The sequence below is a fragment of the Pseudomonas sp. P7759 genome, from assembly GCF_013386445.1.
Lineage (GTDB): Bacteria > Pseudomonadota > Gammaproteobacteria > Pseudomonadales > Pseudomonadaceae > Aquipseudomonas > Aquipseudomonas azotoformans_A.
In genome coordinates this window covers 459,729-575,071 of sequence record NZ_JACART010000006.1, presented here as the reverse complement: position 1 = coordinate 575,071, position 115,343 = coordinate 459,729, and the positions used below count along the sequence as shown (strand labels likewise).

Annotated in this window: 96 protein-coding genes, 2 tRNA genes and 1 riboswitch (2 of these 99 cut by a window edge); of the genes, 24 read left to right on the top strand and 74 right to left on the bottom strand. The window is 61.3% G+C overall.

Annotated elements, in window-relative coordinates; genetic code table 11:
• Nucleotides 1-554: the final stretch of an AGE family epimerase/isomerase gene (locus HX823_RS08525; RefSeq protein ID WP_177074634.1), read on the top strand. Its footprint begins 565 nt before the window's first position; 554 of the gene's 1,119 nt are visible here — the last part of the coding sequence; its start codon lies off the left edge, out of view; its stop codon occupies nucleotides 552-554.
• Here HX823_RS08525 and HX823_RS08520 read toward each other — a convergent pair.
• The 9 genes from HX823_RS08520 to HX823_RS08480 form a co-directional block, all read right to left on the bottom strand.
• Nucleotides 526-1,431 (bottom strand): cation diffusion facilitator family transporter, encoded by a 906-nt coding sequence (locus HX823_RS08520; protein WP_038851227.1) that lies wholly within the window; start codon nucleotides 1,429-1,431, stop codon nucleotides 526-528. The genes HX823_RS08525 and HX823_RS08520 overlap by 29 nt on opposite strands.
• A gap of 192 nt (nucleotides 1,432-1,623) precedes the next feature.
• Complete coding sequence (locus HX823_RS08515; protein WP_033897391.1) at nucleotides 1,624-2,391, bottom strand: SDR family oxidoreductase; 768 nt, start codon at nucleotides 2,389-2,391, stop codon at nucleotides 1,624-1,626.
• A gap of 785 nt (nucleotides 2,392-3,176) precedes the next feature.
• Nucleotides 3,177-3,893, bottom strand: a complete 717-nt coding sequence (locus HX823_RS08510; protein ID WP_033897392.1) for an ABC transporter ATP-binding protein — start codon at nucleotides 3,891-3,893, stop codon at nucleotides 3,177-3,179.
• Nucleotides 3,890-4,765 (bottom strand): ABC transporter ATP-binding protein, encoded by an 876-nt coding sequence (locus HX823_RS08505; protein ID WP_177074633.1) that lies wholly within the window; start codon nucleotides 4,763-4,765, stop codon nucleotides 3,890-3,892. The genes HX823_RS08510 and HX823_RS08505 overlap by 4 nt, the downstream gene beginning before the upstream one ends.
• Nucleotides 4,762-6,039 carry a high-affinity branched-chain amino acid ABC transporter permease LivM gene (gene livM / locus HX823_RS08500; protein ID WP_016976932.1) on the bottom strand — a complete coding sequence of 426 codons (1,278 nt, stop codon included), beginning with the start codon at nucleotides 6,037-6,039 and terminating at the stop codon, nucleotides 4,762-4,764. The genes HX823_RS08505 and livM overlap by 4 nt, the downstream gene beginning before the upstream one ends.
• A gap of 2 nt (nucleotides 6,040-6,041) precedes the next feature.
• A complete protein-coding gene (locus HX823_RS08495) occupies nucleotides 6,042-6,956 on the bottom strand; it encodes a branched-chain amino acid ABC transporter permease (RefSeq protein ID WP_003188099.1) in 915 nt (304 codons plus the stop codon).
• A 259-nt stretch (nucleotides 6,957-7,215) separates the two neighbouring features.
• Nucleotides 7,216-8,352, bottom strand: a complete 1,137-nt coding sequence (locus HX823_RS08490; protein WP_177074632.1) for a branched-chain amino acid ABC transporter substrate-binding protein — start codon at nucleotides 8,350-8,352, stop codon at nucleotides 7,216-7,218.
• Between the two features lie 374 nt (nucleotides 8,353-8,726).
• Nucleotides 8,727-10,010 (bottom strand): FAD-binding oxidoreductase, encoded by a 1,284-nt coding sequence (locus HX823_RS08485; RefSeq protein ID WP_038851229.1) that lies wholly within the window; start codon nucleotides 10,008-10,010, stop codon nucleotides 8,727-8,729.
• Nucleotides 10,011-10,198: 188 nt separating this feature from the next.
• On the bottom strand, nucleotides 10,199-11,689 hold the full coding sequence (locus HX823_RS08480) for an aldehyde dehydrogenase family protein (RefSeq protein ID WP_038851231.1): 1,491 nt from the start codon (nucleotides 11,687-11,689) through the stop codon (nucleotides 10,199-10,201).
• Nucleotides 11,690-11,843: 154 nt separating this feature from the next.
• On the opposite strand from HX823_RS08480, the gene HX823_RS08475 reads away from it, so the two are divergent.
• From HX823_RS08475 to nadE, 3 genes are all read left to right on the top strand, one after another.
• A complete protein-coding gene (locus HX823_RS08475) occupies nucleotides 11,844-12,734 on the top strand; it encodes a LysR family transcriptional regulator (protein WP_177074631.1) in 891 nt (296 codons plus the stop codon).
• A gap of 207 nt (nucleotides 12,735-12,941) precedes the next feature.
• On the top strand, nucleotides 12,942-14,156 hold the full coding sequence (pncB, locus tag HX823_RS08470; protein WP_016976927.1) for a nicotinate phosphoribosyltransferase: 1,215 nt from the start codon (nucleotides 12,942-12,944) through the stop codon (nucleotides 14,154-14,156).
• A 3-nt stretch (nucleotides 14,157-14,159) separates the two neighbouring features.
• A complete protein-coding gene (nadE, locus tag HX823_RS08465) occupies nucleotides 14,160-14,987 on the top strand; it encodes an ammonia-dependent NAD(+) synthetase (protein ID WP_038851234.1) in 828 nt (275 codons plus the stop codon).
• A 137-nt stretch (nucleotides 14,988-15,124) separates the two neighbouring features.
• On the opposite strand, the gene azu is transcribed toward nadE, so the two are convergent.
• Entirely contained in the window at nucleotides 15,125-15,571 is a 447-nt protein-coding gene (gene azu, locus HX823_RS08460; protein ID WP_010213586.1) for an azurin, read from the bottom strand.
• Nucleotides 15,572-15,903: 332 nt separating this feature from the next.
• On the opposite strand from azu, the gene HX823_RS08455 reads away from it, so the two are divergent.
• A complete protein-coding gene (locus tag HX823_RS08455; RefSeq protein WP_033897398.1) occupies nucleotides 15,904-16,086 on the top strand; it encodes a hypothetical protein in 183 nt (60 codons plus the stop codon).
• Nucleotides 16,087-16,132: 46 nt separating this feature from the next.
• On the opposite strand, the gene HX823_RS08450 is transcribed toward HX823_RS08455, so the two are convergent.
• The 6 genes from HX823_RS08450 to HX823_RS08425 all read right to left on the bottom strand — a co-directional run bounded on the left by HX823_RS08450 (nucleotide 16,133) and on the right by HX823_RS08425 (nucleotide 26,914).
• On the bottom strand, nucleotides 16,133-17,023 hold the full coding sequence (locus HX823_RS08450; RefSeq protein ID WP_038851235.1) for a transglutaminase family protein: 891 nt from the start codon (nucleotides 17,021-17,023) through the stop codon (nucleotides 16,133-16,135).
• Nucleotides 17,023-19,509 carry a circularly permuted type 2 ATP-grasp protein gene (locus HX823_RS08445; RefSeq protein WP_177074630.1) on the bottom strand — a complete coding sequence of 829 codons (2,487 nt, stop codon included), beginning with the start codon at nucleotides 19,507-19,509 and terminating at the stop codon, nucleotides 17,023-17,025. The genes HX823_RS08450 and HX823_RS08445 overlap by 1 nt, the downstream gene beginning before the upstream one ends.
• A gap of 148 nt (nucleotides 19,510-19,657) precedes the next feature.
• Complete coding sequence (locus HX823_RS08440; protein WP_177074629.1) at nucleotides 19,658-22,948, bottom strand: transglutaminase family protein; 3,291 nt, start codon at nucleotides 22,946-22,948, stop codon at nucleotides 19,658-19,660.
• Nucleotides 22,949-23,135: 187 nt separating this feature from the next.
• Entirely contained in the window at nucleotides 23,136-23,585 is a 450-nt protein-coding gene (locus HX823_RS08435; RefSeq protein ID WP_177074628.1) for a hypothetical protein, read from the bottom strand.
• On the bottom strand, nucleotides 23,582-24,502 hold the full coding sequence (locus tag HX823_RS08430; RefSeq protein WP_033897403.1) for a hypothetical protein: 921 nt from the start codon (nucleotides 24,500-24,502) through the stop codon (nucleotides 23,582-23,584). The genes HX823_RS08435 and HX823_RS08430 overlap by 4 nt, the downstream gene beginning before the upstream one ends.
• A 108-nt stretch (nucleotides 24,503-24,610) precedes the next feature.
• A complete protein-coding gene (locus HX823_RS08425; protein ID WP_038851243.1) occupies nucleotides 24,611-26,914 on the bottom strand; it encodes a YgiQ family radical SAM protein in 2,304 nt (767 codons plus the stop codon).
• Between the two features lie 212 nt (nucleotides 26,915-27,126).
• Here HX823_RS08425 and HX823_RS08420 point away from each other — a divergent pair, with 212 nt between their 5' ends.
• Complete coding sequence (locus tag HX823_RS08420) at nucleotides 27,127-31,098, top strand: dermonecrotic toxin domain-containing protein (protein ID WP_177074627.1); 3,972 nt, start codon at nucleotides 27,127-27,129, stop codon at nucleotides 31,096-31,098.
• A 6-nt stretch (nucleotides 31,099-31,104) separates the two neighbouring features.
• Here HX823_RS08420 and dnaB read toward each other — a convergent pair whose 3' ends face one another.
• The 7 genes from dnaB to rnr all read right to left on the bottom strand — a co-directional run bounded on the left by dnaB (nucleotide 31,105) and on the right by rnr (nucleotide 38,382).
• Complete coding sequence (dnaB, locus tag HX823_RS08415) at nucleotides 31,105-32,502, bottom strand: replicative DNA helicase (RefSeq protein WP_016976916.1); 1,398 nt, start codon at nucleotides 32,500-32,502, stop codon at nucleotides 31,105-31,107.
• Nucleotides 32,503-32,612: 110 nt separating this feature from the next.
• On the bottom strand, nucleotides 32,613-33,059 hold the full coding sequence (gene rplI, locus HX823_RS08410) for a 50S ribosomal protein L9 (RefSeq protein WP_003171376.1): 447 nt from the start codon (nucleotides 33,057-33,059) through the stop codon (nucleotides 32,613-32,615).
• An 18-nt stretch (nucleotides 33,060-33,077) separates the two neighbouring features.
• Nucleotides 33,078-33,971, bottom strand: a complete 894-nt coding sequence (locus tag HX823_RS08405) for a hypothetical protein (RefSeq protein WP_038851246.1) — start codon at nucleotides 33,969-33,971, stop codon at nucleotides 33,078-33,080.
• 36 nt (nucleotides 33,972-34,007) lie between these two features.
• Entirely contained in the window at nucleotides 34,008-34,238 is a 231-nt protein-coding gene (gene rpsR / locus HX823_RS08400) for a 30S ribosomal protein S18 (protein ID WP_002551829.1), read from the bottom strand.
• 28 nt (nucleotides 34,239-34,266) lie between these two features.
• Nucleotides 34,267-34,689 carry a 30S ribosomal protein S6 gene (gene rpsF / locus HX823_RS08395; protein ID WP_003236224.1) on the bottom strand — a complete coding sequence of 141 codons (423 nt, stop codon included), beginning with the start codon at nucleotides 34,687-34,689 and terminating at the stop codon, nucleotides 34,267-34,269.
• A gap of 313 nt (nucleotides 34,690-35,002) precedes the next feature.
• Complete coding sequence (rlmB, locus tag HX823_RS08390) at nucleotides 35,003-35,758, bottom strand: 23S rRNA (guanosine(2251)-2'-O)-methyltransferase RlmB (RefSeq protein ID WP_038851248.1); 756 nt, start codon at nucleotides 35,756-35,758, stop codon at nucleotides 35,003-35,005.
• A complete protein-coding gene (gene rnr, locus HX823_RS08385; protein WP_177074626.1) occupies nucleotides 35,755-38,382 on the bottom strand; it encodes a ribonuclease R in 2,628 nt (875 codons plus the stop codon). Before rnr ends, rlmB begins: the two co-directional genes overlap by 4 nt.
• 224 nt (nucleotides 38,383-38,606) lie before the next feature.
• Between rnr and HX823_RS08380 the strand changes: the two genes are divergently transcribed.
• The 4 genes from HX823_RS08380 (at nucleotide 38,607) to HX823_RS08365 (ending at nucleotide 41,682) form a co-directional block, all read left to right on the top strand.
• Nucleotides 38,607-38,693 (top strand) — tRNA-Leu (locus HX823_RS08380).
• 152 nt (nucleotides 38,694-38,845) lie between these two features.
• Nucleotides 38,846-38,932: transfer RNA gene (locus HX823_RS08375), tRNA-Leu, on the top strand.
• A 159-nt stretch (nucleotides 38,933-39,091) separates the two neighbouring features.
• Nucleotides 39,092-40,117 carry an iron ABC transporter substrate-binding protein gene (locus tag HX823_RS08370; RefSeq protein WP_177074625.1) on the top strand — a complete coding sequence of 342 codons (1,026 nt, stop codon included), beginning with the start codon at nucleotides 39,092-39,094 and terminating at the stop codon, nucleotides 40,115-40,117.
• Nucleotides 40,117-41,682: an iron ABC transporter permease gene (locus HX823_RS08365; protein ID WP_177074624.1), complete on the top strand. Its 1,566-nt coding sequence runs from the start codon at nucleotides 40,117-40,119 to the stop codon at nucleotides 41,680-41,682. Before HX823_RS08370 ends, HX823_RS08365 begins: the two co-directional genes overlap by 1 nt.
• A 93-nt stretch (nucleotides 41,683-41,775) precedes the next feature.
• Here HX823_RS08365 and HX823_RS08360 read toward each other — a convergent pair whose 3' ends face one another.
• The 12 genes from HX823_RS08360 to HX823_RS08305 form a co-directional block, all read right to left on the bottom strand.
• Nucleotides 41,776-43,710 (bottom strand): methyl-accepting chemotaxis protein, encoded by a 1,935-nt coding sequence (locus tag HX823_RS08360; RefSeq protein ID WP_177074623.1) that lies wholly within the window; start codon nucleotides 43,708-43,710, stop codon nucleotides 41,776-41,778.
• 139 nt (nucleotides 43,711-43,849) lie between these two features.
• Entirely contained in the window at nucleotides 43,850-45,139 is a 1,290-nt protein-coding gene (locus HX823_RS08355; RefSeq protein WP_003217505.1) for an adenylosuccinate synthase, read from the bottom strand.
• A gap of 54 nt (nucleotides 45,140-45,193) precedes the next feature.
• On the bottom strand, nucleotides 45,194-46,381 hold the full coding sequence (locus HX823_RS08350) for an ATP phosphoribosyltransferase regulatory subunit (RefSeq protein WP_038850728.1): 1,188 nt from the start codon (nucleotides 46,379-46,381) through the stop codon (nucleotides 45,194-45,196).
• Nucleotides 46,382-46,675: 294 nt separating this feature from the next.
• Complete coding sequence (gene hflC / locus HX823_RS08345; protein WP_010213607.1) at nucleotides 46,676-47,542, bottom strand: protease modulator HflC; 867 nt, start codon at nucleotides 47,540-47,542, stop codon at nucleotides 46,676-46,678.
• Complete coding sequence (gene hflK, locus HX823_RS08340; RefSeq protein WP_028615515.1) at nucleotides 47,542-48,717, bottom strand: FtsH protease activity modulator HflK; 1,176 nt, start codon at nucleotides 48,715-48,717, stop codon at nucleotides 47,542-47,544. Before hflK ends, hflC begins: the two co-directional genes overlap by 1 nt.
• Nucleotides 48,718-48,813: 96 nt before the next feature.
• Entirely contained in the window at nucleotides 48,814-50,115 is a 1,302-nt protein-coding gene (gene hflX / locus HX823_RS08335; protein WP_177074622.1) for a ribosome rescue GTPase HflX, read from the bottom strand.
• 12 nt (nucleotides 50,116-50,127) lie between these two features.
• A complete protein-coding gene (gene hfq, locus HX823_RS08330) occupies nucleotides 50,128-50,388 on the bottom strand; it encodes an RNA chaperone Hfq (protein ID WP_016976904.1) in 261 nt (86 codons plus the stop codon).
• Nucleotides 50,389-50,482: 94 nt separating this feature from the next.
• Nucleotides 50,483-51,454 (bottom strand): tRNA (adenosine(37)-N6)-dimethylallyltransferase MiaA, encoded by a 972-nt coding sequence (miaA, locus tag HX823_RS08325; RefSeq protein WP_177074621.1) that lies wholly within the window; start codon nucleotides 51,452-51,454, stop codon nucleotides 50,483-50,485.
• On the bottom strand, nucleotides 51,454-53,370 hold the full coding sequence (mutL, locus tag HX823_RS08320) for a DNA mismatch repair endonuclease MutL (protein ID WP_177074620.1): 1,917 nt from the start codon (nucleotides 53,368-53,370) through the stop codon (nucleotides 51,454-51,456). Before mutL ends, miaA begins: the two co-directional genes overlap by 1 nt.
• The gene (locus HX823_RS08315; RefSeq protein ID WP_033898464.1) at nucleotides 53,370-54,791 is read right to left on the bottom strand and encodes an N-acetylmuramoyl-L-alanine amidase; all 1,422 of its coding nucleotides are present in this window, start codon (nucleotides 54,789-54,791) and stop codon (nucleotides 53,370-53,372) included. Before HX823_RS08315 ends, mutL begins: the two co-directional genes overlap by 1 nt.
• A gap of 15 nt (nucleotides 54,792-54,806) precedes the next feature.
• Nucleotides 54,807-55,277 carry a tRNA (adenosine(37)-N6)-threonylcarbamoyltransferase complex ATPase subunit type 1 TsaE gene (gene tsaE, locus HX823_RS08310; protein WP_016976901.1) on the bottom strand — a complete coding sequence of 157 codons (471 nt, stop codon included), beginning with the start codon at nucleotides 55,275-55,277 and terminating at the stop codon, nucleotides 54,807-54,809.
• Nucleotides 55,265-56,125, bottom strand: coding sequence for an NAD(P)H-hydrate dehydratase (locus HX823_RS08305; RefSeq protein WP_177074619.1), 861 nt, complete (start codon nucleotides 56,123-56,125; stop codon nucleotides 55,265-55,267). Before HX823_RS08305 ends, tsaE begins: the two co-directional genes overlap by 13 nt.
• 63 nt (nucleotides 56,126-56,188) lie before the next feature.
• Here HX823_RS08305 and queG point away from each other — a divergent pair, with 63 nt between their 5' ends.
• The gene (gene queG, locus HX823_RS08300; RefSeq protein ID WP_038850731.1) at nucleotides 56,189-57,253 is read left to right on the top strand and encodes a tRNA epoxyqueuosine(34) reductase QueG; all 1,065 of its coding nucleotides are present in this window, start codon (nucleotides 56,189-56,191) and stop codon (nucleotides 57,251-57,253) included.
• Here queG and HX823_RS08295 read toward each other — a convergent pair.
• A complete protein-coding gene (locus HX823_RS08295) occupies nucleotides 57,250-57,864 on the bottom strand; it encodes a trimeric intracellular cation channel family protein (RefSeq protein WP_028615507.1) in 615 nt (204 codons plus the stop codon). The two genes, queG and HX823_RS08295, sit on opposite strands and share 4 nt — an antisense overlap.
• 63 nt (nucleotides 57,865-57,927) lie before the next feature.
• Nucleotides 57,928-58,470 (bottom strand): oligoribonuclease, encoded by a 543-nt coding sequence (orn, locus tag HX823_RS08290; protein ID WP_003171343.1) that lies wholly within the window; start codon nucleotides 58,468-58,470, stop codon nucleotides 57,928-57,930.
• Between the two features lie 108 nt (nucleotides 58,471-58,578).
• Between orn and rsgA the strand changes: the two genes are divergently transcribed.
• The gene (rsgA, locus tag HX823_RS08285; protein ID WP_033898469.1) at nucleotides 58,579-59,610 is read left to right on the top strand and encodes a small ribosomal subunit biogenesis GTPase RsgA; all 1,032 of its coding nucleotides are present in this window, start codon (nucleotides 58,579-58,581) and stop codon (nucleotides 59,608-59,610) included.
• Nucleotides 59,611-59,774: 164 nt separating this feature from the next.
• On the opposite strand, the gene motB is transcribed toward rsgA, so the two are convergent.
• Entirely contained in the window at nucleotides 59,775-60,794 is a 1,020-nt protein-coding gene (gene motB, locus HX823_RS08280; RefSeq protein ID WP_033898472.1) for a flagellar motor protein MotB, read from the bottom strand.
• A 3-nt stretch (nucleotides 60,795-60,797) separates the two neighbouring features.
• Nucleotides 60,798-61,649, bottom strand: coding sequence for a flagellar motor stator protein MotA (gene motA / locus HX823_RS08275; protein WP_016976894.1), 852 nt, complete (start codon nucleotides 61,647-61,649; stop codon nucleotides 60,798-60,800).
• A 166-nt stretch (nucleotides 61,650-61,815) separates the two neighbouring features.
• Here motA and HX823_RS08270 point away from each other — a divergent pair, with 166 nt between their 5' ends.
• From HX823_RS08270 to asd, 3 genes are read left to right on the top strand one after another with little or no spacing between them, the layout of a single operon-like run.
• Entirely contained in the window at nucleotides 61,816-63,351 is a 1,536-nt protein-coding gene (locus HX823_RS08270) for an HDOD domain-containing protein (RefSeq protein WP_038850734.1), read from the top strand.
• Nucleotides 63,352-63,408: 57 nt separating this feature from the next.
• Nucleotides 63,409-64,224 (top strand): rhodanese-like domain-containing protein, encoded by an 816-nt coding sequence (locus HX823_RS08265; protein ID WP_177074618.1) that lies wholly within the window; start codon nucleotides 63,409-63,411, stop codon nucleotides 64,222-64,224.
• A 15-nt stretch (nucleotides 64,225-64,239) separates the two neighbouring features.
• Nucleotides 64,240-65,100, top strand: a complete 861-nt coding sequence (gene asd / locus HX823_RS08260) for an archaetidylserine decarboxylase (RefSeq protein WP_177074617.1) — start codon at nucleotides 64,240-64,242, stop codon at nucleotides 65,098-65,100.
• A gap of 49 nt (nucleotides 65,101-65,149) precedes the next feature.
• On the opposite strand, the gene serB is transcribed toward asd, so the two are convergent.
• Nucleotides 65,150-66,364: a phosphoserine phosphatase SerB gene (gene serB / locus HX823_RS08255; protein ID WP_038850738.1), complete on the bottom strand. Its 1,215-nt coding sequence runs from the start codon at nucleotides 66,362-66,364 to the stop codon at nucleotides 65,150-65,152.
• 133 nt (nucleotides 66,365-66,497) lie between these two features.
• On the opposite strand from serB, the gene HX823_RS08250 reads away from it, so the two are divergent.
• Nucleotides 66,498-68,003, top strand: coding sequence for an AhpA/YtjB family protein (locus HX823_RS08250; RefSeq protein ID WP_177074616.1), 1,506 nt, complete (start codon nucleotides 66,498-66,500; stop codon nucleotides 68,001-68,003).
• A gap of 271 nt (nucleotides 68,004-68,274) precedes the next feature.
• On the opposite strand, the gene HX823_RS08245 is transcribed toward HX823_RS08250, so the two are convergent.
• The 8 genes from HX823_RS08245 to HX823_RS08210 form a co-directional block, all read right to left on the bottom strand.
• Nucleotides 68,275-68,985, bottom strand: a complete 711-nt coding sequence (locus HX823_RS08245; protein ID WP_033897860.1) for a membrane integrity-associated transporter subunit PqiC — start codon at nucleotides 68,983-68,985, stop codon at nucleotides 68,275-68,277.
• A gap of 176 nt (nucleotides 68,986-69,161) precedes the next feature.
• A complete protein-coding gene (gene parC, locus HX823_RS08240; protein ID WP_038844463.1) occupies nucleotides 69,162-71,426 on the bottom strand; it encodes a DNA topoisomerase IV subunit A in 2,265 nt (754 codons plus the stop codon).
• Nucleotides 71,427-71,496: 70 nt separating this feature from the next.
• The gene (locus tag HX823_RS08235) at nucleotides 71,497-72,492 is read right to left on the bottom strand and encodes an esterase-like activity of phytase family protein (RefSeq protein WP_038844461.1); all 996 of its coding nucleotides are present in this window, start codon (nucleotides 72,490-72,492) and stop codon (nucleotides 71,497-71,499) included.
• Entirely contained in the window at nucleotides 72,492-74,399 is a 1,908-nt protein-coding gene (gene parE, locus HX823_RS08230) for a DNA topoisomerase IV subunit B (protein ID WP_038844459.1), read from the bottom strand. The genes HX823_RS08235 and parE overlap by 1 nt, the downstream gene beginning before the upstream one ends.
• 45 nt (nucleotides 74,400-74,444) lie before the next feature.
• On the bottom strand, nucleotides 74,445-75,053 hold the full coding sequence (locus HX823_RS08225; protein ID WP_177074615.1) for a YqiA/YcfP family alpha/beta fold hydrolase: 609 nt from the start codon (nucleotides 75,051-75,053) through the stop codon (nucleotides 74,445-74,447).
• 49 nt (nucleotides 75,054-75,102) lie between these two features.
• Entirely contained in the window at nucleotides 75,103-75,918 is an 816-nt protein-coding gene (gene cpdA, locus HX823_RS08220) for a 3',5'-cyclic-AMP phosphodiesterase (RefSeq protein ID WP_177074614.1), read from the bottom strand.
• Nucleotides 75,919-76,015: 97 nt separating this feature from the next.
• Complete coding sequence (locus HX823_RS08215) at nucleotides 76,016-76,465, bottom strand: DUF1249 domain-containing protein (RefSeq protein WP_003171323.1); 450 nt, start codon at nucleotides 76,463-76,465, stop codon at nucleotides 76,016-76,018.
• The gene (locus tag HX823_RS08210; RefSeq protein WP_038844455.1) at nucleotides 76,456-77,073 is read right to left on the bottom strand and encodes an NUDIX domain-containing protein; all 618 of its coding nucleotides are present in this window, start codon (nucleotides 77,071-77,073) and stop codon (nucleotides 76,456-76,458) included. The genes HX823_RS08215 and HX823_RS08210 overlap by 10 nt, the downstream gene beginning before the upstream one ends.
• Before the next feature lie 192 nt (nucleotides 77,074-77,265).
• Between HX823_RS08210 and HX823_RS08205 the strand changes: the two genes are divergently transcribed.
• Nucleotides 77,266-78,003: an RsiV family protein gene (locus tag HX823_RS08205; RefSeq protein WP_038844453.1), complete on the top strand. Its 738-nt coding sequence runs from the start codon at nucleotides 77,266-77,268 to the stop codon at nucleotides 78,001-78,003.
• Here HX823_RS08205 and cytX read toward each other — a convergent pair.
• Nucleotides 77,972-79,261, bottom strand: coding sequence for a putative hydroxymethylpyrimidine transporter CytX (cytX, locus tag HX823_RS08200; protein ID WP_177074613.1), 1,290 nt, complete (start codon nucleotides 79,259-79,261; stop codon nucleotides 77,972-77,974). The genes HX823_RS08205 and cytX overlap by 32 nt on opposite strands.
• 153 nt (nucleotides 79,262-79,414) lie before the next feature.
• Nucleotides 79,415-81,304, bottom strand: coding sequence for a phosphomethylpyrimidine synthase ThiC (gene thiC / locus HX823_RS08195; RefSeq protein WP_177074612.1), 1,890 nt, complete (start codon nucleotides 81,302-81,304; stop codon nucleotides 79,415-79,417).
• A 149-nt stretch (nucleotides 81,305-81,453) separates the two neighbouring features.
• A riboswitch (TPP riboswitch) is annotated at nucleotides 81,454-81,559 on the bottom strand.
• Between the two features lie 194 nt (nucleotides 81,560-81,753).
• Here thiC and HX823_RS08190 point away from each other — a divergent pair.
• The gene (locus HX823_RS08190; protein WP_028615490.1) at nucleotides 81,754-83,193 is read left to right on the top strand and encodes a TolC family outer membrane protein; all 1,440 of its coding nucleotides are present in this window, start codon (nucleotides 81,754-81,756) and stop codon (nucleotides 83,191-83,193) included.
• Here HX823_RS08190 and waaA read toward each other — a convergent pair.
• Nucleotides 83,187-84,461, bottom strand: a complete 1,275-nt coding sequence (gene waaA / locus HX823_RS08185; RefSeq protein ID WP_177074611.1) for a lipid IV(A) 3-deoxy-D-manno-octulosonic acid transferase — start codon at nucleotides 84,459-84,461, stop codon at nucleotides 83,187-83,189. The two genes, HX823_RS08190 and waaA, sit on opposite strands and share 7 nt — an antisense overlap.
• 23 nt (nucleotides 84,462-84,484) lie before the next feature.
• Nucleotides 84,485-85,375, bottom strand: coding sequence for a LysR family transcriptional regulator (locus tag HX823_RS08180; RefSeq protein ID WP_038844445.1), 891 nt, complete (start codon nucleotides 85,373-85,375; stop codon nucleotides 84,485-84,487).
• Between the two features lie 102 nt (nucleotides 85,376-85,477).
• Here HX823_RS08180 and HX823_RS08175 point away from each other — a divergent pair, with 102 nt between their 5' ends.
• Genes HX823_RS08175 through HX823_RS08160 form a run of 4 tightly spaced genes read left to right on the top strand, consistent with a single transcriptional unit; the run spans nucleotide 85,478 to nucleotide 88,854 of the window.
• Complete coding sequence (locus HX823_RS08175; RefSeq protein ID WP_010213655.1) at nucleotides 85,478-85,813, top strand: multidrug efflux SMR transporter; 336 nt, start codon at nucleotides 85,478-85,480, stop codon at nucleotides 85,811-85,813.
• Nucleotides 85,814-85,868: 55 nt separating this feature from the next.
• On the top strand, nucleotides 85,869-87,044 hold the full coding sequence (locus tag HX823_RS08170; RefSeq protein WP_038844443.1) for an FAD-binding oxidoreductase: 1,176 nt from the start codon (nucleotides 85,869-85,871) through the stop codon (nucleotides 87,042-87,044).
• A complete protein-coding gene (locus tag HX823_RS08165; RefSeq protein WP_038844441.1) occupies nucleotides 87,041-87,853 on the top strand; it encodes an aldo/keto reductase in 813 nt (270 codons plus the stop codon). Before HX823_RS08170 ends, HX823_RS08165 begins: the two co-directional genes overlap by 4 nt.
• Before the next feature lie 41 nt (nucleotides 87,854-87,894).
• Nucleotides 87,895-88,854, top strand: coding sequence for a hypothetical protein (locus tag HX823_RS08160; protein WP_028615485.1), 960 nt, complete (start codon nucleotides 87,895-87,897; stop codon nucleotides 88,852-88,854).
• 49 nt (nucleotides 88,855-88,903) lie between these two features.
• Here HX823_RS08160 and HX823_RS08155 read toward each other — a convergent pair whose 3' ends face one another.
• The 6 genes from HX823_RS08155 to HX823_RS08130 form a co-directional block, all read right to left on the bottom strand.
• Entirely contained in the window at nucleotides 88,904-89,830 is a 927-nt protein-coding gene (locus HX823_RS08155) for an NAD-dependent epimerase/dehydratase family protein (protein ID WP_038844439.1), read from the bottom strand.
• Complete coding sequence (gene hldE, locus HX823_RS08150) at nucleotides 89,823-91,247, bottom strand: bifunctional D-glycero-beta-D-manno-heptose-7-phosphate kinase/D-glycero-beta-D-manno-heptose 1-phosphate adenylyltransferase HldE (protein ID WP_038844437.1); 1,425 nt, start codon at nucleotides 91,245-91,247, stop codon at nucleotides 89,823-89,825. The genes HX823_RS08155 and hldE overlap by 8 nt, the downstream gene beginning before the upstream one ends.
• 103 nt (nucleotides 91,248-91,350) lie before the next feature.
• The gene (gene cysC / locus HX823_RS08145; protein WP_177074610.1) at nucleotides 91,351-91,959 is read right to left on the bottom strand and encodes an adenylyl-sulfate kinase; all 609 of its coding nucleotides are present in this window, start codon (nucleotides 91,957-91,959) and stop codon (nucleotides 91,351-91,353) included.
• Nucleotides 91,952-92,656, bottom strand: coding sequence for a sulfotransferase family 2 domain-containing protein (locus tag HX823_RS08140; RefSeq protein ID WP_177074609.1), 705 nt, complete (start codon nucleotides 92,654-92,656; stop codon nucleotides 91,952-91,954). The genes cysC and HX823_RS08140 overlap by 8 nt, the downstream gene beginning before the upstream one ends.
• Before the next feature lie 152 nt (nucleotides 92,657-92,808).
• Entirely contained in the window at nucleotides 92,809-94,617 is a 1,809-nt protein-coding gene (gene msbA / locus HX823_RS08135) for a lipid A export permease/ATP-binding protein MsbA (protein WP_038844431.1), read from the bottom strand.
• 9 nt (nucleotides 94,618-94,626) lie between these two features.
• Nucleotides 94,627-95,811 (bottom strand): O-antigen ligase, encoded by a 1,185-nt coding sequence (locus tag HX823_RS08130; RefSeq protein WP_177074608.1) that lies wholly within the window; start codon nucleotides 95,809-95,811, stop codon nucleotides 94,627-94,629.
• 148 nt (nucleotides 95,812-95,959) lie between these two features.
• Here HX823_RS08130 and HX823_RS08125 point away from each other — a divergent pair, with 148 nt between their 5' ends.
• Entirely contained in the window at nucleotides 95,960-96,526 is a 567-nt protein-coding gene (locus HX823_RS08125) for a lipopolysaccharide kinase InaA family protein (protein WP_177074607.1), read from the top strand.
• Here the strand turns inward: HX823_RS08125 and HX823_RS08120 are convergent.
• The 8 genes from HX823_RS08120 to HX823_RS08085 all read right to left on the bottom strand — a co-directional run bounded on the left by HX823_RS08120 (nucleotide 96,515) and on the right by HX823_RS08085 (nucleotide 105,064).
• Nucleotides 96,515-97,600 (bottom strand): glycosyltransferase, encoded by a 1,086-nt coding sequence (locus tag HX823_RS08120; protein ID WP_177074606.1) that lies wholly within the window; start codon nucleotides 97,598-97,600, stop codon nucleotides 96,515-96,517. The two genes, HX823_RS08125 and HX823_RS08120, sit on opposite strands and share 12 nt — an antisense overlap.
• A 46-nt stretch (nucleotides 97,601-97,646) precedes the next feature.
• Nucleotides 97,647-98,408 carry a glycosyltransferase family 2 protein gene (locus HX823_RS08115; RefSeq protein WP_038844423.1) on the bottom strand — a complete coding sequence of 254 codons (762 nt, stop codon included), beginning with the start codon at nucleotides 98,406-98,408 and terminating at the stop codon, nucleotides 97,647-97,649.
• A gap of 51 nt (nucleotides 98,409-98,459) precedes the next feature.
• Nucleotides 98,460-99,416 (bottom strand): glycosyltransferase, encoded by a 957-nt coding sequence (locus HX823_RS08110; protein ID WP_038844421.1) that lies wholly within the window; start codon nucleotides 99,414-99,416, stop codon nucleotides 98,460-98,462.
• A complete protein-coding gene (locus tag HX823_RS08105) occupies nucleotides 99,413-100,801 on the bottom strand; it encodes a PIG-L deacetylase family protein (RefSeq protein ID WP_177074605.1) in 1,389 nt (462 codons plus the stop codon). Before HX823_RS08105 ends, HX823_RS08110 begins: the two co-directional genes overlap by 4 nt.
• Entirely contained in the window at nucleotides 100,798-101,694 is an 897-nt protein-coding gene (locus HX823_RS08100; protein WP_038844417.1) for an antimicrobial resistance protein Mig-14, read from the bottom strand. Before HX823_RS08100 ends, HX823_RS08105 begins: the two co-directional genes overlap by 4 nt.
• Nucleotides 101,694-102,824 carry a glycosyltransferase gene (locus HX823_RS08095; RefSeq protein ID WP_177074604.1) on the bottom strand — a complete coding sequence of 377 codons (1,131 nt, stop codon included), beginning with the start codon at nucleotides 102,822-102,824 and terminating at the stop codon, nucleotides 101,694-101,696. Before HX823_RS08095 ends, HX823_RS08100 begins: the two co-directional genes overlap by 1 nt.
• Nucleotides 102,808-104,565 carry a carbamoyltransferase gene (locus HX823_RS08090; RefSeq protein WP_033897821.1) on the bottom strand — a complete coding sequence of 586 codons (1,758 nt, stop codon included), beginning with the start codon at nucleotides 104,563-104,565 and terminating at the stop codon, nucleotides 102,808-102,810. Before HX823_RS08090 ends, HX823_RS08095 begins: the two co-directional genes overlap by 17 nt.
• Before the next feature lie 142 nt (nucleotides 104,566-104,707).
• The gene (locus HX823_RS08085; protein ID WP_038844413.1) at nucleotides 104,708-105,064 is read right to left on the bottom strand and encodes a YceK/YidQ family lipoprotein; all 357 of its coding nucleotides are present in this window, start codon (nucleotides 105,062-105,064) and stop codon (nucleotides 104,708-104,710) included.
• Between the two features lie 201 nt (nucleotides 105,065-105,265).
• On the opposite strand from HX823_RS08085, the gene HX823_RS08080 reads away from it, so the two are divergent.
• Nucleotides 105,266-107,368 carry a TonB-dependent receptor gene (locus HX823_RS08080; protein WP_177074603.1) on the top strand — a complete coding sequence of 701 codons (2,103 nt, stop codon included), beginning with the start codon at nucleotides 105,266-105,268 and terminating at the stop codon, nucleotides 107,366-107,368.
• A gap of 118 nt (nucleotides 107,369-107,486) precedes the next feature.
• Here HX823_RS08080 and HX823_RS08075 read toward each other — a convergent pair whose 3' ends face one another.
• The 8 genes in view from HX823_RS08075 to glnE are tightly spaced (at most 54 nt apart) and all read right to left on the bottom strand, a layout consistent with a single transcriptional unit that may run on beyond the window.
• Complete coding sequence (locus HX823_RS08075; protein ID WP_177074602.1) at nucleotides 107,487-108,926, bottom strand: lipopolysaccharide kinase InaA family protein; 1,440 nt, start codon at nucleotides 108,924-108,926, stop codon at nucleotides 107,487-107,489.
• Nucleotides 108,926-109,678, bottom strand: coding sequence for a lipopolysaccharide kinase InaA family protein (locus HX823_RS08070; RefSeq protein ID WP_177074601.1), 753 nt, complete (start codon nucleotides 109,676-109,678; stop codon nucleotides 108,926-108,928). The genes HX823_RS08075 and HX823_RS08070 overlap by 1 nt, the downstream gene beginning before the upstream one ends.
• Entirely contained in the window at nucleotides 109,675-110,409 is a 735-nt protein-coding gene (locus tag HX823_RS08065) for a lipopolysaccharide kinase InaA family protein (protein ID WP_177074600.1), read from the bottom strand. The genes HX823_RS08070 and HX823_RS08065 overlap by 4 nt, the downstream gene beginning before the upstream one ends.
• The gene (gene rfaP, locus HX823_RS08060; protein ID WP_177074599.1) at nucleotides 110,409-111,215 is read right to left on the bottom strand and encodes a lipopolysaccharide core heptose(I) kinase RfaP; all 807 of its coding nucleotides are present in this window, start codon (nucleotides 111,213-111,215) and stop codon (nucleotides 110,409-110,411) included. Before rfaP ends, HX823_RS08065 begins: the two co-directional genes overlap by 1 nt.
• Nucleotides 111,212-112,336, bottom strand: a complete 1,125-nt coding sequence (locus tag HX823_RS08055) for a glycosyltransferase family 4 protein (RefSeq protein ID WP_177074598.1) — start codon at nucleotides 112,334-112,336, stop codon at nucleotides 111,212-111,214. The genes rfaP and HX823_RS08055 overlap by 4 nt, the downstream gene beginning before the upstream one ends.
• Nucleotides 112,336-113,397, bottom strand: coding sequence for a lipopolysaccharide heptosyltransferase I (gene waaC, locus HX823_RS08050; protein ID WP_038844400.1), 1,062 nt, complete (start codon nucleotides 113,395-113,397; stop codon nucleotides 112,336-112,338). The genes HX823_RS08055 and waaC overlap by 1 nt, the downstream gene beginning before the upstream one ends.
• 1 nt (nucleotide 113,398) lies before the next feature.
• Nucleotides 113,399-114,433, bottom strand: coding sequence for a lipopolysaccharide heptosyltransferase II (gene waaF / locus HX823_RS08045; protein WP_177074597.1), 1,035 nt, complete (start codon nucleotides 114,431-114,433; stop codon nucleotides 113,399-113,401).
• Nucleotides 114,434-114,487: 54 nt separating this feature from the next.
• Nucleotides 114,488-115,343, bottom strand: partial view of a bifunctional [glutamate--ammonia ligase]-adenylyl-L-tyrosine phosphorylase/[glutamate--ammonia-ligase] adenylyltransferase gene (glnE, locus tag HX823_RS08040; protein ID WP_177074596.1) — the final stretch only. The gene runs 2,084 nt beyond the window's last position; only the last 856 of its 2,940 coding nucleotides appear in the window; its start codon lies beyond the right edge, outside the window — the gene reads right to left on this strand; it ends in the stop codon at nucleotides 114,488-114,490.

Genomic DNA, 115,343 nt, shown 5'->3' with positions numbered 1-115,343 from the left:
CCACCCTCGCGGTGCGTGAGGATGCCAACGTGCAAGCCGCCCTGCTGGCGTTGGCGACGGCCATGCAGCAGCGCTTCATCGACCGCCACCACGGCGTAATGATGGAAAAACCGCTGGGTGCTGTGGATAACTGGTTTGAACCGGGGCACCAGTTCGAATGGTTCTTCTTGCTGGAGTCTTCGGATGTGCTGCGCGGTACGCCGCTGCATGCGTCCCTGACCCGGGCGTTCGCCTACGCAGAACTCAAGGGTGTGGATAACCTCAGCGGTGCGGTCAGCGGCATGCTGGCACTGGACGGTACGGTGCGCGACGGCACCCAGCGTATCTGGGCCCAGGCCGAGTACCTGCGGGCGCTGACCTTGCGCCCCAACAGCGAAGCCGTGCTGCAACGCCAATTGCTGGCGCTGCAAGAGCACTTCCTGCATGCAAAAGGCTGGAATGAATGCCTGGATGCCCAGGGCGCCGTAAGCCGACGGGACATGCCTTCGACTACGCCGTATCACTTGGCAACCTGTTACCAGGGCCTTATGCAATCCACTTGCGATCTCCGGTAAAGCTGATCGTCAGCCAACGCGCTGCATCCGGCGCACCGAGCCCTGTGGATATCTCTTCGCGTAGCCCGTCGAGGGTCGCGACGTTATCCACCGGGTAATCCGCCGGCAACACCACATGAATCTCGATAAACCGCGCCCGCCCGTGCTTTTGCACGTACGACACGTAGTCGTCGAAACCATGCTTGGCCTGCGCCGCTTCCATCACCTCGCGCACTGTGTCGTCCAACTGGTCCGGCGCGATCCCCAGCACCTCGCGCAAGGCCGGGCGCAGGATCTTGAACGCCGGCGCCAGCATGCTCAGGGCCAGCAGGATCAGGATCAATGGGTCGACATACACCGCCCACTCGCCATAGCCCTGGGACTTGAGCAACAGCGCCGCCAGGAAGCTGATCAGCAAGCCTACCGACAGCATCGCGTCCACCAGCCAGCTGATGTTGTCGAACTGGATCAGCGATGATTTCAGCTGGCGATTGCGATAGCGCACGTAGAAGAAGTAGGCGAACTCGACGACGGTAAACACCGCCGCGTAGATGATCACCAACCCCAACTCGATCTCGCGGCCGCCATTGATAATGCCGAACACGCCATTGAGGAACGCATAGATGGCGATCAGCAACAAGAAACTGCCTTCGATCAGCAGCACCATGGGCTCCAGGTGCCAATAGCCGAACTGGAAACGGTCGTTGCTTTTCTTGGCGATCAGCTTGGCCGTGATCAGCATCAACACCTTGATGGCGGTGGCGATCAGCGAGAAAAAGCCGTCGAACAGAATGGATTGGGCGCCAGAAATCACACCCGTGACAATCCCGGCGATCGCGACGGCGAACATCAGGATGGTCGATTGTTTGAGCAGTGCCTGCTCACCTCGGTTACTCACATTTCCTCCCGTCAAAACCTTAAATCCGCACGGTGCGGAGGGGTTTTCAGGCGGTGAGTGTACCTTATGGCCTGTTTTGGCCGATTGTGGCGAGGGAGCTTGCTCCCGCTGGGCTGCGCAGCGGCCCCAAAATCTTAGGGCCGCTTCGCGCCCCAGCGGGAGCAAGCTCCCTCGCCACAGCAGCGATCGGTCTTAAGCTTTAGCCCCACGCTCAATCGCAAACCCAGCCCACGTCTGGCTTACCGGCATCAGCTCCAACCGGTTGATATTCACATGCGCCGGCGTGTTCATGACCCAGAAGATCGTGTCGGCAATGTCCTGTGGCTGGATCGGCTCGGCACCCGCATAAGTCGCGTCATACCGCGCCTGATCACCGCCGAAGCGCACCAGCGAGAACTCGCTTTCACACAGGCCCGGCTCGATGTTGGTCACGCGCACGCCCGTGCCTTGCAGGTCGCAGCGCAGGTTCAGCGAGAACTGCTTAACGAACGCCTTGGAACCGCCATACACGTGGCTGCCCGGATACGGGTAATTACCCGCGATGGAACCCAGGTTGATGATGCCCGCGCCGCGACCGTGAGCGATCAAGCGTGGCAGCAGCAGATTAGTGGTGGTCAGCAGGCCCTTGATGTTGGTGTCGACCATGGTTTCCCAATCGTCGAGACTGCACTTGGGCGCTGGGTCGGTGCCCACGGCCAGGCCGGCGTTGTTGATCAGCCCGCGCAGCTTGGCGAACGACGGCGGCAGGTTGGCGATGGCATCTTCCATGCCTTTGCGGTCCCGCACGTCCACAACCAGGCCATGCACTTCGGTCTGCTTGGAAAGCTCTTCGACCAGCGCATTCAGGCGGTCGGCGCGACGACCGGTGAGCACCAGTTTCCAGCCGGCTTCGGCAAAACGACGGGCGCAGGCTTCGCCGAAACCTGAGGTTGCGCCAGTAATAAACAACGTGTCGGACATGGTGTTCTCCTTGCGGGCATCGGGAAAAAATCAGCCAGCAGAATGCCCGTACACCGCGATGGCGGCAACCGCTAAGCACACAACTTGATACACGCCTGATCACTTTTTAATCAACTCTCTAAAAGCCATACAGACCGTGGCTTATAGCTATGTGCGCGCAGGTTATCCACAACTGCGCCCACAGTCTTTGGGGGCAACTACAAAATGCTTCAGGCCGCTATACACAAGGGCTACAGACGGTTTTAGAAAGTTTTTTGCTTGACCTTGGCCGGGGCGTATGTAGGCCTGTCGCCGATCGCAAAATCAGAACGATGGCTCCAGGCCAGTCATTCCGGCCTCTGCGGCGGTCTTTCCAGAGTTTAGTCACAGACTTATCCACAGGCTGGCGGGACATATTTCGGTCATATACCTGTGTCTTTAAACAGGTTGACAACGGCTTGGACCGGCGACCAAAAAGCGCCTGATCAAAAAACAACCGCCGCGCTGCAAGCCCCGGATTCATTGGCTTCCAGCCAGCTACTCCCACGTTACCCACAGCCGGTTCCACAGCGGATGGGGACAAGTCAAAACTGTGACAAAACAGGGATTTGCGGCGGCTATATGTCGCGCTTTGGAGGGGGGCTGGATTTGTTTTCCACAATTTGGCATCGGCCTTGTGAACACCACAAAACAAATGTGGGAGCGGGCTTGCTCGCGAAAGCGGTGGGTCAGTTCCAGATGTACTGACTGACACACCGCTTTCGCGAGCAAGCCCGCTCCCACAGGGGCCTGCGTCAAACTTTAAATTAGTGACCGCCGAGGTAGGCGTTGCGCACTTCCTCATTCACCAGCAATTCCTTGCCGGTGCCGGTCAGGCGAATCTCGCCGTTGACCATCACATACGCCCGGTCCGACAAGCGCAGCGCATGGTTGGCGTTCTGTTCCACCAGGAAGATGGTCATCCCGGTGGAGGCCAGCTCGCGCAACGTCGAGAAGATCTGCTTCACCACAATCGGCGCCAGGCCCAGGCTCGGTTCATCCAGCAGCAACAGCTTGGGCCGGCTCATCAGCGCGCGGGCGATGGCGAGCATTTGCTGCTCGCCGCCGGACATGGTCATGGCGCGCTGGGTACGTCGCTCCTTGAGCCGTGGGAACAGCTCAAACATGCGCTGCATGTCTTCCTGAGCAAACTTGTCGCCAATGGGGATGGTGCCCATCAGCAGGTTTTCCTCGACGGTCATGTCGGGGAACACCCGCCGCCCTTCCGGCGACTGCGCAATACCGTTGGACGCGATGTAGTGCGACGACTTATGGGTGATGTCGACGCCGTTGTAGAGAATCTGCCCCGACTCGGCACGTGGCTGGCCGAAGATCGACATCAGCAGCGTGGATTTGCCCGCGCCGTTGGAGCCAATCAGGCTGACAGTTTCGCCTTCATTGATGTGCAGCGAGACTTTTTTCAGGGCCTGGATCGGGCCGTAATACACGTCCAGGTCCTTCATTTCGAGGATAGGCCCGTTCATACAAGCTCCTCTTCGTCAGCGCCCAGGTAGGCGGCAATCACTTTCGGGTCGTTGCGGATCGCGTCCGGCCCGCCCTCGGCGATCACGTTGCCGTGGTCCAGCACCACGATGTGGTCGGAAATACTCATCACCATGCCCATGTCGTGTTCGATCAGCACCACCGTCAGGTCGTGTTCGTCGCGCAGCAGGCGAATCATCGCGCTGAGGGCTTCGGTTTCATGGGGGTTGAGGCCCGCAGCCGGTTCATCCAGGCAGATGATCTGCGGCCGGGTGCACATGGCACGGGCGATCTCCAGGCGGCGCTGCTGGCCGTAAGAGAGTTCGCCGGCCAGGCGGTTGGCGCAGTCGACCAGGTCCACCACTTCCAACCAGTAGAAAGCGTGGTCGAGGGCGTCGCTTTCAGCCTTGCGGTAGCCCTTGGTATTGAGGATACCCGCGAGCATGTTGCGGTTGACCCACATGTGCTGGGCCACCAGCAGGTTTTCCACCACCGACATTTCCTTGAACAGGCGAATGTTCTGGAACGTCCGCGCCAGGCCGGCGCGGTTCACCAGGTGGGTGCCGCCGAACATCTTGTAGTACACCCGGCTGAGGAAGCTTTTGGGCGACACAAAGTCGGTGGGCTGGAAGCGCTCGCCGAGCAACTGGATCACGTCGGTCTGCTTGCCGCGAAGGTTGAGTTGGATCTTGCCGCCGCTGGCTTTGTAGAAGCCGGTGAGGCAGTTGAACACCGTGGTCTTGCCGGCGCCGTTGGGGCCGATCAAGGCGAAGATCGAGTTGCGTTCGACCTTGAGGCTCACATCGCTCAGGGCCTTGATGCCGCCGAAGTGCATCATCAGGTGTTCCACGGAGAGGACGACTTCCTTGCTCATGGCGCCACTCCTTTACGTGGTGTCACACCGGTACGGCTGATGCGGATCAAGCCGCGTGGTCGCCAGATCATCATCACCACCATCAACACGCCGAACAGCAACACGCGGTATTCAGAGAAGCTACGCAGCAGTTCAGGCGCGACCGTCAGAACAAACGCCGCGATCACCACGCCCACCGTCGAGCCCATGCCGCCCAACACCACGATGGCCAGGATCAGCGCTGACTCAAAGAAGGTAAACGACGACGGGTTGACGAAGCCCTGGTAGCTGGCAAAGAACACGCCAGCCAAACCCGCCGTCGATGCACCGATGGTGAACGCCGAAAGTTTGACCAACACATGGTTCAGCCCCATGGAACGGCAGGCGATCTCATCTTCGCGCAAGGCCTCCCAGGCGCGGCCGACCGGCATGCGGGTCAGGCGATGCTTGATGTACAGCACGGCCAGCACCACCAGGAACAGCACGATGTAGATGAACAGGAATTTGATGTTGGGGTTGTAGTCGATGCCGAAGAACTCATGGAAGGGCACCCCGCCATCCTTCGCGCGCTTGCCGAACTCCAGGCCGAGGAAGGTCGGCGATGGCACCGGCATGCCGTTGGGCCCACCGGTAAACGACAGCCAGTTGTTGAGCACCAGACGGATGATTTCACCAAAGCCCAGAGTCACGATGGCCAAATAGTCACCGTGCATTCGCAGCACCGGGAACCCGAGTATGCACCCCGCCAACGCTGCGGCGATGGCCGCCAGCGGCAGCACCGTCCAGAAACCCAGGCCCAGGTATTGATAACCCAGTGCCAGGCCGTAGGCGCCGATAGCGTAGAACGCTACGTAACCCAGGTCGAGCAGGCCCGCCAGGCCGACCACGATGTTGAGGCCCAGGCCGAGCAACACATAGATCAGGCCGAGGATCACCACCGTGAGCAGGTACTTGTTGGCGAAGATCGGGAACACGATGGCGATCACGATCAGTGCCGGGATGATCCAGCGCAACCGCGACTTGTAGTCCGGCGCCAGCACGTGCACGCCAGAGCCGGTGCTCTCGAAGCCCTGCAAAATCTTCAGGCCCTTGGGGGTTTGCAGGAACAGGCTCATGGCAAAGCGGCCGACCATCACGATGGCCACCAGCAGGGCCACGCGGGCCGGTTCCAGGTTGAAGCTGTAGCCGTCGAGGACCACGCCGACGATCGGACCGAACACGACCAGTGAAATCAGCCCGGCGAGGACTGTATCGACCACACTTTTCTTGATATCGATGGGTTTGGCAGCAGACATGTTTACACCTTCGCCACAAGTGGGCGACCAAGCAGGCCCTGGGGACGGAAAATCAGAATCACCACCAGCAGGGAGAAACTGAACACGTCTTTGTAGTCAGAGTTGATCAACCCCGAGAACAACGACTCGGAGATACCGAGGATGATCCCGCCCAACATCGCCCCAGGCAGGGAGCCGATGCCGCCGAGTACCGCTGCGGTAAACGCCTTGATGCCGATGATGAAGCCGGCATAGAAATCGAAGGTGCCGTAGTTGAGGGTGATCAACACGCCGGCCAATGCCGCCATGGCGGCGCCGATGACGAACACATAGGAGATCACCCGGTCGGTGTTGATGCCGAGGATCGACGCCATCTTGCGGTCTTGCTGGGTGGCGCGGCACATGCGGCCGAGCTTGGTGTACTTGATGATGTAAGTGAGCAACGCCATGCCGGCAAACGCCGCCACGAGGATGAACACCTTGGTGTACGTCAACTGAACGAAGCCTGTGCCGATATCGACACGCCAGGCCCCGGCCAGCAGGGTGGGAATGCCTTGTTGCTTGGCGCCCTGGGCGATCTGCGCGTAGTTCTGCAGGATCAGCGAGATACCGATGGCGCTGATCAGCGGTGCCAGTCGGGTGGAGTTGCGCAGTGGTTTGTAGGCGACACGCTCGATGACCCAGCCATATACGCCAGTGACGACGACGGTGAAGATCAAGGTGCCGAGAATGAGCAGCGGGAAGGATTCGATGCCGAAGTAAGCCAGCAGTGCCAGACTGATCGCCGCGAGGTAAGCGGAAATCATATAAACCTCGCCGTGGGCGAAGTTGATCATGCCAATGATGCCATAGACCATTGTGTAGCCGATGGCGATCAGGCCATAGACCGACCCGAGGGTCAGGCCGTTGACCAGTTGCTGCAGGAAAATACCATCCATAACGCAATCTCACGCGGTGAGCACCTGCACACCGGTGGGTGTGCGGCGCTTCTGGAGGAAAACAGAGGTTTACTCCTGTCGGAGTGCGCTAGTGTGGCGAGGGAGCTTGCTCCCGCTGGGCTGCGAAGCAGCCCCAAACTGGGCGATCGAGGTACATCAGATGTAGCTCGGTAAACGGTTTGGGAGTGCTACGCACTCCAGCGGGAGCAAGCTCCCTCGCCACAGCAAGCCCGCGCCTACAGAAGATCAGGCGTGGTGCTTACTTCTGTTTGTCCAGCTGGTGGTATTTGCCGTCTTTGTCCCACTGGTAAACCACGTAGTCGGAGATCTTCAGGTCGCCCTTCGAATCCCAGGCTTTTTCGCCCATGACGGTTTTCACCGGGTGAGCCTTGAGCCACTTGGCGGCGTCTTCGCCTTTGTTGGACTTGGCGCCGTTGAAGCCAGCGGCCAAGGCCTGGACCGACGCATAGGCGTACAAGGTGTAGCCTTCCGGCTCGGTGCCGTTTTTACGGAACTCTTCCACCACGGCCTTGCTGTCTGGCAGCAGGCGCGGGTCGGCGCCGAAGGTCATGTACACGCCGTCGACGTATTGCTTGCCGCCTGCAGTGGCAACCAGTTCGTCGGTGACCACGCCGTCATCGGACATGAACTTGACGTCTTTCAAGCCAGCTTCACGGATCTGGCGAACCAGTGGACCGGCTTCCGGGTGCAGGCCGCCGAAGTACACGACGTCAGCACCGGTGGAGCGGATCTTGGTGACCAGGGCGCTGAAGTCTTTCTCGCCACGGGTCAGGCCTTCTTCCAGCACCGGCTTGACGCCGCGCTTGGTCAACTGGGCAGCGGTGGCGTCGGCCAGGCCTTTGCCGTAGGTGTCCTTGTCGTTGATGACCGCGACTTTCTTGCCCTTGAGCACGTCGACGATGTAGTCGCCAGCGACGATGCCTTGCTGGTCGTCACGCCCGCACATGCGGAACATGGCGCCCAGGCCGCGTTCGGTCACTTGTGGGTTGGTGGAGCCTGGGGTGATGGCGATGATGCCGGCTTCGTCATACACCTCGGAGGCCGGGATGGTGTTGGAGGAGCAGAAGTGCCCGACCACGCCGATCACTTTGTCCTGGTCGGCCAGGCGGTTGGCCACGGCCACGGCTTGTTTGGGTTCACACGCATCGTCGCCGGCTACCAGCACGATTTTCTCGCCGTTGATGCCGCCGGCCTTGTTGATCACATCGGCTGCCGCCTGGGCACCCTTCATGTACTGCTCACCGAAAGCGGCGTTGGCGCCCGTCATGGGCCCCGCGACGCCGATCTTCACATCAGCTTGAACAAACGTAGAAACACCCAGCGCCGCTGCAACGGCGAGGGCCAGAAAACCTTTCTTGTAAAACGTCTGGGACATGAGTGGTGCTCCGATATTTTTGATTTTTGGCACGACAACTTGCATTCAAACCTTTCACTGAAAGCCCAGAGCAAGGCGCGTGCCATTACGTTTTTATTCTTCAAAAAGACACGGTGTCATTGTTATTTCAGGTGTTTCGGCTCCATTCGCCAGGACGTGCAACCCTCTAGCGTCCAGAGGTGCAACCAATGGATCCAAAAAGTACAACCGTGGCAGGTCGCACCTGCAACCACGCCTATAAACGACAGTTCCTGGCGCTGTAACAAACGGCGTAACGGAACTGCACATTTACAGTGCGTGATTGCTACGACTTGCACCAATACAGATTAGTAGCCTGCTAAGAAAATGCAGGCTTCTGAGCGGTATTTCGCTGATCAGATCACGATCCTCAGGCATTGGCCGGCGTGATACAGCGAGAATCCAGCTTCATACAGGCAGCTGCGCAAGCCCACCCCGGCCAACGGCTGCATCGGCGCGAAGGGAATCGGCAGCGCCTGGGGATTCTGGTGACACAAGTAGTCGGCAAATGCCTTGCCGACCACACTGCCGGTGGTCACGCCACGGCCGTTATATCCCGTAACTGCCACGAGACCGGGGGCAGGCTCGAACAGGCGCATCAAGTGGTCGGGGGTGAAGGCGATACAGCCGGTCCAGGTGAACTCCCACTGCACCGATTTGAGGTACGGGAAGTAGTGCTGCTGCACCCGATCGGCCCACGCCTTGAGGAACCACGCGGGTTTCTGGTTGCCGTTGCCCAGGCTGCCGAGCAACAAACGGCCATCGGCGTCGCGACGGATGCTGCTCAGCACCTGGCGCGTATCCCATGAGCCCTGGCCACCGGGCAGGATCTGTTGGGCGGCCTCGTCCGTCAGTGGGGCCGACGCGACCTGATAGTAATAGCCGGGGAAGAAATTGCGCCGCAACTCGGTCCATTCGCCCTCGGTGTAGGCGTTGGAGGCGATCACCACCTGTGCAGCCTGCACTGAGCCTTGGGCGGTCTGCACCGACCAATGCGAACCCTGGCGCTCAAGCTGAGTGACCGGCGAATGATCGAACAACTGCCCGCCAAGGCCCGCCGCCGCATTGGCCAAGCCGCTGGTGTAGGCCATCGGGTTCAAGGTGCCGGCACGCCGATCCAGCAAGGCGGCGGCGATCTTTTTGGTGCCCGTGGCCTGTTCGCAAGCCTGGCCGGTGAGCAGCTCCACTGGCGCGCCACGGCGCTTCCATTGGGCTTCACGACTGCGCAAATCCGCCTCGCCACGGGCGTTGTGCGCCATGTGCAAGGTGCCTTCACGGCGTAATTGGCAATCGATGGTGTATTTATCGATCAGGCTGAACACCAGGGACGGCGCCGCACCCAACATGCGGTTGAGCTGGCTGCCCACCGCTTCGCCGAAACCGGCTTCGATCTCGTCCGGCGGGATCCACATGCCGGCGTTGACCAGCCCCACGTTACGCCCCGAACCACCATGACCGGTGCGATGGGCCTCCAGCACGGCGACGCTTTTGCCTTGTTCCAGCAAATGAATGGCTGCCGAAAGGCCCGTGATCCCGGCACCGATCACACACACATCGACCTTGACCTCACCCTTGAGCGCCGCACGATCCGGCCGGCCAGGGGTGAGGTGCTCCCACAAACATGTTTCGCGTAGTGCCATTGCCAGACTCCGGGATGAAACCTAACAAACAACTGTTATTTTGAATTGCAAACCCAATCAAATGTGGGAGCTGCGGTGCGACGATTCGACTTGCCTGCGATGCAGGCACCTCGGTGTATCAGATACCCCATGGTGATGCTATCGCAGGCAAGCCAGCTCCCACATTGACCGCGCTTCGACTTGAGGAATCAGTCGAAGGTAATGCCCTGTGCCAGCGGCAATTCCAGCGAGTAGTTCACCGTATTGGTCTGGCGACGCATATACCCGCGCCACGCATCCGAACCCGACTCACGCCCGCCGCCGGTCTCTTTCTCGCCACCAAACGCGCCGCCGATTTCCGCGCCGCTCGGGCCGATGTTGACGTTGGCAATGCCGCAGTCGCTGCCTACCGCCGACATGAACTGCTCGGCTTCTCGCACGTCGGTGGTGAAGATGCACGACGACAGGCCTTGAGGCACGGCGTTGTTCAGGCGCAGGGCTTCGTTGAAGTCGTTGTAGCCGATCACATAGAGGATCGGGGCGAAGGTCTCGGTGCACACCACGTCGCTTTGCTCGGGCATTTCCACAATCGCTGGCGATACGTAGTAGGCATTCGGAAACGTGTCTTCCAGCTGGCGCTTGCCGCCGAACACCTTGCCGCCTTCGCTCAAGGCTTGTTCCAGGGCGTCCTGCATGTTGTCGAAGCCGTGCTTGTCGATCAGCGGGCCGATCAGGTTGCCTTCCAGCGGGTGACCGATGCGCACCTTGGAATAGGCGGCCTTGAGACGGGTGACGATTTCCTCTTTCACCGACTCATGGGCGATCAGCCGGCGTAGGGTGGTGCAGCGTTGGCCGGCAGTGCCGACGGCGCTGAACAGGATGGCGCGCACGGCCATGTCCAGGTCGGCACTTGGGCCGAGGATCATCGCGTTGTTGCCGCCCAGCTCCAGGATGCTACGGGCAAAACGGGCGGCGACTTTCGGCGCCACTTCGCGGCCCATGCGGGTGCTGCCGGTGGCGCTGATCAGCGCGACGCGCGGGTCGTCCACCAGTGCTGCACCGGCGTCGCGGCCGCCGATGATCACCTGGCTCAGGTACTCCGGGGCGCCGTCGAATTTTTTCAGCACGCGCTCGAACAATGCCTGGCAGGCCAGGGCGGTGAGCGGGGTTTTTTCCGAGGGCTTCCAGATCACGGCGTTACCGCACACCAGCGCCAGGGTGGTGTTCCACGCCCACACGGCGACCGGGAAGTTGAACGCGCTGATCACACCGACCACGCCCAGTGGATGCCAGGTTTCACGCATGTGGTGGCCTGGGCGTTCGGAGGCGATGGTCAAGCCGTACAACTGGCGCGACAGGCCAACGGCGAAGTCGCAGATGTCGATCATTTCCTGCACTTCGCCCAGGCCTTCCTGGGTGATCTTGCCGGCTTCCCAAGACACCAGCTCGCCCAGGTCGGCCTTGTATTCGCGCAACACGTCACCGAACTGGCGCACCAGTTCGCCACGGCGCGGGGCCGGCACTTTGCGCCAGGCTTCGAATGCATGCTCGGCGCGACTGACCTGTTGCTCCACCTCGGCGGCACCTTCCCAGTGCACACTGCCGATACGGCTGCCATCGATCGGCGAATGCACGGGCTGCTTGCCCGACTGGTACAGCGCCGGGTTTACCCCGAGACGATCAAGCAATGCGGCAACCATGGGTCACTCCTTCAATCTACAAACAGAAAAATTGCGCCGCCACCGACACGGCGATCCAGGCCTTATTTGTAGCTGGCCCAAGACTTGCCAACAAACGACGATTAGGCGAGATATCATTCCGTTTATTCATGCAAAGCATAAAAAGAGGCACGCCGTGCTGAACAAAAGACATTTGCCCTCGATCACCGCCCTGCAGTGCTTCGAAGCCGCCACCCGCCACCTGAGCTTCACCCGCGCCGCCGAGGAACTGAACCTCACGCAGAGCGCGGTGAGCAAGCAGGTGGCACAGTTGGAAGAGTTGCTGCAGCACTTGCTGTTCCGCCGCGTACGCCGGCGCTTGCAGATGACCCCGGCGGGTGATTTGTATCTGGTGGAAGTACGCAAGATCCTCACGCAGGTGGAGATGTCCACCCACTACCTGCGCTCCTACGGCGGCGAAACCGAAGTGCTGCGCGTCTCCACGCCCTACACCTTCGGCGCGCGCTGGCTGGTGCCGCGCCTCAAGGGCTGGCGGCTGCGTCATCCGCAGATCCACTTGGACCTGTGCAACGAGCAGGAGCCGGATGAGTTGCTGCAAGGCAAGGCCGACATGGCGTTCTACTTCGGCCAGGGTTCACGCCCCGGCACCGAGAGCCTGAAGCTGTTCAGCGAAGAGCTTGTACCGGTGTGCGCACCCGAGAGCTTGCCAGCGCAGCCCTTCACCGACCCCACGCAACTGAGCAACCTGGTGCTGCTGCAAAACGCCTCACGCCCCCAGGGCTGGCATGACTGGTTCGCCAGCCAGGGCTACCAGACCGAGCACAGCTATCATGGGCCGCGTTTCGACACCTTTTATATGTGCATTCGTGCAGCCCAAGTCGGCTGTGGTGTGGCGCTGCTGCCGCGATTCCTGGTGGAAGAGGAACTGGCCGACGGCAAGCTGGTGATCCCCTGGCAGCATGCAATGCCGAGCCAGGATGCCTATTACCTGGCCTACCCCGAGCATTCGGCGGAGGTGCCCAAGGTGCGCGATTTTGTGAAGTGGATGATGGAGCAGGTGATTTAGCGCCTGAAATATCGCCTTCGCGAGCAAGCCCGCTCCCACACTTGAAATGCATTCCAAAGGTGGGAGCGGGCTTGCTCGCGAAGGCGTCGGTGGCTCCAGCGCAAAAAATCACTGGCAAAACACTACAGGTCTATGCGCCACTAGCCCCCTTCCTTAATTGTGCGTAAAGGCCGGCGCCCATCGCCGACCCGTCTGGAGATTCCCGTTATGAGCGAGAGTGTGTTTGCCGATCGCATCGTGCAGAACTTGCTCGACACCGACTTCTACAAGCTGACCATGATGCAGGCGGTGCTGCACAACTACCCCAACGTGGAAGTTGAATGGGAGTTCCGTTGCCGTAACAGCGAAGACCTGCGCCCGTACCTGGCGGAGATCCGCTACCAGATCGAACGCCTCGCCGAGCTGAGCCTGAGCCCCGACCAGTTGGGTTTCCTGGAACGCATCAGCTTCATGAAGCCGGACTTTTTGCGCTTTCTCGGGCTGTTCCGCTTCAACCTGCGCTATGTGCAGACCGGTATCGAGAACGGCGAACTGTTCATCCGCCTGCGCGGGCCGTGGCTGCATGTGATCCTGTTTGAAGTGCCGATGCTGGCCATCGTCAGCGAAGTGCGTAACCGCTACCGCTACCAGACCGTGATCCTCGAACAGGCCCGCGAGCAGCTGTACCGCAAGTTCGACTGGCTGACCGCCAATGCCAGCAGCGATGAACTGTCGGAGCTGCAAGTGGCCGACTTCGGCACGCGCCGGCGCTTCTCGTACCGGGTGCAGGAAGAAGTGGTCAGCGTGCTCAAGCACGACTTCCCCGGCCGTTTTGTCGGCACCAGCAACGTGCACCTGGCCCGCGAGTTGGACATGAAACCGCTGGGCACCATGGCCCACGAATGGATCATGGCCCACCAGCAATTGGGCCCGCGCCTGATCGACAGCCAGATCGCCGCACTCGACTGCTGGGTCCGCGAATACCGTGGCCTGCTGGGCATCGCCCTGACCGATTGCATCACCACCGACGCGTTCCTGGGCGACTTCGACCTGTATTTCGCCAAGCTGTTCGACGGCCTGCGCCATGACTCCGGCGATCCCGTGCAATGGGCAGAAAAAGCCATCGCCCACTACCACAAACTCGGCATCGAGCCGATGAGCAAGACGTTGGTGTTCTCCGACAGCCTGTCACTGCCCAAGGCCCTGGAGATTTTCCGTGCGCTGCGCGGTCGCATTAATGTGAGCTTCGGTATCGGCACCAACCTGACCTGCGACATTCCAGGTGTGGAACCGATGAGCATCGTGCTTAAAATGACCGCCTGCAATGGCCAGCCCGTCGCGAAGATCTCCGATGAAGCGGGCAAGACCCACTGCACCGATCCGAATTTCGTCGCCTATTTGCGTCATGTTTTCAAAGTACCTGCCATCTCTAGCAAGGAGTGAATCATGCAAGCCGTACAGCGTGAGATTGCTGAACAGCTCAAGGTCCAAGCGCCGTTCCACGACCAGGCCGCCCTTGAGGCCGAGGTTGCCCGCCGCGTGACCTTTATCCAAGACTGCCTGCGCAATTCCGGGCTCAAGACGCTGGTGCTGGGCATCAGCGGTGGCGTTGACTCCCTGACCGCAGGCCTCTTGGCCCAACGCGCGATGCAGGAGCTACGCGCCAGCACCGGGGATGACGCTTACCGCTTTATCGCCGTGCGCTTGCCTTACGAAACCCAGTTCGACGAAATCGATGCCACTGCGTCAGTAGACTTTATCGAGCCGGACGAGCGCCACACCGTGAACATCGGCCCGGCCGTCAAAGCCCTGGCCAATGAAGTGGCGGCGTTTGAAGGCAAGGCCGCGGTGTCTCGCGATTTCGTGCTGGGCAACACCAAGGCGCGCATGCGCATGGTGGCGCAGTACACCATCGCGGGCGCAGCCGGTGGCCTGGTGATTGGCACCGACCATGCGGCGGAAGCGGTGATGGGCTTTTTCACCAAGTTCGGTGACGGCGCGTGCGACCTGGCACCGTTGAGCGGGCTGGTGAAAAACCAGGTACGTGCGATTGCGCGGCACTTCGGGGCGCCGGAATCGTTGGTGGAAAAAGTGCCTACGGCGGACCTGGAAGACCTGTCGCCGGGCAAGCCGGACGAAGCGTCACATGGCGTGACCTATGCCGAGATCGATGCCTTCCTGCACGGCGAGCCGGTGCGTGAGGAAGCGTTCAGGATCATTTGCGACACGTATCGCAAGACCGAGCACAAGCGGGTCATGCCGTTTGCGCCGTGAGGTGAACCCTGTAGGTTTGTGTTGATTTTTTAGACCGCCTTCGCGAGCAAGCCCGCTCCCACACTTGACCGTTTTCCAACATGGGAACGCGGTCGAATGTGGGAGCGGGCTTGCTCGCGAAGAACGATAACGCGGTCTTACTTAACAGTCACAGTGCCTTTCATCATCGAGATGTGGCCTGGGAACGAGCAGAAGAATGCGTAATCAGTCCCGGCGGCCAGCTTCGACACGTCGAAGGTCACCGAGTCTTTCTCGCCGGCACCGATGATCTTGGTGTGGGCGATGATGCGGTCGTCACCCGGCTTCAGGTAGTCCTTGTCGATGCCCGCGGCCATGCCGTCGGTAGCAACCGGCTGCATGTTGGCGGCGCTGGTCAGCACCCAGTTGTGACCCATGACGTTTTTCGGCAGGTTGCCGGAGTGGGTCAGCTCGACGGTGAACGTCTTGCAGCTTTTGTCGATTTCAATGGCTTTGGTGTTGAAGGACATTTGGTCGGTGGAGTCGACAGTGACCTTGCACTCTGCAGCAAGCAACTGGCCGCTCGCCAGAGTCAGCAGGGAAACAGCAACGAGTTTGGCAAACATGTGAATCTCCAAGGCAGGGTTTAGAAAACGCGTATTGCGACAAGGGTGCCTGAACCAGGCAGGAATTCTTATGATCTGAATCAACAGATTGTATACAACTTTAGGCTATCAGACTTATCAACACAATCTACCAGCCAAAGTACAACCCCCTGGCTATGATCGGCTCATCACCCATCGGAGTCCGCGCCATGCACCTCAACCAACTGTTCAACGGCCTGCTGGCCGCCTACGCCTGCGGTAAGTGAAGGCCAAGCGCACCCTGAAGCTGCTACCATGTCGTCCCAAGGCAGCTGCGCGCCGCCACCCTCACCTTCGACCCTAGAGGATCGCCCATGGCCAAACCTAATTACTCCTTCGCCAAACGTCAGAGAGACTTGGCCAAGGAGCAGAAGAAAGAGGAAAAACTGCAACGCAAGAAAGCCGCTGCAGATGAAGAGGCCAATGGGCTGAACGCCGATGTTGATGGTGAAGAAACGAGCGACGAGACCGAAACACCAAAAGATCCGGCTGAATAAATTCCTTTGTGCTGAGCCGGCCTGCCCGGCTCGGCACAATCAACTGTTATTCCAGCGGCATCACCGTCACCCGCACCTCCGGGTCATGGCTCCCTCCCCCCAGAATCACCCCTCGCAACGGCGACACATCGGAAAAATCCCGGCCCCAGGCCAGGGTGATGTGCTCCAGCGCCGGCTGCACATTGTTCGTCGGATCAAAATCCACCCAGCCTGAGACCGGGCAATACACCGAGACCCACGCGTGGGATGCGTCGGCGCCGATCAGCCGTGGCTGGCCGGGCGGTGGCTGGGTGAGCAGGTAGCCGCTGATATAGCGTGCCGCCAGGCCCCGCGAGCGCAGGCAGGCGAGCATCAGGTGGGCGAAGTCCTGGCACACGCCGCGGCGGCGCTCCAGCACTTCCACCAGCGGCGTGGCGACCTGGGTGGCCTCGGCATCGAAGGTGAATTCGCTGAAGATCTTTTCCATCAGCGCCTGCACTCCCAGCAGCAAGGGTTTGCCAGGAGGAAAACAGCTTTCGGAGAATTCGACGAAGGTTTTCTTCAAGTGCACGTAGGGCGATTCGAAACGGTAGCGGCAGGCTTCGATCAGCGCATCGGACATCGGCTGGCTGCTGTAGGTCAGGCTGTCGCGGGTCTGGTCCCAGGCCGGCGACAGCTGGAAGTCCAGCGCAGGCCGCGCCAGTACTTCCACGGTCAGCCCGGCATTCACCAGCAATTCATCATGGGGCCGCTCGAATGCCAGGCGCGTGATCGGGTTGCCAAACACGTCCAGCTCATCGCGGCGCGAGGTCGGTTCCGGGCTGATATCCAGTTGCTGCAGGCTGCAGCGCTGCCAGGCGCACGGCCGTGGCCACAGGTGCGCCAACTGCTGGGCCAGGGACACCGGGCTGTCGTAGTGGTAATGGGTATCGTGAAAAATCTGGTAGCGCGCACTCATCACACCGACACCGTTTGCTGGCTGACATCATCCACATGGGCAAAGTGACGCAAGGCCAGACGGTCCGACACTTGCCCACTCTCATCGGCCACCGCTTGCAGCAGGTCGGCCAGGCCCTCCAGCGCGGCACGTACGCTGGATTCGCCGAACAACGGGTTCTCCAGGCAACCCAGGTCGAATCGCGCCAGGCGCTCCACCAAGGGGCCCAGGCCGGTTTCCCGAGGCACACCAAAGTCATCGTTGAGGCGACGCAGGGTGCGGCTCACCAGCTTGAGTTGGAACAACACTGCGTGCGGGTTCTGCTCGTCCAGCAGCAGCAAATCGAGCACCGGGATCAACTGCGGCACCGCGAGGTAGCGCGAACGGTAGGTGATGCTGCTGTTGCCCAGTTCCAGCAACCACTCCAAACCGGCCTGATCGAACACCGCCACACCGCGCAGGAACGCCGCCAGGCTACTGCTCAGAAACTGCAGACGCTCAATGCGCCGCCCCATCATCAGGAAACGCCAGCCTTCATCGCGGGTCATGTCATCCAGGGCAAACCCGGACAACGCCGCCAACGACATCACCAGGCGATTGAGGAAATCCAGCAACTCGCCAAAATCCGGCGATTCGCTTTCCAGCTCCATGGCTTCGCGCTGCAGCTCCACCAGGGCCTGCCAGTTTTCCCGGGACAACTTGCCGCGCACTTGCGACGCCGCCCACTGCAAGCGTTGCAGGTTGGCGCGCAGGCTCGACGGCCAGTCATCACCGAGCAGCGCCGCCAGCAGGCGTTCGGGCAATTCGCCCTCCTCCGGCAGCAGGCGCAGGTTTTCGCCCAGCTCGACGGCAGCCTGCAACGCCAACGGGTCGTCGCCGTCCACATAACGCGCCAGCACGATACGCAGCCAGCGCGCGCTGTCGTCGCAGCGCTCGCAGTAACGACCAAACCAGAACAGGTTTTCCACCACGCGGGACGGCAGATAAGGATCGCGGCGCACCAGGTCATGGGCGCCAATCGTGCGTTGCGCGCGCCACTGCTCATTACCCGGCGCACGCTCGCCAAGCACCCAGGTGTCCTTGCTCGCACCGCCGCGTTGCATCGACACCACTTCGGCGTCGGCCTCGGCGGCCACTCGCGTCAGGCCTCCGGGGAGTACGCGGTAACCCTCTTCGCTGGCCACGGCGTACACGCGCATGCCGATGGCGCGGTGTTGCAGGTGGTCATCCACGGTGTGCCACACCGGCGCCTGGGACAATTGGGCCAGCTCCTGGGCAACGTAGGCGTAAGGCCGCGCGCGCATGCGCTCAGCCAGGGCCTGGCGTTGTTCGTCGTTGAGGTCGCGGCCGAACACCGGCGCAAAACTCTGCGACGGAAACGCCGGTTTGATCAGCAACTCCGGCAGTTTCTCCAGCGCTTCGGCCAGCACCGGCGCCTCACCGCACCACCAGGTGGCAATGGACGGCAGAATCAGTTTTTCACCAAACAGGAATTCGTTGATCTTCGGCAGAAAGCCCAGCAAACCCGGAGATTCCAGCACACCGCTGCCCAGGGCATTGGCCACCAGCACGTTGCCTTGACGCACGGCATCCAACAAACCCGGTACACCGAGGGCCGAGTCGGTGCGCAGCTCCAGCGGGTCGCAGAAATCATCGTCGAGGCGACGCATGATCGCGTGCACCCGGCGCAGGCCACTGAGGGTTTTCAGGAACACGGTGCTGTCGCGCACGGTGAGGTCGCCACCCTCCACCAGCGGGTAGCCGAGCTGGCGGGCGAGGTAGAGGTGTTCGAAGTAGCTTTCGTTGAACCGGCCGGGCGTGAGCAGCACGATCAGCGGCGGCTGGTCATCACCGGGCGCCTGGCGGGCCAGGGTTTCCTGCAAGGTGCGAAAGAAACCGGTGAGGTGCTGCACCTGCAAGTCACGGTAAAGATCCGGGAAGGCGCGGGACACGATGGTGCGGTTTTCCAGCGCATAGCCGGCACCGGATGGGGCCTGGGTACGGTCGGCGGTGACCCACCAGCGGCCGTCCGGCGTGCGCGCCAGGTCCACGGCGTACAGGTGCAGGAACGCACCGTCCGGCGGCTGGATGCCCTGGCACGGCCACAGGAAGTTGTTATGCCCGAACACCAGCTCCGCTGGCAGCAAGCCTTCCTTGATCAGCCGCTGCGGGCCGTACAGATCCGCCAGCACCGCATTGAGCAGGCGCGCACGCTGGGCGATACCCGCCGACAGGTGCTGCCATTCATCAGCCGCCAGCACATGGGGCAGCAAATCCAGCTCCCACGGGCGGTCGGCGCCCTTGGGGTCGGCGTAGACGTTATAGGTCACGCCGTTTTCCTGGATCTGCCGGGTCAACAGCGCCTGGCGCTGGGCCAGTTGCGCGGGCGTGCTGCGTTGCAGGTGATCCAGCAAGCGCCGCCAATGGGCACGCACTGCGCCGCTGTCATCCAGCAGTTCGTGATAAGTGCCCGCGGTCAGCGGGTAACGGTCGAGCAAGTCGGACATGGAACGCTCGGCAGAGGCAAGGGGGCTCAGGTTAACTCAACAAACACTGCAAATCCCCTGTAGGCCCCGGCTTTTGTGGTGAGCGGGCTTGCCCCGCGCGAGGCAAGCTCGCTCACCACAAAAGCTGGCGTCCACAGAGGGATCGCGTTCAGTCATTTTTATGGGGGAAGCGGCGCAGATCCAGGGTCATCGGCAGTTCATCGTTCACGATCACGCTCGGCACGTCGAGCTTCCCTGGGCTATGCCCCAACCGGAAAAACCGCGCCATGCGCCGGCTCTCTGCCTCATTGGCATTCACCGGCAAGCTGTCGTAATTGCGCCCGCCCGGATGGGCGACATGGTACTGGCAGCCGCCCAGCGAACGCTGCATCCAGGTGTCCAGCAGGTCGAACACCAGCGGCGCATGCACCGGGATGGTCGGTTGCAGGCAGTTGGCCGGCTGCCAGGCGCGGTAACGCACGCCAGCGACGAACTCACCGACTCGCCCGGTGGCTTGCAGCGGCACCGGGATGCCGTTGCAGGTCAGCAGGTAGCGCTGCGGGGGCAGCCCGGTCAACTTGACTTGCAGGCGCTCAAGGGACGAATCCACATAACGCACGGTGCCGCCCACAGCGCCCTCCTCGCCCAGTACGTGCCAAGGTTCCAGGGCCTGGCGCAGCTCCAATTCGATCCCGCTGACGGCGTAGTCACCCACTTTGGGGAAACGGAATTCCAGGTGCGCGGCAAACCACTCGGCGCGCAGCGGGTAGCCAGCGGCGTTGAGTTCGACGATCACGTCGGCAAAATCTTGCTCGATGAAATGCGGCAACAGGAAACGGTCGTGCAGCTCGGTGCCCCAGCGCGCCAGCTTTGGCGGCGCGTAGGGTTCGCGCCAGAAACGCGCGACCAGCGCCCGTAGTAGCAACTGCTGGGTCAGGCTCATGCGCGCATGGGGCGGCATTTCAAACGCGCGCAGTTCCAGCAGGCCGAGGCGGCCGGTGGCGCCGTCCGGCGAGGAGAGTTTGTCGATGCAGAATTCGGCGCGATGGGTGTTGCCCGTCACGTCGATCAGCAAGTTGCGCAGCAGACGGTCCACCAACCACGGCGGGCATTCTTCGCCGGGCTCTGGCATTTGTGCGAAGGCGATTTCCAGCTCGTACAACGCGTCGTTGCGCGCCTCGTCCACCCGTGGAGCCTGGGAAGTCGGGCCGATGAACAAGCCGGAAAACAAGTAGGAAAGCGAGGGGTGGTTGTGCCAGTAGCTGATCAGACTGCGCAGCAGATCGGGTCGGCGCAGGAACGGTGAGTCCTTGGGCGTCGCGCCGCCCAACACGAAGTGGTTACCGCCGCCGGTGCCGGTGTGGCGCCCGTCGATCATGAATTTTTCGGTGGTCAAGCGCGTTTGCCGCGCCTCTTCGTAGAGGAATTCGGTGCGTTCCACCAACTCGTCCCAGGTGGCGGACGGCTGCACGTTGACCTCGATCACACCCGGGTCCGGTGTCACGCGGAAGTTGCTCAGGCGTGTATCGGCGGGTGGTTCATAGCCTTCCAGCAATACCGGGCAATGCAGCTCTTCGGCGGTGGCTTCAATGGCGGCCACCAGTTCCAGATAGTCTTCAGCACGCTCCAGGGGCGGCATGAACAGATAGAGGCGCCCTTCCCGCGCTTCGGCGCACAGGGCGGTGCGGGTCAGCCAGTCGGCGGACTCGTCCACTTTGGGCACGCGCTCATCGTTCGGCGCGGGTTCATCGTGGCCTTGCAGTTGCGCGGTGGACGGCAGCTCCGGCTGATCCTGGTTCGGGTCAGTCGGGTGCACAAAGGGGTACTCCGCCGCCGTCACCCACGGCTGCGAGGCCAATGGCAGGCGATAACCCAACGGCGAATCCCCCGGCACCAGGCGACAGTGGTTGTCACGCAGGTACCAGCGCCCACTTTGCCAACGGTCATTGGCCGCCCTGCGCGCCAACGGCAGCACCTGGCCGATGACTTTATCCAGGCCCTGGCTGAACACCTTGTGCAGGCGTTCGCGCTCCAAGTCGTCGCTGAGGCGCGAGTCCTGGGCTGTGACGTTCTGCGGCAGCGCGCCTTCGCGCCACAGGTAGTAGAAATTATCCTCGAAGGCCGGGAACACAAAACGCGCCGGTAACTTGAGGCGCTCTGCGACGCTGGCCAGGAAACGCCCGGCCAGCGCACCGTCCGCGCCGTAGTCCTCCTGCTCATCGGCAATCAACGCGCTGTTGTGCCAGATCGGCACACCATCGCGCCGCCAGTAGCAATTGAGCGACCAACGCGGCAATTGCTCGCCGGGGTACCACTTGCCCTGGCCGAAATGCACCAGGCCCTTGGGCGCGTAATGCTTGCGCATGCGCTGGAACAACTCGGCGGAGAGCCGACGTTTGTCCGGCCCGAGCGCGGCGGTGTTCCATTCGGCGCCGTCGGGATCGTCGATGGAGACGAAGGTGGGTTCGCCGCCCATGGTCAGGCGTACGTCGTCCTTGAGCAGGTCACCATCAATCTGACGACCCAAGGCCTGGATCGCCAGCCATTGTTCTTCGGTGTAGGGCTTGGTGACGCGCGGCGCCTCCCAGATCCGCTCAACCGACATTTCGTGGGTGAATTCACACTCGCAAGGTTCCACCAGCCCACTGATCGGTGCGGCGGACGATGGATCGGGACTACACGCCAACGGGATATGGCCTTCACCGGCGAACAAACCGGAGGTAGCGTCCAGGCCGATCCAGCCGGCGCCAGGCAAATACACTTCGCACCAGGCGTGCAGGTCGGTGAAGTCCACTTCGGTGCCGGAGGGCCCGTCGAGGGCTTTTACATCGGCGGTGAGTTGGATCAGGTAACCGGACACGAAACGCGCCGCCAGCCCCAGGTTGCGCAGAATCTGCACCAACAACCAGGCCGAGTCGCGACACGAGCCGGAGGCGTTTTCCAGAGTGAACTCAGGCGTTTGCACACCCGGTTCCATGCGAATCAAGTAGCCGATATCAGCCGCCAGGCGCTGGTTGAGGCCCACCAGAAAGTCCACGGCCGGCAGCGGCGTGCGGTCGATACCCGCCAGGTACGCGGCGAACTTCGGCGTCAGCGGCAGGGTTTCCAGGTACGGCGCCAGCTCACGCTGCTCGTCGGCGGCGTAGCTGAAGGGGATTTTCTCGGCATAGGGCTCGAGGAAAAAGTCGAAGGGGTTGAACACCGCCATTTCAGCGACCAGGTCGACTTCGATGCGCAGCTCGTCAGTCTTTTCCGGGAACACCAACCGCGCCAGGTAATTGCCCTGGGGGTCCTGCTGCCAGTTGATGAAATGCTGCTCGGGCAGCACTTTCAGCGCATAGGACAGAATCCGCGTGCGGCTATGGGCCGCCGGGCGCAAGCGCACGATCTGTGGGCCGAGTTCGACAGCGCGGTCGTAGCGGTAATGCGTAACGTGGTGCAACGCGACATGAATCGACACGGCGGCCTCCTGCGAGCCAGGGCATGGAAACAAAGCGCGCAAGACTTATGCCAGAGCGGCGGTCATTGCGCTTTATCGTAAGACCCGGTGCAGTACAGCACCAAAACAGCGCCAACGGCGGTGCCATGGTGCAAGTGACGCACATATTTGTGGCGTCGGTGTGAAGGTGGGTGGGGAATCTACCCAATCACAGGGATTTGTGGCGGGCAATCACGGCTTCACGCAGGAGGCGCACTTCGCGCAGTTTCTGGCGCATTTCGCGGTGGCGCTGGCTGTTGAGCAGTAGCAGCCCGATTAACGGGAACAGCAAGCCCAAGCCAAACATGAACCGGTGCGGCTGATCACTGAAGGTGGGCAATACACCCAGAAAACAGAGCCCCAGTAGCCCTACCAGTGGCCATACCCACTGCGGATGTCCACGGGCAATCATGAAGTTGCAATGCACAACGACCAAGGTAAGTGCTATGCCTCCCAAGAAGGAATACTTGGCGTTGTCCTCCATGGAAAGGCCGGGTAAATAACTGTCGAAAAACTGCGGTACAGCAAACACCAAGGTAAAAATGGAGGCGAATATCGCCCCCATGAACACCGGAAAATAGGCCGATAGAAAGCTGCGGATACTGGGAAATTCACTCATTGCTCGGCTTCCTCATACAACCCCACGGCAATCGTGCGCACGTTCCCCGAAACCGCGCTGCCGGTGAAACCGATGGCAGCGCCCAAGGCATCCTTGATTTGCGTCACAGTCGCGTGCTTGACCTCGGTGGGCGTAAACCGTTTTGGCAGCTCACCCGACAGTTGCTTCAACTTGATCATCTTCGACGTCAGGCGCGGATCGTTGATGCTCAATAGCTCCTTTGTGAGTTTGGCACGCTCCTGACGGTTCAAGCCACGGAGCACCTCTCTCACACTTTTCCCGGTGGTCGCTTTGTTCAGCCGGACCAGTTTGAGCGTCGCCAGCGACGATGCACCTACCCCGACCAACGAGGCGGCATCCAGCGCAATCATGGTGTATTGGTACCACTCTTCGCTGTCGAGCTGATCATTCTTGGCAGGGTTGCGGATTTCATTGACGGTGCGATAGCCGCTGGCGAAACATTGCACTGAACTGGCGGCGGCGGCGGTGTAGCCGAGTGCCACGACCACCGAACTGGCCCCCGCCGAAAACGGAACCGCGACCGAACCACTGAGCACTACAATCCATCCGATCACCGCTCCAGCACACGACAAGGTGGTATTGACCGCTTCGCCCACTAATCGCGATTCGCGCGGGTTGTCTTGCACCTGCTGGGCGAATTGCGTGGGTGCGATGTACTTCTGCGCCTCACGCAGGATCAACCGCTTGGGCGCGATGCTGCAGATGGGTTGGAATTCGCGCAGGGTCACCACGTTGAAATCGGCGTCGATGTACACGACACCCGCGCCGACGATGGCGGGATCGGCATCGATGGCTGCAAACAGGCGCGGCAGGTTGATCTGGCTTTCGATGCGCTGGCGCGCCATGAATTGGGAGCGGTTGGAGTCCATGCCGATGCCGGCCAGGGGGTTAGCCATGTTTTTCTTCCTTGAACTGAATGGGCGCCACCTTAACAAACCGCCCACCCAGCGCCTAGAAAGCAAAACGCCAGCACGAGGCTGGCGTTTTGCATGTTCAGGCTGCGATCAACGCGGCACCACCGGCTTGCGCGCAGGCTTGCCGCCCTTGCCCTTGGCCGCATCGCTGCGTTCCTTGGCGGCTTGCTTGTTGCGCGCCTGGGCGGCGGCCTTGGCTTGCTCGCGCTTGTCCCACGGGTTGCTGCCGTCGCTGCCACGTGGCGGCAGGCCGGTGTGCTGGGTGAGGATCTTGGTGGTGGTTTCTTTCGCGACCTTATGGCTGCCAGCCGGCGTCGAGTTCTTGCGACGGGCGCTCTGGTAGCTGTCGGTGCTCGGCTGGTGCAGCGGGATCAGTTGGTCCTTGCCCGGCCCGATCAGGTCGGCACGGCCCATGCGGGTCAGCGCTTCACGCAGCATCGGCCAGCCTTTCGGGTCGTGGTAGCGCAGGAAGGCCTTGTGCAGACGGCGCTGGTCTTCGCTCTTGACGATGGTCACCGCGTCGCTCTTATACGTGACCTTACGCAGCGGGTTCTTGCCCGAGTGGTACATCGCGGTGGCGGTGGCCATCGGCGACGGGTAGAACGCCTGCACCTGGTCGGCACGGAAGCCGTTACCCTTGAGCCACAGGGCCAGGTTCATCATGTCTTCATCGGTGGTGCCGGGGTGGGCGGCGATGAAGTAAGGAATCAGGTACTGCTCCTTGCCCGCTTCCTTGGTGTACTTCTCGAACATGCGCTTGAACTTGTCATAGCTGCCAATGCCCGGTTTCATCATCTGGTTGAGCGGACCTTCCTCGGTGTGTTCCGGGGCGATCTTGAGGTAGCCACCGACGTGGTGGGTGACCAGCTCTTTCACATACTCCGGCGACTCGACGGCCAGGTCATAACGCAGGCCGGAGGCGATCAGGATCTTCTTCACACCCGGCAACGCACGGGCGCTGCGGTACAGCTGGATCAACGACGAGTGATCGGTGTTCAGATTCGGGCAGATACCAGGGAACACGCACGACGGCTTACGGCACGCGGATTCGATTTCCGGGCTCTTGCAGGCGATGCGGTACATGTTCGCAGTCGGGCCGCCGAGGTCGGAGATCACGCCGGTAAAGCCTGGCACTTTGTCGCGGATCTCTTCGATCTCGCGGATGATCGACTCTTCGGAGCGGTTCTGGATGATGCGGCCTTCGTGCTCGGTGATCGAGCAGAAGGTGCAGCCGCCAAAGCAGCCACGCATGATGTTCACCGAGAAACGGATCATGTCGTAGGCCGGGATCTTTTCCTTACCATACGCCGGGTGCGGGACGCGGGCGTAAGGCATGCCGAACACGTAGTCCATTTCTTCGGTGGTCATGGGAATGGGCGGCGGGTTGAACCACACGTCCACTTCACCGTGCTTCTGCACCAGCGCACGGGCGTTGCCTGGGTTGGTTTCCAGGTGCAACACGCGGTTGGCGTGGGCGTAGAGCACCGCGTCGCCACGGACCTTTTCCACCGACGGCAGGCGGATCACGGTCTTGTCGCGGGTCATGCGCGGGCTGGCCAGGATCTGTACGACCTTGGCCTCTTCTGGGTCATCCACCGGACCTTTTTCCTGCTCGATGGCGCAGGCCTGGGTGTCCTGGGTATTCACGTACGGGTTGATGATCTTGTCGATCTTGCCCGGACGGTCGATACGCGTGGAGTCCACTTCGTACCAGCCCACTGGCGTGTCACGGCGAATGAACGCGGTGCCGCGCACGTCGGTAATGTCTTCGATCTTGTGGCCCCACGACAGGCGCTGGGCAACCTCGACAATCGCACGCTCGGCGTTGCCGTACAGCAGGATGTCGGCGGTGGCGTCGATCAGGATCGAGTTGCGCACGCGGTCCTGCCAGTAGTCGTAGTGGGCGATGCGACGCAGGGAGGCTTCGATACCGCCGAGTACGATCGGCACGTTCTTGTAGGCTTCCTTGCAACGCTGGCTGTACACCAGGCTGGCGCGGTCCGGGCGTTTGCCGGCCATGCCGCCAGGGGTGTAGGCGTCGTCGGAACGGATTTTCTTGTCGGCGGTGTAGCGGTTGATCATCGAGTCCATGTTGCCGGCCGCGACGCCGAAGAACAGGTTCGGCTCGCCGAGCTTCATGAAGTCGTCTTTGGACTGCCAGTTCGGCTGGGCAATGATCCCGACGCGAAAGCCCTGGGACTCCAGCAGCCGGCCGATGATCGCCATGCCGAACGACGGATGGTCAACGTACGCATCACCGGTGACGATGATGATGTCGCAGGAATCCCAGCCAAGCTGATCCATCTCCTCCCTGCTCATCGGCAGGAATGGCGCTGGGCCGAAACATTCGGCCCAGTACTTGGGATAGTCAAATAACGGCTTGGCTGTTTGCATGACGGTGACCGGTGTTGAGATGGAAAATCGCGGGCGCGGAATATAGCACAAATTTTGACCAATTCCGACGGTAATGGTCGGCTTTGCGCGAGGCGCCTGAAAGCGGCGTCTTATACCTGATTTTGCGGGGCGCCAGACGCTATCGGGTTAGCGGTTGGCAAATACATCCATGGGTAGTCTGCCGTATATCGACCCCCACCCTGGATACAGCGATGAACGGAACCCCAGCACCGGCCCTATCAGTTCATGCGGGCTTCATCAAAACTCAACTACCTGCGTGGCTAACCCGCGCACCCGAGACCGTGCGCAAGGCATTGCGCAGCAGCTTGATAGAAAGCAATCGATCAAGGCATGAACTCAAAACCTTCCTGAACCAGCTGAAAAACCCGGCCGACTTCGCTCGCCCACTTTTGAAAAGCGCCCTGAAACGCAAGTTCCGCGGGCTATTGAATGATGAAACGGCGCTGCTGGTACGCGAATGGAAACACCATCATTTACTTGGGCTAATCAAAACTCATGCTCGAACCACCGAGCACACCCTGCTGGACGCTGCCCTGCAAAACTTTGAAACCTCGGAAGCTGACAATGGCGGCATGGAGAAGGGCTCCGCGCTGTACACGTTCATTCAAGGCACGCGGGTGCGCAATCCTATATTGCCTACCTGGTTTGCGGGGCTCTGTCGTGACTTGGATATTGGCCGCCTGTATCAGGCACACCTCGACCAGGTACTGGGGCCGACGTATTCACTCCGTATGACCAGCAATGTCCAGAAACTCTTCGTTGAGCAAGCGAAAAATGCATTTACGGTGGCGCTGCACCTGGCGTTTATGCACAACATTCTGTCGCAAGCTCAATACGGCTGCCTGCTGGTGCTGGCGCAGGACGGAAAACATCCGGACCTGACGTGCAGCCACTTGACCCTAGATAACGTCGTGTTACCCGACGTGCTGGTGATTGAGTTCCGGAGCGACATCACGCTACAGCTCCTCTACACCCCGGACGACCCCCTCGCCCCCATACGCCTGCACCCCTCGCTTGATGACCTGGAAAGCAAACTGGCAGAGCGCCTGGATACAAACCCCGAGTACCTGGCCTTTTTCAAGCGCCGGGTGCCCTTGCAACGCCAGGAAACGTTGTTGGAGATAAGGCCTGCCTGGGTGGACTGGATCTCGGTAGGCGCCACCGGCAAACACGTGCCTATCAGCCTGGAGCTGACGGTCAGTTGCACGCCGATTAAGGTCCATTTGTTTCTGGCGATAACACGTCGCAGGATCGAGCAGATAAAAGCGGACGGCCGCGAATTGGCAGTGCCCACAGCGGATATTGACGTGGTCAGCCGACAAAAACGCCTGCAATCCTATATCGACCTCGGCAAATCCCTGCTTTTTTTTGCGGCTTCGTTCGTCCCGATTGTGGGAGAAGTGCTATTGGCGGTCAGCGCAGCGCAGTTGCTCGGCACTATCTACAGTGGCTTTGCCGCCTGGGGCCGAGGCGATAGCGACGAGGCACTCAATGACTTGATGGACGTGTTGGACAATGTCGCGCTGGCCGTCGCCACCGCCGGCGCGGTCAAGACGGTCGGTTTTACCGCCAGGCTGGTCAAAGTCAAGCTGCGCCAGGGAGAAGAACGCCTATGGAAGCCGGACCTGACCCCTTATCGCCATCTGGACAAAACTTTGCCGGGCGGCGTGCCCGCAGACGCGCAGGGCCTCTACCTCCACGACCAACAACACTACCTGAAACTTGATGATCACCTGCACAGGGTGACGCACGACCCACATAGTAAGCAGTGGCAGTTGCAACACCCCAGCGACCCTCACGCCCATACCCCGCCCTTAGTGAGCAACGGTGTTGGCGGCTGGCGCATGGCCCATGAAACTTCGCATGACTGGGATGAACTCAAGCTGATCAAGCGCCTGGGGCCTGACGCCACGAACATCAGCCAGCCCCAGGCGGAAACGCTCCTGCTGGTCAGCGGTGTGGACAGTACGACCTTGCGCCAAGCCCATCAGGAAGGGCTACGCCCGCCTCCCGTGCTGCGCGATACGTTGAAACGCTTCAACCTGGATCAGGAAATCCAGGACTTCGACATCGCCCGGGCCGAAGGCGCGACCGTAACGCCCATTTCGCCATACATTCAGATGCACTTGGTGTGCTCATTGCCTGAGTGGCCTGCAAGTCGCAGCGTGAAAGTAGTCGATGAGCAGGGCACTACACTGGTCAGCCATGGCACAGGGCGTACCGAAATAAAGGTGCCACTGGCACGCTTCAGAAAGGGAGAGCTGTTGTTTCACCTGGAAGAGCAAATGCCCAGCAGTGAATTCAACGAGCTTCTGCCACCCTCTCCAGCGGGCTACCTGAGCAAGGTAGAAAACCTGTCGCAGCGCCTGGTCACAAGCGCACACCAACACCGAGCACGACTATTCGCCTGGCTGACCCTGACGCTGGACACACCCGTCACGGCCATTGAGCAGCAAATCGGCCGGTTCGTGCCCGATGCATCCACCAGCCACCTGCAGGAAATGGCAGCGGTCCTCAGCCCTGAACAACAACTTACACTGCAACGAGAAAAGAGCCTGGCACCAGAACAGCTCTGGGAAGCCGACCAGTATGTGCAGCAGACGCGGGCCAGCCGGGCGCGAGGCAGCCTGCACCTGGATTGCGCCCCCACCGACGATACCCCCATGATGGTGCTGTCGACGCTCAGCCACATGCCCGGCTGGCCCGAAGGACGTCGCATTGAAGTACGTGACAAGAACACCGCCGGCCGTGTGCTGGGCAGCAGTGGTGCCGAGGACGCCAGCCCAGGCTACGTGGTGACGCGTGAAGGCGAACAGTATTGTCTGCGCGACATGCAAGGCAAGGCGCTGCACAAACCGACCGACCTGCTCAGCGCTATTGCCCAGACGCTATCGGCCGACGAGCTCGATGACATGCTACGCCCATCGGGCGCCTCCAGCCTGCGCCACGCTATCCGTAGGACCAATTTGCAGGTGATGGCCCGCAAGCGGGCCGCCAAGCGCGCGACGCTGACCCGCAGTGCGTCCTTTCCAACAGGGCGCACGCTTGACCCCTTGTTTGCCGAATCAACAGCACCCGAAGGTTTGTCACTACGCAGTGATGGCATCTACCAGACCCCCATCCTGCCTGATGGCAGCTATCGCTACTATGTGCTGGAAAATGCGCGGCATTACCAGGTACAGGCTGACAGCCAGGGCTGGCGCCTGGTGGATGCGCGCAGCCGTTTCAGGGCCTATCAACCCTACATCCGCAAAAAGCCCGAAGGTGGCTGGGCGCTGGAAGACAGCCTCGTTGAACATCCAGGCGCAGACCTGAAGAGCACACCCAGTTCCAGCGAAGAATTCGTGTCGGCCGAGTCTGACAACGATTACGAGTCAGCGGACGAAGGCAAAACGGTGTACACGGCGCGAGAGTTGCGCCATATGCGTTCGAGCAAAAGCTTCCAGCACAATCAGAACTACCTGCGCGTATTTGATCGCGCCAACAACGGCCGCTATCCGCTGCGCGATATAGAGGGCCGGCCAATGCGTATCCGGTATATCCAGTCCATCGGCACCTCCCTCAGGACCGGCGAGCGATTCAGCAAGAGCCTGGTCATGCCATTTATCCAATGGGAGGGGTTTGAGAAAGTCGCGGCGCTGTATGACGACAGGCTTGAAGTGATCCCATTTACCCAAGCCCACCAAAAATTCCCGGAGGAGTCGAGCCTGCTGGGCCAGGCAACAGTTGTTACCACTCGTGATATTCGCAAGGGCGAAGCGTTGGGCGTATATGGCGGGGAACTGTTGCCCTACTTCGTCGCCGACAACCGCGAGGATCCTTATCTGTTCGATGTGTTCGTATCGAATCGCAAGGGCCAGTGGGGTGCCTCAACGTCCAAGCAACTGAGCCCAAGCCTGGTGCTGTCAGGCGACAACACACTCTCGCGGATCAACACCCTGTTCGAGTACCAAGAAGGCCAGCCGGTCAGGCAGGCCAAAGCAGGCTACAACGTGGTCGAGGCAGGTTTTGAAGTGGACACCCAAGTTGGCACACAACCCATGGTGAGGCTGCGGCTCACCGCATTTTTTGCCGCCGAAGACCTCGCCCCCGGTACTGAGTTGCGATGGAACTACGGCTATAGCGAAGAAGCCATCAGGCGGCTGTTTGGCCCAGCGGATTAACCCGCCTTACTCGTCGTCGTCGAAGTTGTAGCTGCCCGGCGCGAGGTTCTCGAAGCGGGTGTACTTACCGATGAAGGCCAGGCGGATAAAGCCGATGGGGCCGTTCCGCTGCTTGCCGATGATGATCTCGGCGATGCCCTTGTGCTCGGTCTCGGGGTGGTACACCTCGTCGCGGTACACGAACATGATGACGTCGGCATCCTGCTCGATCGCTCCGGATTCCCGCAAGTCGGAGTTCACCGGGCGTTTGTTGGGACGTTGTTCCAGGGAACGGTTGAGCTGGGACAGTGCCACCACCGGGCAGTTGAATTCCTTGGCCAGGGCTTTCAAGGACCGGGAGATCTCGGAAATCTCGTTGGTCCGGCTGTCACCGCTGGAGCCCGGGATCTGCATCAACTGCAGGTAGTCGATCATGATCAGTGCGATGTCACCGTGTTCACGCACCAGGCGACGGGTACGTGCACGCATCTCCGAGGGGCTGATGCCCGCGGTGTCGTCGATGAACAACTTACGGTCATTGAGCAGGTTGACCGCTGAGGTCAGGCGCGGCCAGTCGTCGTCTTCCAGCTGGCCGGAACGCACCTTGGTCTGATCGATACGGCCCAGGGACGAGAGCATCCGCATGATCAGCGATTCACCTGGCATCTCCAGGGAGTACACCAGGACGGTCTTGTCGCTGCGCAACACGGCGTTTTCCACCAGGTTCATCGCAAAGGTGGTCTTACCCATGGATGGACGACCGGCGACGATGATCAAGTCTGACGGCTGCAGGCCGCTGGTCTTCTCGTCCAGGTCGGCATAACCGGTGGAAATACCGGTGATGGCCGCGTCGGTATTGAACAGCGTGTCGATACGGTCGATGGCCTTGGTCAACAGCTCGTTGACGCCCACCGGGCCGCCGGTTTTCGGGCGGGCCTCGGCGATCTGGAAGATCTGGCGCTCGGCTTCGTCAAGGATCTCTTCGGCGGTACGCCCTTCCGGGTTGAAGGCGCTGTCGGCGATCTCGGTGCTGATGCCGATCAACTGGCGCAGCGTGGCCCGCTGGCGGACGATCTGGGCATACGCCTTGATGTTGGCGACGGACGGCGTGTTTTTCGCCAGTTCGCCGAGGTAGCCGAGGCCGCCGACCTGGGAGGTCTGGCCTTCCTTGTCCAGCTGCTCGGCCAGGGTCACCACGTCGATGGGTGAGTTCTGGTCGGCCAGCTTGGCGATGGCGCGGAAGATCAGGCGGTGGTCATGGCGATAGAAGTCACCGTCCGAGACTTGATCCAGCACGCGTTCCCAGGCGTTGTTGTCCAGCATCAAACCACCGAGCACGGCCTGTTCGGCCTCGATGGAATGCGGCGGCACCTTCAGGGCAGCGGTTTGCAGATCGTATTGCTCAGGAGCTGAAATATCGTTCATGGCCACTTGGAATTAGGGGTGTGTAGAAAAACAAAAGGCACGACCTGTAAACAGGATCGTGCCCGATGTTAACTGCCTGGCACGCGAGGTGCCAGTCAGTTAGGTATTGCTTAAGCTGCTACCACGACAACGCGTACGGTGGCTTCAACTTCGGCGTGCAGGTGCACGGCTACGTCGAATTCGCCTACGTTGCGGATGGTGCCGTTCGGCAGACGAACTTCGCTCTTCTGCACTTCAACGCCGGAGGCGGTCAGTGCATCAGCGATGTCGTGGGTGCCGATCGAACCGAACAGCTTGCCTTCGTCACCGGCGGTGGCAGTGATAGTCACTTCCAGCTCAGCCAGTTGGGCAGCGCGAGTTTCGGCCGAAGCTTTTTTGTCTGCTGCTGCTTTTTCCAGCTCAGCACGACGCTCTTCAAACGCAGCCAGGTTGGCAGCGGTTGCAGCGGTGGCTTTGCCGTATGGCAGCAGGTAGTTACGACCGTAACCGGCCTTAACGTTCACTTTGTCGCCCAGGTTGCCCAGGTTGGCGACTTTTTCCAGAAGGATCAGTTGCATGTGAAAATCCTCTAACTTTTAACCTTCACCGTTCGCGTTATCGGCGTCTTTCGACGCCAGACGACCGCGAAAATCAATCAGGCCGTCGACAATGGCCAAGACCACGAGTAACGGATAGATCAGTTGCATGAACACCAGCATCGTTACGTACATCCCCACCAGCCAGAACTTGGCCAGGCGCTTCTGCGCGACCAGCCCGTGAATCAGGGCCAGTCCGGAAAACACCAGCGGTACGCTGCAAAACAGCACTAGCAAGGTGGCTTGTGAACCGAAGTACGGTCCGACCATCATGAGTGCCAGCAGCAACATCGCCGGGCCCACGGGGATTCTGATACTGCGAAATTCGCGACCAAAACCACCCGGGTTGTACAACAACGCCTGCCAATATCGCCCAAGCATCAGGCTCAGCAAACTGACGATCTGCATCATTACCGCCATCAGGCCGATCAGGGCCGGTGCAATCAGTGTTGCCAGTCGCGCTCGCTCTTCTACCGAAAGCTGCTGGTAGAGTTCCCCGAGTGCCATCGGCAGGATCTTGGCGATCTCTTGCGACAGCGCCTCGATTTGCGGGCGGAAAGCCGCGTCAATCAACACCGAAAACACCAACCCCAATGCCACGCTGACCAGCAGCGTGCGGACCCAGGACTCACTTGCGCGCAAAACCAACGCAAGGCTCGACGACCCCAGCAGCACCAAAAGCACTTTGGGTTCGCCCAGTTGCAGCCACCAGATCAAGGCAGCCACGACTCCCAGGGCCAGGATACCCAGGGCATCCTGCAAACCGCGCCGCAGGAGCACAAGGCACCCAGCGGCAGCAGCCAACCAATACAACAACGGCAATGCTGCACATCCAGCCACTACGAGAGTGGCCTGCACACGACCGCGCATGATGAACTCAGCTAAGGCGCGCATGCATTCAATCCCTTACTACTTGTCGACTGCCCGGTCTCAGCGGCCGTGGCTGTCGGTGTAGGCCAGCAGGGCCAGGAAGCGGGCGCGCTTGATAGCGGTGGCCAGCTGACGCTGATAACGTGCTTTGGTACCGGTGATACGGCTTGGAACGATTTTGCCGGTCTCGGATACGTAGGCTTTCAGAGTGTTGAGATCTTTGTAATCGATCTCTTTCACGTCTTCAGCGGTGAAGCGGCAGAATTTACGACGACGGAAGAAACGTGCCATTTGATAGGCTCCTTAAAAGGTCCGTGGATTACTCGTCAGCGTTATCGCTGTTGTCGCTGTCATCACTATCAGCGCTATCAGCGCCTTCGTGCTCAGGACGGTCGCGACGCTCACGGCGCTCACTGCGGTTTTCTTCAGCCTTGAGCATCTCGGATTGGCCGGTAACGGCTTCTTCGCGACGGATGACCAGGTTACGGATCACAGCATCGTTGTAGCGGAAGTTGTCTTCCAGCTCGGCCAGGGCCTTGCCAGTGCACTCAACGTTCAGCATCACGTAGTGAGCCTTGTGAACATTGTTGATTGCGTAGGCCAGTTGACGACGGCCCCAATCTTCCAGACGGTGGATTTTGCCGCCGTCTTCTTCGATCAGCTTGGTGTAACGCTCAACCATGCCGCCGACTTGCTCGCTTTGATCCGGGTGGACCAAAAAGATGATTTCGTAATGACGCATGAATGCTCCTTACGGGTTGTAGCCTGCCGCTCAAAAACGGTCAGACAAGGAGTGAATGACACTTATGGATCTTGCCGCAGGGAGGCACATCGGTGCCCGCCAGGAAGGCAAGGGGCGCAATTGTAGAGAAGGGGGAGGAAGCGTGCAAGGTGATTGGTGATTATTTGAACAATCACCCTCTCAGGCCAAACACAAAACCAATGTGGGAGCGGGCTTGCTCGCGAAAGCGGTGTATCAGTCACCCAAAATGCTGACTGAAGTACCGTATTCGCGAGCAAGCCCGCTCCCACATTTTGACCTGCGCCAAACTTGATTACTTCTTCGGTTTGGCCTTCGCACCGCGCTGGCGCTGGGCTTCAAACAGGCACACGCCGGTGGCGACCGACACGTTGAGGCTGCTGACGCTACCGGCCATCGGCAGATGGACCAGGTAATCGCAGTGTTCGCGGGTCAGGCGACGCATGCCTTTGCCCTCGGCGCCCATGATCAGGATGGTCGGGCCGGTGAGGTCCTGGTCATAAATGCTGACCTCGGCCTCGCCTGCCGTGCCCACGACCCACAGGCCACGTTGCTGGAGTTTCTCCAGGGTGCGCGCCAGGTTGGTCACGGCCACCAGCGGAATCACTTCCGCCGCGCCACAGGCGACTTTACGCACGACCGGCGTCAAGGTCGCGGACTTATCTTTAGGCACGATCACCGCCAGCGCGCCGGCAGCATCCGCCGAACGCAGGCAGGCGCCGAGGTTGTGCGGATCGGTCACGCCGTCCAGCACCAGCAGCAACGGCGCACCTTCGGTACGGTCGAGCAGCTCGTCGAGCATCGCCTCGCCCCAGACCTGGCTTGGGCTTACGTCCGCAACGACGCCCTGGTGGACGCCTTCGACCCACACGTCCATTTCGCGACGCTCGGCCTGGCCGATGGCAACCTTGTTTTGGGTCGCCAACTCGACCAGCGCTTGCACGCGCGGCTCGCTGCGGCCTTCGGCCAGCCACACTTGCTTGACGCGTTTCGGGTGGTGACGCAGCAGTGCTTCTACGGCGTGGACGCCGTAGATTTTTTCCAGACTCATGACTTGGCCTTAGGTTTGCGCGACCCGCCGCTCTTGGCAGGGCCCGAACCCGCTTTTGGCGGGCCTTTACGGTGCTTACTTGGCTTGCTCGACGGATTTTCCGCCCCGCGGGACTTTCCCCCAGACGCCGCTTTACCACCGCTTTTGGCTTCGTTGAGCAACTGCTGCTTCAACTCGCGGCTCTTGCGCAGCTCGGCGTTTTTCGCCGCCGCATCGCTTGGACGGTAGGCTTCGGGGGCCTTTTCCTTCGCGGACGGACGACGACCGGCCTTGGCAGGTGCAGGCTCGGCGGTCGCTGCTTTGGCGGGCGCTGCCTTGCCTTTGCTGGTCGGTTCGCTGCCGCGTTTTTTACGGCTGCCCGGCGATTCGGCTGGTTTGTCGGACATGCCGAAGTCGATCTTGCGCTCGTCGAGATCGACGCGCATGACCTGCACTTCCACGGTATCGCCAAGACGGAAGCTGCGACCGGTGCGCTCGCCCGCCAGGCGGTGGTGCACAGGGTCGAAGTGGTAGTAGTCACCCGGCAACGCGGTGACGTGCACCAGGCCTTCGACGTAGATGTCGGTCAGCTCGACAAACAGACCAAAGCCGGTCACGGCCGTGATCACACCAGGGAAAGTCTCGCCTACGCGGTCTTTCATGAACTCGCACTTGAGCCAGTTCACCACGTCGCGGGTGGCTTCGTCGGCGCGGCGCTCACTCATGGAGCACTGCTCGCCCAGCTGTTCCAGGGCCGCTTCGTCGTACGGATAGATCCGTGCTTTCGGAATGGTCATAGCACCGGCGCGCTTGACGTGCGGGGTGTTCTGCTTGGAGTGGATCACGCTGCGGATCGCGCGGTGTGTGAGCAGGTCCGGGTAACGGCGAATCGGCGAAGTGAAGTGGGTGTACGCCTCGTAATTCAGGCCGAAGTGGCCTTGATTATCAGCGCTGTACACCGCCTGGCTCAGGGAGCGCAGCATGACGGTCTGGATCACGTGGTAATCCGGACGGTCCTTGATGCTGGCGAGCAGAGCCTGGTAGTCCTTCGGCGTCGGGCCGTCCTTGCCTTTGTGCAGGGACAGGCCGAGCTCGCCGAGGAAGGCGCGCAGTTTTTCCAGGCGTTCCGGCGGCGGGCCGTCGTGCACGCGGTACAACGCAGGAATCTCATGCTTCTTCAGGAATTCAGCGGTGGCCACGTTGGCCGCCAGCATGCATTCCTCGATCAGCTTGTGCGCATCGTTACGCGTGGTCGGGGTGATTGCGGCGATCTTGCGCTCGGAACCGAAGACAATCCGGGTTTCCTGGGTTTCAAAGTCGATCGCGCCACGTACGTGACGAGCGCCCAGCAACACCTTGTACAGCGCATAGAGCTGCTTGAGGTGCGGCACCACGCCAGCGTATTCGCTACGCAGGGCCTTGGCTTCGCTGGTCTTCGGCGTTTCCAGGATGGTGCTGACCTTGTTGTAGGTCAGGCGCGCCTGGGAATGGATCACCGCTTCGTAGAACTGGTAGTCGGTCATTTCGCCGGTTTTCGAGATGGTCATCTCGCACACCATGGCCAAGCGGTCGACTTTCGGGTTCAGGGAGCACAGGCCGTTGGACAGCTGCTCAGGCAGCATCGGGATCACGCGCTCAGGGAAGTACACGGAGTTGCCGCGCACCTGGGCTTCGTTATCCAGGGCCGAACCGATCTTCACGTAGCTGGACACGTCGGCAATCGCGACGAACAACTTCCAGCCACCGGAGAACAGGCGCAGCTTGCCAGGCTTGGCTTCGCAGTAGACCGCATCGTCGAAGTCGCGGGCATCTTCGCCGTCGATGGTGACGAACGGCAGATGGCGCAGGTCGATGCGTTTTTCTTTGTCTTTCTCTTCCACTTCAGGCTTGAGCTTGCCGGCTTCTTTGAGCACAGCCTCAGGCCAGACGTGAGGAATATCGTAGGTGCGCAGCGCAACGTCGATTTCCATGCCCGGCGCCATGTAGTTGCCGACCACTTCAACGATATCGCCCTGGGGCTGGAAACGCGCCGTTGGCCAGTGGGTGATCTTCACCTCGACGAACTGACCGACTTTGGCGGCGCCATTACGGCCCGGAGTGATCAGCACTTCCTGCTGGACCTTCGGGTTATCCGGCACCACAAAGCCGATGCCGCCTTCTTCGAAGTAACGGCCGACGATGGACTCGTGGGCACGGGACACCACTTCGACGATCACGCCTTCACGGCGACCGCGACGGTCCAGGCCGGAAACGCGCGCCAGGGCACGGTCGCCATCGAACACCAGGCGCATTTGCGCCGGGCTCATGAACAGGTCATCGCTGCCGTCGTCGGGGATCAGGAAGCCGAAACCATCACGATGGCCGGCAATGCGGCCCAGGATCAGGTCGAGCTTATCCACAGGCGCGTAAGTGCCACGGCGGGTGTAGATCAGTTGAGCATCACGTTCCATGGCACGCAAACGGCGGCGCAGGGCTTCGAGCTGGTCTTCGGTGGTCAGACCGAATTCTTCGACCAGCTGCTCGCGGCTAGCAGGCGAACCCCGATCGGCGAGATGCGCCAGGATCAGTTCGCGGCTAGGAATAGGGTTTTCATATTTTTCCGCTTCACGAGCGGCCTCGGGATCGAGGGACTGCCAATCGGCCATTAGAGAGTTTTCACCTTGTCTATATGCGGGTTAGTTTGGCATACGCGTATTGAAACGGGAAATTTCAGACGCCAACAAGCCTTTTAAAGCCCTTTGCAGCACCCGGCGGGCACCTTGCACGACCATTGGCGAAATTTTCCAGGCTTTTTTCGTGGCAGGGCTTTACAGCTTAAAATCCCCTCCGTATAGTGCGCGCCATCGACGACGGCAACGTTGTTGATGCTGCCCAGGTGGTGAAATTGGTAGACACGCCAGCTTCAGGTGCTGGTGATCGCAAGGTCGTGGAAGTTCGAGTCTTCTCCTGGGCACCAAATTCAGATCAAACCCGCGAAAGCGGGTTTTTTCGTTTCAGGTCTTTGATTTTTAACGGAAAACTTGATTTATTTTTTCGAATCAGGGGTTTACAGATCAAAAAGCCCTCCGTATAGTTCGTCCCATCAACAGCGCAAGCGCTGCTGATAATGCCCAGGTGGTGAAATTGGTAGACACGCCAGCTTCAGGTGCTGGTGATCGCAAGGTCGTGGAAGTTCGAGTCTTCTCCTGGGCACCAAATTCAGATCAAACCCGCGAAAGCGGGTTTTTTCGTTTCCGGGCTTTAAAAACCTCATCTCGGAAACTTTCCCAGCGATTTGCCCCCTCGCCCGCACCTGAGAAACTTTATCGTTTATCCTTGTAAGTATTTGTTGCATACAAGTGAGGAACAACCCGGATGATGATCCGCGATACCCATCTCAAGACATCCCTTCTGCGTGGCCTGACCATCACTCTGCTCGGCCTGACCCTGCTCTCGCCCACCGCGTATTCCGCCGACAAGGTTTCCCTGACCCTGTACAACGGCCAGCACAAAGAAGTCGGCGATGAACTCGCCAAGGCCTTCGAAGCCAAGACCGGCATTCACGTCAACGTGCGCAAAGGCAGCAGCAATCAGCTCGCCAGCCAGGTCGTGGAAGAAGGCGACCGCTCGCCTGCCGACGTGATCTACACCGAAGAATCGCCACCGTTGAACAAACTCGGCGAACAAGGCCTGCTGGCCAAGATCGACGCCAGCACCCTCGACGTATTGCCCAAGGATTACGTCGGCGCCAACGGCGACTGGATGGGCGTGACCGCACGCACCCGCGTCGTGGCGTTCAACCCGAAATTGATCGCTGAAAAAGACCTGCCCAAATCGGTGCTGGATTTCGCCGGCCCCGAGTGGCAAGGCAAGGTCGGCTTCGTGCCCACCAGCGGCGCGTTCCAGGAACAGGCCGTGGCGATCATCAAGCTGCACGGTCGTGAAGCCGCCGAAGAATGGCTGACCGGCCTGCGCGCTTTCGGCAAGGTCTACAGCAACAACATGGTCGCCCTCAAAGCCGTTGAAAATGGCGAAGTGGCCACCGTGTTGGTGAACAACTACTACTGGTTCGCCCTGAAGAAAGAAAAAACCAAGCTGGATTCGCAGCTGCATTACTTCACCGATGGCGATGCCGGTGGCTTGATCACCGTGTCTTCGGCGGCGGCGCTGAAATCCAGCAAGCATCCGAAAGAAGCCCAGCAACTGCTGGCGTTCATGGCCAGTGAAGAGGGCCAGCGCGTCATCACCAACACATCGGCTGAATACCCGCTGCGTAAAGGCATGGAGTCCAACCGTGGCCTCAAGCCCTTCAGCGAACTGCAACCGCCGAAAGTCACCCCCGCCGACCTGGGCAACGCCGAAGAAGCCTTGGACCTGGAACGTGACGTTGGCTTGAACTGATGAACCCATCGCTACCCGCCCCCGCCCTGCGCGGGGGTTTGCGCCCAAGGCGCAAGCGCCCGTCGATCTGGTTGTTGCTGCCCGTTCTGTTGCTGGTCGGCTTGAGTCTGCTGCCGCTGGCTTATGTGGGGCTCAAGGCGTGGCAAGCGGGCTGGGCGGAGGCGGTGCACCTGCTCTGGCGGCCGTATGTGTTCGGGTTGCTGCGCAATACCTTGGCGTTGATGGTCGGGGTGACGGTGACGTGTGGCGTGATCGGCCTGTCCCTGGCCTGGCTGCTGGAGCGCAGCAACCTGCCGGGGCGACGCATCTGGGGCGTGATCCTGTGCCTGCCGTTTGCAGTACCGGCGTTTGTCAGCAGCTTTACCTGGGTATCGCTGAGCGCCAGTTTCGAAGGGCTTGGCGGGGCGATCCTGGTGATGAGCCTGTCGAAATACCCGCTGGTGTTTCTGCCGGTGGCAGCGACGCTGCGCAATCTTGACCCCTCCCTGGAAGAGTCGGCCCGCACCCTGGGGCTGAATCGCTGGGGCGTGTTCTTTCGCATCACTTTGCCGCTGTTGTGGCCCTCACTGCTGGCCGGGGCATTGTTGATTGCGCTGCATATGCTGGTGGAGTTTGGCGCACTGTCGATCATCGGTTTGCAGACTTTTACCACCGCCATCTACCAACAGTTCGAGCTTGAGTTCAGCAATGCGAATGCCGCGATGCTCTCGGCAGTGTTGCTGGTGATGTGCCTGACGCTGCTGTGGCTGGAGCTGCGTGTGCGCGGCAAGGGCCGGCATGTGCGTATCGGCCAGGGCGCGGCGCGGCATGCGGAGCAGGTTCGCTTGGGTCAGTGGGCACCATTGGGCCAGGTGTATTGCCTGGCGCTGGCGATCATCGGCAGCGGGATTCCGCTGGGGATGCTCGGTTATTGGCTGGCAGTGGGATCTTCTGCCGCCTTCCCGGTAGCAGAGATCGGTGAAGCGTTGCTGTCCTCATTGGCGCTGTCCTTGGGCGGCGCCGCGCTCTGCCTGGTATTGGCTGTACCGGTCGGACTGCTGGTGGTGCGCTACAAAGGCCAGTTGGCGATCTGGGCCGAACGCCTGCCGTATCTGCTGCACGCCCTGCCCGGCTTGGTGATTGCGCTGACGCTGGTGTACTTCGCCCTGCACTATGTGCCGGCGCTGTACCAGACCTCGGCATTGTTGTTGATTGCTTATGCGCTGCTGTTTTTGCCGCTGGCCCAGGCGCCGATCCGTACCGCGCTGAACAAGGCTGCGCCGCAGCTTGAAGAGGCTGCACGCACGTTGGGCGCCTCGTCGTTCAGTGCGTTTTGCCGGGTGACCTTACCGATTATTTTCCCGGCATTGGGGGCGGCGTTTGCGCTGGTGTTTCTGGATGCGATGAAGGAATTGACGGCGACGTTGCTGCTTAGCCCAACGGGGCTGAATACCTTGGCGACGGCGGTGTGGGCGCATACCTCGAATGTGGAGTTTGCGGCGGCAGCGCCGTATGCAGCGTTGCTGATTCTGGTGTCGGGGTTGCCGGTTTATCTGCTAACGACTCGGATGTATCTGAGCCGTTAAGATCGCTTTCGCGAGCAAGCCCGCTCCCACATTTTGAAAAGCATTCCAAATGTGGGAGCGGGCTTGCTCGCGAAGGGGCCAGCACTGACGACGCTAAGCCCTGAACTGCCCCAGGCTCGCCTTCAACTGCGCCGCCAGCCCATCGAGCACCTTGCCACTGGCGGTGGTTTCCACCACCGCCTGGGCGGCACGCTCGGCCTGGGCATGGATCACCTCGACCCTACCCCGCACTGCATGAGCACCCTGGGCTTGATGCTCGGCCGCGCGTGTCGCCAAGCCAATCGCCGCATGCACCTGCTCCACCGAAGCCTGCACCGTCTGCTGCAAGCGCACGCTGTCACGCAGCACCAGCAAACCTTCATTAGCCTGACGCCCGGCCTTGCCGATGGTTTCCACCGCCTCCCGCGCGCCCTGCTGCAACGCCACGATATGCGCCTGGATATCGCCGGTGGAGCTTTGGGTCTTGCTCGCCAGCGCCCGCACCTCATCGGCCACTACGGCAAAACCACGCCCGGTTTCACCGGCACGCGCCGCCTCGATCGCGGCGTTGAGGGCGAGCAAATTGGTCTGCTCGGCAATGCCGTGAATCACGGTCAGCACTACCTCGATCTGCTGGCTTTGCTGGGCCAGGCGCTCGATGACGGTGGAACCCGCTTGTACTTGGCCCGCCAGCGCCTCGATCAAACTGCCGACCTCAGCCGAGGTGCGCGAGTTTTCATCCGTCGCCTGGCGAATATCCACCACTTGCTGCAACGCCGCCTGCATCGCATGGCTTTCGGCCTGCGCCTCGTCGGCCATCTGCGACAACGCGCGCAAGCTTTCGGCCACCTCATCGCGCTGCAAGCCGGCCGCTGCGTCGGCACCGGCATTGCGCAAGGTCATCGCGCCGATTTCCACGCCGGTGCGCTGGGCCACATCCCCCGCCTCGCGAACGATGGGCTGCAACTTATCCACAAAGCGATTGACCGCCGACGCCATGTCGCCAATTTCATCCTTGCTGCTGATTTGCACACGCTTGGTGAGGTCACCCTCGCCTGCAGCCAAGTCGTCCATGGCCGCGATCAGCAGCTTCAGGCGGTTGACCACACGGCGCCCGAGCACGATGGCGATCAACAGCAACACGCCCAAACCGACCAGCGCCAAGCCCATGCCGATGCGCCAGCGCAAGGTGCCGGCGGCGTCCTGGACGGCGCTGGTGGTGTTGGCGGTCATCTGTGTAGCGGTGGCTTGCGCGGATTGCAGGCGCGCGCCCATCGCGGCAGCGCTATCGGCCGCCGCGCCCTTGAGGCTGTCGCCCACCAGCTGGTCACCGCTGGCGATCAGTGCGGCGAAGCGCTTATCCAGCGCGGCCAGATCCGCCTCCACTGCGGCAGTGGAAACCCCCATGCGCACTTTGCCGATCTCCACGCCGTTGGGGCTGATGGACGCCTCAACATAGAACACCGAAGGGTCATCTTTGGCCGCATCCAGCACTTTATCCAAGGCGCGGTCACCCTTGCCCTTTTCCAACAGCGCCTGGTTGATCGGGTTTTCACGGTTGAGGTAGCGAGTCAAGTGCTCACCCGCCGCGTCGTCATAGACCACGAACAGCACGTTGGGATTGCGCTGGGCACGCCGGGCAAATTCCGACAGCGTCGGCACGTCACTGTCCCACATGGCGCGGGGTGCCACCGAGGCCAGCAGCTGCGCCATGTCATTGGCGGAGTCTTTCAGGTCTTTTTCCAGGGTCGCACGCAGTTGCTTCTGCTCTTCCTGCAGGCGGGTTGAAAGCCCGGCTGTCAGGCGTTGACGGGTACTGCTCGACAAGCTGTCCAGGCTGGACGTGACTTCTTTACCGGCTTGGGCCAATTCACCCGACAGTTTCTGGCTGTCGATACCCAGGCGATTACCCAAATCAGCTTCCAACGCGGTGACGGTGCTTCGCGTCAGGGCGACGGCCACCAGCACTTGCACCAAAAGGGCGATACCTAGGGTAACGAACACTGGCCGCAACAGACGGCTTTGTAACAATGAGAGAACGGCAGACATCGGGAATCCCTCCACCACGGGTGCCATTAATTTGATAGCACCGCGAAAGAAAGAACCAAAGCAAGGGTCGTGCCGCCCAGGCGACAGAAACGACAAAGGGCTCCCGAAGGAGCCCTTTGCTTTTTACATCAACAGCTTATTAAGCGAACGGGTGACGCAGAACGATGGTTTCGTTGCGGTCCGGACCTGTCGAAATAATGTCAATCGGCGCACCGATCAGCTCTTCGACACGCTTGATGTAGGCGCGGGCGTTAGCCGGCAGCTCTTCCAGGGTCTTGGCGCCCACGGTCGATTCGGTCCAGCCCGGCACTTCTTCGTACACAGGCTGCAGGCCCACGTAGCTGTCGGCGTCGGTCGGAGCAACGTCCTTGCCTTCGGCATCTTTGTAGCCGATGCAGATGTTGATGGTTTCCAGGCCGTCGAGGACGTCCAGCTTGGTCAGGCAGATGCCCGAGATGCTGTTCACATCGATAGCGCGACGCAGGATAACGGCGTCGAACCAGCCACAACGACGGGCGCGGCCAGTAGTTGCGCCGAATTCGTGACCTTGCTTGGCCAGGTGAGCGCCGACGTCGTCGAACAGCTCAGTCGGGAACGGGCCCGAACCTACGCGAGTGGTGTAGGCCTTGGTGATGCCCAGGATGTAGTCCAGGAACATCGGGCCAACGCCGGAACCGGTCGCAACGCCGCCAGCGGTGGTGTTGGAGCTGGTCACGTACGGGTAGGTGCCGTGGTCGATGTCCAGCAGGGAGCCTTGGGCGCCTTCGAACATGATGTCTTTGCCAGCGCGACGCAGGTCGTGCAGTTCGGCAGTGACATCCAACATCAGAGGCTTGAGCAGCTCAGCGTATTCCTTGCACTCGGCCAGGGTTTTCTCGAACTCGATGGCTGGCTCTTTGTAGTAACCGACCAGCATGAAGTTGTGGTAATCCACCAGTTCACGAAGCTTGTCTTCAAAGCGCGGCATGTTGAGCAGGTCGCCCACACGCAGGCCACGACGCGCAACCTTGTCTTCGTACGCCGGGCCGATGCCGCGACCGGTGGTACCGATCTTCAGCTCGCCACGGGCCTTTTCACGGGCCTGGTCCAGCGCAACGTGGAAGGACAGGATCAGCGGGCAGGACGGGCTGATACGCAGGCGCTCGCGCACCGGTACGCCTTTCTCTTCCAGCTTGGTGATCTCACGCAGCAAGGCGTCAGGTGCAACCACCACGCCGTTGCCGATCAGGCACTGCACGCCTTCGCGCAGCACGCCCGATGGGATCAGGTGCAAGACGGTTTTTTCGCCATCGATGACCAGGGTGTGGCCAGCGTTGTGGCCACCTTGGTAGCGCACTACGGCGGCAGCATGTTCGGTCAGCAGATCAACGATCTTGCCTTTGCCCTCATCACCCCATTGGGTGCCCAGGACTACGACATTCTTACCCATAACACTTGTCCTCATTCGCGCAAACTTGGTGCCGGCGATGGCCGGCAGGAAAACTCAAGAAGCCAGTGGCGATACTTGCCAAAGCCCGTTCTGCAGAATCAATTGCCGGTCGCAGTCCGCATCACGGGCGGCGGCCAATGGTTGCCCAGGCAAGGCCTGGACGACACGCTGACCCTCACTGCGCAACTGGCAAACCTGCTGCCAGAGTGCTGCGTCCGTACTGTCGGGCATCCAGATGCCACCAGACGGCAGCTCGACCTCAGCACGCCCCAGGGTCACCAGGGTTTTCAAATCGGTGGAGAAACCAGTGGCCGGACGCGCACGACCAAAGTCGGCGCCGATATCGTCATAACGACCACCTTGGGCGATGGCCTGGCCAACACCCGGTACAAAGACGGCAAACACCACACCGGTGTGGTAGTGGTAGCCACGCAACTCACCCAGGTCAAAGTACAGCGGCAGCTCCGGGAAGCGCGCCGACAACTGCTCGGCAATCGCGAGCACGTCGTCCAGTGCAGCCAGGACCGGCGCCGGCGCCTTGGCCAGGCGCTCACGGGCAGCCACCAGCACTTCACGGCCGCCGCACAGGTTCACCAATGCACGCAGCATGTCGGCCAAGTCGGCAGGCACGCCAGCGGTCAGGGCAATCACTTCATCGATGGCCTTGCGTTGCAGGGCATCGAACAGCTGTTGTTCCACTTCACCAGACAAACCGGCCGCACGGGCCAGGCCACGGTAGATACCGACGTGACCCAGGTCCATGTGGACATCCGGCACGTCGGCCAGTTGCAGCATGGCCAGCATCAAGCTGATCACTTCAACGTCGCTGCTCGGGCTGGCATCGCCGTACAATTCGGCGCCCAACTGAATCGGGCTACGGGACGACGACAAGGCACGCGGCTGTGCATGCAGCACACTGCCGGCGTAGCACAGGCGGCTCGGACCTTCGCGGCGCAGGGTGTGCGCATCGATGCGCGCCACTTGCGGCGTGATGTCGGCACGGAAACCCATTTGCCGGCCCGATTGCGGGTCGATAACCTTGAAGGTGCGCAGATCCAGGTCCTGGCCCGCGCCGGTCAGCAGGGATTCCAGGTACTCGATATGGGGAGTCACGACAAATTCGTAACCCCAGCTCTGGAACAGATCCAACACCTGGCGACGCGCTACTTCGATGCGCGCAGCTTCTGGTGGCAGTACTTCTTCGATGCCATCTGGCAGCAGCCAGCGGTCTACCGTTGCCATTACGCCATTCCCCTTTGATCCGGGCGGCCAGCCCTCGGCCGAGCCTTGAGTGAAGCAGAAAATACCCGCCCCCTGCATAAACCACGCGCAAGAGCGACGTGACGAACGGCCTGTAATCGGCCTCGTCGGGCACTTTCCTCGAAAAACCTGTCACGCCTGCCGAATCAAACATGCAGACGCAAAAAAGCCGGGAATTTCCCGGCTGCCGCATCATACACCCGTTTTCTGAAAGGATCACCCCGCCAGGCGTTTTAGCCGCCCGACGGGAGTGAAACCTACAGAATCACAGGCTGGTTACTTGGACTTTTCCAGGTAGCGGAAGAAGTCGCTGCTTGGGTCCAGCACCATGACGTCGGTTTTGTTCGCGAAGCTTTCACGGTAGGCGCGCAGGCTACGGTAGAACGCGTAGAACTCCTGGTCCTGGCCGTAGGCCTTGGCGTAGATCGCCGCGGCTTGAGCATCGCCATCACCACGGGCCTCTTCAGACTCGCGATAAGCTTCGGCCAACAGTACACGGCGCTGACGGTCGGCATCCGCACGGATACCTTCTGCCAGCTCGTTACCCTTGGCGCGGTGCTCACGGGCTTCACGCTCACGCTCGGTGCTCATACGCTCGAACACGCTGCGGTTCACTTCCTTCGGCAGGTCGATCGCCTTGACCCGGACATCAACCACTTCAATGCCCAGTTCTTTCTCTGCCATCGTGTTCAGCGAACGCGTGATGTCAGCCATCAACGCGTCACGCTCACCGGATACCACCTCGTGCAGGGTGCGCTTACCAAACTGGTCACGCAGGCCCGATTCCAGACGGCGCGACAAACGCTCGTCGGCAATTTGCTTGAGGCCGGAGGTCGCGGTGTAGAAGCGCTCGGCATCCTTGACGCGCCACTTGGCGTAGGCGTCAACCATCACGGCTTTCTTTTCCAGGGTCAGGAAGCGCTGTGTCGGTGCATCCAGGGTCATCAGGCGGGCGTCGAACTTGCGCACCTGGTTGACGTAGGGGACTTTCACATGCAGGCCCGGCTGGACATCCGCCTGGACCACGCGACCGAATTGCAGCAGCACCGCACGCTCGGTCTGAGCCACGATGTAGAAGCAGTTCCAGGCAGCGATGACCACGACGACGCCCACAATCAGGGCGGTCAGCGATTTATTGCTCATCAACGACTCTCCCTGGTACGTGTTTGCTGTTGCAGCAAGTCAGCGGCCGCACGGGCGCTCGCTTCGTTGGCAGCGGCATTGGAACCGGTGGACGGTGCGCTGGTGCTGCTACGACCACCTTCGATCATCTTGTCCAGCGGCAGGTACAGCAGGTTGTTCTGCCCACCTTTGCTGCCGGTCACGAGAACCTTGCTGGTGTTGCTGAAGACTTCCTGCATGGTGTCCAGGTACAGACGCTCGCGCGTAACTTCCGGCGCCTTGCGGTACTCGGCGACCAGCTTGGTAAAGCGATCCGCCTCACCCTTGGCGCGGGAGACCACTTCGTCGCGGTAACCGTTGGCATCCTCGAGGATGCGCTGGGCCTGACCACGGGCTTCCGGCACGACACCGTTGGCGTAGGTTTCAGCCTGGTTACGCGAACGCTGCTCGTCTTCACGGGCACGGATCACATCATCGAAGGCTTCCTGCACTTCACGCGGTGCAGCTGCGCTCTGTACGTTCACCTGGGTAACGGTGATACCGGTGCGATAAGTATCGAGGAACCGTTGCAGGCGCTCCTTGATCTCGCTGGCCATCAATTCACGACCTTCGGTCAGCACCTGGTCCATCGCAGTCGAACCGACGACGTGGCGAAGGGCACTTTCGGTGGCGTGTTGCAGGCTGATTTCCGGCTGATCAACGTTCAGCACGAAGTCCTGCAGGTTGCTGATCTTGTACTGCACGGTCAGCGGCACTTCGACGATGTTCTCGTCTTCGGTCAGCATCTGGCCTTGCTTGGTGTAGGCACGCTCACGCGTGACGTTTTCCATGTACTTCTTGTCGATCGGCGGGAAGTAGATGTTCAGGCCAGGGCCGACAGTCTCGTAGTACTTGCCGAAGCGCAGCACCACGGCTTGCTCCTGCTCGTCCACCACGTAGACAGCGCTGTACAGCCATACGGCCGCCAGCACGACAAGCCCCAGGCCCAGCAGGCCATAGCCGCCGCCCTTGCTTGTGCGACCGCCGTCGTCACCACCGCGTTTTTTTCCACCACCGAACAACCCATTCAGGCTTTCCTGCAGCTTTCGGAAGGCCTCGTCGAGATCTGGTGGCCCCTTGCGGTCGCCATTATTGCGGCGTTTACCACCCCAAGGATCCTGATTATTCGAGTTGCCACCCGGCTCATTCCAAGCCATAGCGCTCTCCATCTGATAAAGCAAAGACGCACCCACGGCGCGCCGACCAATGCTACAGAATGCCTGCCACTGCGGCACAACCGCTTTAGGAGGCTTTTATTGCAAAGTGTGTTGTTCGATGAACTCTGTCGGTACAACGCCCTCACGGCTGACCAGCCGATTGAGCTCCGAGCGCGGCAATCGAACGGCCAGCAAGCTGACACCTTTTTCGTCGTGTTCTTCTTTCTGTACCGCGCCCAACTCGAAAAACTGTGCACGCAGTCGAGCAAAACGCTGGGGCAAGCGCAAGGTGCCAACGAACAAATCGCCGCCGAGCAACTCGGCAATGGCCTGTTCAAGCAACTCAAGACCACTGCCATCACGCGCTGACAGCCAGACCCGCTGGGGCTTGCCATTCTCATCGCGCTGGATTTGTGGCTCAACGCCTTCAAGCAAATCGAGTTTGTTATAGACCTCGAGGATCGGCAAGTCCTGGGCACCAATCTCGCCCAGCACCAGCATCACCTGTTCAATCTGCAACATGCGATCCGGTTCAGCCGCATCGATCACGTGCAACAGCAGGTCGGAATTGCTCGACTCTTCGAGCGTAGACCGAAATGCCTCGACCAGCTTGTGCGGCAAGTGACGAATGAAGCCCACGGTGTCGGCCAGGACAATCGGCCCCAGGTCGTCCAGATCCAGACGGCGCAGGGTCGGGTCGAGGGTGGCGAACAGTTGGTCGGCCGCGTACACGTCCGATTTCGTCACATTATTGAAGAGTGTAGATTTGCCGGCGTTGGTATAGCCCACCAGGGACACGGTCGGGATATCCGCGCGGGTACGCCCACGGCGCGATTGCTCACGCTGGCTGCGCACTTTCTCGAGGCGACCCTTGATCTGGCGCAGGCGAACCCGCAACAGGCGTCGGTCGGTCTCGAGCTGGGTTTCACCCGGCCCGCGCATGCCGATACCCCCACCTTGACGCTCAAGGTGGGTCCAGCCACGGACCAAGCGGGTACTCATGTGGTCAAGCTGGGCCAGTTCAACCTGGAGCTTGCCTTCATGGGTACGGGCGCGCTGGGCAAAAATATCGAGAATCAGACCGGTACGGTCAATCACGCGACACTCGAAGACACGTTCGAGGTTACGTTCCTGACTGGGCGTGAGGACGTGATTGAAGATCACCAGATCGGCTTCTTCGGCATGGACCAGGTCGCGCAGTTCCTCGACCTTGCCGCTGCCAATCAGGAATTTGGCGGTTGGCCGATGACGCGGCACGTTAAAAAACGCAACGGTCTCGGCGCCGGCCGAATTTGCCAACTCCTGAAACTCCTGCGGATCTTCGCGCGCCTCAGGGTCCTGTCCATCCAAGTGAACGAGGATTACCCGCTCACCACCACCGTGGCGCTCAAAGAACAAAGGAGACTCCTATCAGGCGTTACCTGGCTCAGCGTCAGCTGCTTCATCACCGGCGGCGCTAGGCAGACGGATTGGACGAACAGGAACGACTGTCGAGATAGCGTGCTTGTAGACCATCTGGCTGACGGTATTTTTCAGCAGGATCACGAACTGGTCGAACGACTCGATCGTGCCTTGCAGCTTGATACCGTTGACCAGGTAGATGGAAACCCCCACTTTCTCTTTACGTAAAGTATTCAAGTAAGGGTCTTGTAGCGAATGCCCTTTTGACATGTGCCGCACTCCTTTAAGGATCAATAATAAAAAATCGGAAAATAGATAGCTTATGGCCGTCACACCCCCAAGGATAGACGGCAATTGCAAGGACTCAGCTCAATATGGAGACCGATCCCAAGTATTTCAAGGCGCGTGACAGATTGTCGCTGTCCAGGCTGTCCAGCCAGTGCAAATCGCTCCAGCTGCGCAACCAGGTGAACTGGCGTTTCGCCAATTGGCGCGTGGCAATGATGCCGCGTTCCTGCATTTCGGCTGACGTCAGCTTGCCATCCAGATGATCCCAGACTTGGCGATAGCCTACAGCACGTATCGAAGGTAACCCTGGATGCAGGTCACCTCTGGAACGCAGAGCTACGACCTCGTCCACAAACCCCTGTTCCAACATAATTGTGAATCTTTGTGCAATTCGATCATGCAGCACCTGGCGATTTGCCGGAGCGATGGCCAGATTCGCCACAGTATAGGGCAATTGTGACGCGCCAGATGCGCCTGCGTCAGCACTTTGCGCACTTTGTTTCAGGCGATGTTCAGTCATGGTCTGCCCGCTCACGCGCCAGACTTCCAGGGCGCGAGTGAGGCGCTGGGGGTCATTGGGGTGAATGCGCGCGGCGGACACCGGGTCCACGGCGGCCAACTGGTCGTGCAAGGCTTGCCAGCCAAGGCGTGCAGCCTCTTCTTCGAGTTCGGCGCGCACCTGGGCGTCGGCCGGCGGCATATCCGCCAGGCCTTCCTGCAAAGCCTTGTAATAGAGCATCGTACCGCCCACCAGCAGCGGAATATTGCCCCGCGCAGTAATGTCGGCCATGGCCGCCAGGGCGTCGGTGCGAAAATCCGCCGCCGAATAGCTCTCTGACGGGTCGATGATGTCAATCAGCTTATGCGGATATTGGGCCAACAGCTCCTTGGAAGGCTTGGCCGTGCCGATATCCATGTCCCGGTAAACCAGGGCAGAGTCGACACTGATCAGCTCGCACGGCAGCACCTTGGTCAGCTCGATGGCCAGGTCGGTCTTGCCGGCGGCCGTGGGGCCCATCAGGAAGATCGCGGGGGGCAAGGCACTCATCAACGGCCGCGCAAGAACAGTTTGTCCAGATCGTCCAGGCCCATCTGGGTCCAGGTCGGTCGGCCATGGTTGCATTGCCCGCTGCGCTCGGTGTTTTCCATGTCGCGTAGCAGGCCGTTCATTTCCGGCAGGGCCAGGCGGCGATTGGCGCGGATGGCGCCGTGGCAGGCCATGGTGCCGAGCAATTCGTTGATGTGCGCCTGGATACGGTCACTGGTGCCGTATTCCATCAGGTCCGCCAGCACGTCGGCGACCAGACGGTTGGCCTCGGCCTGCTTGAGCAGCGCAGGAATCTGGCGGATGGCCAGGGTTTCCGGGCCCAGGCGCTGCAATTCAAAGCCCAGCTTCTGGAACACACCGTGGTGTTCCTCGGCACAATCGGCCTCACGCTGACTGACCGCCAGGGACTCCGGCACCAGCAGCGGCTGGCCGCTGAGACCTTCGCTGGCCATGGCGATCTTGAGGCGTTCGTACATGATCCGCTCGTGGGCGGCGTGCATGTCCACCAACACCAGGCCATGGGCGTTTTCCGCCAGAATGTAGATACCCTTGAGCTGCGCCAACGCGTAGCCCAGCGGCGGAATATCCCCGCCGCCTTCCGGCAAGGCCACAGGCGCGCCCGTTTCGGCACCTGGCAACGGCGCGAAAAACTCGAGATAAGCCGCTTGGGCTTCAGCCACAGGTACTGCTGATTGCGGGCGCGGCGTGTATTGGTATTGATAACCCGAGCCGGCGCCAGCATTCGGCGCGGTATAGGCAGGTTGCGACTGCGGCGATTGCAGCAGGTTGGCCGCCAGGCTCATTTCGCCCTGAGGGCCGAACTCACCGGCTTGCGGGCCACTCGGACGGACCACGGCCGTCACAATCGGCGCGGACAGCTGATCATCCGGACGTACATCACCCAGCGTGCGGTGCAAGGTGCCATAGAGGAAGTCATGCACCATGCGCCCATCACGGAAGCGCACTTCGTGCTTGGTCGGGTGCACGTTGACGTCCACCACCGACGGGTCGACCTCGAAGAACAACACAAACGTGGGGTGACGCCCGTTGAACAGCACATCGCGATAGGCCTGGCGCACCGCGTGGGCCACCAGTTTGTCGCGCACCGCACGGCCGTTCACAAAGAAGTACTGCAAGTCCGCCTGGCTGCGGGAGAAAGTCGGCAAACCGACCCAACCCCACAGCCGCAGGCCATTGCGCTCGATTTCAATCGGCAGCGCCTGCTCCAGGAAACCCGGCCCGCAAATCGCTGACACCCGGCGAGCACGCGCGGCGTCATCGTGGGCTTCGTGCAGGCTGAGAATGGTCTTGCCGTTATGCCGCAGGTGGAATGCCACATCGAAGCGGGCCAGGGCCAGGCGCTTGATGACTTCCTGCAGGTGATCGAATTCGGTTTTCTCGGCCTTGAGGAATTTGCGCCGCGCCGGGGTGTTGAAGAACAGGTCGCGCACTTCCACCGACGTACCGACGGGATGGGCTGCCGGCTGGACCCGAGGCGCCATGTCGCGACCTTCGGTTTCCACCTGCCAGGCCTGCTCGGCGCTGCGGGTACGGGACGTCAGGGTCAGGCGCGCCACGGAGCTGATGGACGCCAGCGCCTCACCGCGAAAGCCCAGGCTCATCACCCGCTCAAGGTCTTCCAGGTCGCGAATCTTGCTGGTGGCGTGACGGGCCAGGGCCAGCGGCAGGTCGTCGGACGAGATGCCGCTGCCATCATCCCGCACGCGCAGCAGCTTGACGCCGCCCTGTTCCACGTCGACATCAATGCGCTTGGCGCCGGAGTCGATACTGTTTTCCAGCAGCTCCTTGATCACCGAGGCCGGACGCTCCACCACCTCACCGGCCGCAATCTGGTTGGCAAGGCGCGGGCTGAGCAGTTCGATGCGTGAGCCGTTATCCAGGATCGAGTCGCTCATTACTGCGCCGCCAATTCGGTGCCAGGGATGGTCAACACCTGGCCGACTTTCAATTCATCGGTCTTCAGGTTGTTGGCGCTGCGCAAGGTCGCGGCCGACACCTGGAAACGCACAGCCAGCATGGCCAGGGTGTCGCCGGGCTGTACGCGATGGTCACGTGGGCCCTGGGCGATTTTCCCCGAGTCACGCAGCCAGGCGATGTAGGTGCCCGGTGGCGGATTCTGCTGGAAGAACTGGCGCACACCGGCACTGATGGAACGCGCCAGCGCTTGCTGGTGGCTGGCGCTGGCCAGCTTCGAGGCCTCGTTGGAGTTGGAGATAAACCCGGTCTCCACCAGGATCGATGGGATATCCGGCGACTTCAACACCATGAATCCTGCTTGTTCCACGCGCTGTTTGTGCAGCGAGGTGACCCGGCCGATGTTACTCAGGACCTTCTGGCCCACGTTCAAGCTGGACGTCAGCGAAGCGGTCATCGACAGGTCGAGCAGTACGCCGGCGAGCATTTTGTCTTTGTCATCAAGGGAGACGTTACCCGCCCCGCCGATCAAGTCGGAACGGTTTTCACTGTCGGCCAGCCAGCGGGCGGTCTCAGACGTCGCGCCGCGATCCGACAGGGCAAACACCGAGGCGCCAAAGGCTGCGGTAGAAGGCGCGGCGTCGGCATGGATCGACACGAACAGGTCAGCGCCTTTCTTGCGGGCAATTTCGGTACGGCCGCGCAACGGAATGAAGTAGTCGCCGGTACGGGTCAGCTCAGCGCGGTAGCCTTTCATCGCGTTGATCTGGCGCTGCAGTTCACGGGCAATCGCCAGCACCACGTCTTTTTCATGCTGGCCGCGTGAACCGGAAGCGCCCGGGTCTTCGCCACCATGACCGGCGTCGATCACCACGATGATGTCACGCTTGCCGGCGGGAGCCGGTGGCGGCGGAGGCAGCTTGACCTGCGGTTGCGACGGGTTGACCGGCACCGCCGGGACAGTCGCGACGCTTGGAGGCGGTGCAGGCGGCGGATTGGCATCGGCGGCATTGTCGAACAGGTCGACCACCAGTCGGTTGCCGTACTGGGCGTTGGGCGCCAAGGAGAAGCTTTTCGGGGTCACGACCTTTTTCAGGTCGATCACCACACGCAGGTCGGTCGGCGTGCGTTGGGCCGAGCGCATGGCGGTAATCGGGGTATTGGCGGTGGACACTTTCAACGGCGCAGCCAGGGTCGCGCCGTTGATGTCGATCACCAGGCGATCAGGCGCCGTCAGGGTAAAGACGCTGTGCTGGACCGGGCCAGACAGGTCGAACACCAGTCGCGTGTTATCCGGCGCTCGCCACAGGCGAACACTTTTCACCTGTGAAGCAGCCAGAGCATTGACAGTCATTGCCGCAAGCAACACCCCCACGACAGCAACCAACGCGCGAAAGCGCATACCTAACCCCACCAATTATTTGAATTCCAATGCCAAAGCGGCGCACCACGACTGGCCGCGCGCGCTCTGGGGCAACAACTTCAACTGACGTCCATGCTCATGCGGCGTAATGGTAATGGTCATGTCAGGCTTTGGCAAAAAGCCTGTGCCTTTATCTGGCCACTCGATCAGGCACAACGCATCTTCATCGAAGTAATCCCGGATCCCCATATATTCGAGCTCTTCGGGGTCAACCAGACGATAAAGGTCAAAGTGGAAGGCGCGCACTGCACCAATCTCGTAGGGTTCTACCAGGGTGAACGTAGGGCTTTTTACTGCCCCTGTATGGCCCAACCCTCGGATAATCCCTCGGGATAGCGTGGTCTTGCCCGCCCCCAAGTCACCTTCCAGAAAGATCAGCCCTGCACCCGCCGTCACCTGCGCAATGCGTTGCCCGAACGCAACCATGGCCTCTTCATCGGCCAGGAAAAGGATTACTTCAGACACGGCGATTGCTCCTCCAGCAATTGACGAATGGCGGGTATCAAGTCGCTGGCAGCCAAGCCGCGACCAAAGGTGCCCTGGCGATCGCCCGCCGTGGCATGCAACCAAACTGCCAGGCAGCTTGCCTCATAAGCCGGCATGCCTTGGGCCAGCAACGCGCCCACCAGCCCGGCCAGGACATCACCGAGCCCCGCCGTTGCCATCGCCGGATGGCCTTGGTCACAGCGTGAAACACGTCCGTCCGGACTGGCAATCAAACTGCCAGCCCCCTTGAGGATAGCCACTGCATTGAATTTCTGAGTCAACGCGCGCGCCACCTTAAGACGATCGGCCTGAACCTCGGCTGTCGAAAGGCCCAACAACCGCGCAGCCTCCCCCGGATGCGGGGTGATCACGCTGTTGGCTGGCAAGCTGATGCCGCCATTGGCGAGCTGATTCAAGGCGTCGGCATCCCAGACTTGCGGCTGCCTGGCGTTGGCGGCGACGGACAGCAGGCTTTTGCCCCAGGACGCTTCACCCAGCCCAGGCCCGATCACAATGACCGAGATCTTTTCCAACAAGCCCATCAGTTGGTTGGCCGAGCTGAGGCCGACGGTCATGACTTCCGGCAAGCGAGCCAAAGCGGCTAGCACGTGTTCTGGGCGCGTCGCCAGGGACACCATGCCCGCGCCACTGCGCAAGGCACTTTCGGCGCTCAGCAAGGCGGCGCCGCCAAAGCCGTGGTCACCGCCAATGACCAACAGGTGGCCAAACTGGCCTTTATGGGCGTCCGGCGAACGGGCCGGCAGTTGCGGCAAATGGCCGTGCAACAGGGGCTGTACGTCGGTTATTGCGTGTTTTGTCTGCGGCATGCGTCTTCAAGCTCCGATGTCTGGCAGAATTATACGCATCTAACCTGTGGTTTCCCGTGTCTCATGCCTGCTATTACGTCCGATCTGCCCGCCCTCGCCCAATCGATCAAAGACTGGGGCCGCGAGCTGGGCTTTCAACAAGTCGGCATCAGCGGCCTGGACCTGGCCGAGCATGAGCAGCACCTGCAACGCTGGCTCGACGCGGGCTATCACGGCGAGATGGACTACATGGGCGCCCATGGCAGCAAACGCTCCCACCCCGATGAACTGGTGCCGGGCACCTTGCGCGTGGTGTCGCTGCGCATGGATTACCTGCCGGGCGACACGCAAATGGCCCAATTGCTGGCCAAGCCGGAAAAAGCCTATATCTCGCGGTACGCCCTGGGCCGCGATTATCACAAGCTGATCCGCAAGCGCGTGCAGCAACTGGCCGACCGCATCCAGGCGCAGATCGGCCCATTCGGTTTCCGTGCCTTTGTCGACAGTGCGCCGGTGCTGGAAAAAGCCATCGCCGAAAAAGCCGGGCTGGGCTGGATCGGTAAAAACACCCTGGTCCTCAATCGCAAGGCCGGCAGCTATTTCTTCCTCAGCGAGCTGTTTGTCGACTTGCCACTGCCGATCGACGCGCCCCACAGTACCGAACATTGCGGCCGCTGCACGGCTTGCCTGGACATCTGCCCCACCAATGCCTTCGTCGGTCCTTACGTGCTGGACGCGCGACGCTGCATTTCCTACCTGACCATCGAGCTGAAAAACGCGATCCCCGAGGACCTGCGTCCCCTGATCGGCAACCGTGTGTTCGGCTGCGATGATTGTCAGATCGTGTGCCCGTGGAATCGTTTCGCCCGCTCTACCGCCGAAAGCGATTTCAAACCACGCCACAACCTGGATAACGCGGAGCTGGCCGAGCTGTTTATGTGGGACGAGGATAAATTCCTCAGCAGTACCGAAGGCTCACCGCTGCGTCGTGCCGGCTACGAGCGCTGGCTGCGCAACCTGGCGGTGGGCCTGGGCAATGCGCCGTCGAGTATTCCGGTGCTGGAAGCCTTGAAGGCGCGCCGGGATTACCCGTCGGAGCTGGTGCGCGAACACGTGGAATGGGCGCTGAACCAGCACGCTACGCGCTAGTGCACGTCGTCGTTGTAGACGAACTTGGGCATTTCCCAGTGAAAACGGATCGCCAGCAGGCGTAATAGAAAGCCGCTGAACAGGGTCAACAGGATCGACTGCTCGCTGGGCAGTTCCAGATAAAGGCAGAGCATGTAGAACCAGGCGGCGAGGAACGACACGCTGGCGTACAGCTCACGACGGAAGATCAGCGGGATGTCGTTGCAGAAGATGTCGCGCAGGATGCCACCGAAAACTCCAGTGATCACACCACTGACCGACGCCACCAGCATGCCGTGGCCCATCTCCAACGCGGTCATGCAGCCGATCAGGGTGAAGGCCACCAGGCCCACGGCGTCCAGTGCCAGGAACAGCGAGCGCAGGCGGCGCATCAGCGGTGCAATAAAGATCGTCACCAGTGCGGCAATAGAGGTCAGCACCAGGTATTCCGGGTGCTTGACCCAGGTCAGTGGGTAATGCCCGAGCAGCACATCACGCACCGAACCGCCCCCCAACGCCGTCACACAGGCAATCAGCACCACGCCAAACCAGTCCATGCCGCGTCGCCCGGCCGACAGCGCGCCGGTCATGGCTTCGGCGGTGATGGCGATGAGGTAGAGCATCAGCAGCATGAGGGCGATCCTTGCATTGAGGCCGGCAGTCTAATCATTTGCTGACGGCACCAAAAGGGGGCGTCACGCTTTGATGAAATGCTTGCGGTAATGCTGCAACTCGGCAATCGACTCGCGAATATCATCCAGCGCCAAATGCGTGCTGCCTTTATGAAAGCTGTCTTTGACTTCCGGCGCCCAACGCGCGGCCAGCTCTTTGAGTGTCGACACATCCAGGTTGCGGTAATGGAAGTAGCTTTCCAGCCCTTTCATGTGGGTATAAAGGAAGCGACGGTCCTGGCAGATGCTGTTGCCGCAGATCGGCGACTTGCCCTTGGGCACCCATTTTTCCAGGAAGGCGATAGTCTCGGCTTCGGCTTCGGCCATGCTGATGCGGCTGTCGCGCACGCGCTGGGTCAGGCCGGAGTTGCCGTGGGTGCGGGTGTTCCACTCGTCCATGGTGGCGAGGACGGCATCGCTGTGGTGGATGGCGATCACCGGACCTTCGGCCAAGGTGTTGAGGTTGCTGTCGGTGACAATCGTCGCCATCTCGATGATGACGTCGGTGTCGGGGTTCAGACCGGTCATTTCCAGATCGATCCAAATCAGGTTCTGTGGGTTTTGCATGGCTTGATTCTCTTGGCACCTTGGCGTAGCTGCGCAGTTTAGCAGGCGGGGGCGTGCTAGACTCGCGACCGTTTTACCCAACCTTTGCATTATCGACACGGAACACCCATGGCCAAACGCCAGCTCAACCGTCGCCAAAACTGGCGCATCGAAAAGATTCAAGGTGAACGCGCCGCTCGCGCCGCCAAACGTGAATCCTCCGCCGTGGAAGCGCTTGAAGGCGGCGACCTGGGCCCTGAACAAACAGGCCTGGTGATCGCGCACTTTGGTGTGCAGGTCGAAGTCGAGGCGCTCGAAGGCGAACTCGCAGGCCAAGTGTTCCGTTGCCACTTGCGCGCCAACCTGCCTGCGCTGGTGACCGGCGACCAAGTGGTCTGGCGTGCCGGCAACCAAGGCATCGGCGTGATCGTCGCCCAATTGCCACGCACCACCGAACTGCGCCGCCCGGACAGCCGTGGCCAACTCAAGCCGGTGGCGGCCAACGTCGACATGATCGTGATCGTGTTCGCGCCACTGCCCGAGCCCCATGCCAACCTGATCGACCGCTACCTGGTCGCTGCCGAGCATGCTGGCATCCGCCCGCTGTTGCTGCTGAACAAATTCGACCTGATCGACGAGCAGAACGCCCCGGCGCTGAATGCCCTTCTGGCGGTGTACCGCACGCTCGGCTACCCGGTGCTGGAAGTCTCGGCGCATCACGGCAATGGCATGGAACAGCTGCAACAGCAGTTGGACGGCCGCATCAGCGTGTTTGTCGGCCAGTCGGGCGTGGGTAAATCCTCGCTGGTCAACAGCCTGCTGCCGGAAGTCGAAACCCGCGTGGGCCCGCTGTCGGAACTGTCCGGCCAGGGCACCCACACCACCACCACCGCGCGGTTGTTCCACTTCCCCGGCGGCGGTGAGTTGATCGACTCCCCCGGCATCCGAGAATTCGGCCTCGGCCACGTCAGCCGCAGCGATGTGGAAGCAGGCTTCATCGAATTCAACGATCTGATCGGCACCTGCCGCTTCCGCGACTGCAAACACGACCGCGAGCCGGGCTGTGCATTGCTCAAGGCGCTGGAGGATGGGCGTGTGCAGCAGCAGCGGATGAATAGCTATCGGTCGATTATTGCGAGCTTGCCGGAGAGCAGTTACTGAGCCTTGTGGCGAGGGAGCTTGCTCCCGCTGGGGTGCGCAGCGCCCCTAAAAAGTTGGGGACTGCTGCGCAGTCCAGCGGGAGCAAGCTCCCTCGCCACAGAAAGCTCACCCCACAGATAGAAACAACAAGGCCGCGATCATCGCGGCCTTTTTGTTTGTGAAGCTTACGAACCGGTACCCGGCACCGTAGGATCCTTCACCCCACCATCATCAAACAAGTTCAGCTTCTGACGCAGTTCATGCGCCGGCAACGGCTCCTGCCCCGGTGGAATCGCGTTCGGATCGGCCGGAACCTCTCCCGGCGCACCTGCGCCTGGGGTAGGTTGCGGCGTCGGCGGTTGATCGCCTTCAATCGCACGCTGGGCCTTTTTGGTCAGCACCACGATGTCGATCCGGCGGTTGACCGGGTTGAACGGGTCTTGATGATCAAACAGCTGCGACGAAGCAAACCCCACCACGCGCGCCACTTGCGGGTCCGGATAACTGCCGGCAACCAGCGCGCGGCGCGCGGCGTTGGCACGGTTGGCAGAGAGCTCCCAGTTGCCGAAATCGCCCTGGCCCGCGTATGGCTTGGCGTCGGTGTGGCCGCTGATGCTGATCTTGTTCGGCACCGCCTTGATGGTGTCGGCCATGGCCAGCAGGATGTCTTCAAAGTACGGCTTCAGGCGCGCACTGCCGGAGTCGAACATCGGCCGGTTGGCCGCGTCGGTGATCTGGATGCGCAGGCCTTCGGGCGTGATTTCGAAGGAAATCTGGTCCTTGAATTTCAGCAGTTGCGGGTTTTCTTCGACCTTGGTCTGCAGCTCTTGCAGCAGCAGCTCAAGGCGCTCCTGCTCGACCTGCTCAGCCATGGACTCGACGGTGTCGCGCTCGATCGGGATTTTCTCCTGGGGCGACTCGGTCTTGATCTCCGGGTTGATGGTGCGCTCAGGCGCCAATTGCGGCGAGCCGCCCAGGTCGATCACGAAGGGCGTGCCGCTTTCCGAGAAACCAATTGGGTCTTTGAAGTAGCCGGCGATGGCGATCTTCTGTTCGGGCGTGGCGGTGGACATCAGCCACAGCACAAGGAAGAACGCCATCATCGCCGTCGCAAAGTCGGCGAAGGCGATTTTCCAGGCGCCGCCATGGTGCCCCGCAGCGAAGCGCTTGACGCGCTTGATGATTATCGGCTGGTTGTTTTCCATGGCTTAGCGACCGCGAACCGCTTGTTCCAGCTCGGCGAAGCTTGGGCGATGTTTCGGGTACAGCACCTTGCGGCCAAACTCCACCGCCAGGGACGGCGGCATGCCGGAAGCCGAGGCAACCAGGCTGGCCTTGATCGATTCATACAGGTTGATTTCTTCCTTGGCGTCATGGGCCAGGGACGTCGCCAGCGGGCCGAAGAAGCCGTAGGCCGCGAGAATACCGAAGAACGTACCCACCAGTGCCGCACCCACGTGCATGCCGATAGCGGCCTGGTCGCCCTCGCCCAGGGATGCCATGGTCACCACGATACCGAGTACCGCCGCGACGATACCAAAACCCGGCATACCGTCAGCGATGCCGGTCACGGCGTGGGAAGGATGCTCCAACTCTTCTTTAAGGCTGAACAACTCCATGTCGAACAGGCCTTCCAGCTCATGGGGGGCCATGTTGCCGGAGGACATGATGCGCAGGTAGTCGCAGATGTAGGCGGTCATGCGCTCGTCTTTGAGCACGGCCGGGTACTTGGCGAAAATCGGGCTGGCGGCGGCGTCTTCGATGTCGGCCTCGATGGCCATCATGCCTTCGCGGCGGCTCTTGTTGAGGATCTCGTAGACCAGCCCCAGCACCTCCAGATAGAAGGTGTGGGTGAAACGCGAACCGAACATGCCCAGCGATTTCTTGACCACGTGCATGGTCATGTAGCCGGGGTTTGCCTGCAAGAATGCGCCGAACGCCGCACCACCGATGATCAGCACTTCGAAGGGCTGGATCAACGCAGCAATTTTACCGTGGGACAGGACGTAGCCACCGAGCACGCTTGCGATGACGACGATGATGCCGATAATTTTAGCCATAGGGGATGAGTACTTGCGCCGTCGGGTTCATGGACATATTGGGTGTAGCAGAAAACTCTTGTTCTACTTATCGGCAAAACTGCGCCAGACTATAGCCCGTTAAGGCGAAAAGCCAGTTCGGCCCGCTCCGGGCGTGTAGACCGCAAGTGATGATCGCGCCCCTATCATGGCTAATGAAACGACAGTCCCAAGTGCAAAACCCAACTCTCTCGCCGCTTGGATCAAGCGCCTGGACGATGTGCTGCTGCCTGTGCCCCAGGCCAGCCACGACCGGGTGTGCAAAGGCATCCGCGACAGCCGCAGTTCATTGCGAGATATTGCCGATCTGATGCAAAGCAGTCCGGCGCTTGTGCTCAGCGTGATGCGCGAGGCCAACAGCCACACCCATGGCAGCCTGGCAGAACCGGCGGAAAACCTCGAAGTGGCGCTCAACCGCCTGGGCCTCAAGCGCGCCGAAGAACTGCTGGCGCGCCTGCCGTCGGTGCCGGCCAATGAGATCCCCGTGGCGTTGCGCCAACTGCTGTTGATCAGCCAGCACGCGTCGCAACAAGCCAACGGTTTGTTCGGCAGCCGCCTGGCGCGACTGTGGCAGGACATTCACTGGGGCAGCCTGCTGTTTCTGTCGCCGCTGTGGCCGATGGCGGTCGCCTACCCCAAGCTCCTGGAAGAATGGGAACTGCGGGTGATCCACAAGGGCCAATCGGCCCGCGAGGTCGAACAGGCACTGTTCGGCGTGCGCCTGCTGGACCTGTGCGTCGGCCTGACCGAAGCCTGGCACCTGCCGATCTGGGTGTCCCAGGGCTACAAGCTGCTGATGAGCGAGCAACGCCTGCTGGTCAAGGCGCTGCACATTGCCCGCGAAGACGACCCACTGCGCCACCAGCAATTGCTCGACGCCGAACCCAACCTGCGCCGCTGGTTGAACCAGCCGGCCAATACCGTGCTGCTGGCCAACGGCCTGGCGATGTCGGCCCAGGAGTCCTGGACCTGTCCGCACACCGAACGCTGGCAACTCCTCACAGCGCTGTACCTGCAACAGCCCCTGGGCGAGGTGCAGCAGCAGGTCCACCAGCAGGCCGTCACCAGCGCCCGCACCACCTTGATGCCTGACCTCTGGCACCCGGCGCTGTCGCTGATCTGGCCGTGGCATGTGCAGAAGATTCATCGCGGCCTGCTCCCAGCGCCGCCGCCCACCGCCGAGGCCCTGGCCGTGTGGCGCAAGCGCTGCACCGAACTGCTGGTGGAACCGAGCCGCTTTGCCAACGCCATGCACTTGACCACCTGCGCCAAGGAGGCCCTGGTGGCCAGTGGCATGCAGCGGGTCATGCTGTTGATGGCTGACCGCGCCATGAGCACCTTGCGTGTGCACCAGGTCGATGGCCTGCCAAAGGATGCGGCCAATTTGAGCCTGGATGTGGTCAACAGCACGCTCTTGCAGCGCCTGCTGGAAAAATCCGCCCAGGTGCGCCTCAACCCGGAAAACCACGCCCAGTTCTCGGCCCTGCTACCGCCGATCCTGCGTCGCCTGTTCACCGGCGAACACCTGTTGCTGCGCTCGCTGAGCTGTAATGGCAAGGTGGTGATGCTGATGGTGGCCGACCAGGGCGGCGGGCCGTTCTCGGAAACCACCGTGCAGGCCTTCGGTAAAACCGCCCAATGCATCGAGAAAGCCCTGCACTGCTTTACCAACCGCAGCGCCTGATGCTTGCGCTACAATCGCCGTCCTTTATCGCCAACATTTGTGCCCAGGAGACCTCACATGCCTGACTTCTCTGGCTTGCCGCTGGTGATCGAATCCAGCGACCTGCTTGGTCGCCTCGATACCGAACACCTGATACTGGTGGACCTCACCAGTGCCGCCCGCTACGCCGAAGGGCATATCCCCGGCGCGCATTTCGTTGACCCCAAGCGCACCCAACTGGGCCAGCCGCCGGCACCCGGCCTGCTGCCCAACAAGGCTGATCTTGAGAAGCTGTTCGGCGAACTGGGCCACACCCCGGACGCCACCTACGTGGTCTACGACGACGAAGGCGGCGGCTGGGCCGGGAGATTCATCTGGATGCTCGACGTGATCGGCCACCAGAAGTACCACTACCTGGACGGCGGCCTGCTGGCCTGGCTGGAAGAAAAGCACCCGGTTTCCACCGACGTGCCCGCCCCCGTCGGCGGCCCGGTCAGCCTCACGTTGCACGATGGCCCCACCGCCACCCGCGAATACCTGCAAAGCCGCCTGGGTGCCGCCGACCTGGGTATCTGGGACGCACGCGGTCCGCTGGAGTATTCCGGCGAGAAGGTCCTCGCCGCCAAAGGCGGGCACATCCCCGGCGCGGTGAACTTCGAATGGACCGCCGGCATGGACAAGGCGCGCAACCTGCGTATCCGCCGCGACATGGCGCAGATCCTCGAAGACCTCGGGTTGACCCGCGACAAAGAAATCATCACCCACTGCCAGACTCACCACCGCTCTGGCTTCACCTACCTGGTGGCCAAGGCGCTCGGTTATCCGCGAGTCAAAGGTTATGCCGGTTCCTGGGGCGAATGGGGCAACCACCCCGACACCCCCGTCGAGATTTAAGGTTTAAGGACAGTTATGAAAAAGCAGTTGTTTATCCTCAGCCAGTACTTGCTGCCGCACCACTTGCTGTCGCGCGTGGCCGGTTGCATCGCCGAGTGCCGCGTACGCTGGTTCAAGAATGCCTTCACCAGCTGGTTCGCCAAGCGTTATCAAGTGGACATGTCCCAGGCCCTGGTTGAAGACGTGACCGCCTATGAGCACTTCAACGCCTTCTTCACCCGCGCCCTGAAAGACGGCGCGCGCCCACTGGATCAAACCCCAGGCGCGGTGTTGAGCCCCGCCGATGGTGCGGTCAGCCAATTGGGCCCGATCGAGCATGGGCGGGTGTTCCAGGCCAAGGGTCACAGTTTCAGCGTGCTGGAATTGCTGGGCGGCGACTCGGCCGTGGCGGCTCCGTTCATGGGCGGCGATTTCGCCACCATCTACCTGTCGCCAAAGGATTACCACCGCGTGCACATGCCGCTGGCCGGCACGCTGCGCGAAATGGTCTACATTCCTGGCCGCATCTTCTCGGTCAACCAGACTACCGCTGAAAACGTACCTGAGCTGTTCGCACGCAACGAGCGCGTTGCCTGCATCTTCGACACCGAACGCGGCCCGATGGCCGTGGTATTGGTGGGTGCGATGATTGTGGCGTCGATTGAAACCGTGTGGGCCGGGCTGGTGACACCGCCGAAGCGCGAGCTGAAAACCTTCCGCTACGACGAGGCCGCACGCGCGCCGGTTCATCTGGAGAAAGGTGCGGAGTTGGGTCGGTTCAAGCTGGGTTCGACCGCGATTGTGCTGTTTGGGCCGGATCAGGTGAAGTGGGCTGAAGAGTTGGCCGCTGGCACCCCGGTAGAGATGGGCCAAGGCATCGGTCTACCGAAAGCCTGATTGAAGGTGGGAGCCTGGCCTGGCTCCCACATTTACCAGTTAGAGCGAGTTAAAGCTGACCGTCGCGGTCACGGAAGCCCAGCAGATACAGCACGCCATCCAAGCCCAACGTCGAAATCGCCTGCTTGGCCGACTGCTTCACCAACGGCTTGGCGCGGAACGCCACACCCAACCCGGCAATTGCCAGCATCGGCAAGTCATTCGCACCGTCGCCGACCGCAATGGTCTGCTCCAGACGCAAACCTTCCTTGTGCGCCAATTCCTTGAGCAGGTCCGCCTTGCGCTGAGCGTCGACAATCGGCTCGACCGCCACGCCGGTCACCTTGCCATCCACCACTTCCAGCTCGTTGGCGAACACGTAGTCGATGCCCAGCTTGGCCTGCAATTGCTTGGCGAAGTAGGTGAAGCCGCCAGACAGGATGGCGGTCTTGTAGCCCAGGCGCTTGAGTTCAGCGAACAGGGTTTCGGCGCCTTCGGTCAGGCGCAGGGAGGCGCCGATGGAGTCCAGCACGCTCACGTCCAGGCCTTTAAGCAGCGCAAGGCGCTCCTTGAAGCTGGCGCGGAAGTCCAGCTCACCGGCCATGGCGCGCTCGGTGATTTCGGAAACCTGCTCGCCCACGCCGGCCGCTTTGGCCAATTCGTCGATGACTTCGGCTTCGATCAGCGTGGAGTCCATGTCGAACACCGCCAGACGGCGGTTGCGGCGGAACAGCGAGTCCTCCTGGAAGGCGATGTCGACATTCAGCTCCTGCGCCACACTGAGGAATTCGGCGCGCAGGGCTTGCGGGTCGGCTGGCTCACCGCGCACGGAGAACTCGATGCAGCCCTTGCCTTTGTCGGCCGGGGTGTCCAGCGGCATACGACCCGACAGACGGTCGATATGGTCGATATTCAGGCCGTACTGCGCGGTAATGGAGCTGACGCGTTGCAATTGTTCGGCGGTGACCTTGCGGGTCAGCAGCGTCACGATGTGGCGTTTCTTGCCCTGGCCGGCCACCCAGTGCTGGTAGTCCTCTTCGGACACCGGGGTGAAGCGCACCTGTTGATCCAGCTTGTACGCCGTAAACAGGATGTCCTTGAGTACCGAAGACGCCTGTTCAGTGCTCGGAATCTCGACCAGGATGCCGAACGACAAGGTGTCGTGGATCACCGCCTGGCCGATGTCGAGAATGTTCACACCACCCTGGGCCAGAACGCCGGTAATGGCTGCGGTCAGACCTGGGCGGTCTTCCCCCGTGATGTTAATCAGGACAATTTCGCGCAAGGCGCACCCCCAGGCTGGAAAAAAACCGCATTCTACCCACTTTCAGTGACCATCGGGCACAGCCAGCGCTTTGCCGGTTCTAGGGCTGTCGCTATACTGCGCGTCAACTTCACGGACCAAGAGCCGAGCGCAAGTGAACCGGCCCACGCCAGTAAAAACCGATAATTTCTTCCTGCTGATCTTCCGGGCACTGCGCCACCGCCGTGTACCGATCGCATTACGCATCGCCAGCCATAACGTGATCCTGGTCGCCCTGGCCTTGGTGATCTACGCCTGCGTGATGGGTTTGCAGTTCAAACAGGCCATGCACGAGCAAGCCGACGCCCTGGGCGAGAGCTTGACCACCCAGACCGCCACCTCGGCGACTGAGCTGCTGGTGTCCAACGACATCCTCAGCCTCAACGTGCTGCTCAATAACCTGACCAAGAACCCGCTGGTGGCCCACGCCGCTATCTACAGCGTGGACAACCGGATCATGGCCGAAGCCGGGCAGCGCCCGAAAAACGGCCTGCTGGGTGAAGCCGAAGGCTTGTACCAGAGCAACATTACGTTTCAGGATGTGAAGGCCGGTCAACTGCGTATCAGCCTGGACATGCAGCAATTCCAGCAGCCGATGACCATCAGCCTGCAAAGCATGGGCATCTTGAGCGCAATCCTGCTGGCGTTGGCGCTGGCCTTGAGCCTGCGCCTGGGCCGGCACATCTCCACGCCGCTGATGCAGTTGCGCATCTGGCTGCGCGATATCGACGAACACACCCCGGCCACTGACCGCCAGGATGAAATCGGCGACCTCGCCCGCCAGTTGCACGCCAGTTTCGCCCCGGAACCGGTGGTGCGCGAAGTAGAGCCAGAGCCTGAGTTCGACGAAACCGATTACGACGACGAGCCTGAGTTTGAAGTGCAGGACGCGCCGGTAGCGGGCCTGAAGCCTGCCACCCGCCAGGCGTTCAAAGCCGAAGAAGATGAGTTGGACGACGAAGACCCCTTCGCCGACCTGCGCGACACCTCGGCCAGCGCGCCGGCCGTCGCACCGAAACCGGCCCCGGTGAAGAATACCGAACCGCAGTTCAGCGCCGTATTGGCCGTGCAACTGGGCGCTCAGGACCAACTGCGTCGCCTGCCCCGCACACGCCTGACCGAGCTGCTGGAGCGCTACCGCGATTGCCTCGACCAGGCCGCGTCGCTGTACCAGAGCGAACTGCACACCCTGAACGATGGCAGTACCTTGATGCTGTTCCACAGCGAAGACAGCGGCGAAGACTACCTGACCAACGCCATCTGCTGCGGCGAGTTGCTGCGCGCCCTGGGCCATGCCCTGCAGATCGAAGTGGCCGACAGTGGCATCACCTTGCAACTGCAGCTGGGCCTGACGGTGAGCGACGACCTGTTTGGCATGACCCAGATCGACCTGCTGCTCACCGAGAGCGCCCAGGACGCCCTGGCGCTGTCGCAACACAGTCGCAACCTGCTGCTGGTGGAGCGCAAGATCAGTGAAGACACGCTGATCCGTCAGCGCGCACGGATCCGCCCGATTGCCAGCCCAGAGGGTGCCAGCTGTGTGGAGCGGTTGATGGAGCCGTATCCGTCGATGCTGGAGCGGCAGTTGGCGCGGATGCACGAGACCCGCACCAAAGGTTAAGGTGAAACGGGCTTGTTGTAGCGGAGCGGGCTTCTGTGGTGAGCGGGCTTGCCCCGCGCTGGGGCGCGAAGCGGCCCTAAAACCAGACGGCCCGGTTCTACCTGGATAAATGCGGTGACTGGATTGGGGCCGCTTCGCAGCCCAGCGCGGGGCAAGCCCGCTCACCACAAAAGCCTCCCTCACCACAGGAACCCTCTCATCACAGGGGCAAACGCCACAACAAAAAAGGCCCGCTGAGTCAGCGGGCCTTTTTTTGTGTCGGTGATTCAAGTCAGAACCTGAACACTTCCATGTCCGTGCGAATCGGCGTTGCCATCGGCATCTTCGGCTTCTGCGGTTCTGCCGGCTTGGCCTGCACCGGAGCGCTCTGCTTGCGCGGCGCTTCGGCAATCGGCGGCTGGTTGGCCAATGGCTTGAGGGCCACCGACAACTGCTGTGCCAGATGCTGCAACAACACACCCTGGGCCTGGACCTGGGACGCGGTGGTGCCCGTGTGTTGCTCCTGCAGGTGCACGATGCGGTTATCGCGCACCTGCCCACGACGATCGATCAAACGCCATTGCGCATCGAGGATCGCCGGTTGCGACGTACCGGAGTCAAGACGGGTAATGGTCAGCAACACCTGCACATCCGGGGTAAACCCCGTCGGCGCGGGCGCCAGCACCACACGCTGGCTGTCCAGCTGACCTGCGACCTGACGCAACATCAATTGGTTGATGTCGGACGACAAACTGCCCGCCCAACGACCATCGGTGGAACCTTGCAGGCTGCCGTCGTTCTGACGTTGCAGCAGTGTTTCGCGTTGCAGGTAGTCGGCGACGACCACCGGGCCCAGCAAGACGGCCATGCCGGCAGTCTGTGCAGGTTGAGCCGGACTTCCGCTGTCCAGCTGGTACAGCGACACCGGCTGGTGTGTGCTGCAACCCGCCAGCCCCAAAAGGCCAGCGAGCACAAAAAATAAAGGAAGGCGTGGAGCAGTCATCATCCCATCCAGGTGGCTGCCACAAGGCGAACCACAATGTAATACTAAAAATAACCTAAACACGCTCGGCCACGCCGGCGCTGGAAAGGCCATATCATCCGTGAATATGCGCCATGACTCCAGCGCCAAAGCGTCGATCTACGCGTTAAATCGTAGATCGAGGGCTCTAATACGCGTTAAACCGGCGTTTCCACCAGCAAAGCATCCACGCGCTGGAAGCCGCGAGGCAATTTGTTACCACGCCGACCGCGCTCACCCTTGTAATGCTCAAGGTCGTCAGGACGCAACGACAGGGTACGTTTACCGGCTTGAAGCACCAACGTCGCGCCTTCCGGGATCACTGCGATGTCGGTCACGTACTCTTCGCGACTGGCCACCCGCTCGCCGGGAATACCAATGATCTTGTTGCCCTTGCCTTTGCCCAACTGCGGCAGGTCGCTGATCTTGAACACCAGCAAACGCCCTTCGGTGGTCACCGACGCCAGCCAGTTGCTCTCGCGATCGTCCACCGGCCGCGGCAGGATCACCTTGGCGTTGTTCGGCAAGCTCAGCAAGGCCTTACCGGCCTTGTTCTTGGCCTGCAGGTCTTCACCCTTGACCACAAAACCGTAACCCGCATCGGACGCAATCACGTACAGCGCGTCATCATCCGGCAGCAACACACACTCGAAATTTGCCCCTGGCGGCGGCGTCAGGCGCCCGGTCAACGGCTCACCCTGCCCCCGTGCAGACGGCAAAGTGTGGGCCGGCACCGAATAACTGCGCCCGGTGGAGTCGATAAACACCGCAAACTGGTTGGAACGCCCGGCAGCGGCGGTCTTGAAACCATCGCCGGCCTTGTACGACAAGCCAGTGGCGTCAATATCATGCCCTTTGGCGGAACGAACCCAACCCTTTTCCGACAGAACGACGGTAATTTTCTCGTTTGGCAGCAGCTCAGTTTCTGTCAGAGCTTTCGCTTCAGCGCGCTGGACGATTGGCGAACGACGGTCATCGCCGTAAGTTTCGGCATCTTTGATCAGCTCGCTGCGCACCAGCTTCTTCAGCTTGGCTTCGCTGCCCAGCAGCGCTTGCAGCTTGGCTTGTTCCTTGAGCAGCGCATCTTGTTCGTCGCGCAGCTTCATTTCTTCCAGTCGCGCCAACTGACGCAAGCGGGTGTCGAGGATGTAGTCGGCCTGGATCTCGCTCAGCTCGAAACGCGCGATCAGCTCGGCTTTCGGGTGCTCGGCGGTACGGATGATGTGGATCACTTCATCCAGGTTGAGGTAGGCAATCAGCAAGCCGTCCAACAGGTGCAGGCGACGCTCGACCTTATCCAGGCGGAACTGCAGGCGGCGACGCACGGTCTGCACCCGGAACTCCAGCCATTCCACCAGCAAGTTGCGCAGGTTTTTCAGCTGCGGCTTGCCGTCCAGACCGATGATGTTGACGTTGACCCGGTAGCTGGACTCCAAATCCGTGCTGGCAAACAAATGCTGCATCAGCACTTCGTGATCGACCCGGCTGTTGGTCGGGATGATCACGATGCGGCAGGGGTTTTCATGGTCGGATTCGTCACGCAGGTCGGCAACCTGCGGCAATTTCGACGGTTTGGCCTGCATCAGCGCGGCGATCTGCTCCAGCACCTTGGCACCCGACACCTGGTGCGGCAGCGCGGTAACAATGATATCGCCGTCTTCGACGTGGTAAACAGCGCGCATGCGCACCGAGCCCTTGCCGGTCTCGTACATCTTCAGCAGGTCGGCGCGCGGCGTGATGATTTCCGCTTCGGTCGGGTAGTCCGGGCCCTGGATATGTTCGCAGAGCTGTTCCACCGTGGCTTTCGGCTCATCGAGCAAGCGCACGCACGCGGTGGCGACTTCGCGCAGGTTATGCGGCGGCACATCGGTGGCCATGCCGACGGCGATGCCGGTGGTGCCATTGAGCAGAATATTCGGCAAACGCGCCGGCAACACCAGCGGCTCGTCGAGGGTGCCGTCGAAGTTAGGCCCCCAGTCAGCGGTGCCCTGGCCCAATTCGCTCAGCAGGACTTCCGAGTAACGCGACAGGCGTGCCTCGGTGTAGCGCATCGCAGCGAACGACTTGGGATCATCCGGCGCCCCCCAGTTGCCCTGGCCGTCTACCAGCGTGTAGCGATAGCTGAACGGTTGGGCCATCAACACCATGGCTTCGTAGCAGGCGGAATCGCCGTGGGGGTGGAACTTACCGAGCACGTCACCGACGGTACGCGCCGACTTCTTGTGCTTGGAATCGGCGTCCAGGCCCAACTCACTCATGGCGTAGATAATGCGCCGCTGTACCGGCTTCAGGCCGTCGCCGATATGCGGCAAGGCACGGTCCATGATCACGTACATGGAGTAGTTGAGGTAGGCATTTTCGGTGAAGTCAGCCAGCGACCGGCGTTCTACGCCATCTAAGCTGTCTGCGAGGATGTCACTCATGCGGGCCTCATCATTTGGTAAGACGCAGCGAAAATGTCGCGACGTCGGGTCAATTCAAGAAAATTCAAGTTCATGGCTGGGCACTCCAACCACCGGCCGGGGCGGCAAAACGATAGACCACCGGGCGTTTTTCACCGTCGGCACGCGGGCCGAAATTGTTGTCGATGCCCAGCCAGGCGCCCTCTGCGTCCACCACCAAGGCTTCAGCCAGGCCATAAGACTGGGGATAACGCCGCTCGGGCGTCAGGGTCTCGTCGGCAAACGACCAGCACAGCTCGACCTTGGCCGTGACCGCATCCCGCCGGCAAATCTGGAACGCATTGCGCTCCAGGGTAAACAGCTTGCCGTTGAACAGCGCCAGGTCGGCAAAATCCTTGGACACCGCCTTGGGGTTCGGGAACTGGGCCGGTTGCACTTCCTGCCCGGCTTCGCTCAACAAGACGCAGGGGCCGTCACAGTCCCACAGGCTTTGCGGACGCTTGATCGAAATCAGGCCGCGTCGCTCACGTTCGGCTGCCAGCCAGATCTGGTTGCCTTCGGGATTGATCGCCAGGCCTTCAAACAATGCATTGAAGTGCAGCAGCATGCCGCTGGCCCGCGCTTCACGCACCATGCCCGGCGCAATCTTCAACCACTCAGGTGCACCCGTCACCGGCACTTGCAGCACCGCCGCATGGGCTTCACTGACAATGTAGCGGTTGCCGGCGGCATCGCAGGTAATGCCTTCAAAGTCCAAGTCACCACCGCGAATGAACGAAGCGGCCTTGGTGCGCGAACGCAAACCCCAAGGCAGCCCGGATTCCGGCACCGGCGGCACGTCGATCTTTACCGCCTCGGCCTGCCAGGTCGGCGCACTGATATCCAGGCGGTAGATCTGGTCGTCATCACGGTCGGAAACCGTCCACAACTCTTTGCCACACAAGGCCAGGCCCGACAGGTTGCCGCCGCGCATGCCGTCTACCGGGTGCTCGGACACCAGCTTCAACTCAGCCACGGGTGCGGCCACCACTGGGGTAGCCGCCAGCCCGCTCAACATCAGGATCGCCAGGGCGAAACCTGTGCGCATCAGCCCAGAACCTCGGCCAGGTTGCCTTTGGATTCCAGCCAGGACTTGCGGTCCGGCGCGCGTTTCTTCGCCAGCAGCATGTCCATCATTTCCGAGGTGGCGGCGAAGTCTTCGCCCAGGGTCAACTGCACCAGGCGCCGGGTGTTCGGGTCCATGGTGGTTTCGCGCAGCTGCGGCGGGTTCATTTCACCCAGGCCCTTGAATCGTGTGACCTGTGGCTTGCCGCGTTTCTTCTCGGCCACCAGGCGGTCGAGGATGCCATCACGCTCGGCTTCGTCCAGGGCGTAGTAAATCTCCTTGCCCAGGTCGATCCGGTACAACGGCGGCATGGCGACGTAGACGTGACCGGCATCCACCAGCGGGCGGAAGTGCTGCACGAACAGCGCGCACAGCAGCGTGGCGATATGCAGGCCGTCGGAGTCGGCGTCGGCAAGGATGCAGATCTTGCCGTAGCGTAACTGGCTCATGTCCGCTGCGCCTGGGTCAACACCAATGGCCACGGCGATGTTGTGCACTTCCTGGCTGGCCAGGACTTCGCTGCCATCCACTTCCCAGGTGTTGAGGATCTTGCCGCGCAACGGCAGGATCGCCTGGAATTCCTTGTCCCGTGCTTGCTTGGCGGAACCACCGGCGGAGTCACCTTCCACCAGGAACAGCTCGGAACGCATCGGGTCTTGCCCGGCGCAATCGGCCAGCTTGCCGGGCAATGCCGGGCCCTGGGTGATGCGCTTGCGCTCGACCTTCTTACTGGCCTTCAGGCGACGGCCGGCGTTGTTGATCGCCAGTTCCGCCAGGGCCAGGCCCAGCTCTGGGTGCTCGTTGAGCCACAGGCTGAAGGCATCCTTGACCACACCGGAGACAAACGCCGCCGCTTCGCGAGACGACAGGCGCTCCTTGGTCTGGCCAGAGAATTGCGGCTCCTGCATTTTCATCGACAGCACGAACGCGATGCGCTCCCACACGTCTTCCGGCGCCAGCTTCACGCCACGCGGCAGCAGGCTGCGGTATTCGCAGAATTCGCGCATGGCATCCAGCAAGCCCTGGCGCAAACCGTTGACGTGGGTGCCGCCCTGGGCGGTCGGGATCAGGTTGACGTAGCTTTCCTGCACGCTGTCGCCACCTTCCGGTAGCCACAACAACGCCCAATCCACGGCTTCTTTATTACCCGCCAGGCTGCCGCAGAACGGCTCGTTGGGCAGGCGCTCGAAGTCGCTGACGGAGTCTTCCAGGTACGAACGCAGGCCGTCTTCGTAGTGCCACTCGACCTTCTCACCGGTGCCTTTGTCTTCAAAAGTCACCAGCAGGCCTGGGCACAGGACAGCCTTGGCCTTGAGCACGTGCTTGAGGCGGCTGATGGAGAATTTTGGCGAATCGAAATATTTCGGGTCCGGTGCAAAGTACACACTGGTGCCGGTGTTGCGCTTGCCAACGGTGCCGATCACTGCCAAGTCGGTGGCTTTGTAGCCATCGGCGAACGTCATCTCGTACTCGTTGCCGTCGCGCTTGACCCTGACGCGAACCAACGTGGACAGGGCGTTGACCACGGAAATACCCACACCGTGCAAGCCGCCGGAGAACTGGTAGTTCTTGTTGGAGAACTTGCCACCCGCATGCAGCTTGGTGAGGATCAGCTCAACGCCGGGTACACCCTCTTCCGGGTGGATATCCACCGGCATGCCGCGACCATCGTCGGACACTTCCAGGGAATGGTCAGCGTGGAGAATGACATGCACCGACTTGGCGTGACCGGCCAGGGCTTCGTCGACGCTGTTGTCGATGACTTCCTGGGCAAGGTGGTTCGGCCGACTGGTGTCGGTGTACATGCCGGGGCGTTTGCGCACCGGGTCGAGGCCCGAGAGGACTTCGATGGCGTCGGCGTTATAAGAGCTAGCGCTGGGAGTGGCCATGGGGTCTCGTCGTGAGTCGTTCGATTAAAAAGTGACCTGCGATTCTTACAATGAAGAAAAATCGAAGGATTGATACTGATCTGCGCCAATGCCGGCAAAGCTCAACATGGCCGGCAATTGCTGGGCGAACCCCTGGTAACCATGGTCGCCGCCGGCCTGGATGCGCAAGGCACAGGCCCGGTAATACTGCTGGGCGAGGCGATAATCCAGGGTTTCATCCCCGGTCTGCAACCACACCTGATACCGCGCCGCATCCTGGGGAGCCGGTACTTCCAGCTCGGCCAGCGCCATGACGTGGTCGTGGGTCAGTTCCCAGGTTTCATCGGTGTAGAGGTTCTTCTGGGTGCCCAGGTAACCGTCGAACATCCGGTGAGGGCTGACCGCCGGGTTTACCAGCAGCGCCTTGAGGCCATGGCGCTCGGCAAGATGGGTTGCATAGTAGCCGCCGAGTGAGCTGCCGACCAGCAGTGGCCGCCCCAGTTCAGCGATAGCCGCTTCCAACTGAGGAATCGCCTGACGGGGATGGTGATGCAGGGCCGGTACGCGCAATTGGTCGGCCAGGCCGATGGCGCCCATTACGGTGATCAACTGAGTGGCCTTGTTGGACGCAGGCGCGCTGTTGAAACCGTGGATATACAGGATCGAAGCGGACATGCCGGGCTCTCCATGCTTGCGCCAAAAAGGCGCAGTTTACAGGTAAATCTCAGTAGCCGTTGCTACCGTAATCCACCGTAAACGCGAAGCCGACCAAGCGCTCTACCCCGGTCTCCAACCGTCCGTCGGCATGCAGCCGCAGCCAGCGGTAGCCCGGCGCTTGCTCGCTGACCTTGAAATCCTCGCTGCCCGGTGCGAACTGGATGCAGGTGGACGGCGATGCCAGCAGGCGCACGCCGTTGCGCTCGCGGTCGATTTCCTGGTGCACATGCCCCCACAGCACCGCCCGCACCTGCGGAAAACGGTCAAGCACGGCAAACAACGCCTCAGGATTGCGCAAGCCAATGGGGTCCATCCAGGCGCAACCGATGGGCACCGGATGATGGTGAAAACACACCAGATGATGACGGTTAGGCGCTTCGCTCAGGGCCTGGGCGAGCAGCTGCAACTGTTGGTCTTGCAGGTAGCCCGGCACTGAACCGGGTACGGCGGAATCCAGCAGGGTCACGCGCCAGTTGCCGATATCGACCACCGGCTCCAGCAGATCGCTGTGCACGGCGGCGTGAGCCATGATTTGCGGCTCGTCATGATTGCCGGGAATCCAGCGCGCCGGGGCGTCGATCTGCCGGGTCATGTCGCGAAATTGCTGGTAGGACTCCAGCGTGCCGTCCTGGGACAGATCCCCCGTGGCCAACACCAAATCGATGCGCGGCTGCTGCGCGCGCACCCGTTCAATCACGCCTTGCAGGCTGTCACGGGTGTTCATGCCCAGCAGCGTACCGTCGGCCTCGACAAACAAATGGCTGTCGGACAGTTGCACCAGCAATGCGGGCGCATCGGGACTCACAGTGGATACGCTCGGCAAGGCGCTCTCCCAAGGCAATCACAGGAATGGACGTGTGGCGTGATTATGCTGGGGCAGGACACAAGAGGAAACCTTGGGAAGCAGATGCAGTTCACATCTACCGCACAACTTCGAACTCATGGCCCAAGGCCAGGCAATGGCTCAACCATTCACCGAGGAACACATTGAGCTGTGCTTTCTCATCGGGCTGGTGCATGAACACGTTGGGGTAAGGATAGATGCTGCGAAAGCGTCGTGCATGTTCGGCGCTGATCACTTCGGCCATCCGCGCGTCGTGGTACACCTGCACTTCCAGTTGCGGCACCGGCAGCCAGGGCAGGCTGTGTTCCTGGCGCACGCGCAGGGTGGTGGTGTACGGGCAATTGACGATGACTTCCAGCGCCAGCACGCCGAGCATCTGGTCGCCGTGGGTCACGCCGATGCGCCGGGCCTCGGGGGCGTGGCGCATGTCAGGGAGCAGGCGCATCAGCCGCGCGTAGTTGGCCTCGCAAGCCGCTTGCAGCCCGATCAGGTCGACTCGATAACGTTCCCGTGCCTTTACTGCCATAACCCCCTCACTTCCGCGCGATTAAGCGCAAGCCATTGCAGGGCGATAATGCTGGCTGCGTTGGAAATTTTGCCGTCGCGCACCGCTTGCAGGGCATCTTCGAAGGCCCAGACGGTGACGCGGATATCTTCAGCTTCTTCTTCCAATCCATGGACGCCCCCCACACCGGCGCTGTCGCAGCGACCCAGGTACAAGTGCACATATTCGGTACTGCCGCCGGGCGACGGGAAATATTTGGTGATCGGCCACAACGCGGAGAACGTCAGCCCAGCTTCCTCCTCGGCTTCGCGGTGCGCAACTTCCTCAGGTTGCTCGTCCTTGTCGATCAGGCCGGCGACCATTTCGATCATCCAGGGGTTGTCCGTACGGCCCATGGCACCGACGCGAAACTGCTCGTTCAACACCACTTCATCGCGCTGCGGGTCGTAGGGTAATACACACACGGCATCATGGCGCACAAACACTTCGCGGTTGATCACCCGGCTCATGCTGCCGTCGAATTTCTCGTGGCGCAGTTGCAGGTGATCGAGCTTGTAGAAACCTGTGTAGAGGTTGTCGTGCTGAACCATTTCGATCTTGCCCGGCGCCGATTTTGCAAAATCCGTCATATCCCATCCCCGTTGAACCTGCGCAATTGGCGCCATCCTAACGCGCCCGTGCCTCCGGATGCAGCCCCTTTCCAGTTGCCGGGATAGACGGCGGGCGTCAAACTCACTCTAATGAGCTTAGTGGCGAACTGACTGCCTTGCCGGTAGTCGAAGCTGCACAATTTCGCTCTTATCGACGGACGAAGACCCTACATGTCGCTTTTAAAAATCGCCTCCGTGGCCTGTATCGCATTGACCCTCGGTGCCTGCCAAAGCCTGTTCCAGCCCAGCTACAAAACCCCGCTGGACGCCACCCGCGACGCCACCGAGCAAAGCAAGCCAGGCTGCGCCAGCGCCGACTGCCCGCTGGTGAATATCGACACGGTGCACTTTGCCAAGGAGCCCAAGTTGGACGCCTTGATCGAACAGCGCCTGCTGGAAATGACCCAGGCCGACCCGTTGCCAACCAGCCTCGCGACGTACAGCGAGCAGTTCCTGCGCACCGCCGCGCCACGCAACAGCATGTACTTGCAAGCCAAGGTACGTGAGCAGCATGACGGCTTGGTGATCATCGAACTCTCCAGCTACCTGGACCAGGGCGCCACCCATGGCGAGCCAGGCCGCGCGTTCATCAACTATTCGCGCCAGCAGCAAAAGGCCCTGACCCTCACCGACATGTTGCTGCCCGGCAAGGAAGACGCCTTCTGGAAAGCCGCCCAGGTGGCCCATAACAGCTGGCTGATCAGCACCCGCCTGAGCCTGGAGCCGGAGTACGTGAAACAGTACCCCTTCCAGAAAACCCCGAACGTGGCGCTCACCTACGGTGGCGTGATCCTCAAGTACCCCACCACCACCATCGCGCCGTATGCCTTGGGCCACGTCGAGTTACAGATTCCGTACTCGCGCCTGGACGGCATCCTCAAGCCTGAACTGGTGCCTGCGCGCCGCTGAAGGCCCGGCCCAGGATCAGCTGCAACAGCCCTGCCAGCACCAGCGCCGGCAGGGTCGCGCCGATGTCCGGATACAGATTGGCCAGCAGGTGGTAAGTCGCAATGCCACCCAGCCAGGCGATTAATGCCGGCCAGCGCAGGCTGGCTATGGCTCCCCCGCTACGACGGCGCAGGATGAAGTGATCCACCAGCACCACGCCAAACAGCGGCGCGAAGACCGAGCCGATCAGCAGCAGAAAGTTCTGGTACTGAGCCAATGGCGCAAAGCAGGCGATGAGCGTGCAGATCACGCCAATCGCCAGCGCCAGGTGCTCGACCTTCAAACGCAACAATATCCCGCTGGAAACCGCCGCCGAGTGAATATCGGCGAAGGCATTTTCCGATTCATCCAACAGGATCAATAGCAGCGGGATTCCCAGGCCAGCCCCGGCCAACGCCAGCAACAGCGCGTTCACTTCGCCGCTCGGCGCAAACGCCAGGGTGTAGGCCACGCCCAGGCTCATCAGCCAGAAATTACCGATGAAGAACCCCAGCGCGGTGCCGCCGAACACACTTTTGGCACGCTTGCCGAAGCGTGAGTAATCCGCGATCAGCGGCAGCCACGACAGCGGCATGGCGATGGCGATATCAAAACCCACCGCAAACGGCATCGAACCGTCACCCGTCCTGGCCCAGAGTGCGGCGAGGTCGGCTTTGGCGAACAGGTTCCACGTCAGCCACAGGCAGGCGGTGAGCAGCAGCCAGATCCCCCATTTGCGCAGGACCTGGCGCACAAAGGTCAGCGGGCCACTGACCGCGAGCAGCGTTGCCAAACCGCCGAAGAACAGGGTCCACAGCAATGGGCTGGCCAACAGGCTGCCTTCGCTGAACGCCCGCGTGCCCAACAGGCTGGCTGCGTCGCGCATCACGATGATTTCGAACGAGCCCCAGCCGATCAGTTGCAGCAGATTCAGCAACGCCGGCAGGCTGGCACCTTTGGCGCCAAGACTGAGTTTGAGGGCGGCCATGGCGGACAGGCCGGTGTCGCTGCCGATCACGCCGACGGCGGCCAGCAACAGCACGCCCACCAGGGTGCCGAGGAAAATCGCCAGCAACGAGCCGGACAGGCCCAGGCCCGGTGCAAGCAAGGCGCCGGTCTGCAGGACCATCAGGCCGATGCCGAGGGAGAACCAGAGGGAGAACAGGTCGCGGGCGCCGAAGACTCTTTTGTCGCTCGGTACTGCGATATCCGGGGAGTAAGTACTCGGTTGAATGCTCAAGGGTGTTATCTCTGAGGAACATTTGTTGTTTGGGAGATTGCATTCGCGAGCAAGTCGAATCGTCGCACCGCCGCTCCCACACTTGGAATGCGTTCCAAATGTGGGAGCGGGCTTGCTCGCGAAGAGGCCGGCACAGCCTCCAACAATCCCGGATCAGACCTTTTTGTAAAGCTGACTGCCTTCCTGCTTGAACCGCTCCGCCTGCTCGGCCAAGCCCTTGGCGACATCCACGTCCACCGCTTCAATGCGCTGGTTGGCCGCGTATTCACGCACTTCCTGGGTGATCTTCATCGAGCAGAACTTCGGCCCGCACATGGAGCAGAAATGTGCGACCTTGGCCGAGTCCTTCGGCAGGGTTTCATCGTGGTACGAACGCGCGGTGTCCGGGTCCAGGCCGAGGTTGAACTGGTCTTCCCAGCGGAATTCGAAGCGCGCCTTGCTCAAGGCGTTGTCGCGAATCTGCGCGCCTGGATGCCCCTTGGCCAAGTCCGCTGCGTGGGCCGCGATCTTGTAGGTAATGATCCCGGTCTTCACGTCATCCTTGTTCGGCAGACCCAAGTGTTCCTTGGGCGTCACGTAGCAAAGCATGGCGCAACCGAACCAGCCGATCATCGCCGCGCCGATGCCGGAGGTGATGTGGTCGTAGCCCGGCGCAATGTCGGTGGTCAGCGGGCCAAGGGTGTAGAACGGCGCTTCGTCGCAGCATTCGAGCTGCTTGTCCATGTTCTCCTTGATCAACTGCATCGGCACGTGGCCGGGGCCTTCGATCATGGTTTGCACGTCGTGCTTCCAGGCGGTCTTGGTCAGCTCGCCGAGGGTTTCCAGCTCGCCGAATTGCGCGGCGTCGTTGGCGTCGGCAATCGAGCCTGGGCGCAGGCCGTCGCCGAGGGAGAAGCTGACGTCGTAGGCCTTCATGATTTCGCAGATTTCGTCGAAATGCGTGTAGGTAAAGTTCTCTTTGTGGTGCGCCAGGCACCACTTGGCCATGATCGAACCGCCACGGGACACGATGCCAGTGACGCGCTTGGCGGTCAGCGGCACGTAGCGCAGCAGCACGCCGGCGTGGATGGTGAAGTAATCCACGCCCTGCTCGGCCTGTTCGATCAGGGTGTCGCGGAACAGCTCCCAGGTCAGGTCCTCGGCGGCGCCGCCGACTTTTTCCAGGGCCTGGTAGATCGGTACAGTGCCGATCGGCACGGGCGAGTTGCGGATGATCCACTCGCGGGTTTCGTGGATGTGCTTGCCGGTGGACAAATCCATCACGGTGTCCGAACCCCAGCGAATGCCCCACGTCAGTTTCGCCACTTCTTCTTCGATGGACGAACCGAGGGCGCTGTTGCCGATGTTGCCGTTGATCTTCACCAGGAAGTTACGGCCGATGATCATCGGTTCCAGTTCGGTGTGGTTGATGTTGGCCGGGATGATCGCGCGGCCACGGGCGATTTCTTCGCGCACAAATTCCGGAGTGATGATCTTCGGCACGCTGGCGCCAAAGCTGTGACCGGCGTGTTGCTGGTCGAGCAGGCCAGTGGCGCGGGCTTCTTCCAGCTTCATGTTTTCGCGGATGGCGACGTACTCCATCTCGGCGGTGATGATGCCTTTGCGCGCGTAGTGCATCTGCGTGACGTTGGCGCCGGCCTTGGCACGACGTGGGTTCTTCACGTGGGCAAAGCGCAGCGCGGTGAGTTCGGCATCGCTCAAGCGTTGCTGGCCGAAATGCGAGCTGAGGCCTGGCAGGCGCTCGGTGTCGTTACGCACTTCGATCCATGGCGAGCGTACATCGCCAAGGCCTTTGCGCACGTCAATGATGACGTTAGGGTCGGTGTACGGGCCAGAGGTGTCATAGACCACGACCGGCGCGTTGATTTCACCGCCGAAGTCGGTGGGGGTCACGTCCAGGCTGATTTCGCGCATCGGCACACGAATGTCCGGGCGGGTGCCTTGTACGTAGATTTTTTGCGAGCGGGTAAAGGGTTGCACAGAGCCGGAGTCGACCTTGGCCGATTCACTCAGGTGCACTTTGTTTTTTAATGTTGTAGTCATCACGGGCTCTCCAACTTATCCAGGCGGTGGATTTTTGTCGGAGCGAACCTGTGACGGATGGACGCACTGAAACCAGTGCTGTGCTCGGTGCACGAGGGCTGGTCAATAAATGAACAGCATCCCGGACGAAGCACAAGAGGACTCGCCGGGTGACGAGAAATCTTGTTCCCTACGCAGGCGCTAACCTGATCAGGTTCAACGGGATCCGGTATTTACCGATCTCAGCCTTCCAACAAGGCACCCCGACAAGAACTCGGCCAGTCTAGACCATGGCGTGGGCAAATTGCCAATGGCGGTGCATTCAGCGTGATGAATGGCTCTTTTGCAGATTGTTGTGCGGTGATCCCGCCACTACACTCGGGAACTGCTTCAAGGCTTGACGCCACACAGGGCGAGCCTTAGCCTTGGGCCATAAATTACATCCATAATATTTATCTAGGGATCGCCTCATGCTGCGCAAACTTTCACTGGCTCTCGCCGTGTCTTGTGCGACCAACGGAATGGTCTGGGCAGCAGAAGCGCCCTTGTCCGCTAAAACTGATTTGGTCAGCGTCTACCAGGAAGCGGTGGACAACAACGCCGACCTGGCCGCCGCCCGCGCCCAATACGGCGCGCAAAAAGAAGTGGTGCCCCAGGCCCGCGCCGGGCTGCTGCCGAACCTGACCGGTGGCGCCGATATCAATAACGTGCGCACCCAGATCGACACGCCCGCCGCCACCGCCAACCGCGACGCACATTCCTGGCGGGCCACCTTGAGCCAGCCGCTGTTCCGTGCCGACCGCTGGTTCCAACTGCAGGCCGCTGAGGCCACCAACGAGCAGGCGGCGCTGCAACTGTCGGCCACCGAGCAGAACCTGATCCTGCAAAGTGCCGAAAATTACTTTGCCGTGTTGCGTGCCCAGGACAACCTGGCGTCGACCAAGGCCGAAGAGAATGCCTTCAAGCGCCAGCTGGACCAGTCCAACGAGCGCTTCGACGTCGGCCTGTCGGACAAGACCGACGTGCTGCAATCCCAGGCCAGCTACGACACCGCCCGCGCCAACCGCATCCTGGCCCAGCGCCAGGTGGAAGACGCGTTCGAAGCCTTGATCACCCTGACCAACCGCCAATACAACTCGATCCAGGGCATTGTCCACACCCTGCCGGTGCTGCCGCCGCTGCCGAACGACGCCAAGGCCTGGGTCGAAACCGCCGGCCGCCAAAACCTCAACCTGCTCGCCAGCAACTACGCCGTGACCGCCGCCGAAGAAACCCTCAAGCAGCGCAAGGCCGGGCACGCGCCGACCCTGGACGCCGTGGCGCAATACGAAAAAGGTGACAACGACGCCTTGGGTTTCAGCAACCCGAATGCGTTCGGCACGCCGTACCGCGGCGATGTGGAACAACGCACCATCGGCCTGCGCCTGAGCATCCCGATCTACAGCGGCGGGCTGACCAGCTCGCAAGTGCGTGAGTCCTACTCGCGCCTGGGCCAGACCGAGCAGCAGCGCGAAGGCCTGCGCCGCCAGGTAGTGGAAAACACCCGTAACCTGCACCGTGCGGTAAACACCGATGTGGAGCAGGTGCAAGCGCGCCGCCAGTCGATCATCTCCAACCAGAGCGCGGTGGAAGCCACGGAAATCGGTTACCAGGTGGGTACGCGTAACATCGTCGATGTGCTGGATTCACAACGCCAGCTATACGCGTCGGTGCGCAACTACAACAACAGCCGTTATGACTACATCCTCGACAACCTGCGTTTGAAGCAGGCGGCCGGCACCTTGAACCCAGGCGACTTGCAGGACCTGGCGCGCTACTTAAAGGCTGACTACAACCCGGACCGCGACTTCCTGCCGCCAGATCTGGCCAAGGCTGCCGCCGAGCAATTGAAAGCCCGCCCCGGCTATTGAAGCAAACGCCCCAGGCCATCCAGCAAGCGCTTCAACGCGCCCTGGTTGGCCTGCATCACCTTGAGCCCCGCCTGCGCCATCTTGCGCGCATCCTGCGGCAGTTCGAATAACTGGCGCACGGCTTCGGCCAAGCCTTCGGCGTCATCCACCTCGCGCAGCGCCCCGGCTTCACGCATCATCGCGGTGATTTCGAGGAAGTTGAACACGTGCGGCCCCATGATCACAGGCTTGGCCAATGCCGCCGGCTCCAGGGGATTGTGCCCGCCGGTCGCCACCAGGCTGCCGCCGACAAAAGCGCTGTCGGCCAAAGCGTAGAGAAACAGCAATTCGCCCATAGTGTCGCCGAGCAGAACCGAGGTTTGCGCGGTGACGGCTTCGCCGCTGGAGCGACGCACGGTGACAAAACCTTGCTGCTGGCACAGCTCGAACATCGGCCCGAAGCGCTCCTGATGGCGCGGCACCAGAATCAGCAGCGCGTTGGGATAGCTTTCGAGCAATTGGCGATGGGCTGCCAACACCACGTCATCTTCACCTTCATGGGTACTCGCGGCGATCCACACCGGGCGCTCGCTGGCGCCCCATTGCGCGCGCAACGCAGCGGCCCGCGCTGGCAGCTCGGGGTCGATGGTCAGGTCGAACTTGATTGAGCCGGTGACGTCGACGGTTTCCGGCCGAGCGCCGAGGCTCAGAAAGCGTTGGGCTTCGGTGTGCGTCTGCACGGCGAACAGGCTCATTTGCGACAGCATCGGCGCCGTCAGCTTGGCAAAGCGCGCGTAGCCCTTGGCCGAGCGCGCCGACAACCGCGCATTCGCCAACGCCACCGGAATCCCTCGCTGGGCGCAGGCGTGGATATGGTTGGGCCACAGCTCGGTTTCCATGATCACCGCCAGTTTCGGCTGCACACGGTCGAGGAAACGTTTGGCCGCGCACGGCAAGTCATACGGCAAATAGCAATGCTGGATGCGCGGCTCGTTGGCGAACAACGCCTGGATGCGCTCGGAGCCGGTGGGCGTCATGCAGGTGACGGTGATCGGCAGCGTCGGATAACGCGCCAGCAACCCGCGCACCATGGGCGCCGCGGCAATGCTCTCGCCCACCGACACGGCATGCACCCAGATCCCGCCGGGTTGCATCACCGGCAAGCCATAGGAAAAGCGCTCGCCGACGCGTTTGGCATAGGCCGGCGCCTTGCGCGCACGCAACCACAGACGTAAAGCCACCAACGGCAGCGCCAGGTAAAACAGACAGCTGTAGAGAGTTCTATTCATGGCGGCGGAGTTTATCGGCTTTTTCAGTCGATCGCCTGCAAGCACTCGGCAAATCGTTTGGCCAGGAAGCGCGCGGCCGGTCCCAGGTGTTCGTCGCGACGCCAGACCAGCTCCACCACCAGGGCCGGCGGCGTCCATTCGCTGTCCAGTTCCACCATTTGTTGCTGATAGGTCGGGTACTGCACGATATGCCGGGGCAGCCAGGCCCAGCCCAGGCCGCTCATCAGCCATTCGGCCAACACGTAGAAACTGTCGGCGCGCCACACCAACGGGCTGGCCGCTTCGCTGCCGGGGTATACGCTGGTCTGGGTCGACATCAGCAACTGGCGGAACTGTGCCAGGCGTTGGCACGTCACGTAGGGTTCCTGGGCCAGCGGGTGATTCACGCCGCACACCGTGACCATCTCCACACTGCCGACCACCCGTCGCTCCAGAGCTTCGGGGATCTGGTCGTGATAGAACAGAAGGCCCAGGTCAGCCTTGCGCTCCACCAACTTGCGCGCTACATCGCCTTGGGCGGCGCTGGACAGTTGCACTTCCAGCAACGGGTATTGGCCGGCCAGTGCTTCCAGGCTGTCGAGGACCGGCTGGAACAGCATGGCTTCGTCCTGGGCCAGGCGCAGGCACGCCTCTTCGCCGCGGGTCAGTGAAAGCGCCCGGCCATTGAGGCGCTCACATTGGCGCAGCACTTCGCGTGCTTCCTCCAGCAACACGCTGCCGGCTTCGGTCAACCGTGGTTGGCGGCCGCTGCTACGCTCGAACAGGCTGACGCCCAGGTCCGCCTCCAGCATTGCAATCCCATTGCTCACCGCCGACTGCGCCTTGCGCTGTTGGCGCGCCACGGCCGAAAACGAGCGTTGTTCGGCGACGCTGACAAACAGGCGCATCTGCTCCAGATCCCATTGCACGCTCATGGCTCAACCCATCTCCAATTCAGATAGGTAATGACTTTACCCCATCTGATTAAACTCTAGAATGCCAGCCTTATCTGATTGCTTTACCCCGAGGATTGACCCATGAACGTCGCTTACTACTACCTGGCCATTGCCATCTGCTCGGAAGTGATCGCCACCGTGTCCATGAAGGCCATCAAGGGCTGGAGTACGCCGATCCCCCTGCTGCTGGTGATCGTCGGCTACGGCGTGGCGTTCTGGATGCTGACGCTGGTGGTGCGCACGGTGCCGGTGGGCGTGGCCTACGCCGTGTGGGCCGGGATGGGCATTGTGATGGTGAGCATCGCGGCGCTGTTTATCTACGGGCAGAAGCTGGATATCCCGGCGATGCTGGGGATGGGCCTGATTGTGCTGGGCGTGGTGGTGATCCAGCTGTTCTCGAAAACCGCCGGGCACTGACCACCCTTCAACAGGCTGTATACTGCGCCTCTTGTCTTGAACACTGAGGTCGCCCATGCCATCCGTTATTTCCACCGACGTTCTGATTGTCGGCGCCGGGGTTGCCGGCCTCTGGCTGAATGCGCGCCTGCGCCGCCAGGGGTTTTCCACGGTGTTGGTGGAAAACGCCACCTTGGGTGGCGGGCAAAGCGTGAAGTCCCAAGGGATCATTCACGGCGGTGCCAAATACGCCCTGCATGGCGCCCTCACTGGCGCCTCCGAAGCCATTGCCGACATGCCGCGCCGCTGGCGCGAAGCGCTAGCGGGTAACGGTGAGCTGGACCTGACCGGCGTGCGCCTGTTGTCCGAAGCCCATTACCTGTGGTCGCCCGGCACCCTCGCAGGCAACCTCACCAGCTTCTTCGCCAGCAAGGCCGTGCGTGGCCGTGTCGATCAGGTCAAGGGCGACGATCTGCCGCCCGCCCTGCAAGACCGTCGATTCAAGGGCAAGGTCTATCGCCTGGCCGAGTTGGTGGTGGACGTCCCGAGCCTGATCGAACGCCTGGCGCAGTTGGCGGGCGATGGCTTGCTCGCCGGCCAACACATCGAACCGCTGTTGGAAGGCAACAAGCTGGTTGGTTTGAAAGTAGACGACCGTGAGATCCGCGCCCAACGCATCGTGTTGAGCGCCGGTGGCGGCACCGCAGACTTGCTGACTGGCCTGGGCTTAAGCAAGCCGGCCATGCAGAAGCGCCCCCTACACATGATCATCGCCAAAGGCCCCGGCCTGAAGCCGTTGTATGCCCACTGCCTGGGTGGCGGCACCAAACCGCGTATCACTGTCACCACTCACCCGGCCGCCGATGGCAACTGGGTGTGGTACATGGGCGGCGACATTGCCGAAGCCGATGGCGTGGCACGCACGCCGCAAGAACAGATCGCCACCGCGCAGAAAGAGCTTGCTCAGCTGTTGCCGTGGATCGACATGAGCCAAACCCAGTGGGCCACCTTGCGCGTCGACCGCGCCGAGCCGCTGCAATCGGGCCTCACCCGTCCCGACAACGCCTTCATCGCCGAGGAAGGCCGCCTGTTGGTGGGCTGGCCGACCAAACTGGCGCTGGCGCCGGACTTCGCTGATCGGGTGATCAACAGCCTGGAACGTGACGGCATCCGCCCAAGCGCCAGCGAGCCGCTGCCCGACCTGCCAAAACCCGCCATCGGCGTCCCTGCCTGGGAGCAACTGTTGCCATGAGCCTACCTACCCTGCACGACCTGCATCGCCCCCTGGGCAGCACCGGCCTGATGGTTTCGCCCCTGGGCCTGGGCACCGTCAAGCTGGGCCGCGACCAAGGGGTGAAGTACCCCAGTGGCTTTCAGATTCCCGGTGATGACGAGGCGCGCATGCTGTTGCGACAGGCCCGCGAACTGGGCATCAACCTGATCGACACCGCGCCGGCCTATGGCATGAGCGAGGAACGCCTGGGCCCGCTGTTGCGCGGCCAACGCAAGGACTGGGTGATTGTCAGCAAAGTGGGTGAAGAGTTCGAGAATGGCGCATCCACCCACGATTTCAGCGCCGCTCACACCCGCCTGTCGATCGAGCGCAGTTTGAAACGACTTGAAACCGATTTTATCGACCTGGTGCTGGTGCACTCCGACGGTAACGACCTGCACATCCTCAACGACTGTGAGGTCTACCAGACCCTGGCCGAGCTGAAAAAAGAAGGCAAGATCCGCGGTTTCGGCTTCTCCGGCAAAACCGTCGAAGGCGGGGTGAAGGCTCTGGAACAGGGCGATTGCGCCATGGTCACCTACAATTTGAACGAACAGGCCGAGAAAGCCGTCATTGATTATGCGGCCGCCCACGGCAAAGGCATCCTGGTGAAAAAGGCCTTGGCCAGTGGACATGTTTGCCTGGAGCCTGGAATGGATCCAATTCGTGCGAGTTTCATGCTGTTGTTTGCGCAAACGGGCGTCGCCAGTGCTATTGTCGGGACCATTAATCCGCTGCACCTGGCCCATAACGTGGCGACCGCTGCCCAGGTCATTCGTCAACTCTGATGCCGCCCACGCGGCCGACCCCGTCGCAAGAAGGAGCCGACATGCCGCGAACGCTCATAAGAAAAAACCCCAGCAACTTCAAGACACTGCCGCTGCACGTCGAAGCCACCCCCGAAGGCCTGAGTTACCAGAGCGTCGGCATGCCGCTCAACTTTGCCCAGACCCTGCAACGGCGCAAGCCGGTGGAAGTGGCCGACCCAGAACGCTTCGCCCTGGAACTGGCCAACCTCGGCGTATCGGTACGCCTGACCCTGCACTGGCAAAACCGCGATTATTGGGTGCTGGTGCGCCAGCGCCGCCAGGACCGTGGCGATGTGGTGCTCAAGCTGATCTCCGGCTACGTACCCGCCCATGAACTGAACCTGCCGCTGCACACCGCCATCCAGGAAATCGCCGAAGAGTGCCTGTTGGAGACGCCGGAAGGTTGGCTGGGCGGACGCTTCAATGACACTTGGCTACCGGCGCCCTACTCCGCCGCGCTGCATTACCGTGAAGCCCTGCCCTTTCGCCTCAGCCCGCTGTCCGGTGCCGCCCGGCCGGTACGTTGCGCCACCACCCAATTGATTGAGCGCCCACGCGCCTACGTGCACCTGCCCACCGCCTCCCTGCAATTGATCTATGACCTGCGCCTGGAAGTGCCCAAGGAAGCCAAATCCCTGAGCCTGTTCCATGTGGACGAGCGCCTGGAAGGCGATCAACTGGTGGCACGCCTGGATCGCCAGCGTCCTGACCTGTACCTGATGCCGCTCAAAGACGGCCAGCCCCTGGCCGAGTTGTACACCGTCAAGAAAGACCAGCTGTACCCAGCCAGTACTCGTGGCTTGTACCTGGCGGAAAGTTTCGCCCAGCAGGAAGGCTGGCTGGTGCGTGAGGAGCGGATTCGCTGGAAGGACTGGCTACGTCAGCAGGGGTTGGCGGAGCCGGAGAAAGAGTCGAAATTGAAGCGCTTGGCACAGCGGGTGCTGCGCAAGATCGTGCCCAAGAAAAAAGCCAAGGCCTGAATCAGACTGTAGTGAGCGGGCTTGNNAAGCCCGCTCACTACAAATCGCGTCAGCCTTTGAGCAAGCGCTCCAGCCCGACCTTCAGGGGAGTGGGTTCGGGCAGCGTGAAGCTCGCCAGCAAGCGCTGGTTATTCGCCCGCGAATGCCGGATATCTCCGGAACGCGCTGGCCCGTAAGTCACCGCTGGCAACTTGCCGACAATTGCTTCCAGCGCCTGCAATACCTGCTTGAGGGTAGTGGTGCGGTTCCAGCCCACATTAATGGCACCCAGCGGCGCGGTCGGCGCTTCAATCGCCTGCACCAACACGTCCACCAGGTCTTCCACGTACATGAAGTCACGAGTCTGCTCGCCATCGCCAAACACGGCAATCGGCACGCCCTGCTGCGCGCGCTCGCTGAAGATGCTGATCACGCCGGAATACGGCGATGATGGGTCCTGGCGTGGCCCGAAGATATTGAAGAAGCGAAAGATCACCGGCTCCAGGCCATGCTCGCGACGGTAGAAGTCCAAGTAGTACTCGCCCGCCAGCTTGTCAGACGCATAGGGCGTCAATGGCGCCTTGGGGGTGTCTTCGTCAATCGAAGCGCCTTCGCCATTGTTGCCATAGACCGCCGCACTGGAGGCGTATACCACGCGCCTGACGCCAGCCTTGCGCATGGCTTCGCAGACATTCAAGGTGCCGACGAAGTTGCTCTGGTGCGTGCTGACCGGATCATCCACCGAGGCCTGCACCGAAGCCACCGCCGCGAGGTGTACCACCGCCGTTGCGCCGACGGCGGCGCGAGCCACCCGTTCGGCATCGGCCACATCGCCTTCCAGCAGTTCGACGCGCGGGTTGCCCAGCGGTAAGTTGCTGCGTTTGCCGGTGGAGAAGTTATCCAGCACCCGCACGCCATAGCCTTTGGCAAGCAGGGCATCGACCAGGTGCGAGCCGATAAAACCCGCTCCACCGGTAACAAGCACCCACTTACTCATTGTTGCGGATTTTCTCGACAATGGCCGTGGTCGAGCTGTTCTCGACCAGCCCCAGCACTTTGACCTTGCCGCCGTAGGCACTGACGATATCCGCCCCGACAACCTGGTCGACGGAGTAGTCGCCCCCCTTGACCAGCACGTCCGGTTTGACTTGGGCCAGCAGGTTTTCCGGGGTCGCTTCAGGGAAGCTGATCACCCAGTCCACCGCACCCAGGCCAGCCAGCACGGCCATGCGACGGTCGACACTGTTGATCGGACGGCCAGGGCCTTTGAGGCGACTCACCGAGGCGTCATCGTTGACCGCCACGATCAGGCGGTCGCCCTGGGCGCTTGCTTGCTCAAGGTAAGTCACATGACCCGCGTGCAGGATGTCGAAACAGCCATTGGTGAACACGATGCTTTCGCCATGGGCACGGGCATCGTCAATCGCCAGCAGCAGTTGCTCGATGGTCAGCACGCCGCGTTCTGAACCTTCGGAACGCTGGATCGCACGACGTAATTCAGGCGCGCTGATGGCAGCCGTACCCAACTTGCCCACCACGATACCTGCCGCCAGGTTGGCCAGGGCCACGGCGTGGGGCAGTTCTTCGCCCGCGGCAATCGAGGCGGCCAGGGTGGAGATCACGGTGTCGCCAGCGCCGGTCACGTCGAACACTTCGCGGGCACGTGCCGGCAGGTGCATCGCCGGGTGGCCCGGACGCAGCAGGGTCATGCCGTGCTCGCCACGGGTCACCAGCAAGGCGCCCAGGTCGAGGTCTGCCATCAACGCGGCGCCCTTGGTGACCAGGTCGTGCTCATCGGCGCAACCGCCGACGATGGCTTCGAACTCGCTGAGATTCGGCGTGATCAGGCTGGCTCCGCGATAAATCGAGAAGTCCTTGCCCTTTGGATCGGCCAGTACCGGAATGCCCTTGGCCTTGGCGGCCTGGATCAGCACCTGGTGGTTGCGCAAGGCACCTTTGCCGTAGTCGGACAACACCAGCACCTTGATGCCTTCGAGCAACTCATCGACCTGGCCGCTGAGGGCCAGGGCGTCGGTGGCGAAGGGTTCTTCAAAATCGATACGCAGCAGTTGCTGGTGACGGCTCATGACCCGCAGCTTGACGATGGTCGGCTGGTGGGCAATGCGCTGGAACAGCGCGCGCACGCCAGCACCGCGCAGGCTATTGGCCAGGCTGTCGGCGGCTTCGTCGTCGCCGGTCACGCCGACCAGGGAAGCCGGGGCGCCGAGGGCGGCAATATTGAGGGCAACGTTGGCAGCGCCGCCCGGACGGTCTTCGATTTGCTCGACCTTGACTACCGGTACCGGCGCCTCAGGGGAAATCCGTGAGGTACCGCCATGCCAGTAACGGTCGAGCATAACATCGCCGACCACCAAGACAGGGGCTTGATCGAATCGCGGCATGGACAACTTCATGGAGCATCCCACATACAAAATGAACAGGGGCGCGATATTAGCACAGGGTGAGCGCCGCCTAGTTCGAGAGCTTTATCCGGGATGCATCACACGGCAAATCTGATCACTTTTTGAACAGCGCCGCCAGGATTTTGTCCACCGCGTCGAGCAGTTCGAATTCCTCGGTATTGATTTCGCAGTCCGCCTTGATCGGCGCCTCATAGGGGCTGTCCAGCCCGGTAAACGCTTTGATACGTCCTTCCAGGGCCGCACGGTACAAGCCCTTGGGATCACGCCGCGCGCACACGTCAAAGGGCGTGCTGATGTAGACCTCGAAAAACTGTCCCGGCCCAAACAGTGCCTTGGCGGTTGCCCGGTCGGCGCTGAACGGGGAAATCGCCGAAACGATTACGATCAGTCCTGCGTCCACCATCAGCCGCGCTACCTCGCCGATGCGCCGGATATTTTCCTTGCGCGCCGCATCACTCATGCCCAAGTCATTGCACAAACCGGTGCGCAAGTTATCGCCGTCGAGCACGAAGGTATGCCGGCCCTGTTCGTTGAGCTGCACTTCCAGCGCATTGGCCAGGGTCGATTTACCGGACCCGGACAACCCCGTCAGCCACAGGCAGCAAGGCTGCTGGTGCTTGAGCGCAGCCCGCGCGGCCACCGACAACGACAAGGCAAAGGGGCGGACAGAAGCCGAACCCCGGGAGAGTGACTGACTATTCATACCCCAACACCTCGTAATCACGTTGATAGGCACGCCGCACCAGACGGCGTGTACGCAGGCTGCAAAAATCCCTGACCGGCTCGTTGCGCCGCCCCAGTGAAACATTCAGATGCGGCAGCGTGGTGCTGACGCCGAGGTGCTCGCACAACCGCTGGAAGTCTTGCTCCAGGGATTCCTGGCGCCCAAGAAAGTCCATGGCCATACGGCCCATGTGATCGACCAGGAAATCAGTCTGGGGGGCGAAGTGCAGTTGGCGGTGCAGGTTGTCCGGGTGTAGCCAACTGCCGACGAAATGATCGAAGTCGCGGTAGCTGCACACCAGCGCCTGGGCGTGCACATCACGGGTACCCATATGATTGCTGCGCAGGTAGGTGTAGGCCGAATAGGCACGCTCCAATGGGTCGCGCACAAAGGCAAACTTGAAACTGCGTTCGCAGTGCTCGGGGAATTGCTGCTGGTACCAGTAATACGGCAGATGGCCCGGCCAGCGCCCATCCAGCAGCGCCGAGCAGACGCTGCTGCCAGCGCATTTAGGCACATGGATGAATACGCAGTTGTGACGCTCGAAAGCCGGTGGAAGCGTGGTCACCCCAGACAGGGACTTGTTCACCGCCTGGCGATCCACCACCGACAAACGCCCCAGCAGGAAAACCCGCTGGGGCTTGGGAAGCAATTTCCAGAACAGACGCTGCAACATTCCATTACCCACGCAAGAAGGTTAGCCCTCTCGTTCGTCATTCGAATCGAGAAGGCCAACATAACAAACGTTAGGCAGCGAATTATTTGGCTTTGGTCAAGCCTGTAAGGGGCTTGATACAAACACCAGGGCGCATTGCGCGCCCCGGCATATCAGGTGATGTTGGCCGTTACCGGCTCATCCAGGCCCATGGCGTGCAGCCGCGAGTAATAGCCGCCCATGGCCAGCAGTTCCACGTGTGTACCACGCTCGACAATTTCACCGTGGTCCATCACCAGAATCATGTCCGCTTTCTCGATGGTGGACAGTCGGTGCGCAATCACCAGAGTGGTACGGCCCTTCATGACCTTGTCCAAAGCGGCCTGAATGTGGCGCTCGGACTCGGTATCAAGCGCCGAAGTTGCCTCATCCAGGATCAGCAGCGGGGCATTTTTCAGCAGTGCACGGGCGATCGCCAAGCGCTGGCGCTGGCCGCCGGAAAGCAGCACGCCGTTTTCGCCGACTTCGGTGTCCAGGCCTTTGGGCAGTTCGGCGATGAAGTCCATGGCATAGGCATCGGTGGCGGCCTTCTCGATGTCTTCACGCGGTGCATCCGCCAGGTCGCCGTAGGCGATGTTGTTGGCCACCGTATCGTTGAACAGCGTCACGTGCTGGGTCACCTGGGCCACGTGCCGACGCAGATTGCGCAGACGGTAGTCTTCGATCTCCACCTCATCCAGCAGGATTTCGCCGGTTTCGTGGTGGTAGAAACGCGGGATCAGGCTGGCCAGCGTGGACTTGCCACTGCCCGAACGCCCGACCAGGGCGATCATCTGCCCAGGCTCTGCGGTGAAGCTGATGTTCTTCAGCACTTCACGCTCGGCACCTGGGTAGGTGAAGCTCAGGTTGCGCACGTCCAGGCGACCGCTGACGCGATCACGCTCCACGGTGCCGCTGTCGACTTCCGGCTCTTCATCCAGCTGTTCGAAGATGCTTTCGGCACCGGCTACGCCCTTCTGGATGGTCGAGCTGACTTCCGACAATTGGCGAATCGGCTTGGGCAACAGGCCCGCTGCGGTGATGTAGGCCACCAGGTCGCCCGCCGTGGCGTCGCCACGCAGCAGCAATACCAGGAACATCAGCGCTGCCATTGCGGTGTAGATCACCAGTTGGAGCATTGGTGTGTAGACCGCACCGGTCTTGTTCATGCGCAGCTGTTTATCAGTGTTGCCCTGGCTGGCGGCGGCAAAACGGCGCTCTTCGTAGCTTTCGCCGCCGAAGCTGCGCACCACGCGGTAGCCCTGGATGGTCTCCGAGGCCACGTGGGTCACGTCGCCCATCGCCACTTGGATCTTCTTGCTCTGCTTGCGGAATTTCTTGCTGGTGCTACCGACCATGATTGCGATCAGCGGCAGGATCGCCAGCATGACCAGGGTCAGCTTCCAGTTCATCCACAGCAGGTAGCCGAACAGGAACACCACCGTCAGGCCCTCGCGGATCACCACCTTGATCGCATCCGTGGCGGCGCCGGTGACCATGGTCACGTTGAAGGTGATGCGGGAAATCAGATGACCGGAGTTGTGCGTGTCGAAATAACGGTTGGGCAATACCAGCAGCTTGTTGAACAGCTGGACCCGCAGGTCATGCACCAGGCCCAGGGAGACCTTGGCCAGGTAGTAGTTGCCCAGGAACGAGCCGAGGCCTTGCCACGCGGCGATCAGGATGATCAGCAGCGGCACGGCCATCAACAGCTTCAGGTCCTTGAACAACGGGATCTTGGGCAGGAACACCACATCGGGATTGCTCAAGCCATCCACGAAGTACTTGAGGATCCCGGCCAGCATCGGCTGGGTGGAAGCAAAGATCACGAAGCCCAAGATACTCAGCATGAACATGCCGATGTACGGTTTCACATAGCCCAGCAGCCTGAAATAGATTTTCAGGCTGGATTCCTGGTCCGCTTTGGGCGGTGCGTCACTCATGTGTCGAGCTCACTGATTGGGTAGGACGCGAACTTTATCACATGCATCGGGATTGGCCCGAGCCCAGACCAAGACAGTCGCCAGCGCAATCGGCAGCCATGAGATAAACCACTCGGCCCGTGGGGTGCCCGTGAGGCTGGCGGCATCGAACTGCATGGCCAGGAACGAAAACACCCACATGCCGATGATACCCCTGCCGTAAAGCGTGTCGCGGGCCTTCCAGGCTTGCCACAACACACCGAACCACAAGCCACACCACAGCAGCAGGCCGGGCAGGCCGAGTTCGATGGCAACGTGGGAGAACAGGTTGTGGGCGTGGTCGAAATACATGCCATACGCGGTGATGAAGATCCTGTAATCCCCACCCAGCCCCAAACCGGTCCACGGATGCTGGGAAACCATCTCGACGGCGGTCATGAAGATCTGCGGCCGGTAGGAGACGCCTCTGGACAACACCAGGGACTGCATGGAGAAGAATACCGCCAGCGCCACTATCACTGCGCCAATGGAGATTACCGCGGTACGCCGATCACGACACCAGGCCGGCATCGCCACGACGGTCAGAAGCAAGGCCAGTGCAGCACCTCGGCTCTGGCTCAGCACGACGAAAAGCCCGAGCAATGCGATGGACACCACCCATGCCGCCTGCATCCAGCGGCCACGTGGCAGCCAATGCAGCAGCCAGATGGCAGCCAGACCAATCACATAGGCCCCCAGAATCGGGTGGGACAATTGACCTATCCCTTCGAGGCGCGCAAACCAGGCGTGGTGTTCAATACCATAGAACTTGATGATCGCGACCAGTGACGACAAGGCCAGCCCGAAACCGCCCCATTGCATCACGCGGATGACCCGATCGGCTTGCCCGCAGGCAAACACCGGGAAAAACAGCAGGAACACGCCGATATACAGCAAGCGCTTGGTCTCGCGGGACGGGTCTTCGGCATTGCTCCACGACAGGCTGATGGCGCCCCAGATGGCCAGTGCCGCCAACATCAGGCACATCCAACGCTGTTCACGCCAGACTTCCTTGAGTCGCTCACGGGCCGACCAGGCGAACACCATGGCAGGCAACCAGAGAAACAGGGTCAAGCCTTGTTGGTAAATCTTGTTGGTCGGCGCAAAGGCAATCGCCAGCAAAAACCAAAGTAACCCGAAAACCATCCACACCTGCGCCCAACGACTTGCTTGCATCACCCGCTCCTGAATACGTCCACCCCACCAACGCGGCATGGTTAAAACCCAAAACTTTCGGCATTATTACCGATCACTGTGCCCGCGACTCCTACAAGGCTTTCCGACGATGCAATGTTCAAGGCTTCCCCAAGCCGATTTAAACGCAATGATTGAAGGCGCCCGCATCCTGGAAAAGGACAGCTACGGCCCCAAGGTCTACCTGCTGGCTGACGGGAATATCCTCAAACTGTTTCGCCGCAAGCGCCTGTTTTCGTCGGCGCTGTTTCGCCCCTACTCCAAGCGCTTCATCGACAACGTGGCGCAACTGCAACAACGTGGCATCCCTACCTTGACCGTACTGGCGTTCTTCCAACTGGCCGCACCCGGCATGACCGCGGTGCTGTACCGCCCACTGCCGGGTGAAACGCTACGCCAGATTTCCAATAAAGAAGGCTTTGACTGGCAATCGAACCTCGACCCGCTGGTGGCGCTCATCCGCCGTTTGCACAGTGCGGGAATTTACTTCCGCTCCCTGCACTTGGGCAATATCGTTGTTACACCTGATAACGAAATGGGGCTGATCGATGTGGCGGATATGCGCTTCCTGCGCGCCCCGTTGAACCAGGAGTTGGCAAGACGCAATTTGCAGCATTTCGCCCGCTATATTGCGCGCGAGAAGCTGAACGAACGCTTTCCAATGCAAGCACTGGAACAAGCGCTGCTAGCGGCATGAAAACAGGCGCTGGGAAGTTTCACTGAAATCCTTCCAGGCTTGCTCCGGCGCCAATGCACGCGATTGGGCCTTGAGCACATCCCGGGCCGAAGCGGCGAAGGCACGCTCCATCAGAAGGCCCCAGGCCTGCGCATTATCTGAAGGGGCGTACCAGCCGGCCTCCGCCAACTGCTCGCGAAACACGGCCAACTCGCTGGTCAGTACCGGCACACCGGCCATCACTGCCTCTTGCAGGATCAACCCCAAGCCCTCTTGGGTCGACGGAATGGCGACCCAGTCGAAGGCGCGGTAAAGCGTCGCCGCATCCGACAGATGACCCGGCAACGTCACCTTGCCCTGCAAGCCGAGTTTTTCGATACGCGCCTCCAAGGCATCCCTTGCGGCGCCCTCGCCGATAATCACCAGCCGCGCGTCCGGCAGATGCGCCGACACGCCGGCAAACGCCTCCAGCAAACAGCTGAACCCTTTGCCGTCGACCAATCGGCCTACCGCACCCAGCACGGGCGAACCGTCCAGCGGCAGTCCAAGACGAATGCGTGCCTGCTCCCGAGAAAGCGCGGCGGCACGAAAGGCTACTGGGTCGAACGCGCTGCGCAGCACTGTCACGGACCGTTGCAGAAAACGCTCGATCGACTGGGCAAGGGTTTGCGAGACGGCAGCCAGCGTGAGTTGCTCGGCGGGAAACTGCTCAAACAGCTTTTTGTCCGACCGGCGCATGCGTGTGACGCCATGAAAAACCACGACAACACGCACGTGCGGCAAGTGTTTGAGCACCGGCAACATCACCCGGGCCACGCCCACCCCATCCAGCAGCACAACCTGCAAATCGTCAGGGAGCGCCTTCTGGAAACGCGCGCGCATCCAAGGCATCAGCAACTTCCACAAGTGCCGGCCTTTGAGTCGGGCAGAGGACAAACTCCACTCTACTGCCGATTCCCCTTCGTCCGAACGACCTTGAAGCAACCAGGTAGTGATCGGCGCACGGCATACAGCGTGGGAAAGTATCTGTTGATGAACCTTCTGCACCGAAGCGAATGCAGAACCACCGGCCCACATGATGTTGAGGATACTCATCGAAAAAATGACCTTTTGCGGCGTTGTGGTGGCTTGTCGCCTGTACTTAATGGATCAACCAGCCAATACCGACACCCAGTACCAACATAGCCGCCAGCTTGATCCGCTCGCGCCGCTTGCGCCGCGCTTTGGTCAAGCGCTCTTCTGCCGTCGCCACATGCAAACCGAAACCGGTATGCAGAACCGCATCGCCTTCCAGAGTCACGGCCGCCAGGTTCAGCTGCGCGTAACGCTTCGATAATCCCTTCTCACCCTCGAACCCGGCATAGGGCGCGCACAAGCGATATTCCTTGATACGTCGCAACCCTGGGTTCAACGAAAACCCTTGCCACTCGGGTTTGTCGGACAGCAGGGGGTAACACGGCACACCGCCCACCACTTCACGAGGCCCCAGGTGAATATAGGGGCTGTGCACCTGCAAGTCGTAGACGTAGTTACGCAACCACACCTGCAAAATATCCGGTCGGTGCTCCAATATCGTCTTGGAATCCTCGACAAAGCCGGGTCGATAAAACGCCCAGTCATCCTCGCAATGGAATATGTAGGGGGTCTTGACCGACTCATAGGCCAAGTCGATGGACGCCAACTGCCCAAGCTTCGGGCGGTTGATCAAGAAAGTGCAATGGCCGTGCCAGTGCTGTGGAACCGCTTGGCGCACGGCGTCGTCACCGGAGTCTTCGGTAATGAAGACTTCGCGGATCGCCGCCGTATTGAACTGATCGAAGCTCTCGAGCGTGCGCTTCAACAAATCGAAGCGACCGCAACTGGTCACTACGAGCGTTATGTCGCTTTGATCGGAGAATTGCATTCAAGCCTCGATAATATCACATAGCCATCATTTGCGGCCATCTGGCCGATATCAAACGCCCAGTTTCAGGCGCAACCTTTCCAGCACACTCAATGGTGCACGGGGCCGCAGGGGCGGCTCGAGGACTTCGACAATCCGCTGGCCGATCCGGGCAAAGCTGAACTGGCTGACGGCCAGGTCCTGACCCTTTCGCGCAATGTCGGCCGCCAACTGCGGATTGGACCGTAACACGGCCAGTTTTTCCTGCAACTGCGGGATGTCCTTGTAGAACACCACATTGACCATTTCCTCGAACCCCAGGGCCGCGTTTTCTTCGGCGCCCTGATCGAACGCCAGCAGCACGCAACCACAGGCCATGGCTTCGAAATTCTTGATCATGTACTCGCCCATGCCTACATCGGCACTGACGAAAAAGCGGATCCGGTTGAGCGTGGCACAATATTCTTCACCGGATTTGGTGCGCGTGACCACCAACGGCTCAACCTGTGCCAGTTCATCGAGCAGTGCCTTGCGTCCACTGTAGGCCACGCTGTTGGTACTGCCGACAAACGCCAGCTCGATATCCCGCTCACGTTCCTGCGGCTGCAACAGCGCCTGATCATAGCCCTTGGGCACGAACACCGCGTCAAAGCCCTCGGCGCGCAGGCGTTGGGTCACCATGTAGCCGGAACTGATCACCCGCGCCCAGGGCAAGCGACGGTAATGGGCGCTGAATTTTCCGGTGTATTTGCAGGAAATATAGTTCTGGTAGGCGTCGTGTTCGAGGATCACCAGGTTCGGGATCGTACGGATAAATCCGACCTGACGGATTTCCTGCTTGAAGCGCAGGAAGAACACGATGCGATCGTAACGGGTCACGTCGACCTCACGCCGGAAGTAACCGCGCAGGTTGCGCTGCTCATCGCTGCTCAACCAACGGATATCACATTCGCAGTGCTCGGCCACGCCTTCGTACAAGCGATCGAGGATGGCGCGCTGCTCTTTCTGCACCAGAAACAAGACTTTCATGACTTATCCTTTCCCAAACGCCAGAACAGCTCATGCCGTCGTACGGCTTTGCGGAAAAATTCATTCTCACCATACGGAGACGGTGCACGGCCCGCCAACACTCGCTGCAGCCAACGCCGGACACGGCGTTTGAAGGGCGGTGACGGCTGCAAGTCATGCATCATGCCCAGCGCCATGGCCTTGTCACGCTGATCCGCCAACGTCAGCGGCAGGCTGCAGGGCAGCAGCTCTTCGGTCGCGTCGAACAGCGGCGGCAACGCAATGCCGGTACCCGCGTCGCCCATGGGCCAGCGGTCGTTGTCGTGCAGGTGGTTGGCGTAGCCCAGTATTGTCGTCGGCTGCCACTCAAGACCTTGCAAGGCTTCCAGAACCGCGTGCTGCGCGCAGACATGGTCTGGATGCGGGTCCAATACCGGATGCGGCAGCACAATCACTTCTGGACGCGCCATCAACAACACTTGGCGCAGGTCGGCCAACAGGTTGTTCCACGTGGGCAAGCCATCGCTGTCCGCTGGCAGTGCAAACGGATTGAATTGGCGGAACGGCCGAACGTCTGTCATCTCGGCTTCACGGGAAGCAAAGGGCAGGTCCGGTGCGGCTTGCATCGCCTGCAATTGGAGGCAGAAGTAACCCAGTTGCACGCAGTGCGCTTGTGGCACACCGGCCCACAGCGGCACCGCGATACTGTCCCAGGCGCGCAGGCGACCCTTGATGCGCGCGGCTTCGACCGCGTCCAGGCCCATCTGCTGGTAATGCTCGGCTTCGATTTCACCTGCGGTCAGGGTGACGATCCAAGGCTTTTCAGCCTGGCTGTACAGACCAAACGCCGCCAATTCTGCATCGTCGGCATGGGGCGCGATCACCATCACGCGCTGCGTGCGGTAATCCGGGTGGGTCCAGGCCCACAGGCGGGGCGTGCCGATCAATCGGCAATGCCGCCCGCGCAACGGCAACTCGTTCAGCGCCAAACCACTGAGGTTCAGGTAACGCACGCCGTTGACGCCGCGCTCAAAGGTTTGCCGGTCGCCCGCCAGTTCAATGCTCGGGTCGAGGAAGCGCCCCAGCCACGTGCTTTTGACCTTGATCGCCAGCACCCGCGTTGCGTCCGCGTCTACCGGCTGATCCAGTAGCAAGCGCCCATTTTCCAGGCGCACGCCCGGCACCTCGGCATCCGCTGCAAAACGGTATTGGTAATCCTCGTTAGGCGCATAGAACAGATGGTCGGCAAACCACGCTTCATGGGCGATCCAGGCCAGCACGGCCAACAGCAATGGCAACCACCAGGCCACCAGGATGCCGATCACCACCAGCAGCAATACGCCAACCATCAGCGCCGTGCGCTTGTTGCGCCGATGGCGCTTGAGCAATTGCTGCTTACGGGTCATACGCTGAATACCTGCACGGGGTTGCACCAACGGTCCTTGTACTCGCGATCGGCCCGGCCAAAGGAGAAGCGCAATGGCTTGCCGACTTCGCGCGCCTGCTCCCAGGCGCTCTGGGTATTAAGAAAGCTCAACACGCTACCGGGGCTGAAGGCACGGGTTTCAGGATCGACCCCGCCGTTGACGTACTCCACGCTGATCCATTCCGGCGATTCGACCCGATACACCAACTGAATCGCGATAGGCGCATCATTCAGAAAAATCACCGAACCGATCAACCACTCGCGCATCAGCTCGATCACTTCGGCCAAGCGCTCGGCGCCCGTGGCGGTGAAGCCCCAGCGACGCAGGAACAGGTCACAGTAGATGGCCGCCAACTCTGCGCTGGAAAACTCGCTGACTGGCCGCACCACGCCGCCCGCCTCTTCCAGCAAACGCAGTTCGCGGCGCTGGTTATAGCGAAACTTCTTCGACAGTTCTTCCGGGGTGCGCGCCATGGCCAACTGTTCGGCCTGTGGCTTGAGGCCGCTGAAGCGGCCTTCGTTCAGCGTCGACAGGTAGCGTGCACGCTGGCGCAAAGGCGCCTGCGCATCGGCGGCGGCCGGCAGGATCACCTCGGCATTGCCCAGGTCGAACAGGCCTTTCTTGCCACTGCGCTTGAGCACGTCCTTGGACAGCGCCAAGTCGCGACCCCAAGTGGCAATGCACGCCTTGAGTTCACCCGCCTGCTCCCAGGCCAGGTATCGCACTGGAATCTGCGCCAGCCCAGCCAGGCGCTCGATCACTTGCGGATGGGTGGCGACGCTACCGCCAAAACGCTGCCAGGCCTCGTTGTAGGTCGGTGCATCGACGACGGACCAGCCGCGCTCGCGCCAGCCTTGGAATCGATTGAGCATCAAGCCCTCGCGGTCAGTTCAATGACATGGGGCAGTTGCCAGAAAGTGTCGCGCACTGCCTGATCCGAGAATCGTGCGTGCAAGCGCTCCAGCATCAGTTCTGCGCACTGGTGTTGCTGGTGTGGGTCCATCGCGGCCAGATGGCCCAGCCCTTGGGCCAGGTGCTCAGCGTCACCGAACGGAAACAGGATGCCAACACCTTCGACCACTTCCCGTGCACCACCACACGCGGTAGCCAACAGTGGAACGCCAGCGGCCATGGCTTCCAGCAGCACCATGCCGAAGGGTTCGTGATCGGAACTCAGCGCAAACACATCAAACGCGCGGAAATAGCGGCGCGCCTCCGGCACCTGGCCGAGGAACAGCACCTTGTCGGCAATCCCCAACTCGCGGGCCAGCTCCTTCAAGTCCTGTTCCAAGCGCCCGGTGCCGAGGATCGCCAGTCGGCTTTCAGCCGGCAGCTGCGGCAGGGCCAAGGCAAAGCCCTTGAGCAGGGTGGCCTGGTCCTTGTCCGGGTGCAGGCGGCCGACATTGCCGACCACCCATTCATCCGGCGACAACCCCAGGGCATCCCGCGCGTCATCCCTGGAAACCTGCTGGGCTTGCAGGGCTTGCACATCGATGCGGTTGTACAAGGTCTGGATACGCGCCGCCGGCCAACTCGGCAGGCAGCGGCGGATGTCATCGCGCACGGCGTCGGAAACCCCCAGCAGGCTCAGGCGCTTGCGCAAGATCGACGCGAACAGGCGGCGGCCACGGCGCTGGTAATCACCGAAGGCATGGTGCACACCGATCACCTGCAACCGCGTGGCGAGCAACGCCACGTAGATGGGCTTGGCGCGGTGTGCGATGCAGAAACTGAAATTGCGCGAGGCGGCAATCTTGCGCATCTCGGCGATGGCGCCCAGCTTGAGGCCACGAATGGCCTTCGAGCTGAACTCCATGAACAACACCTCATCACTGGCGCAACCCGCCGCCACTTCAGGGTCGGCAACCCCGGTGAGAAACACCGTGGTCACCTTGTAGCCGGAGCCTGCGAACAGGCTGGCGTACTGCCGCGCGCAGTCCAGGAACGGCCCGTCATAGCCGTGGCAGAACTGCAGGACGTGGCGTTCAGCCGACCGTGTCATAAGGGTCCACGCCGTCTTTGACGACCAGGATGTCTTCCATGATCAGGTATTGCAGGTCAGAGCCGAAGAACATGTCCAGCGCGTCTTTCGGCGAGCAGATCATCGCTTCGCCACGACGGTTGAGCGAAGTGTTCAGCGACACACCGTTACCGGTGAGCACTTCCAGCTCTTTCATCATGTCGTAGTAACGCGGGTTGTACTCACGCTTGAGTACCTGGGCGCGGGACGTGCCATCTTCATGGACCACTTCCGGCACGCGGGTCTTCCACTCTTCAGCCACTTCAAAGGTGAAGGTCATGAACGGCGCCGGGTGGTCGACCTTGATCATCTGCGGGGCGACGGTGTCGAGCATCGACGGGCAGAAAGGTCTCCAGCGCTCGCGGAACTTGATCTGGTGGTTGATACGGTCAGCCACGCCGGTAGCACTTGGGCAACCGATGATCGAACGACCGCCGAGGGCACGCGGGCCAAACTCCATGCGACCCTGGAACCAGGCCACCGGGTTGCCGTCGACCATGATCTTGGCGATGCGCTGGGGCATGTTGTCGATCTTGCGCCATACGGGCTTGCTCTCGTGCTTGGCGCACGCCGCAATCACCTCTTCGTTGCTATAGGACGGGCCGAGGTAGACGTGTTCCATCTTCTCCACCGGCACACCACGGGCGTGGGACACATAAGCCGCCGCACCGACCGCCGTACCGGCATCGCCGGACGCTGGCTGTACAAACAGCTCCTTGACGTCGTCACGGGCAATGATCTTCTGGTTCAGCTTGACGTTCAGCGCGCAGCCGCCAGCGAAGGCCAGCTTGCCGGTGTCTTTCAGGATGTCGCCCAGGTAGTGGTCGATCATCTGCAGCGCCAGTTTCTCGAACAACGCCTGCATGCTGGCGGCGTAGTGGATGTACGGCTCGTCGGCGATATCGCCTTCGCGCTTCGGACCCAGCCACTCGATCAGTTTTGGCGAGAAGTAGAACCCCTTGCCTTTCTCTTTATAGCGGCGCAGGCCGATGACGTTGGCGTAGTCGGTGTTGATCACCAGCTCGCCGTTTTCAAAGGAGGCCAGGCGCGAGAAATCGTATTTGCTGGCGTCGCCGTACGGCGCCATGCCCATGACCTTGAACTCGCCGTCGAGCATCTCGAAACCGAGGAACTCGGTGATTGCACCGTACAGGCCGCCGAGGGAGTCCGGATCGTAGAATTCCTTGATCTTATGGATCTTGCCGTTTTCGCCGTAGCCGAAGAACGTGGTGGCGTACTCACCTTTACCATCGATGCCAAGGATCGCGGTTTTCTCCTGGAAGCCGGAGCAGTGGTAGGCGCTGGATGCGTGGGCCAGGTGGTGTTCAACCGGTTCGATCTTGATTTTCTTCGGATCGAAGCCCAGTTGCTCCAGGCACCAGACGATCTTGTTGCGATAGCGTTTGTAGCGGCGGTTGCCCATCAGGATTGCGTCGAGCGCGCGGTCCGGGGCGTACCAGTAACGCTTGGCGTAGTGCCAGCGCGCCTCACCGAACAGGCTGATCGGGGCGAACGGGATCGCCACCACGTCAACGTCGGAAGGCTTGATGCCGGCCTGTTCCAGGCAGAACTTCGCCGATTCGTAGGGCATGCGGTTCTTTGCATGTTTGTCGCGTACGAAGCGCTCTTCTTCGGCGGCCGCGATCAGCTTGCCGTCGATATACAAGGCTGCGGAAGGATCATGGCTAAGGGCGCCGGACAGGCCAAGAATCGTCAATGCCACAGGGGTCTAGCCTCTTTTAGTCTGCATGCAGGCGGGTTACGCCGCGAAAAAGTGTGCTTCCCGCCTGGGCAGGAAACAGCTAAAGGGCGGGATTATAGCTTAAAAGCAGGGGGGAGCTGTTAGCGGCGAGTGGCAAGAAGGATCAGCGGAAGATCTCGATGCTGCCGTCTTTGCTCTGGCGGTAAAGGGTGTAGGGCAACACCAGCGTATCGACCACGCCGGAAGCAATGAAATCCACGGCAACGAAGGGCAGCGTGGCACCGCCATGGTCAATCAGGCTGTTGCTTGTCAGGCTTTTGTCGGGGGCCGGCTCGCCGTTGAGTGTGCAGAAGTTGTAGATCACCCCACTGTAGATACGTGGCACGTTCTCACAGTGGCTGCGCGAATCCTTGAGGTTCTGGCTGGCAACCGCGTCGGGACGCATGACCGTGGTGACGGTTCCGCAACCGGCAAGCAGACAGCACAGCACAAGCCACACGACTTTCGACCCAATCCTCATGACCCCTTCCTTTTGACCCATCGGCCATTGTCGTTACCAAGGCCTGCCACGCTAACATCGCAAAGGCTGATGTCCCAGGGTGGCACCTCCGATGTGCAGCGTAAGACGATTCCTAAATGATAAATCTCGCCCAAGTCACTAAACTCGCGCCCCTTTGCGCGTTTACCTCCTATACAACGCGCCACGGATTCTGGCTGACCCATGAAAACCCTCGCCCGCTTCACCTTGTTGCTGCCCGGTTTGCTCGCCTTGAGTGATGCCGCGCGGGCTGACGACGTACCGCTGATCCTGGACCCCAGCGTGGTCACCGGCTCCCGCAGCGCCAGCCCTACCTTCGACCTGCCCTACTCGGTCGACGGCATCAGCCGTGAGCAGATCAGCGACGGCCAACTGGGCATCAATGCCTCCGAGGTCCTGTCCCGCGTGCCCGGCCTGGTGGTGCAGAACCGCCAGAACTACGCCCAGGACCTGCAGATTTCTTCCCGCGGCTTCGGCGCCCGCTCGGCCTTCGGTGTGCGCGGCATCAAACTGGTTGCCGATGGCATTCCCGCCAGCACCCCGGACGGCCAAGGCCAGGCGGCCACCTTCAACCTCGACACCGCCGAGCGCATCGAAGTGCTGCGCGGCCCGGCGGCCACCCTGTATGGCAGCAACGCCGGCGGCGTGATCCAGATGTTCTCCCGCGACGGCGAAGGCCCGCCACGCATCGGCGCCGAGACCCTGGTGGGCAGCGACGGTTTGAACAAGAACCACCTGACCGCCGAGGGCGCAGCGAATGGCGCAGGCTTTGTGCTCGACGCCTCACGCATGGACACCAACGGCTACCGCGACCACAGCAGCGCGCGCCGCGACCAGACCTTCGCCAAGCTTAACTTCCAGCCAGATGACGACAGCAAACTCGCGCTGATCTACAGCAGCCTTGAACAGAACGGCACGCAGGATCCGCTGGGGCAGACCTGGGCGGCGTACAAGGCCGATCCGCGCTCGGTGAGTGCCAATGCGCTGGCCTACAACACGCGCAAAAGCATCGATCATCAGCAATTGGGCCTGAATTACGAGCGCTACTTCGGCGATGCGACGTTGCAGGTGAATGCGTATACGGGGCGGCGGAGTGTGATTCAGTACCTGTCGATTCCTGACAAGTTTGCCAGTGGCGTGAATAACCCCGCCAATGCACGCGGCGGCGTGGTGGCGTTTGATCGCAAGTTCTACGGTGGTTCCGTCCATTGGTTGCAACCTATCACCAGCGCCCCGGGCGACCTGACCCTGATCGCCGGGCTCGACTACGACCGCAGCCAGGATGATCGTCAAGGCTATTCCAACACCGTCACTGGCGTTCACGGCGTGAAAGGCGCCCTTGGCCGCGACGAAATCGACACCGCCACCAGCCTTGACCCATTCGTGCAAGCCAACTGGTTACTGGGTGACTGGACGCTGCAAGCAGGGCTACGCCACAGCACCATGGAAATGAAGGTCGACGACCACTTCCTCAGCGACGGCAACGACAGCGGCAGCAAGACTTACCAGAAGAACACACCGTCAGTCAGCGTCATGTACGCGTTCACGCCTGACTTGCATGGCTACGTCAGCGCAGGCAAAGGCTTTGAAACCCCGACGCAAGCTGAATCGGCTTATTCCAGCAGCTCAAACGGTTTCAATTTCGCGCTCAAGCCTTCGGTCAGTACGCAATATGAGGTCGGCCTGAAAGCACGCGTCGGCCAGGACACGCGCATTAACGCCGCCGTCTTCCAGATCACCACCGAAGACGAGTTGGTGGTGCAGCAATCCAGCGGCGGCCGTACGACTTACCAGAACGCCGGCCGCACCCTGCGCCGCGGCTTCGAACTGGGCATCGAAAGCCAGCTCAGCGAACACTGGAGCACCAACCTCGCCTACACCCGCCTGCAAGCCACCTACGACAGTGACTTTGTCAGCGGCGGCAACACTGCCGTCGACAAAGGCAATTACCTGCCCGGCGTGCCGCAAACCACGCTGTTCGCCGAGCTGAACTGGAAACCGCGGGACTGGGTCAGCACCGCCATCGAAGGCCTGTACCGCAGCAAGGTCTATGTCGAGGACACCAACAGCCAACACGCCGCACCGGCCTACAGCGTGTTCAACTGGCGCGCGCGCTTCGAGCAGAAAGTCGAGCACTGGACCTTCCACCAGACCCTGCGCCTGGACAACCTGCTCGACCGCCAGTACGTCGGTTCGGTGATCGTCGGCGATGGCAACAACCGCTATTACGAAGCCGCGCCGGGGCGCTCCTGGTATGCGGGTGCTGGTGCCGAGTACCAATTCTAAAACCACCGCGAAGCTCATGTGGGAGCTGGCTTGCCTGCGAATGCGGTAGGTCAGCAACAAATGTATTCACTGACAATGCGAATTCGCGAGCAAGCCCGCTCCCACCGTTTGAGCCCAATCAGACGTGAGTGGGCAAGCGCTGATCGATGAGCTTGTACAGCGCGCTCTCCTGCGGCCAGTTGCGCATAAACCGCGCGCGGTCCTTGGCAAACGCCGGGGCGAAGCTCGCGGCGGAGCTGTGTTGGCGCATGGCGTCCAGGTCGATCAACGACCAGCGGTCCCTGTCCCAGAACAGGTTGTGCCCTTTGAAATCACCATGGCTGATGCGCTCGCGGATCAGTTCGGCAAACAGGTGATCCAGGGCCAGCAGTTCATCTTCCGGCGCATCGCCTTGTTCAACGTAGGGCGCAAAGCGCTCGATAATGTCCGGCCCCGTGATGAGTTCGGTCACCAGGTACGCACGGCTGCGCAGCCAGAAAAAACGCTTTTCCAGCACGGCCAGCGGCTTGGGCGTGGCGATGCCAAGAAAGGCCAGGCGATTGCCTTCGCGCCAGGAATGCCAGGCGCGGCTCGGGCGCCAGAAGCGCTTGAGCCAATGGGCGAAACCCTTGATGTTGTAGCGCTTGATCACCAACGCACGACCGGCCACTTCAGCCTTGGCCACCGTCGCGGCACCACCGGTCTTGAACAGATGGCCCTGGTCGAGCAAGGCATCGGCCTGCTCCAGCACCGGCAGCAACGCGGCTTCTTCTTCGCGGCGGATGGCACGCAAGGCAAACGGCCCGCGCAGCACGCTGAACAGCGTGCATTCACGGCCGACCTTGTTGAGAAAGTCCTTCAGGCGCCAGGCGCTGACTTTGCGCACCTGTTTTTCCAGGGCTTCCAACGGCAAGGCATGTTCCCCGTTGCCCAGCAGGTAATACACCAACAGCTCTTCGGTAAACGGCTCAAGGTTCTTCGGCAACTGGGCGAAAAACACGCCGAGGTTTTCCAGTACGCGGTTGCGCGACAACGGTTTGCCCGCCTCTTCCACGCGAATCCCGGCACCATCGATCAGGTACAGTTTGCCGTCCTGGCGCAGCAGGTTGTCCAGGTGCAGGTCTTCCTGCCACAGGCCCTGGGTGTGCATCTGCGCAATCGCGCCCAGCGCTTCGGCAAGCACGGCGGCTTGCTCGTCGGCCAGCGGCGCCAGACCTTCGACGGCATGCCAGGCGTCAGCCAGGCTTTCGGCGCCTTCAATAAACTCGAACAGCAGCCAGCCACCCTCGCCTTCCTGCAAGCCATCGGCCAGCAGCAACGGCGTGGTCAGCCCTTGCTCGGCAAGCAGGCGCACACCCGTAAGCTCGCGTTGAAAATGTCTCGCCGCCTTGCTGCCGACCAACAGTTTGGCCAGCACCGGGCGCCCACGCCACACGGCAGCGCCTACGTAGCGCTCGCCCGGCAGCACGCGTAACAGGCTCAGCAATTGCAACTGGCCGGGGCCCGCCGCATCGGCCAGTTCAAGGGTCAGGGGCAAGTCGGGGGAACGGCCGGCGGTTTTCAGCTCGGACAAACGCATCAACGGTTTTCCTTGTGGCTACGGCGGGCGCTCAGGCGCTGGAACCAGGTGTCGACCAACGAACTGTCCGCAGGCAGTTCCAGATACGCCGCCAACAACTGGTGCACCTGCGCATCAGACCATTGGGGTGCGCGACGCAACAACGGCTCCAGATCCTTGACCCGATCGCGCCAGCCAAACAGCAGCGGGCGGGTTTTTTCCAGGTCGATCAACTGCGCGGCGTAACCGTCGCCGGTGGCCTGCAGGAAAATATGCTTGGGGTAAAAACAGCCATGCACCTGGCCGACGCTGTGCAGCCGACGCGCCAGTTGACCGCAGGCCAGCAAGATCTCGCGGTGCTGGAGATCGCTCAATGAAGGCCACTGCTCCAGCAGCGAATCCAGGTCATTCCAGCCGTCCAAGGCACGGGTCAGCAACATGGCGCGGTGTTCGCCGTTAACTTTACGCTCGCCGTAGAACGCCGCTTGCAAGGCCGGAATGCCAAGCTTGCGGTACCGGCTGATATTGCGGAATTCGCGGGAAAAACTCGGCTCGCCAAAGGGACGGTGCAGGCTGCGCGTCAGGTAATTGCTCTGGCGCTTGAGGTAATAACCCTGGCCGTCGAGTTCGAGGCGGAACACGCTGCTCCAGCCACCCCGGCTGGTATTGGGTTCATCCACCGCGTCCAGTTGCTTGGCCCACAAGGCGTCGAACGTCGCCAGGCCGTGGCGCTCCAGCAGCGCACGGTCTTCAGCCGCCAGGAAATCACTCATTCGCGTCCCTCGAAAAACTTCACCACGTGGCGAATCCGCTCTTTGTCCGATGCACTCAGGTGCCGGTGCTGGCGGTACTGCATGTAGAAACGCAGGCGCTGGGTGGCGGACAGGTGATATTTGGCCACCTTGTCCAGGCAGGCCAGGTCTTTGGTGATGCGGTACTTGAGCCAGAACCCGCGCCAGAAGTCGCCATTGGGGCAATCGATCAGGTACAGGGTGGCGTGATCATCGATCAGCAGGTTGCGCCACTTCAAATCATTATGGGTAAAGCGATGATCGTGCATCGTGCGCGTGTACTCGGCGAGCTGGCGGCTCACCGCGTTGACCCACTTGGGGTCGCGCAGACGCGCATCGTGGCGCTCGGCGAGCACCGAAAGGTCTTCGGTCCTCGGCAGCTCGCGGGTGATCATCGCGCCACGGTCGTAGGCCAGGCCTTTGCGCTCCAGGCCCCAGGCAACCACGTCGGCGGTGGGAATGCCCCACTTGGCGAAGCGCTTGAGGTTCTGCCACTCGGACTTGACCCGAGGCTTGCCCAGGTAACGCCGCAGGCCCTTGCCGGCGCCGGTATAGCGCTTGACGTAGTAATTGACCCCGCCGCGCTCCACGCGGATCACTTCCGACAGCGGGTCGCGGGTCAGTTGCTCGCCCTGCAGGGCGAACACCGCTTCGAGGCTTCCAAAATCATCCGCCAGGTTGGCGTAGGCAGGTTCCAGGTTCCAGCCCGCCATCAGATTGCATCCCCGAGGCGCTGCTTGCGTGCGTAAAGCTTGTCGGCCTTGCGCTGCAACAGGTTCAACGACGCCGATTGCTCGGCCAGGATCTGGCGCAGCGGCTGGCGGAAGTAGCCCTTGAGGAAGCGCAGCTTGTCGCGGCGGGTCAGGCCGATGTCCAGCGCCGAGTAGTACAGCGCGGAGAGGTCCTTGTCGCGCCAGCGCAACGGCAAGTGCGCACGCAGTTGGGCGCGGTGCAGGTCGATCACCGACAGCTTGATGTTCTTTGCATCGATAGGCTTGGCCGTGTCCAGCAGGAAATGGCACAGGTAGCAGTCGCGGTGGTTCACACCGCCACGGTGCATGTCGCCGACCATGCGCGCCAGTTCATGGGTGAGCGCATGACGCAACGCGGGCGCCGGAGGCTCCGCCACCCAGTTGATGGTCACATCTTCCAGGCTGAGGGTTGGCGCCAGCTCTTCAGTGATGATGAACGAGTGCTGGTCCGCCGGGTTGCTGCCTTTTTCGCCGAAGGCCACGCCGGTCATGGTCGGAACGCCCAGGACCTGCAAGCGGTGGATCGCATCCCACTCCAAGCCAGCGCCTAGCACCGGCAACTTGGCAGTGATCAGGTTCTTGAAGATTTCCGCCCAGCCAATGCCACGGTGGATTTTCACAAAATACGGACGGCCATCCACCACGGAACGCAGGGTGCGACGCGCCGCCAGCTCGCGGAATACTTCGCCTTGCAGCTTCTCGACTTCGGCAAAGGCATCAAGCCCGGCCCATAACGTCTTGAACGGTTCGGCAAGAATCAACTTCATCGTTTTGGCTCCGCCAGGATCACATCCGCAGCGTGCTGCGGCATGCTGTAAAGGTCGGCCGTCTCAGCGAAGGCCAAACCATTGCGGCTCCAGGCCGCGCGCTGTGCAGTGTCAGTGAGCATATTCGCCAGGTAACTGTTGAGCTGCGCTTGTTCAAACGGCTCATCCAGCACCAGGCCGCTGTCGGCTTCAGCGATGTAGTGGGCATAACCACATACGGCCGAGACCAGCACCGGCAGCCCGGCCACCAGGGCTTCAAGCAATACGGTGCCGGTGTTTTCGTTGTATGCCGGGTGGATCAACAGGTCGGCGCCCAGCAGGAAACGCGGGATATCGCTGCGGCCCTTGAGGAACTGCACATTGTCCCCCAGCCCCAGCGTGGCGCTTTGCAGTTGGAATACCTTGGGGTCGTCCTGGCCGATTACAAACAGGCGCGTGCGTTTTTTCAGCTCAGCCGGCAACGCAGCCACGGCCTTGAGGCTGCGGTCGACGCCCTTGGTCTTGAAGCCCGAGCCGATCTGCACCAGCAGCAAATCGTCGTCGCCCAGGTTGAACTCCTTACGGAACCCTTCACGGATTTCGGCGGCGTTCGGCGGCGCGCGGCGGTCCTGGGCAATGCCCGGCGGCAACAGGTGGAAGCGCTGCAGCGGGGTGTCGTAATGCTTGATGAACAGCGGCTGCTGCACTTCGGAAATCATCAGGACTTCGGTCTTGGCCTCCTTGGCGAACACGGCGCGCTCGTAGTCGGCGAAATGCTTGTAGCGGCCAAAATAGCGGTACAGCGAATGACGCAGGTTCTGCGCCTTGTCTTCAAAGCAGCCGTCGGCGGCGTAATACACATCCAGGCCAGGCATTTTGTTGAAGCCGATCAGACGGTCCACCGGGCGTTTGGCCAGGTCGGCGGCCATCCAGGCGCTGAGTTTCTCATTGCGCCGATGGTTAAAGAACGCCTTGACCGGCGCCACCAGCACTTCAAAGCCGGGCGGGATGTCGCCTTCCCAGATCAGCGTGTAGACACGAATCTGATGGCCGCGCTGCTGGCACTCCAGGGCGATGCGCATGAAGTCGCGCTGCAGGCCACCGAAGGGGAAATATTTGTACAGCACAAAAGCCAGTTGCATCAGTGCAGCTCCTCAGCCAATAACAACGTGCTCAGTCGGCTTGCCACACGCTCAGGGTTCAGGCGCGTGAAGCACAGCGGCGACTCGCGCTTGATGTCGAACCGACGCAGGTCGTCGGCCGTCGGTTGATAGGTACATTGCTTTTGCAGGCACGGCGCGCAAGGGAAGTCGCTGGCCAGGTGAATCTGGCCCTTTCCATAGGCGCCGGTGAGGCCGGGGTTGGTCGGGCCGAACAGGGAAATGGTCGGCACATCCAGCGCGGCGGCCAAGTGACCGAGACCGGTGTCCACCGCTACGCAGGCGCGGGCGCCGGCCAGTACTCGGGCGACGCCGGCCAGGTTCAATTTGGGCAGCACCTCGGCGTTTTGCAGGCCTTGGGCCAAGCGTTCGGCGCGGGCTTTTTCGGCAGCGTTGCCCCAGGGCAACTTCACATCCACACCCAGGCGCCCCATGCGCTCGGCCAGCTCGCGCCAGTAGGCTTCGGGCCAGTGCTTGGTGTCCCAGGTGGTGCCGTGCAGCAGCAGTACAAACGGCTTTTTCGGTGGCAGGCCCAGGAGTTTTTCAGTGCTCAGGCCGTAGTCGCCCAAGCCTTTGGGCAAGTCATAACCGAGGGCCACGGCGAACAGCTGACGCAGCCGCTCCACCGCGTGCTGCCCGCGCGCCACGGCGAGGCGACGAGAATAGAAACGTGCAGCCATCGGCTCGCGCGCGGAATGCTTGTCGAAACCCGCGATGGGCGCACGCACGTAGCGGGTCAGCCAGGCGCTTTTCAGCAGTCCCTGGGCGTCGATCACCAGGTCATATTTGGTCGACTGGACTTGCTGCTTGAAGCGCCGCCATTCGCCACTCTTGAGGGTCTGCCAGATATTTTTGCGCCAGCGGCGGATCGCCACCGGGATCACCTTATCGACCGCCGGGTGCCAGGTGGGAATCTCGGCGAAGCCTTCTTCCACCACCCAGTCGAATCGGATGCCGGGAATCGCCCGCGCCGCGTCGGTCAGGGCCGGCAAGGCATGAATCACGTCGCCCAGGGATGAGGTCTTGATTACCAGTACGCGCAAACTATCGGACCTCGACCGCAGAGCCCTGCAATCGCTGCAAGGCTTCGTTCACCGGCTGCGGCAGCAACTGGCGCATGCAGTTGTAGTGACCGAAACGGCAGGTGCGATCAAAACACGGGCTGCACTCCAGGCCCAGGCGCACCACTTCGACCTTGTCGGCCAACGGCGGCGTGAAGCCCGGCGATGTGGAGCCGTATACCGCCACCAGTGGGCGGTTCAGCGCGGCAGCGACGTGCATCAGGCCAGAGTCGTTGGACACCACCGAATCGGCGCAGGACAGCAGGTCGATGGCTTCGGCCAAGGACGTGTCACCACTGAGGTTGACCGCCTCTTCACGCAGGCCAGGAATCAGACGCTGGCGAATGTCTTCGCCCACCGGATGGTCTTTCTTCGAACCGAACAACCAGACCTGCCAGCCTTCGCGGATCTTGGCCTCGGCAACCTTGGCGTAGTGCTCCGACGGCCAGCGCTTGGACTCGCCAAACTCGGCGCCGGGGCACAGCGCCAAGACTGGACGGTCGAGTTCCAGGCCGAACTTGGCCAGGGCGGCGTCACGGCTCACTGGATCGATCTGCAAGCTCGGACGCGGATACGGCGTGGGCAACTCGGCCCCCGGCTCGTAGGCCAGGGCCATGAAGCGCTCGATCATCAGCGGATAGCGGGCTTTGTCCAGGGTGCGCACGTCATTGAGCAGCACGTAGCGGAATTCGCCACGCCAACCGGTGCGCTTGGGGATACCGGCGAAATACGGCACCAACGCCGACTTGAGCGAATTGGGCAGCAGGATCGCCTGGTCGTATTCGCCCGCCAGGGATTTACCGATACGACGGCGCGTCGCCAGCTCCAGCGCGCCATGGCCGAGCGGGAAGCTCAAGGCCTTGCGCACTTGCGGCATGCGTTCGAGGATCGGCCGGCTCCACTCAGGGGCAAGTACGTCGATCTGGCAGTCCGGGTAGCGCATACGCAGGCACTGGAACAGTGTCTGCGCCATCACCATGTCACCGACCCAACTGGGCCCAACGATCAGAATATTCATGTAGTTTCCACAAACGATGCGGGGAGGCTTATGCCTCCCCGCCCTAATAGTGTTTCAGCTCAACCCCAGCGCCTGCCAGATGCGCATTACCTGGCGCCGTTCGTCGGCGAACTGATCCCCGGCCACCGTACCGGCCTCGTTTTGCAAGGCCTGGCGGTGCGCGGCGGAACGGTAGGCCTTATACACCTCGCGCAGTAGATGGGCATCGGCGGCAGGCATCAAGCCCACCTGCTCCAGGCCTTCCAGAATGCGGATATTGTCGGTGTAGCGCAGCAACGATGGATGTTGCGCAGACCACGCCAAAGCCGCGTATTGCACCATAAATTCAATATCGACGATACATCCGGCGTCCTGCTTGAGGTCGAACACTGCCGTGGCCTCGAAGGCATTGGCGCCGGTGCCGGCCGCCGTGGTCTTGGTCCCCAGGTTGTCACGCATCTTGGCGCGCATCTCGCTGACCTCCTGGCGCAGCTTCGCCAGGTCGCGTTGCTGCCCCAGCACTTTGGCCCGCACCTGCTCGAATGCCTGGCCCACATCCTGGCTGCCCACCAGTACCCGCGCGCGAATCAAGGCCTGATGTTCCCAGGTCCAGGCTTCATTTTGTTGATAGCGGTCAAACGCCCCCAGCGAGCTCACCAGCAAACCGGACGCGCCGGAAGGCCGCAAGCGCATGTCCACTTCATACAGCTGGCCGGAGTTGGTCTGGGTGGTCAGCAGGTGAATGATCCTTTGGCCCAAACGCGTGAAAAACTGCGCGCCGTCAATCGGCTTGGCGCCATCGGTTTCCGCCTGCGGATCGCCATCGTGAATAAACACCAGGTCCAGGTCCGAACCATGCCCCAGTTCGATCCCGCCGACTTTCCCATAACCGACAATGATAAACCCAGGATCGCACAGGGTGCCGTCCAGC

Bases quoted from the DNA above. Each gene is read 5' to 3' on its own strand.
- HX823_RS08515 (WP_033897391.1), bottom strand. From the start codon at position 2,391: ATGTCCGACACGTTGTTTATTACTGGCGCAACCTCAGGTTTCGGCGAA.
- HX823_RS08510 (WP_033897392.1), bottom strand. From the start codon at position 3,893: ATGAACGGGCCTATCCTCGAAATGAAGGACCTGGACGTGTATTACGGC.
- HX823_RS08505 (WP_177074633.1), bottom strand. From the start codon at position 4,765: ATGAGCAAGGAAGTCGTCCTCTCCGTGGAACACCTGATGATGCACTTC.
- livM (WP_016976932.1), bottom strand. From the start codon at position 6,039: ATGTCTGCTGCCAAACCCATCGATATCAAGAAAAGTGTGGTCGATACA.
- HX823_RS08495 (WP_003188099.1), bottom strand. From the start codon at position 6,956: ATGGATGGTATTTTCCTGCAGCAACTGGTCAACGGCCTGACCCTCGGG.
- HX823_RS08490 (WP_177074632.1), bottom strand. From the start codon at position 8,352: ATGTCCCAGACGTTTTACAAGAAAGGTTTTCTGGCCCTCGCCGTTGCA.
- HX823_RS08485 (WP_038851229.1), bottom strand. From the start codon at position 10,010: ATGGCACTACGCGAAACATGTTTGTGGGAGCACCTCACCCCTGGCCGG.
- HX823_RS08480 (WP_038851231.1), bottom strand. From the start codon at position 11,689: ATGGTTGCCGCATTGCTTGATCGTCTCGGGGTAAACCCGGCGCTGTAC.
- pncB (WP_016976927.1), top strand. From the start codon at position 12,942: ATGAGCGAGAGTGTGTTTGCCGATCGCATCGTGCAGAACTTGCTCGAC.
- nadE (WP_038851234.1), top strand. From the start codon at position 14,160: ATGCAAGCCGTACAGCGTGAGATTGCTGAACAGCTCAAGGTCCAAGCG.
- azu (WP_010213586.1), bottom strand. From the start codon at position 15,571: ATGTTTGCCAAACTCGTTGCTGTTTCCCTGCTGACTCTGGCGAGCGGC.
- HX823_RS08455 (WP_033897398.1), top strand. From the start codon at position 15,904: ATGGCCAAACCTAATTACTCCTTCGCCAAACGTCAGAGAGACTTGGCC.
- HX823_RS08450 (WP_038851235.1), bottom strand. From the start codon at position 17,023: ATGAGTGCGCGCTACCAGATTTTTCACGATACCCATTACCACTACGAC.
- HX823_RS08445 (WP_177074630.1), bottom strand. From the start codon at position 19,509: ATGTCCGACTTGCTCGACCGTTACCCGCTGACCGCGGGCACTTATCAC.
- HX823_RS08435 (WP_177074628.1), bottom strand. From the start codon at position 23,585: ATGAGTGAATTTCCCAGTATCCGCAGCTTTCTATCGGCCTATTTTCCG.
- HX823_RS08430 (WP_033897403.1), bottom strand. From the start codon at position 24,502: ATGGCTAACCCCCTGGCCGGCATCGGCATGGACTCCAACCGCTCCCAA.
- HX823_RS08425 (WP_038851243.1), bottom strand. From the start codon at position 26,914: ATGCAAACAGCCAAGCCGTTATTTGACTATCCCAAGTACTGGGCCGAA.
- HX823_RS08420 (WP_177074627.1), top strand. From the start codon at position 27,127: ATGAACGGAACCCCAGCACCGGCCCTATCAGTTCATGCGGGCTTCATC.
- dnaB (WP_016976916.1), bottom strand. From the start codon at position 32,502: ATGAACGATATTTCAGCTCCTGAGCAATACGATCTGCAAACCGCTGCC.
- rplI (WP_003171376.1), bottom strand. From the start codon at position 33,059: ATGCAACTGATCCTTCTGGAAAAAGTCGCCAACCTGGGCAACCTGGGC.
- HX823_RS08405 (WP_038851246.1), bottom strand. From the start codon at position 33,971: ATGCGCGCCTTAGCTGAGTTCATCATGCGCGGTCGTGTGCAGGCCACT.
- rpsR (WP_002551829.1), bottom strand. From the start codon at position 34,238: ATGGCACGTTTCTTCCGTCGTCGTAAATTCTGCCGCTTCACCGCTGAA.
- rpsF (WP_003236224.1), bottom strand. From the start codon at position 34,689: ATGCGTCATTACGAAATCATCTTTTTGGTCCACCCGGATCAAAGCGAG.
- rlmB (WP_038851248.1), bottom strand. From the start codon at position 35,758: ATGAGTCTGGAAAAAATCTACGGCGTCCACGCCGTAGAAGCACTGCTG.
- rnr (WP_177074626.1), bottom strand. From the start codon at position 38,382: ATGGCCGATTGGCAGTCCCTCGATCCCGAGGCCGCTCGTGAAGCGGAA.
- HX823_RS08370 (WP_177074625.1), top strand. From the start codon at position 39,092: ATGATGATCCGCGATACCCATCTCAAGACATCCCTTCTGCGTGGCCTG.
- HX823_RS08365 (WP_177074624.1), top strand. From the start codon at position 40,117: ATGAACCCATCGCTACCCGCCCCCGCCCTGCGCGGGGGTTTGCGCCCA.
- HX823_RS08360 (WP_177074623.1), bottom strand. From the start codon at position 43,710: ATGTCTGCCGTTCTCTCATTGTTACAAAGCCGTCTGTTGCGGCCAGTG.
- HX823_RS08355 (WP_003217505.1), bottom strand. From the start codon at position 45,139: ATGGGTAAGAATGTCGTAGTCCTGGGCACCCAATGGGGTGATGAGGGC.
- HX823_RS08350 (WP_038850728.1), bottom strand. From the start codon at position 46,381: ATGGCAACGGTAGACCGCTGGCTGCTGCCAGATGGCATCGAAGAAGTA.
- hflC (WP_010213607.1), bottom strand. From the start codon at position 47,542: ATGAGCAATAAATCGCTGACCGCCCTGATTGTGGGCGTCGTCGTGGTC.
- hflK (WP_028615515.1), bottom strand. From the start codon at position 48,717: ATGGCTTGGAATGAGCCGGGTGGCAACTCGAATAATCAGGATCCTTGG.
- hfq (WP_016976904.1), bottom strand. From the start codon at position 50,388: ATGTCAAAAGGGCATTCGCTACAAGACCCTTACTTGAATACTTTACGT.
- miaA (WP_177074621.1), bottom strand. From the start codon at position 51,454: ATGAGTGCCTTGCCCCCCGCGATCTTCCTGATGGGCCCCACGGCCGCC.
- mutL (WP_177074620.1), bottom strand. From the start codon at position 53,370: ATGAGCGACTCGATCCTGGATAACGGCTCACGCATCGAACTGCTCAGC.
- HX823_RS08315 (WP_033898464.1), bottom strand. From the start codon at position 54,791: ATGCGCTTTCGCGCGTTGGTTGCTGTCGTGGGGGTGTTGCTTGCGGCA.
- HX823_RS08305 (WP_177074619.1), bottom strand. From the start codon at position 56,125: ATGCCGCAGACAAAACACGCAATAACCGACGTACAGCCCCTGTTGCAC.
- queG (WP_038850731.1), top strand. From the start codon at position 56,189: ATGCCTGCTATTACGTCCGATCTGCCCGCCCTCGCCCAATCGATCAAA.
- HX823_RS08295 (WP_028615507.1), bottom strand. From the start codon at position 57,864: ATGCTGCTGATGCTCTACCTCATCGCCATCACCGCCGAAGCCATGACC.
- orn (WP_003171343.1), bottom strand. From the start codon at position 58,470: ATGCAAAACCCACAGAACCTGATTTGGATCGATCTGGAAATGACCGGT.
- rsgA (WP_033898469.1), top strand. From the start codon at position 58,579: ATGGCCAAACGCCAGCTCAACCGTCGCCAAAACTGGCGCATCGAAAAG.
- motB (WP_033898472.1), bottom strand. From the start codon at position 60,794: ATGGAAAACAACCAGCCGATAATCATCAAGCGCGTCAAGCGCTTCGCT.
- motA (WP_016976894.1), bottom strand. From the start codon at position 61,649: ATGGCTAAAATTATCGGCATCATCGTCGTCATCGCAAGCGTGCTCGGT.
- HX823_RS08270 (WP_038850734.1), top strand. From the start codon at position 61,816: ATGGCTAATGAAACGACAGTCCCAAGTGCAAAACCCAACTCTCTCGCC.
- HX823_RS08265 (WP_177074618.1), top strand. From the start codon at position 63,409: ATGCCTGACTTCTCTGGCTTGCCGCTGGTGATCGAATCCAGCGACCTG.
- asd (WP_177074617.1), top strand. From the start codon at position 64,240: ATGAAAAAGCAGTTGTTTATCCTCAGCCAGTACTTGCTGCCGCACCAC.
- HX823_RS08245 (WP_033897860.1), bottom strand. From the start codon at position 68,985: ATGACTGCTCCACGCCTTCCTTTATTTTTTGTGCTCGCTGGCCTTTTG.
- parC (WP_038844463.1), bottom strand. From the start codon at position 71,426: ATGAGTGACATCCTCGCAGACAGCTTAGATGGCGTAGAACGCCGGTCG.
- HX823_RS08235 (WP_038844461.1), bottom strand. From the start codon at position 72,492: ATGCGCACAGGTTTCGCCCTGGCGATCCTGATGTTGAGCGGGCTGGCG.
- parE (WP_038844459.1), bottom strand. From the start codon at position 74,399: ATGGCCACTCCCAGCGCTAGCTCTTATAACGCCGACGCCATCGAAGTC.
- HX823_RS08225 (WP_177074615.1), bottom strand. From the start codon at position 75,053: ATGTCCGCTTCGATCCTGTATATCCACGGTTTCAACAGCGCGCCTGCG.
- HX823_RS08215 (WP_003171323.1), bottom strand. From the start codon at position 76,465: ATGGCAGTAAAGGCACGGGAACGTTATCGAGTCGACCTGATCGGGCTG.
- HX823_RS08210 (WP_038844455.1), bottom strand. From the start codon at position 77,073: ATGACGGATTTTGCAAAATCGGCGCCGGGCAAGATCGAAATGGTTCAG.
- HX823_RS08205 (WP_038844453.1), top strand. From the start codon at position 77,266: ATGTCGCTTTTAAAAATCGCCTCCGTGGCCTGTATCGCATTGACCCTC.
- thiC (WP_177074612.1), bottom strand. From the start codon at position 81,304: ATGACTACAACATTAAAAAACAAAGTGCACCTGAGTGAATCGGCCAAG.
- HX823_RS08190 (WP_028615490.1), top strand. From the start codon at position 81,754: ATGCTGCGCAAACTTTCACTGGCTCTCGCCGTGTCTTGTGCGACCAAC.
- waaA (WP_177074611.1), bottom strand. From the start codon at position 84,461: ATGAATAGAACTCTCTACAGCTGTCTGTTTTACCTGGCGCTGCCGTTG.
- HX823_RS08180 (WP_038844445.1), bottom strand. From the start codon at position 85,375: ATGAGCGTGCAATGGGATCTGGAGCAGATGCGCCTGTTTGTCAGCGTC.
- HX823_RS08175 (WP_010213655.1), top strand. From the start codon at position 85,478: ATGAACGTCGCTTACTACTACCTGGCCATTGCCATCTGCTCGGAAGTG.
- HX823_RS08170 (WP_038844443.1), top strand. From the start codon at position 85,869: ATGCCATCCGTTATTTCCACCGACGTTCTGATTGTCGGCGCCGGGGTT.
- HX823_RS08165 (WP_038844441.1), top strand. From the start codon at position 87,041: ATGAGCCTACCTACCCTGCACGACCTGCATCGCCCCCTGGGCAGCACC.
- HX823_RS08160 (WP_028615485.1), top strand. From the start codon at position 87,895: ATGCCGCGAACGCTCATAAGAAAAAACCCCAGCAACTTCAAGACACTG.
- HX823_RS08155 (WP_038844439.1), bottom strand. From the start codon at position 89,830: ATGAGTAAGTGGGTGCTTGTTACCGGTGGAGCGGGTTTTATCGGCTCG.
- hldE (WP_038844437.1), bottom strand. From the start codon at position 91,247: ATGAAGTTGTCCATGCCGCGATTCGATCAAGCCCCTGTCTTGGTGGTC.
- cysC (WP_177074610.1), bottom strand. From the start codon at position 91,959: ATGAATAGTCAGTCACTCTCCCGGGGTTCGGCTTCTGTCCGCCCCTTT.
- HX823_RS08140 (WP_177074609.1), bottom strand. From the start codon at position 92,656: ATGTTGCAGCGTCTGTTCTGGAAATTGCTTCCCAAGCCCCAGCGGGTT.
- msbA (WP_038844431.1), bottom strand. From the start codon at position 94,617: ATGAGTGACGCACCGCCCAAAGCGGACCAGGAATCCAGCCTGAAAATC.
- HX823_RS08130 (WP_177074608.1), bottom strand. From the start codon at position 95,811: ATGCAAGCAAGTCGTTGGGCGCAGGTGTGGATGGTTTTCGGGTTACTT.
- HX823_RS08125 (WP_177074607.1), top strand. From the start codon at position 95,960: ATGATTGAAGGCGCCCGCATCCTGGAAAAGGACAGCTACGGCCCCAAG.
- HX823_RS08120 (WP_177074606.1), bottom strand. From the start codon at position 97,600: ATGAGTATCCTCAACATCATGTGGGCCGGTGGTTCTGCATTCGCTTCG.
- HX823_RS08115 (WP_038844423.1), bottom strand. From the start codon at position 98,408: ATGCAATTCTCCGATCAAAGCGACATAACGCTCGTAGTGACCAGTTGC.
- HX823_RS08110 (WP_038844421.1), bottom strand. From the start codon at position 99,416: ATGAAAGTCTTGTTTCTGGTGCAGAAAGAGCAGCGCGCCATCCTCGAT.
- HX823_RS08105 (WP_177074605.1), bottom strand. From the start codon at position 100,801: ATGACCCGTAAGCAGCAATTGCTCAAGCGCCATCGGCGCAACAAGCGC.
- HX823_RS08100 (WP_038844417.1), bottom strand. From the start codon at position 101,694: ATGCTCAATCGATTCCAAGGCTGGCGCGAGCGCGGCTGGTCCGTCGTC.
- HX823_RS08095 (WP_177074604.1), bottom strand. From the start codon at position 102,824: ATGACACGGTCGGCTGAACGCCACGTCCTGCAGTTCTGCCACGGCTAT.
- HX823_RS08085 (WP_038844413.1), bottom strand. From the start codon at position 105,064: ATGAGGATTGGGTCGAAAGTCGTGTGGCTTGTGCTGTGCTGTCTGCTT.
- HX823_RS08080 (WP_177074603.1), top strand. From the start codon at position 105,266: ATGAAAACCCTCGCCCGCTTCACCTTGTTGCTGCCCGGTTTGCTCGCC.
- HX823_RS08075 (WP_177074602.1), bottom strand. From the start codon at position 108,926: ATGCGTTTGTCCGAGCTGAAAACCGCCGGCCGTTCCCCCGACTTGCCC.
- HX823_RS08070 (WP_177074601.1), bottom strand. From the start codon at position 109,678: ATGAGTGATTTCCTGGCGGCTGAAGACCGTGCGCTGCTGGAGCGCCAC.
- HX823_RS08065 (WP_177074600.1), bottom strand. From the start codon at position 110,409: ATGGCGGGCTGGAACCTGGAACCTGCCTACGCCAACCTGGCGGATGAT.
- rfaP (WP_177074599.1), bottom strand. From the start codon at position 111,215: ATGAAGTTGATTCTTGCCGAACCGTTCAAGACGTTATGGGCCGGGCTT.
- HX823_RS08055 (WP_177074598.1), bottom strand. From the start codon at position 112,336: ATGCAACTGGCTTTTGTGCTGTACAAATATTTCCCCTTCGGTGGCCTG.
- waaF (WP_177074597.1), bottom strand. From the start codon at position 114,433: ATGAATATTCTGATCGTTGGGCCCAGTTGGGTCGGTGACATGGTGATG.